The 114843-nt window shown below is 71.8% G+C and carries 93 protein-coding genes, 3 tRNA genes and 1 pseudogene (1 of these 97 running past the window's edge); 62 read left to right on the forward strand and 35 right to left on the reverse strand.

Translation table 11 applies throughout. The features are described from left to right. Window positions 1–178 precede the first annotated feature (178 nt). Together ACIBU0_RS16025 and ACIBU0_RS16030 are read right to left on the reverse strand one after the other, a co-directional pair. Window positions 179–1183 (reverse strand): ABC transporter substrate-binding protein, encoded by a 1005-nt coding sequence (locus tag ACIBU0_RS16025; protein ID WP_398817753.1) that lies wholly within the window; start codon window positions 1181–1183, stop codon window positions 179–181. A gap of 159 nt (window positions 1184–1342) precedes the next feature. Beyond that, window positions 1343–2389 carry a LacI family DNA-binding transcriptional regulator gene (locus ACIBU0_RS16030; RefSeq protein ID WP_398817755.1) on the reverse strand — a complete coding sequence of 349 codons (1047 nt, stop codon included), beginning with the start codon at window positions 2387–2389 and terminating at the stop codon, window positions 1343–1345. 293 nt (window positions 2390–2682) lie between these two features. Between ACIBU0_RS16030 and ACIBU0_RS16035 the strand changes: the two genes are divergently transcribed. The 8 genes and pseudogenes from ACIBU0_RS16035 to ACIBU0_RS16070 all read left to right on the forward strand — a co-directional run bounded on the left by ACIBU0_RS16035 (window position 2683) and on the right by ACIBU0_RS16070 (window position 12779). Beyond that, a complete protein-coding gene (locus ACIBU0_RS16035) occupies window positions 2683–3843 on the forward strand; it encodes a mandelate racemase/muconate lactonizing enzyme family protein (protein WP_398817758.1) in 1161 nt (386 codons plus the stop codon). Next, window positions 3840–4844 carry a zinc-binding dehydrogenase gene (locus tag ACIBU0_RS16040; protein ID WP_398817761.1) on the forward strand — a complete coding sequence of 335 codons (1005 nt, stop codon included), beginning with the start codon at window positions 3840–3842 and terminating at the stop codon, window positions 4842–4844. Before ACIBU0_RS16035 ends, ACIBU0_RS16040 begins: the two co-directional genes overlap by 4 nt. Window positions 4845–4968: 124 nt before the next feature. Next, a complete protein-coding gene (locus ACIBU0_RS16045; RefSeq protein ID WP_398817764.1) occupies window positions 4969–5931 on the forward strand; it encodes a hypothetical protein in 963 nt (320 codons plus the stop codon). Window positions 5932–6073: 142 nt separating this feature from the next. Further along, window positions 6074–7186 carry a multiple monosaccharide ABC transporter substrate-binding protein gene (chvE, locus tag ACIBU0_RS16050; RefSeq protein ID WP_398817766.1) on the forward strand — a complete coding sequence of 371 codons (1113 nt, stop codon included), beginning with the start codon at window positions 6074–6076 and terminating at the stop codon, window positions 7184–7186. Between the two features lie 32 nt (window positions 7187–7218). Continuing rightward, window positions 7219–8769 carry a multiple monosaccharide ABC transporter ATP-binding protein gene (gene mmsA, locus ACIBU0_RS16055; protein WP_398817769.1) on the forward strand — a complete coding sequence of 517 codons (1551 nt, stop codon included), beginning with the start codon at window positions 7219–7221 and terminating at the stop codon, window positions 8767–8769. Then, window positions 8766–10013: a multiple monosaccharide ABC transporter permease gene (gene mmsB, locus ACIBU0_RS16060; protein ID WP_398817772.1), complete on the forward strand. Its 1248-nt coding sequence runs from the start codon at window positions 8766–8768 to the stop codon at window positions 10011–10013. Before mmsA ends, mmsB begins: the two co-directional genes overlap by 4 nt. Before the next feature lie 14 nt (window positions 10014–10027). Then, window positions 10028–11079, forward strand: a pseudogene (locus ACIBU0_RS16065) (aldose epimerase family protein). 110 nt (window positions 11080–11189) lie between these two features. Then, on the forward strand, window positions 11190–12779 hold the full coding sequence (locus ACIBU0_RS16070; protein ID WP_398817774.1) for a pyridoxal phosphate-dependent aminotransferase: 1590 nt from the start codon (window positions 11190–11192) through the stop codon (window positions 12777–12779). A gap of 389 nt (window positions 12780–13168) precedes the next feature. Here the strand turns inward: ACIBU0_RS16070 and ACIBU0_RS16075 are convergent, their stop codons facing one another. From ACIBU0_RS16075 to ACIBU0_RS16090, 4 genes are all read right to left on the reverse strand, one after another. Next, entirely contained in the window at window positions 13169–13507 is a 339-nt protein-coding gene (locus tag ACIBU0_RS16075) for a trypco2 family protein (RefSeq protein WP_398817778.1), read from the reverse strand. Window positions 13508–13612: 105 nt separating this feature from the next. Continuing rightward, on the reverse strand, window positions 13613–16831 hold the full coding sequence (locus tag ACIBU0_RS16080; RefSeq protein ID WP_398817781.1) for an NACHT domain-containing protein: 3219 nt from the start codon (window positions 16829–16831) through the stop codon (window positions 13613–13615). 154 nt (window positions 16832–16985) lie between these two features. Continuing rightward, on the reverse strand, window positions 16986–17237 hold the full coding sequence (locus ACIBU0_RS16085) for a hypothetical protein (protein WP_398817784.1): 252 nt from the start codon (window positions 17235–17237) through the stop codon (window positions 16986–16988). A gap of 166 nt (window positions 17238–17403) precedes the next feature. Further along, a complete protein-coding gene (locus ACIBU0_RS16090) occupies window positions 17404–17532 on the reverse strand; it encodes a hypothetical protein (RefSeq protein ID WP_398817786.1) in 129 nt (42 codons plus the stop codon). 179 nt (window positions 17533–17711) lie between these two features. On the opposite strand from ACIBU0_RS16090, the gene ACIBU0_RS16095 reads away from it, so the two are divergent. The 3 genes from ACIBU0_RS16095 to ACIBU0_RS16105 are packed head-to-tail and all read left to right on the forward strand — an operon-like array spanning window position 17712 to window position 20787. Then, complete coding sequence (locus tag ACIBU0_RS16095; RefSeq protein ID WP_398817789.1) at window positions 17712–18071, forward strand: hypothetical protein; 360 nt, start codon at window positions 17712–17714, stop codon at window positions 18069–18071. Window positions 18072–18076: 5 nt separating this feature from the next. Beyond that, entirely contained in the window at window positions 18077–19105 is a 1029-nt protein-coding gene (locus ACIBU0_RS16100; RefSeq protein ID WP_398817791.1) for a hypothetical protein, read from the forward strand. Next, a complete protein-coding gene (locus ACIBU0_RS16105; protein ID WP_398817793.1) occupies window positions 19102–20787 on the forward strand; it encodes a hypothetical protein in 1686 nt (561 codons plus the stop codon). The genes ACIBU0_RS16100 and ACIBU0_RS16105 overlap by 4 nt, the downstream gene beginning before the upstream one ends. Here the strand turns inward: ACIBU0_RS16105 and ACIBU0_RS16110 are convergent. Further along, the gene (locus ACIBU0_RS16110; RefSeq protein ID WP_398817795.1) at window positions 20771–22582 is read right to left on the reverse strand and encodes an APC family permease; all 1812 of its coding nucleotides are present in this window, start codon (window positions 22580–22582) and stop codon (window positions 20771–20773) included. The two genes, ACIBU0_RS16105 and ACIBU0_RS16110, sit on opposite strands and share 17 nt — an antisense overlap. Before the next feature lie 200 nt (window positions 22583–22782). After that, entirely contained in the window at window positions 22783–23454 is a 672-nt protein-coding gene (locus ACIBU0_RS16115) for a DUF4360 domain-containing protein (RefSeq protein ID WP_398817798.1), read from the reverse strand. Window positions 23455–23576: 122 nt separating this feature from the next. Here ACIBU0_RS16115 and ACIBU0_RS16120 point away from each other — a divergent pair, with 122 nt between their 5' ends. Beyond that, a complete protein-coding gene (locus tag ACIBU0_RS16120) occupies window positions 23577–23861 on the forward strand; it encodes a hypothetical protein (RefSeq protein WP_398817801.1) in 285 nt (94 codons plus the stop codon). Window positions 23862–23895: 34 nt separating this feature from the next. Here ACIBU0_RS16120 and ACIBU0_RS16125 read toward each other — a convergent pair whose 3' ends face one another. Further along, window positions 23896–25398, reverse strand: coding sequence for an alpha-N-arabinofuranosidase (locus tag ACIBU0_RS16125; protein ID WP_398817804.1), 1503 nt, complete (start codon window positions 25396–25398; stop codon window positions 23896–23898). A 235-nt stretch (window positions 25399–25633) separates the two neighbouring features. Here ACIBU0_RS16125 and ACIBU0_RS16130 point away from each other — a divergent pair, with 235 nt between their 5' ends. From ACIBU0_RS16130 to ACIBU0_RS16140, 3 genes are read left to right on the forward strand one after another with little or no spacing between them, the layout of a single operon-like run. Continuing rightward, window positions 25634–26251, forward strand: coding sequence for a toxin-antitoxin system, toxin component family protein (locus tag ACIBU0_RS16130; protein WP_398817807.1), 618 nt, complete (start codon window positions 25634–25636; stop codon window positions 26249–26251). Between the two features lie 59 nt (window positions 26252–26310). Continuing rightward, a complete protein-coding gene (locus ACIBU0_RS16135; protein ID WP_398818306.1) occupies window positions 26311–27534 on the forward strand; it encodes an MAB_1171c family putative transporter in 1224 nt (407 codons plus the stop codon). Further along, the gene (locus ACIBU0_RS16140; protein ID WP_398817809.1) at window positions 27527–28930 is read left to right on the forward strand and encodes an FAD-dependent oxidoreductase; all 1404 of its coding nucleotides are present in this window, start codon (window positions 27527–27529) and stop codon (window positions 28928–28930) included. Before ACIBU0_RS16135 ends, ACIBU0_RS16140 begins: the two co-directional genes overlap by 8 nt. 482 nt (window positions 28931–29412) lie before the next feature. Here ACIBU0_RS16140 and ACIBU0_RS16145 read toward each other — a convergent pair whose 3' ends face one another. Further along, complete coding sequence (locus ACIBU0_RS16145) at window positions 29413–30264, reverse strand: SMP-30/gluconolactonase/LRE family protein (RefSeq protein ID WP_398817812.1); 852 nt, start codon at window positions 30262–30264, stop codon at window positions 29413–29415. After that, window positions 30261–31034 (reverse strand): IclR family transcriptional regulator, encoded by a 774-nt coding sequence (locus ACIBU0_RS16150; protein WP_398817815.1) that lies wholly within the window; start codon window positions 31032–31034, stop codon window positions 30261–30263. The genes ACIBU0_RS16145 and ACIBU0_RS16150 overlap by 4 nt, the downstream gene beginning before the upstream one ends. A gap of 332 nt (window positions 31035–31366) precedes the next feature. Here ACIBU0_RS16150 and ACIBU0_RS16155 point away from each other — a divergent pair, with 332 nt between their 5' ends. Beyond that, window positions 31367–31639, forward strand: coding sequence for a hypothetical protein (locus tag ACIBU0_RS16155; protein WP_398817818.1), 273 nt, complete (start codon window positions 31367–31369; stop codon window positions 31637–31639). Between the two features lie 156 nt (window positions 31640–31795). Continuing rightward, entirely contained in the window at window positions 31796–32329 is a 534-nt protein-coding gene (locus ACIBU0_RS16160) for a DUF2269 family protein (protein WP_398817821.1), read from the forward strand. Here ACIBU0_RS16160 and ACIBU0_RS16165 read toward each other — a convergent pair. Both ACIBU0_RS16165 and ACIBU0_RS16170 read right to left on the reverse strand, forming a co-directional pair. After that, window positions 32241–32693, reverse strand: a complete 453-nt coding sequence (locus ACIBU0_RS16165; RefSeq protein ID WP_398818309.1) for a hypothetical protein — start codon at window positions 32691–32693, stop codon at window positions 32241–32243. The genes ACIBU0_RS16160 and ACIBU0_RS16165 overlap by 89 nt on opposite strands. Before the next feature lie 30 nt (window positions 32694–32723). Continuing rightward, window positions 32724–33458 carry a TetR/AcrR family transcriptional regulator gene (locus ACIBU0_RS16170; RefSeq protein ID WP_398817824.1) on the reverse strand — a complete coding sequence of 245 codons (735 nt, stop codon included), beginning with the start codon at window positions 33456–33458 and terminating at the stop codon, window positions 32724–32726. A 92-nt stretch (window positions 33459–33550) separates the two neighbouring features. Between ACIBU0_RS16170 and ACIBU0_RS16175 the strand changes: the two genes are divergently transcribed. Then, a complete protein-coding gene (locus tag ACIBU0_RS16175) occupies window positions 33551–34588 on the forward strand; it encodes an amidohydrolase family protein (RefSeq protein WP_398817827.1) in 1038 nt (345 codons plus the stop codon). Here the strand turns inward: ACIBU0_RS16175 and ACIBU0_RS16180 are convergent. Next, a complete protein-coding gene (locus ACIBU0_RS16180) occupies window positions 34554–35231 on the reverse strand; it encodes a GntR family transcriptional regulator (RefSeq protein ID WP_398817830.1) in 678 nt (225 codons plus the stop codon). The genes ACIBU0_RS16175 and ACIBU0_RS16180 overlap by 35 nt on opposite strands. A 113-nt stretch (window positions 35232–35344) precedes the next feature. Between ACIBU0_RS16180 and ACIBU0_RS16185 the strand changes: the two genes are divergently transcribed. Continuing rightward, on the forward strand, window positions 35345–35884 hold the full coding sequence (locus ACIBU0_RS16185; RefSeq protein WP_398817832.1) for a YbhB/YbcL family Raf kinase inhibitor-like protein: 540 nt from the start codon (window positions 35345–35347) through the stop codon (window positions 35882–35884). 8 nt (window positions 35885–35892) lie between these two features. Further along, window positions 35893–36585, forward strand: a complete 693-nt coding sequence (locus tag ACIBU0_RS16190) for a metal-dependent transcriptional regulator (RefSeq protein ID WP_398817835.1) — start codon at window positions 35893–35895, stop codon at window positions 36583–36585. A 430-nt stretch (window positions 36586–37015) separates the two neighbouring features. Here ACIBU0_RS16190 and sigJ read toward each other — a convergent pair whose 3' ends face one another. Further along, window positions 37016–37954: an RNA polymerase sigma factor SigJ gene (gene sigJ, locus ACIBU0_RS16195; protein WP_398817838.1), complete on the reverse strand. Its 939-nt coding sequence runs from the start codon at window positions 37952–37954 to the stop codon at window positions 37016–37018. A gap of 129 nt (window positions 37955–38083) precedes the next feature. Here sigJ and ACIBU0_RS16200 point away from each other — a divergent pair, with 129 nt between their 5' ends. Beyond that, a complete protein-coding gene (locus ACIBU0_RS16200; RefSeq protein WP_398817841.1) occupies window positions 38084–38458 on the forward strand; it encodes a hypothetical protein in 375 nt (124 codons plus the stop codon). Between the two features lie 27 nt (window positions 38459–38485). Here the strand turns inward: ACIBU0_RS16200 and ACIBU0_RS16205 are convergent, their stop codons facing one another. Both ACIBU0_RS16205 and ACIBU0_RS16210 read right to left on the reverse strand, forming a co-directional pair. Then, window positions 38486–39745 carry a PucR family transcriptional regulator gene (locus tag ACIBU0_RS16205; RefSeq protein WP_398817844.1) on the reverse strand — a complete coding sequence of 420 codons (1260 nt, stop codon included), beginning with the start codon at window positions 39743–39745 and terminating at the stop codon, window positions 38486–38488. 2 nt (window positions 39746–39747) lie between these two features. Beyond that, window positions 39748–39900 (reverse strand): hypothetical protein, encoded by a 153-nt coding sequence (locus tag ACIBU0_RS16210; protein WP_398817847.1) that lies wholly within the window; start codon window positions 39898–39900, stop codon window positions 39748–39750. Between the two features lie 212 nt (window positions 39901–40112). Here ACIBU0_RS16210 and ACIBU0_RS16215 point away from each other — a divergent pair, with 212 nt between their 5' ends. The 11 genes from ACIBU0_RS16215 to ACIBU0_RS16265 all read left to right on the forward strand — a co-directional run bounded on the left by ACIBU0_RS16215 (window position 40113) and on the right by ACIBU0_RS16265 (window position 53082). Next, the gene (locus ACIBU0_RS16215; RefSeq protein ID WP_398817850.1) at window positions 40113–41099 is read left to right on the forward strand and encodes a DUF3068 domain-containing protein; all 987 of its coding nucleotides are present in this window, start codon (window positions 40113–40115) and stop codon (window positions 41097–41099) included. 228 nt (window positions 41100–41327) lie between these two features. After that, complete coding sequence (locus tag ACIBU0_RS16220) at window positions 41328–42479, forward strand: glycosyltransferase family 4 protein (RefSeq protein ID WP_398817852.1); 1152 nt, start codon at window positions 41328–41330, stop codon at window positions 42477–42479. 86 nt (window positions 42480–42565) lie between these two features. Beyond that, window positions 42566–43309 carry a class I SAM-dependent methyltransferase gene (locus ACIBU0_RS16225; protein WP_398817855.1) on the forward strand — a complete coding sequence of 248 codons (744 nt, stop codon included), beginning with the start codon at window positions 42566–42568 and terminating at the stop codon, window positions 43307–43309. Continuing rightward, window positions 43306–48072: an alpha-(1->3)-arabinofuranosyltransferase family protein gene (locus ACIBU0_RS16230; protein ID WP_398817858.1), complete on the forward strand. Its 4767-nt coding sequence runs from the start codon at window positions 43306–43308 to the stop codon at window positions 48070–48072. Before ACIBU0_RS16225 ends, ACIBU0_RS16230 begins: the two co-directional genes overlap by 4 nt. Further along, window positions 48069–49481, forward strand: a complete 1413-nt coding sequence (locus ACIBU0_RS16235) for a condensation protein (RefSeq protein ID WP_398817861.1) — start codon at window positions 48069–48071, stop codon at window positions 49479–49481. Before ACIBU0_RS16230 ends, ACIBU0_RS16235 begins: the two co-directional genes overlap by 4 nt. Then, on the forward strand, window positions 49478–50227 hold the full coding sequence (locus ACIBU0_RS16240) for a class I SAM-dependent methyltransferase (protein ID WP_398817864.1): 750 nt from the start codon (window positions 49478–49480) through the stop codon (window positions 50225–50227). The genes ACIBU0_RS16235 and ACIBU0_RS16240 overlap by 4 nt, the downstream gene beginning before the upstream one ends. A gap of 23 nt (window positions 50228–50250) precedes the next feature. Then, the gene (locus tag ACIBU0_RS16245) at window positions 50251–51165 is read left to right on the forward strand and encodes a hypothetical protein (RefSeq protein ID WP_398818312.1); all 915 of its coding nucleotides are present in this window, start codon (window positions 50251–50253) and stop codon (window positions 51163–51165) included. After that, the gene (locus tag ACIBU0_RS16250; RefSeq protein WP_398817867.1) at window positions 51162–51398 is read left to right on the forward strand and encodes a Trm112 family protein; all 237 of its coding nucleotides are present in this window, start codon (window positions 51162–51164) and stop codon (window positions 51396–51398) included. Before ACIBU0_RS16245 ends, ACIBU0_RS16250 begins: the two co-directional genes overlap by 4 nt. Beyond that, the gene (locus tag ACIBU0_RS16255) at window positions 51395–52198 is read left to right on the forward strand and encodes an FkbM family methyltransferase (RefSeq protein WP_398817870.1); all 804 of its coding nucleotides are present in this window, start codon (window positions 51395–51397) and stop codon (window positions 52196–52198) included. The genes ACIBU0_RS16250 and ACIBU0_RS16255 overlap by 4 nt, the downstream gene beginning before the upstream one ends. Continuing rightward, window positions 52173–52784, forward strand: coding sequence for a hypothetical protein (locus ACIBU0_RS16260; RefSeq protein ID WP_398817877.1), 612 nt, complete (start codon window positions 52173–52175; stop codon window positions 52782–52784). The genes ACIBU0_RS16255 and ACIBU0_RS16260 overlap by 26 nt, the downstream gene beginning before the upstream one ends. A 37-nt stretch (window positions 52785–52821) precedes the next feature. After that, a complete protein-coding gene (locus ACIBU0_RS16265) occupies window positions 52822–53082 on the forward strand; it encodes a hypothetical protein (protein ID WP_398817880.1) in 261 nt (86 codons plus the stop codon). Window positions 53083–53092: 10 nt separating this feature from the next. Here ACIBU0_RS16265 and ACIBU0_RS16270 read toward each other — a convergent pair whose 3' ends face one another. Continuing rightward, window positions 53093–53965, reverse strand: coding sequence for a RimK family alpha-L-glutamate ligase (locus ACIBU0_RS16270; protein ID WP_398817882.1), 873 nt, complete (start codon window positions 53963–53965; stop codon window positions 53093–53095). A gap of 131 nt (window positions 53966–54096) precedes the next feature. Between ACIBU0_RS16270 and ACIBU0_RS16275 the strand changes: the two genes are divergently transcribed. From ACIBU0_RS16275 to ACIBU0_RS16295, 5 genes are all read left to right on the forward strand, one after another. Next, window positions 54097–55170, forward strand: a complete 1074-nt coding sequence (locus ACIBU0_RS16275; RefSeq protein ID WP_398817885.1) for a MerR family transcriptional regulator — start codon at window positions 54097–54099, stop codon at window positions 55168–55170. A gap of 40 nt (window positions 55171–55210) precedes the next feature. Then, window positions 55211–56389, forward strand: a complete 1179-nt coding sequence (locus tag ACIBU0_RS16280; protein WP_398817888.1) for a S1 RNA-binding domain-containing protein — start codon at window positions 55211–55213, stop codon at window positions 56387–56389. A gap of 67 nt (window positions 56390–56456) precedes the next feature. Continuing rightward, window positions 56457–57902, forward strand: a complete 1446-nt coding sequence (locus tag ACIBU0_RS16285) for an acyl-CoA synthetase (protein ID WP_398817890.1) — start codon at window positions 56457–56459, stop codon at window positions 57900–57902. Beyond that, on the forward strand, window positions 57895–59361 hold the full coding sequence (locus tag ACIBU0_RS16290) for a carboxyl transferase domain-containing protein (RefSeq protein WP_398817893.1): 1467 nt from the start codon (window positions 57895–57897) through the stop codon (window positions 59359–59361). The genes ACIBU0_RS16285 and ACIBU0_RS16290 overlap by 8 nt, the downstream gene beginning before the upstream one ends. 253 nt (window positions 59362–59614) lie before the next feature. Next, on the forward strand, window positions 59615–60649 hold the full coding sequence (locus ACIBU0_RS16295) for a rod shape-determining protein (RefSeq protein ID WP_398817895.1): 1035 nt from the start codon (window positions 59615–59617) through the stop codon (window positions 60647–60649). Window positions 60650–60658: 9 nt separating this feature from the next. On the opposite strand, the gene ACIBU0_RS16300 is transcribed toward ACIBU0_RS16295, so the two are convergent. The 3 genes from ACIBU0_RS16300 to ACIBU0_RS16310 all read right to left on the reverse strand — a co-directional run bounded on the left by ACIBU0_RS16300 (window position 60659) and on the right by ACIBU0_RS16310 (window position 64250). After that, window positions 60659–62020, reverse strand: a complete 1362-nt coding sequence (locus tag ACIBU0_RS16300; RefSeq protein ID WP_398817898.1) for a hypothetical protein — start codon at window positions 62018–62020, stop codon at window positions 60659–60661. Window positions 62021–62317: 297 nt separating this feature from the next. Continuing rightward, a complete protein-coding gene (locus ACIBU0_RS16305; RefSeq protein WP_398817901.1) occupies window positions 62318–63562 on the reverse strand; it encodes a sensor histidine kinase in 1245 nt (414 codons plus the stop codon). Window positions 63563–63572: 10 nt separating this feature from the next. Further along, window positions 63573–64250 carry a response regulator transcription factor gene (locus ACIBU0_RS16310; protein WP_398817904.1) on the reverse strand — a complete coding sequence of 226 codons (678 nt, stop codon included), beginning with the start codon at window positions 64248–64250 and terminating at the stop codon, window positions 63573–63575. 352 nt (window positions 64251–64602) lie between these two features. On the opposite strand from ACIBU0_RS16310, the gene ACIBU0_RS16315 reads away from it, so the two are divergent. Further along, window positions 64603–64872 (forward strand): DUF1876 domain-containing protein, encoded by a 270-nt coding sequence (locus ACIBU0_RS16315; RefSeq protein ID WP_398817907.1) that lies wholly within the window; start codon window positions 64603–64605, stop codon window positions 64870–64872. Between the two features lie 214 nt (window positions 64873–65086). On the opposite strand, the gene ACIBU0_RS16320 is transcribed toward ACIBU0_RS16315, so the two are convergent. Continuing rightward, window positions 65087–65767: a response regulator gene (locus tag ACIBU0_RS16320; protein ID WP_398817910.1), complete on the reverse strand. Its 681-nt coding sequence runs from the start codon at window positions 65765–65767 to the stop codon at window positions 65087–65089. Beyond that, the gene (locus ACIBU0_RS16325) at window positions 65764–67353 is read right to left on the reverse strand and encodes an ATP-binding protein (RefSeq protein WP_398817913.1); all 1590 of its coding nucleotides are present in this window, start codon (window positions 67351–67353) and stop codon (window positions 65764–65766) included. The genes ACIBU0_RS16320 and ACIBU0_RS16325 overlap by 4 nt, the downstream gene beginning before the upstream one ends. Before the next feature lie 205 nt (window positions 67354–67558). On the opposite strand from ACIBU0_RS16325, the gene ACIBU0_RS16330 reads away from it, so the two are divergent. The 11 genes from ACIBU0_RS16330 (at window position 67559) to ACIBU0_RS16380 (ending at window position 81266) form a co-directional block, all read left to right on the forward strand. Continuing rightward, window positions 67559–68569 (forward strand): Bug family tripartite tricarboxylate transporter substrate binding protein, encoded by a 1011-nt coding sequence (locus tag ACIBU0_RS16330; protein WP_398817916.1) that lies wholly within the window; start codon window positions 67559–67561, stop codon window positions 68567–68569. Then, the gene (locus tag ACIBU0_RS16335) at window positions 68566–69102 is read left to right on the forward strand and encodes a tripartite tricarboxylate transporter TctB family protein (RefSeq protein ID WP_398817919.1); all 537 of its coding nucleotides are present in this window, start codon (window positions 68566–68568) and stop codon (window positions 69100–69102) included. Before ACIBU0_RS16330 ends, ACIBU0_RS16335 begins: the two co-directional genes overlap by 4 nt. A gap of 7 nt (window positions 69103–69109) precedes the next feature. Next, window positions 69110–70612 carry a tripartite tricarboxylate transporter permease gene (locus tag ACIBU0_RS16340; protein ID WP_398817921.1) on the forward strand — a complete coding sequence of 501 codons (1503 nt, stop codon included), beginning with the start codon at window positions 69110–69112 and terminating at the stop codon, window positions 70610–70612. A gap of 18 nt (window positions 70613–70630) precedes the next feature. Continuing rightward, entirely contained in the window at window positions 70631–71029 is a 399-nt protein-coding gene (locus ACIBU0_RS16345) for a universal stress protein (protein ID WP_398817924.1), read from the forward strand. Further along, entirely contained in the window at window positions 71029–72174 is a 1146-nt protein-coding gene (locus ACIBU0_RS16350) for a DUF475 domain-containing protein (RefSeq protein ID WP_398817927.1), read from the forward strand. The genes ACIBU0_RS16345 and ACIBU0_RS16350 overlap by 1 nt, the downstream gene beginning before the upstream one ends. 193 nt (window positions 72175–72367) lie before the next feature. Then, complete coding sequence (locus tag ACIBU0_RS16355; protein WP_398817930.1) at window positions 72368–74107, forward strand: VanW family protein; 1740 nt, start codon at window positions 72368–72370, stop codon at window positions 74105–74107. A gap of 259 nt (window positions 74108–74366) precedes the next feature. Then, on the forward strand, window positions 74367–74597 hold the full coding sequence (locus ACIBU0_RS16360; RefSeq protein ID WP_398817932.1) for a mersacidin/lichenicidin family type 2 lantibiotic: 231 nt from the start codon (window positions 74367–74369) through the stop codon (window positions 74595–74597). A 57-nt stretch (window positions 74598–74654) separates the two neighbouring features. Further along, window positions 74655–77999, forward strand: coding sequence for a type 2 lanthipeptide synthetase LanM family protein (locus ACIBU0_RS16365; protein ID WP_398817935.1), 3345 nt, complete (start codon window positions 74655–74657; stop codon window positions 77997–77999). Continuing rightward, window positions 77984–78559 carry a hypothetical protein gene (locus ACIBU0_RS16370; protein ID WP_398817938.1) on the forward strand — a complete coding sequence of 192 codons (576 nt, stop codon included), beginning with the start codon at window positions 77984–77986 and terminating at the stop codon, window positions 78557–78559. The genes ACIBU0_RS16365 and ACIBU0_RS16370 overlap by 16 nt, the downstream gene beginning before the upstream one ends. Further along, entirely contained in the window at window positions 78556–80796 is a 2241-nt protein-coding gene (locus ACIBU0_RS16375) for a peptidase domain-containing ABC transporter (protein ID WP_398817941.1), read from the forward strand. The genes ACIBU0_RS16370 and ACIBU0_RS16375 overlap by 4 nt, the downstream gene beginning before the upstream one ends. 74 nt (window positions 80797–80870) lie before the next feature. Further along, complete coding sequence (locus ACIBU0_RS16380; protein WP_398817944.1) at window positions 80871–81266, forward strand: hypothetical protein; 396 nt, start codon at window positions 80871–80873, stop codon at window positions 81264–81266. Between the two features lie 76 nt (window positions 81267–81342). Here ACIBU0_RS16380 and ACIBU0_RS16385 read toward each other — a convergent pair whose 3' ends face one another. The 8 genes from ACIBU0_RS16385 to ACIBU0_RS16420 form a co-directional block, all read right to left on the reverse strand. Beyond that, complete coding sequence (locus tag ACIBU0_RS16385; RefSeq protein WP_398817946.1) at window positions 81343–82626, reverse strand: acetyl-CoA carboxylase biotin carboxylase subunit family protein; 1284 nt, start codon at window positions 82624–82626, stop codon at window positions 81343–81345. Window positions 82627–82842: 216 nt separating this feature from the next. Continuing rightward, window positions 82843–83598 carry a thioesterase II family protein gene (locus tag ACIBU0_RS16390; RefSeq protein ID WP_398817949.1) on the reverse strand — a complete coding sequence of 252 codons (756 nt, stop codon included), beginning with the start codon at window positions 83596–83598 and terminating at the stop codon, window positions 82843–82845. After that, window positions 83595–86600 (reverse strand): type I polyketide synthase, encoded by a 3006-nt coding sequence (locus ACIBU0_RS16395; RefSeq protein ID WP_398817952.1) that lies wholly within the window; start codon window positions 86598–86600, stop codon window positions 83595–83597. Before ACIBU0_RS16395 ends, ACIBU0_RS16390 begins: the two co-directional genes overlap by 4 nt. Then, entirely contained in the window at window positions 86597–89206 is a 2610-nt protein-coding gene (locus tag ACIBU0_RS16400) for an amino acid adenylation domain-containing protein (protein ID WP_398817954.1), read from the reverse strand. Before ACIBU0_RS16400 ends, ACIBU0_RS16395 begins: the two co-directional genes overlap by 4 nt. Window positions 89207–89247: 41 nt before the next feature. Next, window positions 89248–89820 (reverse strand): hypothetical protein, encoded by a 573-nt coding sequence (locus ACIBU0_RS16405; RefSeq protein ID WP_398817956.1) that lies wholly within the window; start codon window positions 89818–89820, stop codon window positions 89248–89250. 80 nt (window positions 89821–89900) lie between these two features. Continuing rightward, entirely contained in the window at window positions 89901–91175 is a 1275-nt protein-coding gene (locus tag ACIBU0_RS16410; protein ID WP_398817959.1) for an MFS transporter, read from the reverse strand. Beyond that, complete coding sequence (locus ACIBU0_RS16415; RefSeq protein ID WP_398817962.1) at window positions 91172–93790, reverse strand: ATP-grasp domain-containing protein; 2619 nt, start codon at window positions 93788–93790, stop codon at window positions 91172–91174. Before ACIBU0_RS16415 ends, ACIBU0_RS16410 begins: the two co-directional genes overlap by 4 nt. Before the next feature lie 61 nt (window positions 93791–93851). Continuing rightward, a complete protein-coding gene (locus ACIBU0_RS16420; RefSeq protein WP_398817965.1) occupies window positions 93852–94091 on the reverse strand; it encodes a hypothetical protein in 240 nt (79 codons plus the stop codon). A 331-nt stretch (window positions 94092–94422) separates the two neighbouring features. Between ACIBU0_RS16420 and ACIBU0_RS16425 the strand changes: the two genes are divergently transcribed. After that, complete coding sequence (locus ACIBU0_RS16425) at window positions 94423–95652, forward strand: helix-turn-helix domain-containing protein (RefSeq protein ID WP_398817968.1); 1230 nt, start codon at window positions 94423–94425, stop codon at window positions 95650–95652. 167 nt (window positions 95653–95819) lie between these two features. On the opposite strand, the gene ACIBU0_RS16430 is transcribed toward ACIBU0_RS16425, so the two are convergent. After that, a complete protein-coding gene (locus ACIBU0_RS16430) occupies window positions 95820–97019 on the reverse strand; it encodes an MFS transporter (protein ID WP_398817970.1) in 1200 nt (399 codons plus the stop codon). A gap of 175 nt (window positions 97020–97194) precedes the next feature. Between ACIBU0_RS16430 and ACIBU0_RS16435 the strand changes: the two genes are divergently transcribed. The 9 genes from ACIBU0_RS16435 to ACIBU0_RS16475 are packed head-to-tail and all read left to right on the forward strand — an operon-like array spanning window position 97195 to window position 110650. Beyond that, the gene (locus ACIBU0_RS16435; RefSeq protein ID WP_398817973.1) at window positions 97195–98493 is read left to right on the forward strand and encodes an ATP-grasp domain-containing protein; all 1299 of its coding nucleotides are present in this window, start codon (window positions 97195–97197) and stop codon (window positions 98491–98493) included. Further along, window positions 98490–100784, forward strand: coding sequence for an ATP-grasp domain-containing protein (locus tag ACIBU0_RS16440; protein WP_398817976.1), 2295 nt, complete (start codon window positions 98490–98492; stop codon window positions 100782–100784). The genes ACIBU0_RS16435 and ACIBU0_RS16440 overlap by 4 nt, the downstream gene beginning before the upstream one ends. After that, window positions 100781–102730 carry a prolyl oligopeptidase family serine peptidase gene (locus ACIBU0_RS16445; protein ID WP_398817979.1) on the forward strand — a complete coding sequence of 650 codons (1950 nt, stop codon included), beginning with the start codon at window positions 100781–100783 and terminating at the stop codon, window positions 102728–102730. Before ACIBU0_RS16440 ends, ACIBU0_RS16445 begins: the two co-directional genes overlap by 4 nt. A gap of 51 nt (window positions 102731–102781) precedes the next feature. Next, entirely contained in the window at window positions 102782–103954 is a 1173-nt protein-coding gene (locus ACIBU0_RS16450) for a fatty acid desaturase family protein (protein ID WP_398817982.1), read from the forward strand. Next, on the forward strand, window positions 103951–104940 hold the full coding sequence (locus ACIBU0_RS16455) for a proline dehydrogenase family protein (RefSeq protein ID WP_398817985.1): 990 nt from the start codon (window positions 103951–103953) through the stop codon (window positions 104938–104940). The genes ACIBU0_RS16450 and ACIBU0_RS16455 overlap by 4 nt, the downstream gene beginning before the upstream one ends. Window positions 104941–104992: 52 nt before the next feature. Continuing rightward, window positions 104993–106162 carry an aminotransferase class V-fold PLP-dependent enzyme gene (locus ACIBU0_RS16460; protein ID WP_398817988.1) on the forward strand — a complete coding sequence of 390 codons (1170 nt, stop codon included), beginning with the start codon at window positions 104993–104995 and terminating at the stop codon, window positions 106160–106162. Further along, window positions 106159–109275: an AMP-binding protein gene (locus ACIBU0_RS16465; protein WP_398817991.1), complete on the forward strand. Its 3117-nt coding sequence runs from the start codon at window positions 106159–106161 to the stop codon at window positions 109273–109275. Before ACIBU0_RS16460 ends, ACIBU0_RS16465 begins: the two co-directional genes overlap by 4 nt. 14 nt (window positions 109276–109289) lie before the next feature. Next, complete coding sequence (locus tag ACIBU0_RS16470; protein ID WP_398817993.1) at window positions 109290–110498, forward strand: cytochrome P450; 1209 nt, start codon at window positions 109290–109292, stop codon at window positions 110496–110498. Continuing rightward, on the forward strand, window positions 110495–110650 hold the full coding sequence (locus tag ACIBU0_RS16475) for a hypothetical protein (protein WP_398817996.1): 156 nt from the start codon (window positions 110495–110497) through the stop codon (window positions 110648–110650). The genes ACIBU0_RS16470 and ACIBU0_RS16475 overlap by 4 nt, the downstream gene beginning before the upstream one ends. 293 nt (window positions 110651–110943) lie before the next feature. On the opposite strand, the gene ACIBU0_RS16480 is transcribed toward ACIBU0_RS16475, so the two are convergent. The 3 genes from ACIBU0_RS16480 to ACIBU0_RS16490 all read right to left on the reverse strand — a co-directional run bounded on the left by ACIBU0_RS16480 (window position 110944) and on the right by ACIBU0_RS16490 (window position 111350). Next, window positions 110944–111020 (reverse strand) — tRNA-Ile (locus ACIBU0_RS16480). A 179-nt stretch (window positions 111021–111199) separates the two neighbouring features. Beyond that, a tRNA-Asn gene (locus ACIBU0_RS16485) sits at window positions 111200–111272 on the reverse strand. Between the two features lie 5 nt (window positions 111273–111277). Further along, a tRNA-Asn gene (locus tag ACIBU0_RS16490) sits at window positions 111278–111350 on the reverse strand. Window positions 111351–111508: 158 nt separating this feature from the next. Between ACIBU0_RS16490 and ACIBU0_RS16495 the strand changes: the two genes are divergently transcribed. From ACIBU0_RS16495 to ACIBU0_RS16505, 3 genes are all read left to right on the forward strand, one after another. Next, on the forward strand, window positions 111509–111817 hold the full coding sequence (locus ACIBU0_RS16495; RefSeq protein ID WP_398817998.1) for a YtxH domain-containing protein: 309 nt from the start codon (window positions 111509–111511) through the stop codon (window positions 111815–111817). A 174-nt stretch (window positions 111818–111991) separates the two neighbouring features. Continuing rightward, window positions 111992–113446, forward strand: a complete 1455-nt coding sequence (locus ACIBU0_RS16500; protein WP_398818001.1) for an FGGY family carbohydrate kinase — start codon at window positions 111992–111994, stop codon at window positions 113444–113446. Between the two features lie 156 nt (window positions 113447–113602). After that, window positions 113603–114843: the 5' portion of an ABC transporter ATP-binding protein gene (locus ACIBU0_RS16505; RefSeq protein ID WP_398818004.1), read on the forward strand. It continues 493 nt past the right edge of the window; the window shows 1241 of its 1734 coding nt (coding positions 1–1241); its start codon is at window positions 113603–113605; its stop codon lies off the right edge, out of view.

A 114843-nucleotide genomic window follows, 5' to 3' on the forward strand; every position in this document is an offset into this window, starting at 1 on the left:
GCCCGCGCCCCTCTTGGAGGCGTCCATGGGGGGCGGGCCCGCACGGTCAACTGGGTCCCGGCCGGGGGGGGGCCCCCGGGGGCCGGGGGGGGGGGGGCGGGCGGGCGCCCCCCCGACGGTGGGTGCGGTCGGTCAGTACCGCGGTCGGCCGGTACCGGGTCGGCCGGTACCGGATCGGTCAGTACTTGCGGTCCGGGAGCGCGGCCTTGGCCTGGTCCTGCATGAAGTCGCTCTCCTTGGTCTTGACCCAGCGCTCGACCTTCTCGCCGTTCTTGACCTTCTTCACGACGTCCATCAGCTGGGGGCCGAGCAGCGGGTTGCACTCGACGATGGCGTTGATCTTGCCCTCGGACATGGCGACGAAGCCGTCCTTCACGCCGTCGATCGTGACGATGAGGATGTCCTTGCCGGGCTTCTTGCCGGCCGCCTCGATGGCCTGGATGGCGCCGAGACCCATGTCGTCGTTGTGCGCGAACAGCACGTCGATGTCCGGGTTGGACTGCAGGAAGGCCGACATGACCTGCTTGCCGCCGGCGCGGGTGAAGTCACCGCTCTGGCTGGCGACGATCTTCCAGTCGTCCTTGTGCTCCGCGTCCATGACCTCCTTGAAGCCCTTGGCGCGCTCGATCGCCGGGGCGGAACCGGTGGTGCCCTCCAGCTGGGCGATCTTCACGGCGCCCTTGTGGCCGGCCTTCTCCAGGACCTTCTCCAGGATCTTGGCGGCGCGGCGGCCCTCGTCCGTGAAGTCGGAGCCCACCAGGGTCACGTAGAGGGAGTCGTCGGAGGTCTCGATGGAGCGGTCGGTGAGGACCACCGGGATGTTCTTGGCCTTGGCCTCCTTCAGCACCACGTCCCAGCCCTTGACGACCGTCGGCGAGAAGGCGATGACGTCGACACCCTGGGCGATGTAGCTGCGGATCGCGGAGATCTGGTTCTCCGGCTTCTGCTGGGCGTCGGAGAACTTGAGGTTGATACCGGCCTCCTTCGCGGCCGACTTCACCGAGTCGGTGTTGGCGGTGCGCCAGCCGCTCTCGGAGCCGACCTGGGCGAAGCCGAGGGTGAGCGCCTTGCTGCCGCCACCGGAGGAGCCGTTCGAGTTGCCGTCCTCCTTCGCGCAGGCCGCCAGGGTGCCCGCAGCCGCCACGCCGACCGCCGCGGTGAGGAAGTTCCGTCTGTTGAGCATGCTTCTTCTCCTTTGAAGAGCCGGTCCTTGCGTGGACCCGCTGGTACTTGAGAGGACCGGCTGTAGTGCGTCCAGCCTGTCGATCATTGTTCGAGATATCGGTCGTACGGAGGGGCAGGTCGTCGGAGGGGTAGAGGGGCGCGGCCCGGCCGGGCCGCGTCAGTCGGGAGCGTCCTCCGGTTGGAGGCCGTACGGGAAGGTGCTGGCGCGGACCACGAGCTGGGGCTCGATGACGATCGGCGGCGTGGCGGCCGGCGGCCGGCCCTCGATCAGGTCCAGGAGCAGCGCGATGCTGCGTTTGCCCACCGCTGAGAAGTCCTGCCGGACGGTGGTGAGCGGGGGCGCGAAGAACTCCGCCTCCGGGATGTCGTCGAAGCCGACCACCGCGACGTCCTGGGGAGTGCGCACTCCTGCCTCACGCAGGGCCCGGAACACCCCCAGCGCCATCTGGTCGTTGGCGACGAAGACGGCGGTCAGCCCCCGGCCCACCCAGCCCGCCAGTTCCTGGCCGGCACGATAGCCCGACAGCGGACTCCAGTCACCACGCAGCAGCGTGGGCGGCTCGACGCCCGCCGTTTCGAGGGTCGCCCGCCAGCCGGCGGCCCGGTCGGCGGCCTCCTGCCAGTCCTCGGGCCCGGCGAGATGCCAGACCGTGCGGTGACCGGCGGCCAGCAGATGAGCGGTGGCCAGCCGCGCCCCCAGGTGCTGGTCCACGTTGACGCTGGGGATCCCGACTCCGGGTCCGCTGCCCACGACCACCACCGGGAAGGGGTGGCGGAGTTCGGCGAGGGCCTCGACCGCCGACCGCTGCGGGGCGATGGCGACCACGCCCTCCACCCCGCCTTCGCTGAGATGGTCCAGCGCCTCGGACAGCTTCTCCACGGTGAGCTTGCGCAGGCTGACCGTCGAGACGAGGTACCCCTGGGCACGTGCCGCCTCCTCCAGCGCGAACAACGTGCTGGCGGGCCCGTAGAGGGTGGTGTCGGAGGCGACCACGCCCAGGGTCCGGGTGCGGCGGGTGGCCAGGGCCCGTGCCGAGGAGTTGCGGCGATAGCCCATCTCCTCGATCGCGCGCATCACCCTGGCGCGCGTCTCCTCCCGCACGTTGGGGTGGTCCCCCAGCACACGGGACACGGTCTGGTGGGACACCCCCGCCAGGCGGGCGACGTCGGCCATGGTGGGCGGCCGAAGCTGCGAGTGCGTCACGGCCGCACCTCCTTGACGTCGATCGGTGAACGCGGACGTCATTGTGAGCGCTAACAATTCATGGCGGTCAAGAGGGTTGCAGCGGGAAGTCGTCACGGTTACATAACGCGACCGACGGCGGGGGCGGGGCGGCGGCGAATGCGGCCCGACCCGTTCCGGCGGTTTCCTTGGACGCGTTGAGAGCGTTGTACATTCGGCCCATTGACACTCCGACCTCGCCGTCCTACCGTCACGTCAGCATTTCGAACGTGTGACGATATTTCGAACAGTCAAGGTCACAGGGAGCAACAACCGTGCGCATCACGGGAATCAGCACACACGTGGTAGGGACGCCGTGGCGCAACCTGACCTACGTCCAGGTGCACACCGACGAAGGACTCACCGGCGTTGGCGAGACCCGCATGCTGGGTCACACCGACGCACTGATCGGCTATCTGCGCGAGGCCGAGGCCAACCACATTCTCGGGTCCGACCCGTTCGCTGTCGAGGACCTCGTCAAGAGGATGAAGTACGGCGACTACGGCCGCGCCGGCGAGATCGTGATGTCCGGGATCGCCGTCATCGAGATGGCCTGCTGGGACATCAAGGGCAAGGCCCTCGGCGTGCCGGTGTGGCAGCTGCTCGGCGGCAAGGTCACCGACAAGGTCAAGGCGTACGCCAACGGGTGGTACACGACGGAGCGGACGCCGGAGGCGTACCACAAGGCCGCTCAGGGCGTCATGGAACGCGGCTACAGGGCGCTGAAGATCGACCCCTTCGGCACCGGGCACTTCGAACTCGACCACGAGCAGACCCTCTACGCGGTCTCCCTGATCGAGGCCGTCCGGGACGCCATCGGTCCCGAGGCCGAGCTGATGCTGGAGATGCACGGCCGCTTCTCCCCCGCCACCGCCGTCCGCCTCGCCAAGGAGCTCGCGCCCTTCAAGCCGGCCTGGCTGGAGGAGCCGTGCCCGCCGGAGAACCTGAAGGCGCTGGAGAAGGTCGCCGCCAAGGTCGACATCCCGGTCGCCACCGGTGAGCGCATCCACGACCGCATCGAGTTCCGCGAGCTCTTCGAGAGCCAGGCCGTGGACATCATCCAGCCCGACGTCGGCCACATCGGCGGCATCTGGGAGACCCGGAAGCTCGCCGCCACCGCCGAGACCCACTACATGCTGGTCGCCCCGCACAACGTGGGTGGCCCGGTGCTCACCGCCGCTTCCCTCCAGGTCGGCTTCACCGCGCCGAACTTCAAGATCCTGGAGCACTTCAACGACTTCGCGGACGCGGAGATCAAGAAGGTGATCAAGGGCGCCCCGCAGGTGGTCGACGGCTACTTCCACCTCTCCGAGGCCCCCGGCCTCGGTGTCGAGCTGGACGTCGACGCCGCCGCCGAGTTCCCGCAGCAGCAGGCCCGCTTCGACCTGTGGGCCGAGGGCTGGGAGCAGCGCAAGCCGAAGGGCGCCCAGAGGTGAGCACCGCCGTCGTGATCGAGGCACCCGGCGAGCACCGGCTCGCCGGGCACACGCCTCGTGAGCCCGCCGCCGGCGAGGCCCTCGTCCGCGTCCACGCGGTCGGCATCTGCGGCAGCGACCGCGAGGTGTACCAGGGCAACCGGCCCGAGGGGTACGTCCGCTACCCGCTCACGCCCGGCCACGAGTGGTCCGGGACGGTCGAGGCCGTCGGCGCCGGGGTGCCGGACTCCCTCGTCGGCCGCAAGGTCGTCGGTGAGGGCTTCCGCAACTGCCAGGTCTGCGACCGCTGCCACGCCGGCGAGACCACCCTGTGCAGCGCGGGGTACGAGGAGACCGGGTTCACCCAGCCGGGCGCCATGGCCACCACGCTCACGCTCCCGGCCCGGCTGCTGCACGTCCTGCCGGACGACAGCGACCTGACCGCCGCCGCCCTGCTGGAGCCGGCCGCCTGTATCGCCGCCGCGGCGATCAAGGCGAACGCCCGGCCGGGTGAGCGCGTCGCGGTCGTCGGCACCGGAACGCTCGGCATGTTCGCCGTCCAGTTCCTCAAGGCCGGCTCACCGGCCGACCTGCTGGTGGTGGGCACGCGCACCGACCGGGAGGCACTGTCCCGGCAGTACGGCGCCACCGACTTCCGCACGAAGGACCAGCCGCTGCCCGACGACTTCGACGTCGTCATCGAGACCGCCGGGTCCGCCGACGCCGCGCGCACCTCCGCCGCGCTGCTCAGGCGCGGCGGGCGTCTGGTCCTCACCGGGATCCCGGCGCCGGGCGCGCACGGGCTCGACCCCACCGATCTCGTCGTACGGCAGCTGGAGGTGCACACCGTCTTCGGGGCGCCGCCGGACGCCTGGGCGCACACGGTGCGCGTGTTCGGGGCCGGGCTGCTCGATCCGCTGCCGCTGGTCACTCACGAGCTGCCGCTGGAGCAGTTCCCGCAGGCGATCGAGCTCGTGGGATCCGGTGATCCCAAGGTGGGCAAGGTCCTCCTTCGCCCCTGAGTGACCCCCAGGCCGTACGCCGGTACGGGGGCACCCTGACGGCTTCCGTATCGGCGTACACCCACAACCCCCCGCACCCAGAGCCGCGAACTTCGTCCGACATATCGAACACTAAGGACACCTTGTGACCGACGCCTCCGCAGCCCGTCGACCCGGCGAGCAGGCACTCGCCGCCCTCGGCCTGGGCGCGCCCGACCTCTCCCCCGCCGACGCCTCGCCCCATGCCTTCCCGGGCGGCGGCCGCTGGCGCACCGAGATCCCCTCGTGCGAGGGTCCCGAAGCGCTGGCCGTCGTTCTGAAGGAAGCCTCGCGACTCGACGTGCCGATCCACCGGATCAGCCAGGGCAGCGGCGTATGGATGCTCACCGATGCCGAGATCACCGAGATGGTCGAGGCGACCGGCGAGCGTGACATCGAGCTCTGCCTGTTCACCGGCCCGCGCGGCACGTGGGACATCGGCGGGTCCACGCGCACCGACTCACGGGGAGGCGGACTGCGCGCCCGCGGCCACGACGCCGTCGCCGGATGCGTCGAAGACGCCGTACGGGCGACGGAGTTGGGCGTCAAGTGCCTGCTCGTCGCCGACGAGGGCGTGCTGTGGACGCTGCACCGGGCGCGGGCCGCCGGGATCATCCCGGCCGACACGACGCTCAAGGTGAGCGCGCTGATCGGCCCCGTCAACCCGGCCGCGTACGCGGTGTACGAGCAGCTGGGCGGTGACTCCATCAACGTGCCCAGCGATCTGACGCTCGACCACCTCACCGAGATCCGCCGGGCCTCCGCGGCCCCCATGGACATGTACATCGAGGCCCCCGACGACCTGGGGGGATATGTCCGGATGTACGAGGTCGCCGAGCTGATCCGGCGCGGCGCACCGCTCTACCTGAAGTTCGGGCTGTCCAAGGCCCCCGGCATCTACCCGTACGGCAACCACATGCGGGACCTGACGCTGGCCACCGCCAAGGAACGGGTCCGGCGCGGGCGGCTGGCCCTGGACCTCCTCGCACGGCACGGAGCCGACGGCGACATGGCGCCTCTCGGTTCACGGCTGCCCGGGACGCTGAAGCGGTTTGAAATTCCCGCATAACGTTCCGGCTAAACCCCCTTCACAAAAGAAGACGCAGTCGAACACAATCCCACGCATCCTCGGTCGATCCGCACACCGCCCCTCGTCAGGCGTCCTCGCACCGACAGACCGAACCGCCCCACCCCTATCAAGGATGATGATCATGCGCACTCGCAGAGCCGCACTCGCCGCCATAGCCGGAGCCGCCTCCCTCGCCCTGACCCTGTCCGCCTGCGGCCAGAGCGGTGAGGGCGGCAGCAAGGAGGACAAGGGCAGCGCCAAGGGCGGGACCATCGGCATCGCGATGCCGACCAAGTCCTCCGAGCGCTGGATCGCCGACGGCAAGAACGTCGTCAAGGACCTGGAGGCCAAGGGCTACAAGACCAAGCTGGTCTACGGCGAGGACGACCCCGACCAGCAGGTCTCCCAGATCGAGAACCTGATCACGCAGGGCGTCAAGGGCCTGATCATCGCGGCCATCGACAACAAGTCGCTCAACAACGTGCTCCAGCAGGCCAAGGACGCGAACATCCCGGTCATCGCCTACGACCGCCTCATCCTCGGCACGCCGAACGTCGACTACTACGCGTCGTTCGACAACGAGAAGGTCGGCGAGCTCCAGGCCGGCTACCTCGTCGAGAAGCTCGGTCTGAAGGACGGCTCCAAGAAGGGCCCGTTCAACATCGAGCTGTTCGCCGGCTCCAACGACGACAACAACACGAAGTACTTCTTCGGCGGCGCGATGAAGGTCCTGCAGCCGTACATCGACAAGAAGCAGCTCGTCGTCAAGTCCGGCCAGACCAAGCTCACCCAGGTCACCACCCTGCGCTGGGACGGCGCCACCGCCCAGAAGCGCATGGAGGACATCCTCACCTCGACCTACACCAGCGGCCGGGTCGACGCCGTGCTCTCGCCCTACGACGGCATCTCCATCGGCATCATCGCCGCGCTGAAGTCGGACGGCTACGGCTCCAAGAGCAAGCCGCTGCCGGTCATCAGCGGCCAGGACGCCGAGCTCGCCTCGGTTAAGTCGATCATCGCGGGCCAGCAGACGCAGACCGTCTACAAGGACACCCGTGAGCTGGCCAAGGTCGCCGGAAACATGGTCGACGCGGTCCTCACCGGCAAGAAGCCCGAGGTCAACGACACCAAGACCTACGACAACGGCTCCAAGGTCGTGCCGGCCTACCTGCTGCAGCCGGTCAGCGTCGACAAGAGCAACTACGAGAAGGTCCTTGTGGGCGGCGGCTACTACACCGCGGACGAGCTCAAGTAACCGTCGGCACCTACTGATTGGAAGGCACGACCATGGCGGGACCCGTCCTGGAAATGCGCTCGATCGTCAAGACCTTTCCCGGTGTCAAAGCGCTGTCGGACGTCACGCTGACCGTCCGTCAGGGCGAGGTCCACGCCATCTGCGGTGAGAACGGCGCCGGCAAGTCCACCTTGATGAAGGTGCTCTCCGGCGTCCACGCGCACGGCACGTACGAGGGCGACATCCTCTTCGAGGGTGAGGTCTGCGAGTTCAAGGACATCCGCGCGAGCGAGGAGCGCGGCATCGTCATCATCCACCAGGAGCTGGCGCTGTCGCCGTACCTCTCACTGGCGGAGAACATCTTCCTCGGCAACGAGCACGCCAAGGGCGGGTTCATCGACTGGCGGGAGACCCTGCGGCACGCCACCGAGCTGCTGCGCCGGGTCGGTCTCGACGACCACCCGGAGACCCGCGTCGCCGACATCGGCGTGGGCAAGCAGCAGCTGGTGGAGATCGCCAAGGCGCTGTCCAAGAAGGTGAAGCTGCTCATCCTGGATGAGCCCACCGCGGCGCTGAACGACGAGGACAGCGGCAAACTCCTCGATCTGATCCTGGAGTTGAAGAAGCAGGGCATCACCTCGATCATCATCTCCCACAAGCTCAACGAGATCCGCAAGGTCGCCGACTCGGTCACGATCATCCGCGACGGGCGGTCCATCGAGACGCTCGACGTGAAGGCCCCGGAGACCACCGAGGACCGGATCATCAGCGGCATGGTCGGCCGTGACCTCGACCACCGCTTCCCCGAGCGCACCCCGCACGAACCGGAAGTGGGCGCGGCCCCGGCCCTGGAGATCCGCAACTGGACCGTGCACCACCCGATCGACCAGCAGCGCAAGGTGGTCGACGACGTGTCGATCGACGTGCGCCGCGGGGAGATCGTCGGCATCGCGGGTCTGATGGGCGCCGGCCGCACCGAGCTCGCGATGAGCGTCTTCGGACGCACCTACGGCCGGCACGCCGGCGGCACGGTCCTCAAGGACGGCACGGAGATCCGTACGAAGACCGTCGCGGAGGCGATCGGGCACGGCATCGCGTACGTCACCGAGGACCGCAAGCACTACGGCCTCAACCTCATCGACAACATCAACCGGAACATCTCGCTGAGCGCCCTCGGCAAGGTCGCCAAGCGCGGTGTGGTCGACGAGCACGAGGAGCGGAAGGTCTCCGAGCGCTTCCGCAAGTCCATGAACATCAAGGCGCCGACCGTCTTCGAGACGGTGGGCCGGCTGTCCGGCGGCAACCAGCAGAAGGTCGTCCTCAGCAAGTGGATCTTCGCGGGTCCGGACGTGCTGATCCTGGACGAGCCGACCCGCGGTATCGACGTCGGCGCCAAGTACGAGATCTACACGGTCATCGACAAGCTGGCGGCCGAGGGCAAGGCGGTCGTCTTCATCTCCTCCGAGCTGCCGGAGCTGCTCGGCATGTGCGACCGCATCTACACCATGGCCGCGGGGCGGCTCACGGGCGAGTTCTCGCGGGCCGAGGCCTCGCAGGAATCGCTGATGCGTCAGATGACGAAGGACAAAGAGGTAACCCGATGAGCACGGATGTGACCGCCAAGACCCCGGCCCCGGCGCCGCCCGGGAAGTCCGGCGGATCAGCCGCGAGCGGCGGCCTGCTCCAGCTGATGCTGGACGGTCTGCGCCGCAACATGCGCCAGTACGGCATGCTGATCGCGCTCGGCCTGCTCGTGGTCCTGTTCGCGGTGTGGACCGACGGCGACCTGCTGCTGCCCCGCAACGTCTCCAACCTGGTGCTGCAGAACAGCTACATCCTGATCCTCGCGATCGGCATGATGCTGGTGATCATCGCGGGCCACATCGACCTGTCGGTCGGCTCGCTGACGGCGTTCGTGGGCGCGTTCGCGGCCGTGCTGACGGTCCAACACGATGTGGCATGGCCACTGGCCCTCGTCCTGTGCCTGGTGGTGGGCGCGGTGGCGGGCTCGGTGCAGGGCTATCTGATCGCGTATCTCGGCATACCGTCGTTCATCGTCACCCTCGCCGGAATGCTGCTCTTCCGCGGCCTGACGGAGATCTTCCTCGAGGGCCAGACCCTCGGCCCGTTCCCGGACGGTCTGCAGAAGCTCGGCAACGGCTTCCTGCCGGAGGTCGGCCCGACCACCAACTACCACAACATCACGCTGCTGCTGGGCATCGTCCTGGGCGCCTTCGTGGTCTACCAGGAGATCCGGGACCGCAAGCGCCAGCAGGAGTTCTCGCTGGACGTGCTGCCGCGCAACGCCTTCCTGCTCAAGCTCGTCGCCATCATCGCGGCGGTCGCCGCCGTCACGCTGCTGCTCGCCAGCTACAAGGGCGCCCCGATCATCCTGATCGTCCTCGGTGTGCTGGTGGTCGGCTACGGCTACGTCATGCGCAACGCGGTCTTCGGCCGGCACATCTACGCGATCGGCGGCAACCTGCCGGCGGCGAAGCTGTCCGGCGTCAAGGACAAGAAGGTCACCTTCTACGTCTTCCTGAACATGGGCGTGCTCGCGGCCCTGGCGGGTCTGGTGGTCGCCGCCCGTCTGAACGCGGCCTCCCCGAAGGCGGGCCTGAACTTCGAACTCGAGGCCATCGCCTCGTCGTTCATCGGTGGCGCGTCCATGAGCGGCGGTGTCGGTACCGTCCTCGGCGCGATCATCGGTGGTCTCGTCCTCGGCGTGCTGAACAACGGCATGAACCTGCTCAGCGTCGGCACCGACTGGCAGCAGGTCATCAAGGGCCTGGCCCTGCTGGCCGCGGTCGGCTTCGACGTCTGGAACAAGCGCAAGTCGGGTTCGTAGACCGGATCGACCGGATCAACCGGATCGGGCCCCGCCAAAAGGCGGGGCCCTTTCCATGGGAGGGACGAAAACCAGTGAAATCGCTCTTCGGCAAGCTCGCCGACGGCACGGAGATCCACAGCTGGGCGCTGGAGAACGGCGGGACCCAGTTGAAGGTCCTCTCCTACGGCGGGATCGTGCAGTCCCTTCAGATCCCGGACCGCCACGGCCGGTACGCGAACGTCTCCCTCGGGTTCGGCACCATCGAGGAGTACGTGACCCGTTCCCCGTACTTCGGCGCGCTGATCGGCCGTTACGGAAACCGCATCGACGCGGGCCGGTTCCCCCTGGACGGCGAGCGGCACCAGGCCGACGTCAACGACGGCGGGAACAGCCTGCACGGCGGCGCCCAGGGCTTCGACCGGCAGGTGTGGGACATCGAGCCGTTCACCAGCGGCTCGGACATCGGCCTGCACCTGTACTACACGTCCGTCGACGGCGAGATGGGCCACCCGGGCACGCTGAACGTGAAGGTGACATACACCCTCACCGAGCACGGCGACTGGCGCATCGACTACGAGGCCACCACGGACAAGGCCACCGTCGTCAACCTCACCAGCCACGTCTACTGGAACCTCGCCGGCGAGGGCAGCGGCACCATCGAGAACCATGAGCTGTCCATCGCCGCCTCGCGGGCACTGCCTTCGACTTCCGCGAGGCCAAGCCGGTCGGCCGTGACCTGCGGGCCGCCGACCAGCAGGTGCTGTACGCCAGGGGCTTCGATCACAACTGGGTGCTCGACAAGGGCGTCACGGCCGAGCCGGAGCACGCCGCGACGCTGCGGGACCCGCAGTCGGGCCGCACGTTGACGATCGCGACCACTGAACCCGGCCTGCAGTTCTACTCGGGCAACTTCCTCGACGGCACCCTCACCGGCACCGGCGGCAGGACCTACCGCCAGGGCGACGCACTGTGCCTGGAGACACAGCACTTCCCGGACTCGCCGAACCACCCGTCGTTCCCGTCGACGGTGCTGCGGCCGGGGCAGACGTACCGGTCGACGACGATCCACTCGTTCGGCCGCTGAAACATCGGAAACCACACTCGTTCCACAACAGTTGAACAGCACCACCCCAGCCTCCGTATCCATGGGCGGCCCGTGCTCCCCCGCGCGGGCCACCCAGACCCGGAGGTTCCATGGCCGACAACGTCACCTCGCTGTTCCGCAGCACCGCGGCGCACAGTCCGTCGATGGCGGCGCTGACGCGAGAGGGCGGCGACGGGGCCGGTCCGATCGACTTCTGTATCCCCTGCAACCCGTACTTCCCCACGCCCGAGATGTTCGACGAGATGGCGGGCCGGTTGCGGGACATCATCACCTACTACCCGAGCAGCGCCGACACGATCACGGCCGAACTGTGCAGCCTGCTCCAGCTCCCGCCGCAGTGCGTGGCGATGGGCAACGGCTCGACCGAGCTCATCACCTGGATCGACCACCTGATGGTCCGTGAGTCCCTCGCCATCCCCGTCCCCACCTTCGGCCGCTGGACCGACCAGCCGATGGAGACCGGCAAGCGGGTCGACATGTTCCCGCTCCAGGAGTCCAGCGGATTCGCCCTGGACCTCGCGCAGTACGCCGAGTTCATCCGGGCCCGCGGCACCCGGGTCGCGGTGGTCTGCAACCCGAACAACCCCGACGGCGGCTATCTCCACAAGCACGCGCTCGTGCAGTTCATGGACGCGATGGCCGACCTGGACCTGATCGTCATCGACGAGTCCTTCCTGGAGTTCGCCGACGCCGAGCAGGAGCCGTCGGTGGTCCAGGAGGCGATGCTGCGGCCGAACGTCATCGTCCTGCGCTCCCTCGGCAAGAACTTCGGTCTGCACGGCATCCGCTTCGGCTACCTGGTCGCCAACCCGGCACTGGCCGGGATGGTCCGCTCGATGCTGCCGAAGTGGAACCTCAACGCCTTCGCGGAACACGTGGTGTTCATGCTGAAGGAACACGGCCCCGAGTACGCGCAGAGCCTCCAGCAGGTGCGCCGGGACCGTCTGGACATGGCCGGCCAGCTCGCCGCGCTGCCGGGTCTGACGGTCTACCCGTCCCAGGGCAACTTCCTCTTCGTGCGCCTCCCCGTGGGCGCCGAAGGCACCGTGGTCCGGGACCGGCTGCTCACCGAGCACCGGATCCTGGTCCGCGAGTGCGGCAACAAGATCGGTTCGTCCAGCCGCTTCCTGCGACTCGTGGTGCGCCCCCAGACGGACGTGCGTCGCCTGGTGTCCGGCCTGGAGCAGGTGCTCTACGGGTCCAGGAGGGGAGCCGCCGTACCCGAGCTCGGTACAGGGACCAACTACAGCTCGGGTACGGCGGCCGTGGATCGGTTGGTCAGCTCCACCAACGGTGCCGGCATGCAGGGCCTTGCCGCGCAGGCCGTCGGCGCCCCGATGCCCGCGGCGCCTCAGCCGCAGGCGGTGCCGGCGGCTGCCGCCATGTCGCCGCAGGGGAACGGCATACCGATGCCGGCGCCCATGCCCGTGGCCCCGGCACCGGCTCCCGCGCCTGCGCCCGCCCCCGCCGCCCCGGCGCCCATGCCGTTCCCGACGCCTGTGGCACCGGCCGCGGCCGCGATGCCCGGGCCCACGCCGCCCGGGGTGCCGGCGCGTGGGGGGCTCACGGCCGCGCAGGTCCGGGGCACCACGGGACCGGGGTTGTCCCCGGCCCCGGCGACCGGGTGGCCGAACAGTCAGAGTTGGCCGAATGCGGCCGGGATGGGACAGGCCGGGTAGCGCACGCGCGGTTCTACGTCCACGACGAACGCCTCGTCGCCCCTTCGTTCGGCTTCGACGCGGCCCGCGTACTCGCCCACGCCCTGCGCACACAGCGCCTGGACGTGAGTTGGGGCGCGGCCGTCCTGGCGCCTCTACAACTCCCCTGACGGTATGAGCCTGGTCCAGGTCTGCACGGCCAGGAGCGGGAGCCTGACTCCGTACGACTCACTGCGCCGAACGTCACGGACGCTGGGGGCACCAACAAGAACTACCAAGAGCTCAGCCTCCAGGAAGCCCCGGACGGACCCGGCGAACAGGCGGCCGAGCTGGAGTACGCATACGACCGCCCGGACGGGACGCGGCGCAAGGTCGTCGTCCGCGCGTTCGTGGCCGAGGACGGCGCGCAGTCACTGTGCGTCGCCGTTTCTGCCGAAGCGGGCCACGCTCCCCCGGCTGTCGTTGCTCACCCTCCAGGGCTTTCCGGTACGGGAGTCCACAGCCCTGAGAGTGACCGCCACCCGGTGGCTGCGGGTGCTGCCGCCGCCTGCGTCGGCACCGGCCTCGACCACCCAGGCCTTGACCTTCACACCGCCCTTGACCTCCTTGCGCAGCTCGACGCTGAACTCGAGCTCGATGTCGCCCACTTCGAAGGTCACGTCCTGGCCGGCCGAACGAGCCGCCGCGGTGATCAGTTCGTCCCGTACCGCCTGCACGGCGTCGGCCAGTTCGATCCGGTTGTCTGCCATGTGCCCACGCTAGAGAGCGATCGATCGGCAGCGCCATCGGTTCACCCCGAACGCTGCGGGCGTACCCGGTACCGGCGAACTGGCCCACCGCCCGGGCCGACTTCCTCAGTGGCATCGCAGCCGGTCGCCGAAGGCCTCCGCGCCCTTGATGTCGGCTTTCTCCGGGACGTCGCCCCAGAGGTCGAGTTGCAGGTCGGGCATGCCCTGCAGTTCCCGCAGGTCGAGCAGGGAACCGCCGCCCGCCAGCCCCAGTGCCAGCTTTCGCAGATGGGGAAAGACGCGGCGCAGCTGTCCGATGTCGTCGGGATGGTGCACGCCCGTGATCATCAGTCGCTCGATACGAGGGAGCGGATCCACGGGCTTGAGTTCGTGCAGTGATTCGACGTTCAGTGCGATCCGCGTGAGCATGGGCGCGCCGAGCATGCACTGGAGAAGCCAGGACGGCTCTCGGATGTACCCCTCGACCGTCACGGTCCGCAGATTCGACCATGCGTCCAGGCGGTAAAAGCATCCGATGCTCAACATGTCCACCTCCAAGTGCCGTACGCCCGGATGCGGTGCGAGGCCTTCCGTCATCTGCCCGGTGAGCCGGAGGGCCCTCAGGTCGAGAGTCCGCACTGCGGACAGATCGTGCAGGGCCGTGCACTCCTGCACTTCGAGTCTTCTCAGGTCCGCTCGGCTCCGCAGGAACTCAAGACTCTCGATCGTCTCGTTCTTCCAGATCGTGAGCGATTCGAGGTGCCGCACCGGGAGGTAGGCGTCCAGTTCCGCCGATGGGTACGAACCCCTCACCGTGAGCTTGGCGACGGACCCCAGACGGGCCAGTCGAACGAGTTGTGCGCGCTTGTCGACCAGCAGATCGGGCAGGTCGGCCCCGTCCAGGACTTCGTTGACGTATTCCTGCACCGGGTGCAGGTCCCAGGCGTTCGCGACCTCGCTGCGGACGAGCGGATCCGGATGCGATGCGCACTGTCGCAGCTTCCGTCGCGCCTTCGCGCTGCGCACCCGGGCGAGGAGACGCACCGTGTTCAGGGCCACGCGCCAGCGCAGCTCCTCGGCGTCGGGCAGCACCCCCACGATCCAGTCGCCCAGGCCTGCGAGGTTCTCGACCTCCTCACGGTCCTGGGGCGGCATGAGGAAGTCCACCCGGTCCTTCACCTTGTCCATCAGCGCGTGGTTCAGCGCCTGGACGTTGATCGCGCACCGAGCCGCCAGGACGTGGAGGACGTAACGCTCACTGCGATGCTCGGCGGCGTCCCCCAGGCCGATGAGCGAGTCGATGAGACGGCCGGCGTCGGGGCGTGCCGCATGCCCGGCGGCCAGCACGATCACGTCGTGCCAGGCCTCGCTGTGGGCGTTTTCGAGGAGCTCCGGGAGATAGCCGCTCTCGTGGAACTCCTTGGCCGCCAGGAAGTCCTGGAACGTACGGTGAATGAACTGGATCGCGTCGTCCGCCCGTTCCTGGAGCAGTCCGCTGCGGTCCAGCAGGAAGCGCAGGACGCGGTGGGGTGACCCCTGTTCCTGGATGTGGGGCATGTCCCGTATGGCCAGGTCCAGCTGCCGGACGGCCTGCGCGTGCGTCATCTGCTGCTGCCCGGTGCGGACCAGCCAGATGGCCAGCCGCTGGAGCAACGCGTGCTGCTCGTCGGAGTCCAGCCTGATGTGATCGGCGTTGAGGACGCCCCGGCCCGCGTCCCGTCCGCCGAGGAGCATGGCGAGAGCAGCGCGGTAGAGCTGCCAGCGGGTGGTGGGCAGCAGACCGCGGCGACGCCGGTGCAGGGCGCAGATCACGGCGCACAGCAGCGGGGTGCGGGCGAGGTCGCGCAGCGCGGTGCTCCGCTCCAGCTGGTGCTCCAGATCCTGTTCCAGGGAGGAGAGGAGCTCGTGCTCCTCACGGCGGCGCCTGGGGTCGTAGAGGTGGTCGCTTTCAAGACGGGCGGCGTTGTGCCAGGCGTGCACGAAGGCGCGGATGTCGTCGTCGCTCATGGGCAGGAGGGTCAGCTCGGCGAAGCCGTCCTCGCTCAGCCACTGGTTGTCGACCGCGTTGGGGCGCACGGTCGCCAGGCATCGCGTGCCGGGATAGCGGTCGAGGAGGGCGCACAGCCATTGCCGGGCCCCCTTCCGCTGCTCGGCCGGGACCTCGTCCAGGCCGTCCACCAACAGGAGGCCGCGACGGGCTTCCAGCACTCGGTGGGCCCAGTCGTCGGGCTGACCGTCCGTGATGCCGCGCCCTGCGGAGAGGAGTTCCGAGACCGAGGGAAAGCGTCCACCGCGTGCGTGCACCTCGCGCAGCGGGATGACGAAGGGGACCAGGCCGTTCAGTTCGGCGAGCTCGTTGCCCAGAGTGCCGCTCGCGGCGTGGGCGGCGAGCCACCAGACGAGGGTCGTCTTGCCGGCGCCCGCCTCGCCGCGCAGCAGAGCGCGGGGCCGGTCGGTCAGCAGGGTCTCGATGCGCCGGGCGCCGTCCCTCGCCGGCCTGCGCGAGTCCGTGAACTCGCCGGGCAGGTGCCCGAACAACGGGTCCGCGGCGGTCTCGGCCCGCAGGCTCAGGTAGGCGGTGTCGAGGTCCCACCGGGATTCGCTGCGGCCGAGTTCCTCGATGCCGAAGATCTCCGTTCTGCGGTACTGGGAGCCGAGGTCCTTGGCGTACCGGGCCTCGAAGTGCTCGTCCTGGGGGTGGACTTCGGAGATGTTCTCCAGCCAGGTGCGCGGGAACGCCGCACCGTGCCGACCGACGATCTCCGCCATCGGTACCGCTTCGATCCTGAGGTGCTGACGGCCCTGAGGCACCTGTGTCACCACGCCGAGCAGCGCGGGCCCGGCGAAGACCGGAGCACCCGAAAGGCCGGCCAGGGGCGAGGTCGCGCTTCCCGTCTCCTCGGCTGCCGGCCGATCGAGTTCGCAGGTGAGGGCGCCCTTCACCCGTCCGGCCATCGGCAGCACACTGACGCGGTACTGGTCGTACTCGATGTCCTCGCCGTCCTCCCCGTAGCGCTGAATCTGCGGAAAGCCCACGATCTCGCAGTGCGGCAGCGGGGCGTCGGTGGCGACCCGGCCGAGCCTGAGACGGCCGAGGGGTGCGGCGTGCTCGGCGCTGATCACGTCCATCGGCGCGGTCAGCACCGCCACGTCGAGGGTCGCGTCCGCCCAGCCGAGCTGACACGTCACCAGCTCGCCCGACGAGGGATGGACCACCTCCACGAAGTCGAGGCGATCCACCACATGCCATGCCGTGAGTACGTTCCGCCGATTGAGCAGTACCCCGCTTCCCTGCCCGTTGCCCCACACCACGACAGCCCGGTTCAGGGCCTTGCCTCCGGTCATGTCCCCCACGCTAGAGAGACGTTGACACCCTCCGCCATCGGTTCAGGCCGACCGCCGTGAACTTCTTTACTCGGAAACCGGTGGAGAAATACAGGCCAATGCACGCCAACAGGCCCCCGGAATGTAATTCCGGGGGCCTGTTGCACTTATTTACTCAGTGCGCGACAGCACCGTGCGCGTGCAGTCCCAGCGCAACGCCCTCGGGCGAGACCGTGGCAAAGCCATCAACGCAGCCGACGGCGCTCAGCGAGTCGGAGAGACCGCCGGCGAGGCTGCCCGAGAGGGTGCCGGAGAGAGCGCCCGCGAGACCACCGGAGACGGCGGCGCTGCCCGCCTGACCACCGGAGACGTTGTCCAGGACGGCGTCGGCTATCTCAGCCGTTTCAATCTGAGGCGTGAAGCTCATGACCTGCGGTTCCCTTCGATTGAACAGATTGCGCCAGGATCAAAGCACGCCGAAGAGGAGACGGCCAGCCGCCGCATGACGTTCCATGACCCATTCCGGCGACCGGCTTCACCGCTATGACCGTCGGGTCACCGAATACGCCAACTTCTTCACGGGACCTGTCGCTTCACCGCGTACGCGACTGTTGCGACCTGGTTTCCAAGGCGGACACTTCGGCGAGAAGGCGGCGTGCGGCGACCTGGATGTGGTGGATGGCCAGGCCCGGCATGAACTCCTGGTGCGCCGGTGTGGACATTTGCCGGAGGTTCGAGCCCGGCACCGTCCCGACACGCGCCGTGCGGACGTCTGGGGCGCGTTCGTCTGCTCCTTCATGTGCTGAACCTGTAACGCGCATCAGCTCGCCCTCGCGCACTCCGCGTCGCGGCTGGCAGAGTGAAGGTGTATGTCGTGGCGCGGCGGGGGAGGCACGGGAGCATGACCGCGATGATCTCCGTGAGGGTCGAGGGACCGGTCGGGCTGGACGAGCCCGAGGAACTTCTGCGGGAACTGGGGCGGGAGACAGGGCTGGCCTGGCGGCTGGAGACAGCCGGCCAGAAGGGCACCCTCGACGGTGGGCTCGCTGTCACGATGCTGGAGGCATTGGTCGGGGGCGCTGCGGGGGCCGTGGTGCAGATGGCCACGCAACGGGCGATCGACGTGTGGCGGGGCCGGCGGCTCGATCCACCGACCGTCACCGTCGTCTTCCAGCCCGCGCAGGCCCCGCAGCCCGCGCAGGACCCCGAGCCGGAGTCCCAGCAGCGTTCGGGCGCCTCAGACGCCCCCGAGGGGAGCTGACCGGCATGGCTTCCCGGGCGTTGGTGATCGGGGTCGGGACGTATGACGACGACTCAGGCATACACAGTTATCCGACGATCGAGGCGAGCGCTCGTGCGTACGGGGCCGCGCTGGCCCGGGACCCCCGGTGGGGCGCCGCGGCCGAGTCCTCGGTGCTGGACCCGGAGCGTGCGCGGACCGCGGACGGGGTGATGCGTGCCCTCCACGAGGCGGCCGCGGCCGGTGAGGGACCGCAGGACACCCTGCTCGTGGTGTACGTCGGGCATGGCGCGTACTGGCAGGACGTGCCGGGCGGCCAGGTCCACTTCGCGGTCGGCTCATCCCGCGTCAGCGAGCCCTGGACCTGGCTGTCCGCCTGGTACGTGTACCGGGCGATCAGGAAGAGCAAGGCCGGCCTCAAGGTGCTGATCGCCGACTGCTGTTACTCCAACCTGCTGCCCCACCTGGGCACCGACTCCGCGCTGCCGGGCGCCCTCGGCACACCCTTCCAGGGCACTTGTGTGCTCACCGCGGTCGGCGGCAACGTCCACAACGCGTGGGCGGACGCCTGCGCGAACCTGCCCCGCCCCCTCGACACCTGCACACCGTTCAGCGGCCATCTGCTGAACGTGCTCGGACAGGGCATGCCCGACCACCCCGACGACCTCACCCTCGGCGCACTCCGCGCCGGCATCGACGAGAGCATGCAGGAGTGCGGCGTCCACCACACGCCGCGGATGCTGCTGAACGACGCCTCGGAGGCGGCCAAGCTCTTCACCAACCATGCGAAGGGCCGGCGGCCCCGGGTGCGCACGCCCGAGTCGGTGGACCAGTGGGTCCGTGAGCTGCATCTCAACGGCGACCGCACCGTGCCCGATCTGATGAGCCGCCCGGAGCTCGCGGGCCGCGTGGTGGTGCAGTTGAAGAAGGGCGACGAACAGAGCCGCGCCCTGGCCCGCCGTGTCGACAGGAAGGCGGCCGAACTGCTGACCAACCCGGCCGACTTCGTGGCGTACTGGGCTGAGATCGAACGCGCGATGCTGGGCGGCGGATGACCGCGGTCGACGGCTCCGACGGCAGCCTGCATGCCCGCCGCACCGACCATCTGTTCCAGCCGGACCTGGCCTCGTCGTTCAACGAAGCGTACGCGTGGGTGACCTGGTTCGACGTCGACCAGTTCAGGCTGAACCTGAGGACGATGCGCCAGGGGCGGCGCGAGGCGATGGCCATGCGCGCCCTGCACGCGTTCGCGCTGCGCCGCCCGGTCCAGGAACTGGTCGAGCTCGCACGCGACTTCGACCCGCGGGACGCGGTCATGATGATGGCGACGGCGGCGCTGTCCCGGCCCGTCGGGGAGGCGGCCGAACTGGCCCTGATGCAGTACGAGGCCGAGTCCGGCAACGAGCGCGCCCCCATCACCGCGAGCATCGTGCACGATGTGGCCTGCCAGCGCACGGCGTTCGACGTGGCGGTGTTCGTGCGGGTACTCCAGCGGCGGCAGCCGGCGCTGGCGGTGCGCACCGTGCAGGTGTTCGCGAGTCCCGGTTCCGGCCGCACCAACCTCGACAAGGCGCTGCTGCACACCGCGCTGCGCGACGAGGGCTGCCACGGCGAGGCCGACCGGCTGCTCGGGCTGACCCTGGAGGCGATCGCCGACAGCCCGCCCGGCACCGCCGGGGTCGGCGACGAGGGCGAGGAGATGGCCGACCTGGCGGGCGCGTTCCAGCACCTCAGCCCGGCCGGTCAGGTCCTGGAGCGATGGGTCGACGAGAGGCTGAACGACTCGGACGCGACCGAGGTGGGCAGGACCCGGGAACTGGTGGCGAGGCTGATCGCCCGGCGTGGCCCCGGCCACGACGCGCTGGCCGAGCACATCGGCCGCTCCGCGCAGCCCCGGCACGTGGTGAAGCTCTGCGCGCTGCTGGCGAAGGGCGACACGGCGTCTCCCGCCAAGTGTGCCCTGGTACGGCGGTACGCGGCCGGGTACAAGCGCGTGCAGGAGCTGGCCATGCTGGTGGCGTCCTGGCACAAGGAGCCTGCCCTGACCCGCACGACCCGGGAGCTGCTGACCGACATCGTCACGGGCACCGTCGACCCCGGCTCCGGCCCCCGCCCCCTGAGCGAGCTGGGGGACCTGGACAAGTGGCTGCGCGAGGCCGACGCCGACCCCGAGTGCTCCCGGCTGCTGCGCCATGCGGCGGCTGTACGGATCGAGGGGCGCTCCGGCGCCGACCTGGTGATCCTGCTGGGCCGCATCGACCGCAGCCGTGACCGTGGCCGGGCCGCGCACACGGTGGGGCGCCGGCTGGCCGAGGCCGTCATGGTGCCGGGCGCGGACCGGGACCGGTTCGTGGACTGTCTGCACGCGCTGCACGAAGCCAGACACCACGTCACCGTGCGCTCCGCCTGCCGTGAACTCTCCGACCCCTCCCACGGGTCACCGGCCGATGCCGCGCTGGTCGCCGATGTCGCGGGCCGGCTGCACCGCGCCGGGCTGCCGAAGGTGTCCTGGACGCTGCTCGAACGGTTCCTGGAGAACGAGCAGGTGGTGACCGCGGCCGATGTCGTCGAGGTCGTGGGCCAGGTACTGGCGCTGCGGCTGCCGGACACGGAGCTGCTGCTGCGGGCCACGGTGGGCCGCTGGTCGGACGTCCGCCACCGGGACGACGCGGTGGCCGCGCTGCGGGCGGCCGGGAAGTGCGAGGCGGCGGACTGGGTCATCAAGTCCCTGCGCTGACGGACGACTTCCCCTCGCTCTCCCCCCGCGGCGGGGGCAGGGTGGGAGGTACCTGGGCCATGTAGCGACGGCAGGCCTGGACGAGCAGGGGGAAGACGATCACCGCGGACAGGGCGGCGACCGGCAGGGTCACCCATTCCACCCTGGGGTAGCGCTCTTCCAGAGCGTCCCGCAGCCATGTGCACACCACCAGCACCGCCAGATGCGCGAGGAACAGCAGCACGGGCCGTACGGCGGGGTCGGCGGGGGCGGAGAAACGGGAGACGTGGTCCCGGGCGTCGTAGCGGCGTAACAGGCGACCCACGAGCGGCAGGTCGAGTCGCGCCAGCCGCGGCAGCCCGAGCAGCAGCGCCGATCCGATGCCCACGGCGGCCATGCCCTGCCACACGTTGTCCCATTTCGCCTCGTGGATCACCACGGCGATCGCGGTGAACGCGGCGTAGGAGAGGGCCACATGCAGCATCCGGCGCGCTCTGCCGAACGACGGCGGGCTCAGCGCCACCAGGACGACACCCGGCATGGCGTACACCACCACCGTCAGCAGGCTGTTGAGGGCGACCAGTTGCCCCCAGTCGCCCCCCACCACGGCGAGCATGCCCAGGCCGATGCCGAAGTTGACCAGCAGGATCATCCAGTACGCGTCGATCTCCGCACCCCGGAAGCGGAACGAGGCCCGGCGCGCCGTCTGCAGTCCCCGGTGGGCGAGGTGGGCCCGGCTCAGTGCGGCGACCTCGCGGGTCAGGGCGTGTGCGAAGACGATGCCGGAGCCCATGGGGGACAGCACCGCGTTCATGAAGATCAACCAGGCCAGCCACACCATGCCGAGCTTGCCGGCGAACTGGGCGTACGGTGACTGGAGAATGTTCTCGTTGAGCGCGCCGCAGTGCCGGCCGAACACCCACTGCAGGGCCGTGTACAGCAGGAACGCGCCGACGAGGGTGCCGTACACCGCCCACCGCAGGCGCGCCGCCTCCCCGATGCCGCGGCGTTTGATGTTGCCCGCGGAGTCGAGGGGGGCCTGGAAACCGATGTACGCGTAGATGACGGCGCCGCCCAGCACCAGATGCAGCGGCAGGCCCGTGCTCGGGGGGTCCGCGTCCCCCGCGAACGGCTCGGCGCGGGCGCTCGTGCACTCGCCCATCCTGTCGAACTGGGCGAACCAGTCGAACCCGAGGAGGACGACGATCGCCACCGGCACCAGGACCTTCACGGCGGTGACGAAGAGGTTCAGTCTGATCAGCCGGCGCGCCGGCAGCAGGTTGAGCGCCATGATCAGGGCCAGGAACGCGACAGCGCACAGCCAGCCCGTGCGGGAGAGGTCGTAGGGCTGTGCCAGGGTCTCCTTGGTGAGCCGGCCGGCGTCCTGGAGCCCACGTCCCTCCTCCATCAGGGAGGGCAGCCAGTACGCCAGACCGCGCACAGCCGCCGCCGCCTCGCTGGCCGGGTTCGCCGCGTAGGCGATCCACAGTCCGGCGGCCACTACCGTGGCCAGGAGCGGCCCTGCGGCCTGCAGGGGGAGGAAGATCAGTCCGCCCGTCTTGGGCGCGGCGATGCCCAGTTCGACCATGACGGCGGCGATCAGCAGCATCAGTGCCCCACCGATCACCCACGCCCATATGCCGTTCCCGTCGGCCTCCCAGTAGACCTTCCCGGCGGCCAGCAGCCATCCCGAGCCGAGCACACCGCCGGCGGCAAGGCCCACCAGGTCCAGGGTGGACAGCCGGCGCCGCTCGTCCGTGTCCTCCGCCGATCCCTCCCGTGCCGCGTCCCGGCCGCCCATCCACCCCAACGCCATCCCCCTGTTGACGGAATCGCGGTGGCACCCGGAGGACGTCCACGGCCGCGCCGAGCGCGACGTCCTTACCCCCACCGCGCACAGGAGTTACCCGTTTCACACGGCTGCACACGCGCGTGCGCTCGTGGGGACGAAAGAGCGCCACCGTGGGCCCCGGTCACGACAAGCGCACGGAGCCCACGGCGTCGGCAGAACTACGGCTACTTGCCCGGGCACTCCTTCCACGCCAGGTGGTACACCGTGCTGATGTCACCGTCCGTCGAGTCCATCGTCATGAAGCTGACCTTGCTCGGCGAGGACGTGCCGGCGCTGACCCGCAGCTCCGTGTTGATGTTGAAGTTGCGCTGAACCCCGCAGGGCGCCCAGACCAGTTGGGCCCAGTCCGTGCTGTCGGTGGCCTGCCAGTTGTCGTTGAGCGGGCCGCTGTAGGGATGGTTGCGGTACGCGGTCTGGGGCGAGCCCTGGAAGTAGTACGAGGCTCGCTGCATGGCGCTCGCGCCGGACTGGAGGGAGGCGAAGCCGCGGTAGTCGGCGCTGGCGATGGCGTAGGTGAAGCCCTGCGGGACGTGCACGACCAGGTTGAGCTGGCAGTTCTTGCGGAACGCCGTGGGGTCGGAGTTGCCGCCGACCTGAGCGAGGTAGTCGCTGTAGGTCACGGTGAAGGCGGTGTTGTCCTCGGAGACGGCGACGGCGGTGGTGCCCTGCGGGCAGCCGGAGCCGTTCACCGTGGCGACCTTGATGATGATCTTGTCCGGCGGCGGGTCTTCGAACCCGCCGGACGGGGACGACGCCGCGTTCGCGGGCAGCGCCGTGGTGAGCAGAGCGGCCAGCGCTCCACCGCTCAGCAGGCATCTCAGGAGTCCACGTGCCATGGATCTCTCCTTGGGGAGGGGGGTGGCTGCGCCTCCGGTCCCGTTTCCCGGCCTCGTTGAAGCTTTGAAGAAATGGTGAGGTTTCTGTGAAGGCCGGAGGCGTTGGAATCGTAGGGAGCCACGTGTGCGGCGCCCAGGGCGAACTCCAGCCATTTGCCGCCGAGTTGAGCGATGCGGCCGCACGGAGCACCCTTCAGGGCGACGCGATGCCGGTGCACACGAATGTGACGCCCACCGAGGACTCGTACACAGGCGGCGAGACCATTCACACCGGGCGGCGCTTCTTCGACCCGGACATCGACACGGAGGTCCGGGTGACCTCGCCTTATGCGGGGAACATCCCGCGCGAGACCCAGCTGTCCGAGCCCTCGGCGACAGCGTCCAGGACGGCTGCAAGGCGACCTTGACAGTGGGCGTCGGCACCGCCCGCCACCCCCGGTCTCAGCTCAGCCGGATCACGTTCCACGACAGCGGCTCCAGTACGGCGGTGAGGCCGCCGTCCGTCAGGGTCGTGCCCTCGACCGCGTGCGGGGTGACCCGCTCGGGGGCGTCGAGGGTGTTGCGGGCGTCCGGGTCGGCGTCGGCGAGGGCGCTGTGTTCGACGACCTGGGTGAGGTCCAGGCCGTGGAGGGCGACTTCGAGCGGAAGGGCGTCGGTGCGGCTGCGGTTGACCGCGAAGACGGTCACCGTGCCGTCCTCGGCGCGCACGGCGGTGGCGTGCAGCAGGTCGGTCTCGCCGTACTTCTTCGTTTCGTACGTCGGGGAGTCCACGCGGACGTCCAGGACCTGGCCGCGGCCGTACTTGGAGGCCTGGGCGAAGGGGAAGAACGTCGTCTGACGCCACGCCGGGCCGCCCGGCTCGGTCATGATCGGGGCGATGACGTTGACGAGCTGGGCGAGGCAGGCGACGGTGACGCGGTCGGCGTGGCGCAGGAGAGCGATGAGGAGGGAGCCGACGACGACCGCGTCCATGACCCGGTAGCTGTTCTCGAGGAGGCGCGGCGCCTCGGGCCACTCGTTCTGCGGCACCTCCCCCTCGTGCATGTACCAGACGTTCCACTCGTCGAAGGAGAGGTTGATCTTCTTCTTGGACTTCAGGCGGGCGCCGACGTGGTCGCAGGTCGCGACGACGTTCTCGATGAAGGACTCCATGTCGACGGCGGAGGCGAGGAAGGAGTCGACGTCGCCGTCCTCCGGCTGGTAGTAGGCGTGCAGCGAGATGTGGTCGACGAGGTCGTACGTCTCCTTCAGGACCGTCGCCTCCCACTCGGCGAAGGTCCCCATCCACTGGGCGGAGGAGCCGCAGGCGACGAGTTCGACCTTCGGGTCCTGTTGGCGCATCGCGCGGGCCGTCTCGGCGGCGACACGGCCGTACTCCTCGGCCGTCTTGTGGCCGGTCTGCCAGTGGCCGTCCATCTCGTTGCCGAGGCACCACAGCCGGATGCCGAAGGGGTCCTTGTCGCCGTGGCTGACGCGGAGGTCGGAGAGGGCCGTGCCTTCCGGGTGGTTGGCGTATTCCTGGAGTTCGAGGGCCTCGGCGACGCCGCGCGTGCCGAGGTTGACGGCCATCATGGGCTCGGCCTGGGGGCCGACCTTGCGCAGGAAGTCGATGTACTCGGAGAGGCCGAAGCGGTTCGACTCGGTGGAGTGCCAGGCGAGGTCGAGGCGGCGGGGGCGGTCCTCGACGGGGCCGACCGAGTCCTCCCACTTGTAGCCGGAGACGAAGTTTCCGCCGGGGTAGCGGATGGCGGTGACGCCGAGTTCGCGGACGAGGTCCAGGACGTCCTGGCGCAGGCCCTTGTCGTCGGCGGTGGGGTGGTCGGGTTCGAAGATGCCGGTGTAGACGCAGCGGCCGAGGTGTTCGACGAAGGATCCGAAGACGCGGGGGTTGACCTCACCGACGGTGAAGGCGGGGTCGAGGGTGAAGCGGGCCGTCTTGTGCATGGTCGCCTTTCCAGAGGAGTGCCCTAGCTGTTCGGCTGTTCGGCATATCGAATTACGCCCGTAACATCGAACGGGACCGTAGGCCGCAAGCGCTTTCCAGTCAATGCCTCGTGCATGAATCCACCGCGGAGCGGTCGTTACCGGTTGAACTACGGTCGGCCGATCACATGACGCGGACACTTTGGGACGCGTAGGCTCGAACAGCCCGCCGAAGGGCGGAGGAACAGGGGGTGCGATGGACATCGCGGGCGCGCGCCCGTGGGCGGCCCGGGTCGCTTCAGCGCTACGGCTGCCGCGGCGACGCTCATACGCCGGCTCGGCCATGCGCGACCTGGCCTCCGATCTGAGCGCGGCCCTGCGGGCAAGGCCCCACCCCCCGGCCGACGTGCGCGCGTTGTGCCACGCGCTGTGCGCCGAGATGAGCGCGCGGCGCGGCGGACGCCCCGTCGAGCTGCGCTTCGAGCGCTTCCCCGACGAGATCGAAGTGACCGGGCTGTGGGTGGAGTTCCAGGACTTCGACCTGGTCATCGTCGAGGAACGCGCCGAGGAGATGCAGCAACTGGTCATCCTCGGCCATGAGTTGTGGCACCTGCACGCGGGGCACGGCCACCACCACACCGCCGGTACGGCAGCCGTGCACGCGCTCGCCGACCGGCCCGGGTGGAAGGACGTCGCCCTGGCGGTGGCCGCCCGCGACGGTTCCCGGGAGCGGGACGAGGCCGAGGCCGACGCCTTCGGGCACCGGCTGGCCGCGGCGTTCCGGCCGTTGCTGCCGGGGGAGGCGTCGGACGCACCGCTCGGGCCCGTGCAGCGGTCGCTGGGTTATCGAGGGAGCGGGAGGAGGGTGCGGTGACCGGTTCGGTACGGGACCCTTCCCTTGGCCTGGCGCTGGATCCGTCCCACGGCCTGGCGCTGGATCCCTCCCATGTCCTGGGCGAGGTGTACATCTCGTTCTGGATCCCCACCGTCGTCCTGACCGCCGCCCTGGCGATCAAGCTGCCCACCATCATCCGGCTCTGGCGGGACCCGCTCCTGCGCGCGGTCGGCGGCCTGCTGCTGCTCGCCTGTGCCGTGTTCGTCTTCGCGGCTCCGGCGACGATCGCCTGGGTCAACCGCGTCACGGGCGTGCCGAACATCGCGGCGCCCCTGGTCTACTCCCTGCTCACCGCCTTCTGCGGGTCCTGTCTGCTGCTGATCATCGCCTGGCGCAACGGCCTGTCCGACCGCAGCGCCGAGACCCGCCGCGCCATGCGCCTGGTCTTCTGCGCGTACTCGGGCGTGATCGTCGCGCTGTGGGTGCTGTTCGCCCTCGCGGACGCGCCCGTGGAGCGCGTGCGGGACCTGGACACGTACTACGCCAACACCCCGTTCATGCGTGAGGAGACGCTGCTCTACCTCCTCGCGCACTGCACGGCCGTCCTCATCACGTCCCGGCTGATCTGGAACTGGGTGCGCACCGACGGCCTGGACGCCTGGCTGCGCTGGGGACTGGTGTGCCTGGGGGTCGGCTACGCCCTCAACCTCATCTTCGACGCGGCCAAGCTGACCGCCGTCGCCGCCCGCTGGACGGGCAACGACCTGGACTGGCTCAGCACCGACCTCGCACCGCCGGTCGCCTGTCTGTCCGCCATCCTGATCGCGGTGGGCTTCATCCTCCCGCACGCCGGCCAGTACGCCCACGACCGCTGGCGGGTCCGGCTCGCCCACCACGAACTGCGGCCCCTGTACCGGCTGATGCGGTCCGTCAACGGTTCCGGCCTGCCGTTCGTCCTGCGCGCCTCGCCGGAGCTGCGGCTGATCCGGCGCGAGACCTTCATCCGTGACGTTCTGCTGCCGCTGGCCCGGCACATCGACGAGGACCTGCGCAGGAGGTCGTACGACGCCGCGCTCGCCCTCGGCTTCCCGCCCGGCCGGGCGAAGGCGCTCGCCGCCGCCGTGACCATCCAGGACGCCGCCGACCGCAGGAGCCGGGCCCCGGACACGGGCGGCACCACCGGCGGCCCCGACACCACGGACCTCCTCCAGGAGATCGGGGCCGTCTCCCGAGCCCTGCGCCACCCCGACGAGATCGAGGCGGTCCGTGCCCATACGGCAGCTCCGGCCGCCCCAGCAGAGAACGTGCCCGTACATGACTGAACGCCCCACCACCGCCGTCGTCCTCGGCGGCTCCCTGGCCGGCCTGCTCGCCGCCCGCGCGCTGGCCGACGTCGCCGATCACGTCACGGTCGTGGAACGCGACGTGCTGCCGGCCGGCCCGGAGCCGCGCAAGGGCCTGCCGCAGGCGGCACACGTCCACCAGCTGTGGTCGGGCGGGGTCCGTGCGCTGGAGGAACTGCTCCCGGGTGTGGTCGGCCGGCTGCGGGAGGCCGGGGCGCACCGGCTGCCGGTGACGACGGACATGGTGGCGCTGTCGCCGTACGGCTGGTACCGGCGCTGGGCCGAGTCGCACCACATGCTGCTGTGCAGCCGGGACCTGCTGGACGCGACCGTGCGGGCGGCGGTGGCGGCCGACGAGCGCGTCGAGGTGCTTCAGGGAACGGAGGTGCTCGGGCTGGTCGGCACGGGCGCGGCCGTGACGGGCGTACGGATCCGGGCGCACGGGAAGGCGGACGCCGCGGAACGAACCGTGTTCGCCGACCTGGTCGTCGACGCCACGGGACGCGGTTCGCGTACCGCGCGCCGGCTGACGGAACTCGGGCTGCCGGCGGTGGAGCGGCGCGAGGTCAACTCCGGGGTGGTGTACGCGAGTCGGGTGTTCCGGGCGCCGGAGGCGGCACGGGAGGGGTTCCCGGTCGTCAACGTCCAGCCGGATCCGCGCGCCGGGAAGCCCGGTTGCGGGGGCGTGCTGCTGCCCATCGAGGACGGCCGGTGGATCGTCACGCTCTTCGGCTCCCGCGGCGCCGAACCCCCCACCGAGGCCGACGCGTTCGTCCCCTACGCACGCGAGGAGCTACGCCACCCCGTCATCGCCGACCTGCTCACGCACGCTGAGCCGTTGACGGACGTGGCCTACACGCGGACGACCGCCAACCGGCGCCACTACTACGAGCGGATGTCTGCCTGGCCCGAGAACTTCGCCGTACTCGGAGACGCGCTGTGCGCCCTCAACCCGATCTACGGGCACGGGATGTCCGTCGCCGCCCAGTCCGCGGTGGCCCTGCGGGACGCGGTACGACACCACGGCTGGGGCTCGCCCCGTCTGGCCCGGCGGATCCAGCAGGCGGTGGCCCGGCCGGCGTCGGCGGCGTGGGACCTGGCCCTCGGGATGGACGTGTTCTACCCCGGCGCGACTCCGAACGGCCCCACCCTGCGCGACCGGCTGCTGGCGGCGTACGTGGGCCGGCTGCTCTACACCGCCACCGGGAACGGGCGCATCGCCCGACGGGTCACGGACGTGACGTCACTGGAGCGGGGTGCGGAGGTGTTGCTGGCCCCGTCGGTACTCCTGGCCGCGATCGCCGGCCCCCTCAAGCCACCCCTGACCGGCCCGCCGCTGACGGCGGAGGAACTGAAGGCGGCGGGATTGCGCTAGCCGCGCCGACCTGAGTCCGGCCGGGGGCGGGACGCGCACCCCGGCGCCACGGGGTACCGCGCCCGCGCCTACGGCGGAGGGCGCTGCGCGCGGCGGCCGGGTGCGGCTGTCCGCGGCCCGGCGGACGGGACTGCGCCCGGCGGCCGAGCGCGACCACCCGCTGTCCGACGGCCAGGACGGCCCACCGCTCGCGGGTTCTGCGCGCTCCGCGAGGCCAAGGGCGCCGGGGACGAGGACGGATTTGGGCGCCGGTGCCGGGTGCGGCTGCACGCGATGGCCTCGCACAGCCGACCCGGCTGCGGGCAGTCGTGCCGCTGAGGGCTCCCGCCCCGCAGAAGCGGCACCCCGTCGCGCCGGACCACGCACCCCCGGCCCACACCAGCACCGGAACACCAGAACACCGCAAAGCCGCAGCGCGCCGTGGGCCCGGGCCAGCCGACGCAGTCACCCCGCGCACGCACGCCCGAGCGTCAGCGGTGCGGTCAGCCCTGGAACGCCGGCTGTGCCAGCCCCTTCCCCGCGGCCGGCACCATGAACACCGACCCCGCCAGGGGAGGCGGGGACGTCAGTCCGACTCGGGCCGTCGTGATGTACAGGTCGGTGAGGTCGGGGCCGGCGAAGGTGCAGGCCGTCACGCGGGGGACCGGGAGGGGGATCACACGGTCCAGGTCGCCGGCCGGCGTGTAGCGGCGTACCGCCGAGCCCTCCCACAGGGCCACCCAGACGCAGCCCTCGGCGTCGACCGTGAGACCGTCGGGGAATCCGGCGCCGTCCTCGATCTCGACGAGGGGACGCCGGTTCACGGCCCGCCCGTCCGCGAAGTCGAAGACGTCGACGCGGCGGGTCGGCGAGTCGATGTAGTACATGAGGCGGCCGTCCGGGCTCCACCCCGTGCCGTTGCTCACCGCCACGTCGTCGAGGATCACCTCGACCGAACCGTCCCCGGCGACCCGCGACAGGGTGCCACCGCCCGGCGCCTCGTCGTACCGCATGGTGCCGGCCCACAGCGAACCGTCGGGAGCGACGGCGGCGTCGTTGGCACGGCGGCCGGGGACCGGCTCGTGGTGCAGCCAGCGGAAGGTGTCGTCCGGGTCCAGCAGGCCCACGCCGTCCCGGAGGTTCAGGACGAGGCCGCCCCCGGCCCGCGGCTTGACGGCACCGATGTGCTGGGGCGCGGTACGGACCGTGCGACGGCCGGTGACCGGGTCGTAGGTGTGGATCCGGGACCGCAGGATGTCGATCCACAGGAGCCGCCCGGTCGCCGGGTCCCAGGTCGGGCCCTCCCCGAGCTCCGCTTCCGCCTGCACCGCGACCTCGTACTGCGCCGCGGTCATGCCACGCTCCGGTGCCCGAGACGCTCCGACAGCTCGGCGGCGCCCTTGGCGGCGAGCTGCTCCAGCTCGGCGCGCCGGTCCTCGCTCCACCGGATCATGGGGACGGAGATGGACAGGGCGGCCACCACCTGCCCGGTACGGTCCCGCACCGGCGCGGCGACGCACGACACGTCCGGGTTGGACTCCCGGCTCTCCACGGCGATCCCCCGCTCGCGGATCTCGGTCAGGGCCTCGCGCAGGGCGCCGGGGTCGGTGATGCTGTTGGGTGTCATGCGCACCAGCTCGGCCTCGTCCGGGATCCGGGCGGTGAGCTCGGACTCGGGAAGGGAGGCCAGCAGCATCTTGCCGACGGAGGTGCAGTGGGCGGGCAGCCGGCGTCCGGCCGCGGACACCATCCGCACGGCGTGCGTCGAGTCGACCTTGGCGATATAGATGACGTCGGTACCCTCGAGGATCGCCACGTGCACGGTCTCGTCGCAGGTCTCGGCGACGGACCGGGCGACCTGCTGCCCCTCGGCCGCGAGGTCGAGCTGCTCGGCGTACCGGCTGCCGAGCTGGTACGGCCGCACGCCGAGGCGGTACCGTCCCGGCTGGCCCGGCACCGGGATGATGTACGACCGGGCGGCGAGCGTGGTGACCAGTTCGTGCACGGTGGTGCGTGGCAGCTGGAGCTTGCGCACGATGTCAGGGGCGGAGAGCGTGCCGTCCCCGTCGAGGAAGAGCTCGAGAATGTCGAGAGCCCGGGTCACGGCTGGTACGAGGCGTCCCACGTCCGGCCCCCTCCCTTGGAGTCAGAGGCTGCGTTCGAAATTTCAACAGCCGATCGGCATAACGAACACAGGCTACTCAAAGTGCGTTTCCCACGGCAATGGGCCTGCGCCGCCTGCTTCCGTTTAGGTTCTCGAGTCGTGGCGTATCGTGCCAAATATGAGCCTTACGGGCGCAATGTACACCGTACATTTACCCGCGAGGCCACCCAAGACATCGAAGAGCCCGGCGCTCGGCACCGAGCCCCACTCCGACGGCGACGCGCACGGGTGACAGCCTCACGGTCTCCGGCAAGGAGGCAGGCCTCGGCGACGAGCTGACCGTCACCATCGAGGTGACCGCCACAGCCCAGTGCATCAACCCTGGTGACCACGGCCCCAAGGCCTCGAACAAGCAGTCCGTCGCCGGCGGCGGACAGTTCGGCGTGGAGAACGGCAAGGTCGACTTCACGGTGACCCTGACGGCGACCTTCCAGCCGTCGTGCAGCCCGCCGATGACGGTGCAGTACACCAACGTCGTCGTCGCCGACACCACCAACAACATCTCGGTGACGCTGCGAGGCACCTTCTGCCCCCCACACCGCGAGACGACACGTCCCCCTCCCTGACCGGCCTGCGAGCCCACACGCTCGCGGGCCCCTCCATGCCCGTGGCCGCCCCGGGCCGGAGCAGGCGAAAGCCCCGCCGCGTACGCCGACGCCAGTAGGGACGGTTACTCCCGCCGTCAGACGCCCTCGCCGCCCCCGCCCGGCACGGTGGTGCGCATGAAACTGCGCCGTCCCGCCCGCCGGGCCTTCCTCGTCGTCCATGTCACCGCCTCCGCGAGCTGGCTCGGGCTCACGCTCGGGCTGCTCGCGCTCGGGACCACCGCGGCCACCACCGGGTCCGCGGTGACCGTGGCGGCGTCCGTGCGGGCCATGAAGCTGTTCGCCGACTGGCTTCTGCTGCCGGTCGCGTTCCTCACACTGGTCAGCGGGGTCGTGCTGTCGCTGGGCACGCCGTGGGGGCTGACGCGGCACCGGTGGGTCTACGTCAAGTTCTGGATGACCCTCGCCACGACCACCGCCACGGTGTTCGCCCTGCGCCCCGGTGTGAACTCCGCGGTCACCGCCGTCGCCGCGGGCGGGCCGCTGCCCGATGCCGGTGACGTCCTGTTCGGGCCGATCGTGTCCCTGTCCGCGTATGTCTTCATGACGGTGATCTCGATCCTCAAGCCCTGGGGCCTGACCCGCCGCGGCCGCCGCCTGCGCACCGCGTCCACCGCCCGCACCCCCGAGCCCACCCGGCAGACCGTCTGACCCGCCCCTCGGCGGCTCCGGCAGGACGCCGACGCAGCGTGAGGCGTTCGGCGTCGTGGCTGCCGGGTTCGGCTGTGTAGATCATGACGCGCAGGTCGTTGCCGGCGACGAGCAGTACGTCACAGTCCAGCGTGAGAGCGCCGACGTGGGGGTGGTCGATGGTCTTGCGGGCGGACTGGTGCCGGCCGACGGCACCGGATTCCCAGAGGTCATCGAACTCGGCGCTGTCGGTGCGCAGTTGGGAGATGAGGTGGCTCTGTCGCTGATCGGCTGACGTACGCGGTGCCGGTGCCGAGGAAGTTGCGCCACACCGCGTTGAGGTCGTTGCCGTGCCATGCCTGTCGCGGAGAGCCCGATCAGGAATGAACTCGCGAAAGCGTGACCTGACGGCACTTCAACCGTCGGCGGCCAGGCGGTCCAGCCACTCCCTCAGCAGATACTGCTCCGCGCTGCTGAGGGTCGTCTGTTCGGTCAGTGCGGCGTGCAAGGCGCGGGCGGCGCCTGCCGGGCCCGGGTCTTGCACGGCCGGCTGCTGGTGGGTGACGGCGGCGACCATGGCCTCCCGCAGAGTGGTCAACAGGGCCGGGTCACGCCGGCCCTCGGGCAGGGACAGCCAGGTGAGCACCGCGCCGCGCGCCGTGGCGTGGACGATCTGGGCCGCGAGTTCCTCGTTGACCCGGAGCCAGCCACCGGCGGCGAGGCGCCGGATACGGCCCATCAGGATCTCCATGCCGGCCTTGAAGGCGGCCGAGGTGGCCTTCGTGGGTTCGCTGTACATCAGCGTGTACAGCGCGGGATTGGCCAGACCGAACTCGACCGCGACGCCCCAGCCGGTTCTCAGGTCCTCGACGGGGTCCGGCGGGTCGGGGTCGACATGCTTGCCGGCGAGAAACGCGGTGAAACCGTGCTCGGCCACGGCGTCGAGCAGCCCCTCCTTGTCGCCGAACAGCCGGTAGATCGCCGGCGGCTGCAGGCCCGCCTCATCAGCGACGGCGCGGGTGGTGACCGCGTCGCGGCCGCCGCGCGTCAGCAGCTCGACGGCGGCCTCGATGACCCGTTGCCGGGTCCGTTCGCGACCGATGGCCGCAGCGTCGGCAGCACTGCTCCCGCTCGATGGACGTCGTGACATGTATCAACGATATCGCACAACTGATTCCATCGTTAGTATCAGTGTTACGCTTTTAGCGTTTCCATTGGAATCAGCTCGTAGAGGAGCATCGCATGTCCGACCGGCTGCGGATCATCGCATTGGAAGAGCACGTCGCCCTGCCCGCGATCATGGAGGCGTGGTCGCGAGCCGGGGTTCCGGAGCTGCCGAACCTGGGGTTCGGCGACAGCCCCACCGCCCAACGGCTGCGAGACACCGCGGAGACGAGGCTCGCGCACATGGACGACCAGGGAGTCGACGTGGCGGTGCTGTCGATCTCGTCACCGGGCGTGCAGAACCTGTCCGACGCGGATGCGGTCGCCGTGGCCCGCGACACCAACGACCAGCTCTCGGAGATCGTGGCCGGCAGGCCCGATCGGTTCCAGGCGTTCGCGGCCATCCCGACGCAGTCGCCGTCGGCCGCGGCCGCGGAGCTGGAGCGGGCGGTCACCGCGCTGGGCTTCCCGGGCGCCATGCTCTACGGGCGCACCGGATCCAAGCTCGCCGACGACCCCGCGTACGACGAGCTGTACGCCACCGCGGAGCGGTTGCAGGTCCCCCTCCACTTCCACCCGCAGATGCCTGTACAGGCGGTGACGGACGCCTACTACTCGAACATCGGTCCCATCGGGACCGCGCTGGCCGGGCCTGCGATCGGCTGGTACTACGACCTGGGCGTGCAGTACCTGCGGATGATCTTCTCCGGCGTCTTCGACCGTTACCCCGATCTCCAGGTGATCGCCGGCCACTGGGGGGAGGTCGTGCTCTTCTATCTCGACCACACCGGGTTCTTCGCCGACGCCGGCGGCCTGGCTCGCCCGCTCGCCGACTACTTCAAGCAGAACTTCTGGATCGCCGGCAGCGGCACCGTCAGCCCCCGCTACTTTCGCTGGACAGCCGAAGTCGTCGGGACCGAACGGATGCTGTACTCCACCGACTACCCCTTCACCTACGGGTTTCGTCCCGACGGCTTCCCCTTCGTGGACACCAGCGCCGGCGTCGCCCGGTCCTTCCTGGAGGACGCCCCCTTCACCGCCGGACAGAAGGCCGACATCGCGCACCGCAACTGGGAAAACCTCACGTCCCGGTCAGTCCGGCCGCGGTCAGAGTGAGGTGCTGGGCCAGCACCTCGGCCGCGGTGTGGGCGTCACGGGCCAGCGCCGCCTCCTCCAGTCGGCGGTGCTCGCCCACGTGGTCCCGCTCGGGGACGCGGTGCGCCGACCAGCGGCGGGCCAGCTCGCTCGCGGTCCACATCCGGTCGAAGGTCTCCAGGAGGACAGGGTTGCCGCAACCCTCCAGCAGGGTGCGGTGGAAGACGCGGTGGGCCTCGGACCATGCGCCGCTGTAGTACTCGCCCTCCTCCTGCACATACGCCGGGGTCCGGGCCAGACGGTGGTGGGCAGCTCGCACCCGGGCCTCCCAGTCGACATCGCCGCGCTCGATGGACATGCGCAGCACAACCGGTTCGATGGTCCGGCGGGCCTCCGCGACCTCCTGCCAGCGGCGGTCGGAGACGGCCGGGACGGCGAAGCCGCGGTTGGGCAGCCGGTCGGCGAGGCCCTCGCCGACCACCCGCACGAGCGCCTCACGCACGACGGCCAGGCTGACGCCCTGCTCCTTGGCCAGGTCCTGGGGCTTGAGGGCGTCACCGGGGGCATGCTCCCCGCGCATGATCGCGTCCCGCAGATGTGCGTAGACCTGCTCGGAGAGCATCTGCTTCCCCGCCGAGGACGCGGTGTGAACCGTCTGAGCCATGGCATCATCATAGACGATCCAATAAATAATCGATTATTGATGCTATCGTCGATCCCATGCCCGATCGGTCGCATCACCGCCACCCCACAACACGGCACGAAAGGAACGACGCGATGAGTGCCAACGACCCCTTCGCCCGCCTCCCGAAGGCGGCCTCCTTCGCCGTTACCAGCGCCACCGTCACAGACGGCGATTCCTGGCCCGCCGAGCAGTTCTCCGGGATTTTCGGCGTTCCTGGCGGGAAGGACGTCTCCCCGCAGTTGTCCTGGAGCGGCGCCCCGGAGGCAACCAAGAGCTACGCCGTCACCGTCTACGATCCCGACGCCCCCACCGGCTCCGGTTTCTGGCACTGGGCGGTCGCCGACATCCCCGCCACCGTCACCGAACTGCCCGAGGGCGCCGGCGACGACACCGGCTCGGGCCTGCCAGAGGGTGCCTTCCAACTGCCCAACGACGCCCGCGCGGCCCGTTTCATCGGTGCCGCACCGCCCGCCGGGCACGGCCCGCACCGCTATTTCATCGTGGTGCACGCCCTCGACGTCGCCGCCATCGGCGTTGCGGCCGACGCCACCCCGGCCGTCCTGGGATTCACCATGGCCGGCCACATCCTCGGCCGCGCGGTCCTCACCGCCACCGCCGAAACCCCCGCCTGACCGACAGCATGTCCCGACTCATCGACACCACGGAGATGTATCTGCGCACCATCCTCGAGTTGGAGGAGGAAGGTGCGGTGCCCCTGCGCGCCCGGATCGCCGAGCGCCTGAGCCAGAGCGGCCCGACGGTCAGCCAGACGGTGGCGCGGATGGAGCGGGACGGGCTGGTGTCCGTCGCCGACGACCGGCACCTGGAGCTGACCGACGAGGGCCGCCACCTGGCGACACGCGTGATGCGCAAGCACCGTCTCGCGGAGTGCCTGCTCGTCGACGTGATCGGCCTGGAGTGGGAGCACGTTCACGCCGAAGCCTGCCGCTGGGAGCACGTGATGAGCGAGGCCGTCGAACGCCGCGTCCTGCAGCTGCTGCGGTACCCGACGCAGTCGCCCTACGGCAACCCGATCCCGGGCCTGGAGGAGCTCGGCGGGAAGAGCACGGTGGATCCCTTCCTCGACGAGAACATCGTCAGCCTCAGCGACCTGGCGCCCGGGCCGAACGGCGCGAGCGCGGTCGTACGGCGCATCGGGGAGCCGATCCAGACCGACCCCCAGCTGCTGTACACCCTGCGGCACGCCGGAGTGCGGCCCGGCGCGGTCGTGAGCGTGACGTCGTTGCCCGGCGGCGTGATGGTCGGCAGGGGCGGGGAGGCCGCTGAACTCCCCGCACAGGCTGCCGCGCACGTCTTCGTGGCCGAGGACTGAGCGCAGCCGGACGCCGGTTCGTCGCCGTGGCCCGTGCGGGCTCGGGGACGGCCCTGGACCAGGATCGTGGTCCAGGGCCGTCCCCGTTGCGGCAATCCCACACCGGGCAACCTCCCTTGCCGCGGCGGCAACCAGTGGGTGAAGTCCCGTCCCCCACCAAGGGAGTTCACGATGCGCACCCGCCTCGCACGTCTCGGCGCCGCATGGCCGTACACCAACGTGCCCGTCAATATCGTGGGGTGGGCCGTCAGGAACCGCTCCACCCTCCAGTGGAACGACAACTCCGTCGACATCTACGCCGGGAATCTGGACGGCGGGGCGCCCCGCACGGCAGCGGGTCGGGCAGGAGTACTTCACCTCGGCGCTCGGCGAGGAGAACATCCATATCCATCTGCATGTTCCGTGACTTCTGGCGTCACTTGAAGAGCCGTTACGGCCTCTGAGACACCCCGTACCCCTCCTGCCCCCACGGGCGCAGCTTCTCCGGGTTGCGGACCACCCAGATCCGGGTGACGTGCCCGTCGGAGACGTCGAACGAGGCCACGGTCACGACCACGCCGGCGCTCTGGGCCACCAGGCCCGGCGCACCGTTGACCGACCGCTCCAGGAGTTCGAGCCCCGGAGCCTTGTCGGCGACGGCGACCATGTACTGGGCGATGCGTGCGCCGCCCTCGACGGGGCGCAGGACGGTGCCGACCATGCCGCCGCCGTCGGCGGTCATCACGGCGGCCGGGTCGAGGAGACCGACGAGGGCGGCGATGTCCTTGGTCTCCCATGCCTCTTTGACGTGCCTGACCACGTCGGACCGGCCGGTCGCCGCGACCGGAGCGCGCGCGGCGCTCACCCGCCGCCGGGCGGAGGCCGCCAGCTGCTTGCAGGCCGCGGGGGTCCGGCCGAGCACGTCGGCGATCTCGGCGAACGGGTACCGGAAGACGTCGTGCAGGACGAACGCCACCCGCTCGGCGGGCGTCATCGCCTCCAGGACGACGAGGAAGGCCATGGTCACCGACTCGTCCTGAACGATCTGGTCGGCGGGGTCCACGGGGCCGGTGCGGTCGGCGCCGCCCGTGTGGTCCCACTCGGTGCGGTCGGGCAGCGGCTCGGGCAGCCAGGCGCCGACATAGCGTTCGCGGCGGGCCCGCGCCGAGCCGAGCAGGTCCAGGCAGATGCGGCTGGTCACCGTCGTCAGCCAGGCGCCGGGCGACAGGATCTCCTGCTGCCGGCTTCTGGGCAGCGCGTACCAGCGTGCGTAGGCATCCTGTACGGCGTCCTCGGCCTCGGTCAGCGAACCGAGCAACCGGTAAGCGACATTGATCAGTTGGCGTTGCTCGCCCGCTATCGCATCCGTGTCGGCCCCGACAGTCCCCATGCTTCCGGCCGCCCCCTCGCCTTACCTTTCGCGGGCCCGCGTCGTCGGGCTGGTGAGACCTTATCGATCTACGACGTCCTGACGGCGGAGAAATACGACTGCCTGATGGCGGAAAAAGGGGACTGTGACATGGCCACTCAGGTGACGGAGACGGCGAACGCACGGCGCGGCTCCTCATTCCTGCGGACCGCGATCGCCCTGCAGACCCTGACCATCTTCCTTCAGGCGGTCTCCGCCGGACTGCTGCTGACCTCGTCCTACGGAGAGACGCTGCACGGTGTCGGAGCCCGTGTGATGTACGGGGCGTCGATGCTGTATGTGCTCGCGGCGGTGCTGGCGTGGAAGCCGGGCGGCGGCTCGCCCCGGCCCGTCTGGCACGCGTCCGGTTTCCTCGTGCTCGCCTCGGTCCAGGTCGTACTCGGCATCGCGCACGTCCCGTCGGTCCATCTCCCCCTGGGCGTCCTGATGTTCGGCCTGAGTCTGCTGGCGCTGGCCAGACGCTGAGGTCCCGTACGGGACCGGTGCCCGGAACTACCGGCGTGTCTCTCCCAGTACCCCCCTCAGCCGCTGCGCCCGTAACACCAGCTCCAGCTCGAACCGCCGGTCCGGGTCGTCCATCTCGTCGCCCCACAGTTCGCGGATCTGACGGAGGCGGTAGCGGACCGTCTGGGGGTGGACGCCGAGGCGGGCCGCCACCTCCGGTGCCCCGCCCCTGGTCTCCAGCCACGCCAGTAACGTCTGAGCCAGTCGTCGGCCGTGCGTGGGGCCGCAGTGCTCCAGCGGGGCCAGGCACCGCACCGCCAGGTCGTCGATCAGCTCCTCGGGCTGCAGGAGCACCAGCGCCTCGGTGTGTTCGGTGCAGTACAGGACGTCCCCGGCGGGCAGCAGCCGCCGTTCCATCAGCCGTACGGCGGCCTCGGCCCAGCGCAGCGACTTCGCCGCGTCGGAGAGCGGGACCGGGGGGCCGATCGCGCCCGACCAGCCGGTGAGGGCCCGGTGCAGCAGTTCGGGGCGGCCGGCGGCGTCGGGCTCGGGGACGACCATGCGCGGCTGCTCGTACTCCATGTCGAGCAGCACCCCCTGTCCGACGGCGGGCGCCACCGCTTCCCGCGCCGGGCGCAGCAGGACTCCGACGGCGACCTTCTCCGGCAGGGGCCAGCCGATGCGCGCCGCCCGCTCGGTGAGGGCGTCGGCCGGATCACCCCGGTGGTGTTCGGCCAGCAGCAGTTCCATCAGGCGGCGTTGGAGGCGCAGCCGCTCCCCCGCCTGGCGCGCCGCCGCCTCCGCGTAGCCCCGCACCGACTGGTCGACGAGGCCGTCGAGGTATTCGTAGCCCGCGTCGACCAGCTCGTACATCGCGGGCGGCGGGATGTCGACGCGCTGGCCGATCTCGGCGAAACGGCGCCAGGCCAGCCGTACGCCCATGCGGTAGATCGCCTGGAGGGAGTCGAGGGAGCGGCCGTGCAGGCCCTCGCCCCTGCCGAACTCCTGGAAGACGCCGGGCGGGACCGTCGGGCGGCCCTCCGAGGTCTCCAGGTGCTGGACGAAGACCTCGATCGCACGCCGGATGCCGACCAGCGCCATCGGTTCGCCCGACTCGTCGAGGACGACGGGCAGATGCGGGTACTCGCGGCGGATCTCGCGCAGGATCTCCTCGGCCAGGGCCGGGGCGTCCGCCATGGCCAGCTCCGCGAAACGGCGGACCTGGAAGCGGGGTACGTCACGCCAGGCCGAGCGGGTGGCGGGGGTGGGGGCGGAGGTCGTGGAGGTCGTGGAGCGGATGGCGGCCACGGTCAACTCCCCTGACCCGCTTGCTCGTACGTGATCAAGGGTGTGTTCGGCTGGTCGGGCGTCGCTTCCAGCAGCGCGACGACGCCGAGGGCGGCGCCCACCGCGAGTACGGCGGCGAGCGCGACGGTCAGCGCGGCGGCGAACAGTCTGGACATCGCAGGGTCAGCCTCTCTGTCCGGAGGTTCCCCACCCCGGTGGCGCCAGCCTGGTCCCGACCCTGTCGGCTTCAGTCTCGACAAGCCCGGTCGGCCCGTCAAGACATTGACACTCCGTCAACGGACGCCTACGGTTCCCGGCCCAAGAACGGCCAGGCAACGACCGTGCACCGACCGTGCATCGACCATGCGTCAAACCCCAGGAGTGCCGGATGCGCCGTACAGCCTCACCTCTCTCGCTGATCCTGCTGGGCCTCGGCACGTTTCTGCTGGTACTGGCGCCCATGCTGGCCTGGTACGTGACCCCGCGTGCCGCCGTGAACCCCATCGACATCGACACCACCGCCGTCTACAAGGGCACCGGCAGCGTCTTCGACACCGACAAGATCGAGACCGTGCCGGACCAGAGGATCACCGTCACCCAGCGGGTGCGCGGCAATGTGGCGGAAAGTGAGCGCAGCGGCAACGCCGTCTGGGACGTGATCACCACCGTCGACACCGACAAGACGCTGCCGGCCGCCGACCCGCACGATGCGCTGGACTACGTCCCCCACCGCTGGGTGATGGACCGGAGGACCACCCGGCCCGTGCACTGCTGCAAGGAGAGCCCGTACATCGAGGGCGAGGCCTATCTGAAGTTCCCGTTCGACGTGCAGAAGCGCTCCTACCAGTGGTGGGACAACAGCGGCAACACGACGATCACCATGCGGTACGACGGCACGGAGAAGATCCAGGGCTACACGGGATACCGGTTCACCGCCACGGTCGCGCCCCGCAAGGTCGGCACCCGGCTCGTCCCCGGCAGCATCGTCGGCCGGCCGAACCGGCCGCAGGTGCTGGCCGAGGAGTGGTACTCCAACCACGGGTTCAAACTGGTCGTCGACCAGCGCACCGGCCGGGTGATCTACGCCCAGACCGGCCCGCGCCGCACCCTGCGGGCACCGGGCGGCGACAAGGACGCGGCGGTGCTGCTGGACAGCGAGAAGATCGCGTTCACCACGGCCACGCAGAAGGAGGCCGTACGGCAGGCGAAGCGGGACAGCGGTCTGCTGCGCATGGTGGGGGAGACGCTGCCGATCGGGGCGGCCGGGGCGGGATTCGCGCTTGCGGCGGTGGGCGTCGTTTTGGTGGTACGTGGGCGTAAGCAGCCGGAATCTCCCGGTACGGTCGAGATGCCCCAGCCCTCGCTCACAATGTGACGTGACGTCAGCTCTAATAAAGCCGGAAATTGTCACGCCGGTGAGTAGCCCTGGAGAACGTCCGGGCGAAAACTGTCCAACCCCACCCGGACACAGCCTGTCCACACCCCACGCACAACGACCGTAAACGACCAAGAAATCCCAAGGCCTGGCGAATCCCCCCACAGGAACCCAAACCCTCGCCTCCCCCACGCTGAGTTCCGCACCCTGAGACGAGTTGGAGCACCCATGCCCCAGCACGTGCCGTCCCGGCTGCCCGCCACCCTCCCCTGGGCGTCGCAGCAGCACCCTTCGGCGCTCCCCCCACATCCGCGCCGAATCGTTTTTCTCGCCCACCGTGACCTGGGCAACGAGGCCGCCGGCGGCTCCGAGCTGCTGGTCGACCGCCTCGCTGACGGGCTCACCCGGCTCGGCCACCAGGTCACCCTGCTGTGCGGGGGCCCGGCGGCGTACCGCGACTACCGGGTCGTGTCGGCCGGCGGCTCCTACGGCCACTACCTGCGCGCCAGATCCGCCTTCGCCCGTCAGGTCGGCGACTGCGATCTGCTGGTCGAGGTCTGCAACGGGATGCCGTACTTCGCGCCCCTGTGGCATCGCGGGCCGACGGTATGCCTGGTCAACCATGTGCACACCGATCTGTGGAACATGCGGTTCGGCGGAGCGCTGGCGCCTGCGGCTCGGCTCGGCCGAAGACTTGAGCACTGGGCGCTGACCGGTGCGCAGCACCGGAGTCTGCTGGTTGCCGTGTCGCCGTCCACGGCGCATGCGCTGCGGGCGATCGGGGTCGAGCGGGACCGGATCCGCGTGGTGCACAACGGGGTGGAAGAGCCCGGGCCGCTGGGTGACCGCTCGCCCGAGCCGCTGTTCGTCGCCGTCGGGCGGCTGGTCGAGTACAAGCGGATCGATCTGCTGCTGCGGCTGTGGGAGCGGGTGCGGCCCGTCACCGGCGGGCGGCTGGTGATCGTCGGGGACGGGCCCGAGCGGGCGTCTCTTGAGCGACTCGCGGGCCCGGACGTCGAGTTCGTCGGTCATGTCCCGGAGGCGGAGAAGCATCGGCTGCTGTGTGCGGCGTGGCTGCTGCTTCATCCGTCCGCCGTGGAGGGGTGGGGGCTCGTCGTCACCGAGGCCGCGACGCGGGAGACGCCGACCATTGCCTTTGATGTGCCGGGGCTGCGGGATTCCGTCGTGGACGGGGAGACCGGGGTGCTGGCGTCCGGTGAGTCTTCGTTTGCCGCTGCTTGGTGCACGTTGGCGTTGTCCGGGCATCGGCGGGAGTTGATGGGGAAGGCTGCGCGGGATCGGGCGGCGCGTTATCGCTGGGATCGGACGGTTCGGCAGTTCCTGGCGGTGGCCTCTGAGGCGGTGAGGGGCGCGATATGACGCCTGATCGCCGGGGTGGTAAGGCCGTCTCGCGAGTGCCGGTTCGTCGTGGCTGGTCGCGCAGTTCCCCGCGCCCCTTCAGGGGCATGCCCGCATCCGGCGCTGTCAAGGACCCCTCGTTTCGGCGGTCGGTTGCTCTCTTCCGTGCGTTCATGCATGAGCAGGACGATCCCGAATCCTGCTACTCGCTCCTCGCCCGCGACGCGGCCGACCAGGTCGAGGCCTACGGCGGGCCCCTCGTCGGACGTACCGTCATCGACGTCGGCGGGGGCAGCGGGTACTTCACCGAGGAGTTCCGGCGGCGCGGTGCGCAAGCCTTTCTGTTCGAGCCGGACCTGCGGGAACTGGGCGAGAAGCCGCCCGAGGCGGCCGTCGTCGCCGATGGGTATCTGCTGCCGCTGGCCGACGGGGTCGCCGACGTCGCCTTCTCCTCCAATGTGCTGGAGCATGTGGCCGATCCGCAGACGTTCCTGAGTGAGCTGGCGCGGGTGACGCGGCCCGGTGGGCTGATCTATGTGTCGTTCACCAACTGGCTGTCCCCCTGGGGCGGTCATGAGTGGGCCCCCTGGCACTACTTCGGCGCCGAGCGGGCCCGTGCCCGGTACCGGCGGCGTACCGGGCGGGACGCCAAGCACACCCTCGGCGAGAACCTCTTCGCCGTGCACATCGGCAGCACCTTGCGGCAGGTGCGTGCCCGCGACGACGTGGAGATCGTCTCGGCGCGCTCCCGCTACTGGCCGTTCCTCGCGGAGACCGTCGTGAAAGCGCCGGGCCTGCGCGAGTTCGCCACCTGGAACCTCCTCCTCATCCTCAGGCGGTGTCCACCATGACGACGACCACGGTCCAGGCTCCTCCCCCGGCAGCCGTGCCCGCTCCCGCACCCACCTCGGGGCCGCCGGAGGGCCCGCGGTCGCGGCGCTGGCTGCTGGGGTTCTGGGCCGTGGTGTTCGTGCTGTTGCTGGTGGTGCAGCCGGGGCGGCAGACCTTCGACACCAAGCTGGGTGTGACCGTCGATCCGGGGCAGTTCCTCGCCGACCTGGGGCAGTTGTGGCACGACGAGGGCAGTTTCGGCGGGATCCAGGACCAGTACGCGGGCTATCTGTGGCCGATGCTGCCGTTCTACTGGCTGGCCGATGCCGTGCGGCTGCCGGTGTGGCTGGCGGAGCGGTTGTGGCTGTCGCTGATCGTGTCGGTGGCGTTCTGGGGGGCCTTGCGGCTGGCCGAGCGGCTGCGGGTGGGGAGCGGGGGGTCGCGGCTCCTCGGCGCCGTCGCGTATGCGCTGTGGCCCGTCTTCACCATCGTCGTCGGATCCACGTCGGCTGCCGCGCTGCCGGGTGCGTTCCTGCCGTGGGTGCTGCTGCCGTTGACGAACGAGCGGTACGCCGCCCGGGTCGCCGCCCTGCGCTCGGCGCTGATCATTCCGTTCATGGGCGGTGTCAACGCCGCCTCCACGCTGGCCTCGCTGCTCCCCGTCGGGCTGTATCTCCTCTCCCGTCCGCCGGGGCCGCGGCAGCGGAAGCTGATCGGGTGGTGGGTGCCGGGTGTCGTCCTGGCGACCGCCTGGTGGGTGGTGCCGCTGCTGCTGCTCGGCGCCTACGGGGAGAACTTCCTGCCCTACGTGGAGAGCGCGCAGACCACGACCGAGACCATGTCGGCGACCGAGGCCCTGCGCGGCGCCGGGAACTGGGTGGCCTATCTGCACTTCGGTGACGCCTGGCTGCCGGCCGGGTGGACCGTCGCCTCGTCCGTCGTCGTGATCGTCTGCTCGGCGCTCGCGGCCGGGCTGGGCCTCGCGGGACTGGCCCGGCGGGACATGCCGGAGCGGCGGTGGCTGGTACTGACCGTGGTGACGGTCGCGCCGATCCTGCTCGCGGGGTACGGCGGGGCGTTCGGCGCGCCCTTCCACGGCGTGGTGCAGGACTGGCTGGACGGCGGGCTCGTCCCCTTCCGGAACATCTACAAGTTCCAGACCGGGCTCGCGCTCGCGTTGGTGCTGGGTCTCGCCCATCTGCTGGGGGTGGCCGCGCAGGCGCGCGGGGCGCGGCCGGTGCGGGGGCGGCGGTTCGCGCCCCTGATCGCGGCGGTGCTGGTGCTGCCGGGACTGATGTGGCCGTACCTCAACGGCTCGATCCTCAACCCGGGTTCCTTCACGCAGATCCCCAAGTACTGGCAGGCCACGGCCGACTGGATGGAGAAGTACTCCCCCGACGCCCGCGTCCTCGTCGTCCCCGCGACCGCGCACGGCATCTACACCTGGGGCTCGACCATCGACCAGCCCCTGGACGTCGTCGCCGACTCGCGCTGGGCGCAGCGGGACTACGTCCCCTTCGGCACGCCCGGCAACCGGCGCGCCATGGACGCCGTGCAGCAGGCGCTGACGAGCGGCGGCCAAGTTCCCGGGCTGGCCGACTACTTGAGCCGGGCGGGGATCTACTACGTCGTCGTCCGCAACGACCTCGATCCCGACCAGATCGGCCAGGTCCCTACGACGACCGTCAAGCGGACCCTGGAGCAGTCCGGGTACGAGCGGGTGACGGGCCTCGGGCCGGTCATGACCGGGGGGACGATCGCCCCGGACACCCCGCTCCCGGTGGAGGGGCTGTATCCGCGGCAGCGGGCGGTGGAGATCTACAAGCCGGTGAGCGAGGACGTGCCGCGCCCGCACCAGGCCGGGCTGCAGCCGGTCGCGGACACGGCCGTCGTCTCCGGCGGTCCGGAGGCGCTGCTGCCGCTGGCCTCCGAACTGCGGGGCAGGGCAAGCGTGTTGACCGGCGACAACCATCCCGGGCTCGGCTCACCGCCGGTCCAGGTGGTCGGCGACGGGCTCCGGCGCGCGGACACGCGGTTCGGGCTGATCAACGCCAACACCTCGTACACGTACACCCGCGGCGAGCGCAACGCGTCCGACGCCGCCCAGGACGCGGGTGAGAAACCGCACCAGATCCTGCCCACGACCGGGCTCGACCACCAGACGGTGGCCGAGCTGCGCGGCGCACGGTCGGTGACCGCGTCGTCGTACGGCAGCTGGCTCTTCCATCTGCCGCAGTTCGACCCGGTGAACGCCTTCGACGGGAACCCGGACACGGCGTGGACCGAGGGCGCGGAGGGTTCGCCGGACGGGGAGTGGCTGCGGATCGCGTTCGCGGGCGGGTCGTACGAGATGCCGTCGTCGTTCAAGGTCACGCCGCTGCCGCAGGAAGGTGTGCGGGAGGCGCCCACGCGGGTGCGGGTCGAGACGGAGAAGGGGGCGGTGAGCTCCTTCCTCCGGCCGGACGGATCGACGCAGACCGTCAAGGCGCCCGCGGGCGCGACGAGTTGGATGAAACTGACGATCACGGACTCCGTGTCCCGGCGGCCCGGCCTCACCGGCGCGGGCTTCTCCGAGATCGGTCTGCCGGACGTACAGGTGACCCGGCTGCTGCGGCTGCCCACCGACGCCGGGGACTCCGGCGCCGCCGCCGACATCGTCTCCCTGTCCCGTACGGCCGACCCGACCGGGCTGTCGCCGACGGGTACGGAAGCCGGGCTGCACCGGCGCTTCACGACGTCGACCGCGGGAACGTACGAGGTGCGGGCGAGCGCGGTGCCGGTGGCCGGCGAGGAGCTGGACAGGCTGCTGTACGAGGTGGCTCCGGACCAGCAGAACCGGATCGTCGCCACCGCCGACTCCACGGCACGGCTGGGGGCGGGCCTGTCGCCGCGCAACCTCACCGACGGCGACCTGACCACGGCGTGGATCGCGGGCGACCGGCCCACGATCCATCTGCGCTGGCCCGGAAAGCAGGCAGTGGGAGAGATCGTGCTGGCGCCGGCCGGGGGCCTGTCCACCCGCCCGACCCAGGTGCACATCAGCTCCCCGGACGGCGCGGCGATCGCGGGTGTCGACGAGAACGGCAACGTCCGCTTCCCGCCGATCACCACCGACCGGCTGGACATCACGATCACCGAGACGGCGCCGCTGACCCTCTACAACCCGATGGTGGGCGAGGATCTCCGGCTGCCCGTGGGTCTGACCGAGGCCTACGTCCCGGCCCTCGACCAGTACCGCACCCCCCAGCCGCGGGCCGCCCGGTCCTTCTCGCTGCCGTGCGGCAAGGGGCCGGTCGTCTCGGTGGACGGTGAGCTGTACCGGACCAGTGTGCGGGGGACGGTACGGGATCTCGTCGAGCGGCGACGGGTGGACGTGACGCTCTGTCAGCGCGGGCGTGACGACGCCGAGTTGCGGCTGACGGCCGGTGACCATCAGGTCGAGGCCGGAGACGCCGGGCCCCTCGCGGTGACCGACGTGACGCTGACCCGCGGCACGGTCGCCGACAGCGCGGCGGCGGCGCGTGAGCTGGGGATACGGGACTGGCTCGGCGACCGGCGCGCGGTGACCGTCGGGTCGGGCGCGGCGAGCTACCTGACGACGTACGAGAACTTCAACGACGGCTGGCACGCCACGCTGAACGGCAAGGAACTGACGCCGGTACGGCTGGACGGCTGGCAGCAGGGCTGGCGGATCCCGGCGGGCGCCGGCGGCACGGTCGAGCTGTCGTACGAACCGGCGACGACGTACGAGGCCGGGCTGATCGGCAGCGCGGTGGCGATCGCCCTGCTGGCCGGGCTGGCGCTGTGGCGCCGGCGCGCCCCGAATCCCGACGGGCCGCAGGCCGCTCCGCCGCTGCCCGGGCTGTGGCTCGGCACGGTGGCCGTGACCGTGGTGGGCGTGTTCGTCGCCGGGTGGTTCGCGCTGCTGGTGCCGGTACTGGCGGTGGTGGCCTTGCGACGGCATGCGCTGCTGGTGCCGGTCGCGGTCGTGGCCCTCGCGGGGGCGGGAGTCGCCGCGGCCGTCGGGGCCGGGGAGCCGGTGGGGGCCGGGGCGGGCGCGTTCGGGCCTGCGGCTCAACTGCTGGCGCTGGTCGGGTTGTTCGCGGGCGTGGTGAGTGTGCGGGAGCGGGAGGCGGCGGTCGGCGTGCCCGCTGCTGAGGCGCCGACGCGGCCGTTGCCGGACCTGCCGCAGCGGGAGCGGGGGCAGAGCGCGCTGGGGACCGAGCCTCTCGGCTCGACGGCGGCCGCGTCTTCTGGTCCTGCGGGAGCCGCGCCCCCCGGCCCGAGGGGACCCGCGTCTCCCGGACCGGGGACCACACCCTCCGGACCAAGGGAAGCCGCGCCCCCCAGCCCCGCAGGAGCCACGACCTCCAGCCCCGCAGGAGCCACGACCTCCAGCCCCGCAGGAGCCACGACCTCCGGACCAAGGGGACCCACGTCTCCCGGACCGGGGGGACCCGCGTCTCCCGGCCCGAGGGGACCCGCGTCTCCCGGACCGGGGACCACACCCTCCGGACCAAGGGAATCCGCGCCCCCCAGCCCTGCGGGAGCCGCCTCGCCCGGACCCGCCGGGGTCGGGCCCGGCGGGTCGAGGGCGGTTGGTTCCCCCGATGCCACGGCTGCCCGCACCGACTCCGGGCCGACCGTCTCCGCGCGCGGCCCCGGCGGACCGGACCCCGATCCGCCGACCGCCCGCATCAGGTTCAGCAAGCCGAGGTTCCGGGCGAGCCGCTCCGAGGACGCGCCGGGACCGCAGGACACGGGGAAGGGCGAGGCCACATGACCGCACTGCAGCAGCCCGCACGCGCCGAGGGCCCCCTGCGGCCGCCGGTACGCGTCCCGTTTCCCGTCGTGGACGAGGTCGCCCGGCACTGCCTCCAGGAGGAGGAGCCGGAGACGGTCCACATCGAGGTCCATCTGCCGGGGCGGCTGGATCCGGACCGCTTGCGGACGGCGTTCGCCGAGGCGTTGCGGAGGCATCCGCGGATCCTCATGCGGGAGGCGCCGGGGCGGTGGTACCGGCGCCGGTACGAGTGGGAGCTGACGGCGGAGCCGGATGTGGAGGTGGTGACCTTTCCGGCGCCGGGGAGGGACGCACTGCGGGATGCGCGGACCCGGGCGCTGACGGAGGCACCGCCGCTGTCGCTGTCGCCGCCGATCAGGGTGGAGGTGGTGGAGGGAGGCGGGCCGGTCGAGGGCAGCGAGGCCATGGATGCTGTGGATGAGATGCGTACGTCCGGTGAGGGTGCGCGCGGGGTCGGGTCGCTTGCCCGCGCCGGCCGGGTGCCGAAAGGGACCGTCCTCTTCCTGACCATCAACCACACCGCCCTGGACGGCCCCGCCTGCCTCCGCGTCCTCGCCACCGCCGCGGAGCTGTACGGCGGCAAGGACAACTCCCCCGCCGCACCCCCGACCCGCAGCACCTCCGAAGCGCCCCCGCCCCCCGAGGACACCCCCTCCAACTGGTCCCACCCCGCGCGGGTGGCGCAAGGCACCCCGGAACCCTCCCCCGGCAACGGCATGCTCGTCACCGAACTCCCCCTCCCGCACCGCCCCAAGGGCTCCCCCTACACGGTCAACGACCAGCTCATGGTCACCACCGCCCTGACCATCGCCCACTGGAACAGAGAACACGGCGCCCTCCCCCGCCCCCTGCGCATCACCATGCCCGTGGACGACCGCCCCCGAGACGCCACCATGCCCATCGGCAACGGCACACGACTGGTCGAAGTCCCCTTCATCCCCGACGAGTTGGAGCGGGCCGACGACGACATGCCGGGCCTGCTGAGCAGCACGGCACTGCGCACCCGCGCCCTCAAGTCCCTGCCCCGCCCCCAGCTCGGCCACGGCGCCTCCCTCCTCACCGCCCCGTGGGCCCCCGTCGCCGTCCGCGCCGCCCTCACCCGCGGACTGCGCAGAGCCGCCGCACCCTGGACCTCGACGACCCTGCTCAGCAACATCGGCCGTATCCCGTACCCGCTGGACTTCGGCGAGGAGGCGGGCCGGGCGCACGCCGTGTGGTTCTCGGCGCCCGCCCGCATGCCCCGCGGCCTGACCGTCACCACCGCCTCCACGGCGGGCCGCCTCCACCTCGCCCTGCGCTGGTCGCGGGCTCTGCTCGGCCACGGCGACGGCGCCCATCTGCGGGACCTCTTCGAGCACTATCTGCACACCACGGAGGTGACCCCGTGACCACGACGTCCACGACCTCCTCCGTGAAACCCCCGGGACTGCGCGACTTCTACGAGAACCCCGCCGTCCCCGTCGCCTCCGGCACCCCCCGCAGCCGCCGCCAGGCCCGCATGCTCGCCGAGGCCCTGGGAGCGGCCTCCACCGACCGCCCCGGCACGATCCTCGACATCGGCTGCGGCGACGGCACCGCGGCGGCCACCGCCGCCCCCTTCCTCCCCGGCCACCGCGTCATCGGCGTCGACTGGTCCCAGGACGCCCTGCGACGGGCCCGCACCCGGATCCCGTACGCCGTCCGCGGGGAACTCACCGACGGCGGACTGCCGTTCAGGACGGCCGCGGCGGACGCCGTGCTGTTCAGCGAGGTCATCGAGCACCTCGTCGACCCGGACGCCGCCCTGGACGAGATCCGCCGCGTGCTCCGCCCCGGCGGCCACCTCATGCTCTCCACCCCGAACCTGGCCGCCTGGTACAACCGCGGCCTGCTGCTGGCCGGGGTGCAGCCGGTGTTCTCGGAGGTCAGCCTGCGGGCGATCCACGGGCGGCCGGGGCGGGAGGTCGTGGGGCATCTGCGGCTCTACACCGCCCGCGCGCTGCGCGAGTTCGTGGCCGCGTCCGGCTTCGAGGTCGTACGCCTGGCGGGCGCGCCCTTCCACGGCGTACCGCGCCCCCTGCGCTCCCTCGACCGGCTGGCCTGCGCCAGACCGTCCCTGGCGTCGATCCTGCTGCTGCACGCACGACGGACGTAAGGGGCGTGTCCATGTGGTGGGGAGTGGCCGCGGCCCTCATGGCGAACACCCTGTACAGCCTCGGTTTCGTCCTGGAGAAACGGGCGCTCACCGCACTGCCGCAGGTGAGTATCCGGCAACCCGCCCGCCTGCTGCGGCTGGTGCTCGGCAGCCCCCTGTGGATCGGCGGTTCGCTCTCCCTCGCCGCCGGTTTCGGCGCCCAGCTCGTCGTCTACCGCACGCTGCCGATCGCCGCGGCCCAGGGCATCTTCGTGTCCGGGCTGGTCCTCCTCGTCCTGCTCTCCGCGCGGCTGCTGGGCGAGGAGACCAGCGGGCGGGAGCGGTACGCGCTCGGCGCGATCCTCGCCGCGCTGCTGATGGTCGTGCTGTCGCTGCGGGAAGGTTCGGAGACGGTCAGCGAGGCCGCCCCGTACCCGCTGATCCTGCTGGTGTGCGTGCCGTCGCTGGCGGCGGGCGTGTGGCTGTACAACTCCGCCGAGCGCCGGACCCGGCACCGGCACCGGCTGCCGACGACCGGCGTCGAGTACGGCGTGGCGGTGGGACTGCTGTACGGGGTGAGCTCACTCGCCATCAAAGGGGTGTCGAGCTATCTGACGACCAGCGCGATCGGCGGCGCGCTCCTCGGTCTCCTCCGCTCCCCGTACCCGTACCTCCTCCTCTTCACCGGCGCGTTCGGGCTGGTCATGTCGCAGGCGGCGCTGCAGCGCTGCCGGGCCTCACTGATCGTGCCGGTGTGTACGACCGTGACCTGCCTGTACACGGCCGTGCTCGGCACGCTGTCGTTCGGCGAGGCGCTGCCCGAGGACCCGCTGCGGCTGGCGCTGCGGGTCGCGGGTACGGCGCTCGCCGTCGCCGTACTGCTGTCGATGCCGCGGCACGACCCTCCCGCGCAGTCTCCCCAACCACCCGTAGGAGCCAAGGAGTTGACCCCACCATGAAACCCGACGACCCGCTCCTGCAGATCCTGGCGTGCCCGCTCGACAAGGGCCCGCTGCACCTCGTCGTACCGGACGGGCCGGACGCCGCTCAGGCGCCGGCCGAGGCGCTCTACAACCCGCGCCTGCACCGGCGCTACCCGATCGTCGACGGCATCCCCCAGCTGCTGCCGGCCTCCGGGGAGCAGGTCTCCGACGACGAGCACGAGGAACTTCTCCAACGGATGGCCCCATGACCCTGGCTGCGCACATCGCCCCTCTGCTGCCCACCCGCCTGGTCGCCGCCGTCGCCCGGGCCGTGTACCCGCGCTTCGAGCCGGAGCTGGCCCGGCTGGCGGACCTGTGTCCCGACGGGTGCGGCACGGCCGTCGACGTCGGCGGGTGGTACGGCCCGTGGACGCGGCGCCTGTCGAGGCGGGCGCGCCGGGTGGTGACCGTGGAACCGGTCCCTCATCTGGCGCGGCTCCTGGCGGCGACGGCTCCGCCCAACGTCCGGGTCGTACAGGCCGCGGCGGCCGAGCGCCCCGGCGCGGCCCGGCTCTGGCTGCCGCCGCACGACGCGGGCGACCGGGGGGTGTCCTCCCTGGTCCGCCGGAACATCCACGCCACGGCACTGCCGGTCAGCTGTGTCACCCTCGACGAACTCGGTCTCAAGGACGTCGGGTTCGTCAAGGTCGACGTGGACGGCAGCGAGCTCGCGGTGCTGCGCGGCGCGACCGGCATCCTGGCCCGCGACCGGCCCGCCCTGTTCGTCGAGCTGGAGTCCCGTATCCAGCCGATCGGCCCGGTGGTGACGTATCTGTCGCTGCTCGGCTACGACGGCTGGGTGCTGCCCGGCCGCGACTGGCTGCCCCTCTCCGCCTTCCCGCTGGAGGAGCACCAGGCGGAGGCCGCCCACGTCGTCACCCGGGGCCTGCTGCGCCGCGTGCTGCCGTTCCGTGGCCCGCGGTACGTCAATTCGGTGCTCTTTCTCCCCGACGGCCGCCGCCCGGTCGGCGACGATGGAGCGCATGCCCTCCGGAAAGCACGCCGCTAGCGGCGGAACCAACCCCGCCGGCCCCTTCACCCCGCTCCACTTCCAGCTGGTGCTGCTGCGCCGCATGGCCGACCACAACCCCGGCCTGGTGGAGGACGCCCGCCGAGCCCTGGGCGTCTCCCTCGCCGAGATGCGCGAGGCGAACAAGCGGTGGCAGGCGATGGTCCGCTCACCGCGGGCGCGCGGATCCGCCTCCCGGTACCGCTCGGTCCTGGGCGCGCCCGAGTCCGTGGTCACCCGCAAGGTCGGCGACCTGGAGTGCGAGGCCTGGCTGTGGCCGGTCCCGCTCTGGCCCGACCTGCGCTTCGAGGCGCTGCTGGCCCCGAACGGCGCGGTCTGGAACGAGTGGCTGGTCCGCGCCCCGGGAGCCGAGGCACCGGCCCTGCGCACCCTCGACGACCTCACCCCCTGGTCCTGCACGGTCGACGAGGCGGCCCGCGCCTTCGCCCCCGCCCGCCCCCTGGAGGGCACGGCCCCGACGCGCTGGGGGCTGGCGTTCGCCGCGCCGGACGGGGAGGGAGTGCGGCGGGAGGTGGTCGCGGAGTTCACCTGGGGGCTGCTGCAGCGGGTGGCGGTCGGTGGCTGAACCGTGTGCTGCGACGGGCGTGTGCGATCGTTCGGCCATGAGTAGCGACTACGACCGCATCCGTACCGGCATCGAGCTCATGACCGCCTACGTGTCCGGCAACGAGCTCCTGTCGGCGTACGTGGCAGAGCGGCGCCGCGAGGACCCGGCGGCGGCCGAGGCACTGATGGACGGCGCCGCGGCCCTGTGCGCGCTGCTGCTGCACAAGATGGCCAAGGACACAGGGAAGTCCGAGCACGAGCTTCTGCAGGAGCTGGCGCGCGGCACCCACCGGCACGAGCAGCAGTCCGGCGACTGACCGCCGGTCGCTACCGGGCCGCTCCCAGGATCGCGTCCCTGACCGCCGGCACCGAGCCCGGGTGCAGCGACAGGAACAGGTTCGGCTCGACCAGCTCCAGCTCCATGACCCGCGGCTGCCCGTCCTCCCCGTCGACGAGGTCCACGCGCGCGTACAGCAGCTCGGGGGCCTCCGGTACGGCGGCCAGGGCGCGTTCGGCGACGGCGAGTTCGGCCGGGGTGGGGGTCCAGGGTTCGAGGCCGGGGTGCGCGACCTTGCGCTCGTCGTAGGGCGTGCCCGGGGTGAGGACGGCGCCCTTGCGGCTGGCGTGCAGCAGGCGGCCGCCGTAGAACTGCAGTGCCCGCTCCCCGCTGACGTCGATGTTCGTGAGGTAGGGCTGCACCATCGCGGTGAACCCCTCCGCGTGCATGCGCGCGAGCTGCCGTACGGCCGTGTCGTGGTCGTCGGGTGTGTAACGGGCGGCGAACCGGGCGCCGGCGCCGGAGGTGGGCTTGACGACGTACTCGTGATCGAGCGGAAAGCCGTCGACGGCATCGCCGGGAGCTATGTACCGGGTCGGCACGACCGGCACCCCGGCGGCCGTGAGATCCCCGAGGTACCGCTTGTCGGCGTTCCACCGCACCACGCCGGCCGGGTTCGCGAGCCGCGTCGCCTTGCCGCACCGTTCCGCCCACGCCAGGAACTCCGCCGCACGCCAGCTGTAGTCCCAGGTGGAACGGATCACGGCGAGGTCGTATCCGCCCCAGTCGACGGCGTCGTCGTCCCAGTACACGGCGTCGGCCTCGGCCCCGGCCTCCCGCAGTGCCCGCACCAGCACGGGAAGGTCCCGGTCGACGGTGACCTCGGGGCCGGGACGGCAGGTGACGAGGGCTGTACGGGGCACGGCGGATTCCTCCAGGGCGCGGGTCGGGCGGTTCGCAGGCTAACAAGCGCCGCCGGAACCGGGACAGGGCGCTTGACCTTCCCCTTCGGTGAAGCCACAGCATCGGTGCGGGGAACCGGAGGGAATCGGGGATGCGCGAGGACATGCTGACGATCGGGGCCTTCGCCAAGGCCAGCCGGCTGTCGCCGAAGGCGTTGCGGCTCTACGACGAGCTGGAGCTGCTCAAGCCCCGCCGGGTCGACCCGGACACCGGGTACCGGTACTACGCCGTCGAACAGCTGGAGCGGGCCCGGCTGGTGGCGTGGCTGCGGCGGCTGGGGATGCCGCTGGCCCGGATCCGTCAGGTGGGCGCGCTGCGACGGGCCGACGCCGCCCGCGAAATCCGCGCCTACTGGGCGCAGGTCGAGACGGAGACGGCCGCACGGCGGGACCTCGCCGGGTTCCTCATCGACCAGCTCACCGCAGCACCGAGGAAGGACACAGGCATGCTGGAGCTTCACTACGCCGCCCACTCCGACCGGGGCCGGGTACGCCCCGCCAACCAGGACACCGCCTACGCGGGCACCCGCCTGCTCGCGGTGGCCGACGGCTACGGCTCCGCGGGCGTGCCGGCGAGCAGCGCGGCCGTGGAGGCGCTGCGCTTCCTGGACACGGCCGAACTTCCGGCGGGCAACGTCCTGAACCTGCTGGAGGAGGCGGTGCAGGGCGCCACGGAGGCGGTCCGGGAGGCGGCGGCGGACGGTGCCGGGGAGGACACCGGCACGACACTGACGGCCCTGCTGTGGACGGGCTCGCGGCTGGCCCTGGTCCACATCGGCGACTCCCGCGCCTATCTGCTCCGCGACGGCGCCCTCTTCCGCATCACCGACGACCACACGGTGGTCCAGTCGCTGATCGACGAGGGCCGCCTGACGCCGGAGGAGGTCACGACCCACCCCCAGCGCGCCCTGCTCCTCAAGTCCCTGTCCGCGGCCACCCCCGCGACCCCGGACCTCCGCCTCCGGGACGCCGCCCCGGGCGACCGCTACCTCCTGTGCTCCGACGGCCTCTCCGGCGTAGTCCCCGACGCCCGCATCCGCCACCTCCTCACCTCCGCCCCGGCCCCCGACACCGCCGTCCACGCCCTGATCGACGCGGCGAACGAGGCCGGCGGGCCGGACAACGTCAGTTGTGTGGTGGCGGACGTGGTGGAGAGGGCGGCCTGACAGGAACGTCCGTACGGGTTCGTACGGCAGGATCGGCGACATGGCGATCTCCGGAACGGACGCGTACGACAAGGCACTTCACCTTCCCCCGCTCGTCGAACGAGCCCTCGCGGCGGCCCGCGCCCACGGCTTCGCCCACTCCTGCCGCCCGGAGCAGGGCCGTCTGCTGCACGCCCTGGCGGGCGGTGCCGACTCGCTGATCGGCGAGACGGGCACGGGCTGCGGGGTGGGGCTGGCCTGGCTCGCGGAGGGGGCCAGGGAGGGCGTACGGCTCGTCAGCGTGGAGCGGGATCCCGAGCGGGCCCGGGTCGCCGCCGAGGTGTTCGCCGACCGGTCCGGGGTGGAGGTCCTGTGCGGCGACTGGCGGCGGATCGAGGAGCGGGGGCCGTACGACCTCCTGGTGCTGGACGGGGGCGGCACGGCCAAGGCCGAGGACGACACCCCGGCCGACCCGGCCCGGCTCCTCACCCACGCCGGCAGGATCGTGATCGACGATTTCACCCCGGCCACCGACTGGCTTCCGCTGTACGAGGGGGAGGTGGACCGGGCCCGGCTGCACTGGCTGCGGCATCCCGCGCTGGAGACGCTCCAGGTCCCGCTGGCTAAGGACCTGGTCACGCTCGTGGGCACCAGGCGCCGGCTCGCCGGGACCGAGACCACATGGCGGGACTTCGAGCAGGGGCAGGTCGTACGGGGAGTCGTCAGCAGCGTCCAGGACTTCGGGGTGTTCGTGGACCTCGACGGCACCGAGGGCTTCGTCACCGTCCCCGAACTCTCCCGGCACCGCGTCGAGCACCCCGGGGAGGTGGTCCATGTCGGCCAGGAGGTCGTCGCCGAGGTCCTCGCGTTCGAACTGTTCCGGCCCCAGGTCCGGCTGTCGCTCGCGGCCCTGGACCCGGACCCGCTGGCGGAGTTCGCGCGCGACGGACTCGGCCGGGTCATCCGGGGCACGGTCACCAAAGTGGTCCCGTTCGGCGTGTTCGTGCGCGTCGCGGAGGGCATCGAGGGGCTGGTGCACAACGACGACCTCGCCGGCCCGGCCGTCCCCGGCACCGGCGACGAGCTGGCCGTCACGGTCAGCGACATCAATCTCCTACGGCGCCGGGTCGTGCTCAAGCCCACGATGCAGGCGTGTGCGCCGACTGTGAAGGAAGATCAAAATCCTGGGCTTCAACTCAAGGAGCATGTCAAATCGGCGCGATCGTCGTGTGGCTGGTGATGGTCGTGCACGGCTTCGGGTAGGACCGGTACGGCAACAGCACGAGAACGGATAAGGAGTACGACGCGTGTCCTCTCTCTTCCCGGCCCTGACCGGCGGCCGGCCCGACCGGCTCGCCCTGCGGTTCGGCGACCGCTCCCTGACCTACGGCAACCTCGGCGCCGCCTCGGGCGCCCTCGCGGCGCGGATCGGCGGGGCGGGCCGGGTGGCCGTCTGGGCGACGCCGACGCTGGAGACCGCCGTCGCCGTGGTGGCGGCGCTGGAGGCCGGGATCCCCGCCGTGCCGCTCAACCCGAAGTCGGGGGAGAAGGAGCTGGGGCACATCCTGTCCGACAGCGCGCCAGGTCTCGTCCTTGCCGCGCCCGGCGACGAACTCCCCGCCCCTCTGAGGGACTTGGCGCGCGTGGACGTCGACGTACGAGCCGCCGGCCCCCGCCCCGACGAGCAGACCGCCGACTCCGACCCGGCCCTGGTCGTCTACACCTCCGGCACCACCGGCCCGCCCAAGGGCGCGGTCATCCCCCGCCGGGCGATCGCCGTCACCCTGGACGCGCTCGCGGACGCCTGGCAGTGGACCGGCGACGACGTCCTGGTCCACGGCCTGCCCCTGTTCCATGTGCACGGCCTGGTCCTCGGCATCCTCGGCCCGCTGCGCCGCGGCGGATCGGTACGGCACCTGGGCCGGTTCACCACGGAGGGCGTGGCGCGCGAGCTGAACGACGGCGCGACCATGGTGTTCGGCGTGCCGACGATGTACCACCGCATCGCCCAGGCGCTCCCCGAGGAGCCGGAGCTGGCGAAGGCGCTGGGCAGGGCCCGCCTGCTGGTCTCGGGCTCGGCCGCGCTCCCCGTGCACGACCACGAGCGGATCACGGCCGCGACCGGGCAGCGGGTCGTCGAGCGCTACGGCATGACGGAGACGCTGATGAACACGAGCGTGCGGGCGGACGGCGAGCCCCGCGCCGGAACCGTCGGCGTCCCGCTGCCGGGCGTTCGGCTGCGGCTGGTGGAGGAGGACGGGACGCCGATCGCGTCGTACGACGGCGAGACCGTGGGCGAGATCCAGGTGCGCGGCCCGAACCTGTTCACCGAGTACCTCAACCGCCCCGACGCGACGGCCGCCGCCTTCACCCCGGACGGCTGGTTCCGCACCGGTGACATGGCGGTGCGCGATCCCGACGGGTACGTCCGCATCGTCGGCCGCAAGGCCACCGACCTGATCAAGAGCGGGGGTTACAAGATCGGGGCGGGCGAGATCGAGAACGCGCTCCTCGAACATCCCGGGGTGCGGGAGGCGGCGGTCACCGGGGAGCCGGACGCGGACCTGGGCGAGCGGATCGTGGCCTGGGTGGTCCCGGCGGACCCCCAGTCCCCGCCGTCGGCCGCCGAGTTGGCCGACCACGTCGCCCACCGCCTCGCCCCGCACAAGCGACCGCGCACCGTCCACTACCTCACCGCGCTCCCCCGCAACGACATGGGGAAGATCATGAAGCGGGCGCTGGCCCATGACTGAGCAGCCCGCCCAGGCCCGCCTCTCCGCCCGGGAGGCCATCGCCCTGGTGACCGACGACTTCACCGAACTCCGGTACGCCGCGAAGGACTCCGCCCCCGACGGCCCCCTCGCCTGGCACGGCTACGACGCCTCGCGCGCCCGCGCCACCGAGCGCACGGGCGAGGAGGAGTCGGTGATCTGCGGCACCGGCACCGTCGAGGGCACGCGCGCGGTCCTGATCACGTTCGAGTTCGGCTTCCTGGGCGGCTCGCTGGGCGAACGCACCGGCGACCGGCTGGAGGCGGCGTACACCTACGCCCGCGCCCGCCGCCTGCCGGTCGTCTCCCTCGTGGCCACCGGCGGCAGCCGCATGCAGGAGGGCATGCTGGCCCTGACCCAGCTCCAGCGTGTGGCCCGGCAGTCGGCACTCACCCGTGCGGCCGGGCTCCTCCAGATAGCGGTGCTACGGGACCCGACGACGGGCGGCGGCTGGGCCACCCTCGGCGCCGGCGCCGACGTGACCCTCGCCCTGCCCGGCGCCCAGGTCGGCTTCGCGGGCTCCCGGGTCCGCCCGGCCGACGCGGATCCGGCGGCGTACACGGCGGAGGCGCAGTTCGCGGCGGGGGCGGTGGATGCGGTCGTACAGCCGGAGGAGCTGCGGGAGACCTTGGGGCTGTGGCTCCGCTTGCTCTCCGGGCCCACAGCGCCCGGTGCCCGACGACTGACGGGCACGGCAACGCCCTCAAGGGACGCGGGGAACTGCGCGACCAGCCACGACGAAGCTGCAGACGATCGACGGCCTGTCGCGGCACGTCCTACTGAGCACTCCGCAGCCCCGCCCCCGTTCGCCCTCGGCGCCCAGGGTCTTCCCGACACCGGCTGGGACGCGGTCCAGCGGGCCCGTGCGCCCCAACGCCCCCGCGCTGCCCGCTACTTGGACGCCTACTTCACCCACCGCGTCTCGCTCAGCGGCGACCGCTGCGGCGGCGCCGACACGGCCGGCATGCTGTGCGGGTTCGGCGAGCACGCGGAGCGAACCGTCGCCTACGCCGCCCAGACCGGCACCGCGACCCGCCCGGCGGGCTACCGCACCGCCGCCCGCCTGATCCGCCTCGCGGACCGGCTCGGCATCCCGGTGCTGACGCTGGTGGACACGCCGGGTGCCGCGAACGACGCCGAGGCGGAGCGGCAGGGGGCCGGCGCCGCGATCGCCGACCTGTTCGGCGTGGTGGCCGCCGCGCGCACGCCGATCACCACGCTGGTCATCGGCGAGGGCGGCTCGGGCGGCGCGCTGGCGCTGGCGGCACCGGGCAACACCTGGGCCACGCCGGACAGTTACTTCTCGGTGATCGCACCGGAGATGGCCGCGGCGATCCTCAAGCGGGGGCCGGGCGAGGTGGAGGCGACGGCGGACCAGCTGCGGATCCGGCCGCAGGACCTGGTGGAGCTGGGGGTGATCCGGGGCGTCGTCGAGGGGTAGGGGTCCTCGCCGCCCCATACTCGACGCCGCCCGCTCCCCGCGGCCCGACACACCCACCTGACTCCCCATCAGAACCAGAACCCCCCATTCAGCCGCACCCCACCCGGCCCCCTCCAGAAGGCGCCCCCCTCCCGGCGGCCCGCACGATGCGGTAAGAGGCCCCGACCCGGCGGCCCCGCACACACGAATCAACCGAGCGAGGCCCGCCACCCACCCGGCGGACCCATGGTCTGCGTTCTCGGGAGGACCCCCCATGACCGCCACGCTGGAGCAGCTGCGTCGCTGCCACTTCGCCGTCGACCTGGGGGCGGCCAGGACCCGCGTCTATGTGAAGGGCGCCGGGCTCGTCGTCGACCAGCCCTCCGCCGCCGCCGTCAACACCCGGACCGGCGCCCTCATCGCGGTCGGCGAGTTCGCGGAGCGGATGACCGGGCGCACGCCGGACTACATCCGGGTCGTACGGCCCGTCTCCGGCGGCACCGTCGTCGACATCGAGATGGCGCAGCGGATGCTGCGGCACCTCCTCGGCGACAAGATGCGCCGCTCCCTGCGCCGCAAGCCGTTCCTGCGCGCCGCGGTCTGCACGCCGCACAACCCCGACCCGCTCGCCCGGCGCGCCGCCATGGAGACGCTGGTCGGGCTCGGGGCGCGGCGCGTGGAGCTGGTGGACACGCTGATCGCCGCCGCCGTGGGCTGCGGGCTGCCCGTGGAGCAGCCCGAGGCCAGCATGATCATGGTGTGCGGGGCGGCCGCGACGGAGGTCGCCGTGCTCTCCCTCGGCAACATCGTCACCGCCGAACGCGTCCGGGTCGGCGGCGAGGCCGTCGACCACGCCATCGTGCAGCACCTGCGGCACGAGCACGAACTCATGCTGCCCAGCCAGAGCGTACGGCCGCTGCAGCTCGCGCTCTCCGAGAACGGGCTCACCCCCCACGGGCCCGCCTCCACCGAGATCCACGGCCGGGACGTCTGCACCGGTCTCGCCCGCAGCGTCCAGGTCGACACCGCCGCCGTACGGGACGCCATCCAGACCCCGCTCACCGCCGTCCTCGACAGCATCGGCAAGGTGCTGCGCGACTGCCCGCCGGATCTGGTCGCCGACCTCGCCGACCGCGGGATCATGATGGTCGGCGGCAGCGCGCTGCTGCCCGGGTTCGACGAGATGCTGCGGCAGGCCACCAGCATGCCCGTGCACATCGCCGAGCGGCCCGACGTCTGCGCCGTGCAGGGCCTGGGCACGATGCTGGAGGGCAGGATCGCGCCGATGGAGCTGGACCCGACCGGCTGAGCACGCCCTTCAGCTCCTCAGCCCCGCGACGGCCTCCGCCAGGTCCGGCGCCACCTGCTGCGCCGCCGCCGTGTCCCCGCGGTCGGCGGCCTCGCGGGCCTCGCGCAGGTCGGCCGTGACCGCGGCCGCCCCGTCCTTGGGCACCTGGTCCTTCAGCCGCTCCCAGACGAGTTCGAGGCTGGTGACATCACCCGCGACCGCGCCCTCGGCCCCGGCCGCCGCGTCGATGCCCAGCTGCCGTGCCCACAGGGCGAGCCGGGCCACGTCCGCCGTCCGCACCGGCTCGTGGCGCAGCCGCAGGTCCGACGTGTTCTGGGCCACCCGCAGTGCGGCGCCGAGCGTCTCCCCCTCGTCCTTCGCGGCGACGGCCTCGTCGAGCATGTCGAGGTCGCGCGTCATCTGCCGCTCCAACAGCTTCGGTACGGCGTCGGATGCGCGGTACGCCGTCCACGCGTCCCGCACCGCGTCCAGGTCGGCGTCGGTGACCTCGCCGTCCTGCACGGCGCGTGCCGCCCGGTCGAGTGCGGCCGACTCCGGTGGCGGCGGCCCCTGTACGGCGTCCGTGGGCACGGCGAGCGACACCGCCTCCAGGTCGCCGTTCGCGCTCCCGGTGGAGAACTCGCCGTAGCCCGGGGCGAAGGTCTTGTCCTCGGTCGAGCCGTCCATGTGCAGCTCCCGCACGGTCATCGCGCCCTGGACCTTCCCGTACGGCCCGTCGACGGTCCGGTCCACGTCCTTGACCGTCACCTCCTCGAAGACGACGCCGGGCAGGTTCTCCGACCGGTACACGTCCCCCTTCTCCGGATGCGCGGGCATGATCATCGCCGGGGGCGCCCCGTCCCGGCCCGCCTGCCAGGTGCCCTCCGTGTCGGCGACGACGCCGTCCTCGTAGTTGAAGACGTCCTCGCCGAGGTACCAGACCGAACCGTCGTCGGCCTGGGCGTACCAGTCGAGGGCGACCTCGTGGATCCGGCCGTCGGCGAAGGCGACGTACTGCTGCGTCAGGGCCTGGACCTTCCGGTCGTCGAGGGTGATCGTCTTGGTGCCGCGCAGCGTGCTGACCTCGGTGCGGAACACCGCGTCGCCCTCCTGGCCGCCCATGACGACCTGATCGACCTCGCCGGTCGGATGCAGGGGGTTCGTGATCCGGGTCGGGTGGGAGAAGGCCGGCTCGCTCAGGTCGACGCGGTCGCTCGCGGGCGCGAGCGGAAGGCAGTCCTCGCCGGTCCTGCCGGTGTCCTCGTCGACGACGTGCACGCAGTCGCCGGCGCTCGCCTTCACCGATCCGTCCGCGCTTCCGGAGCAGGCGCCGGCCATCACCACGGCCCCCACGACGGCCCCCGGCCACAGGATCCTGCGGTGCGTGTTCATGGCGGCCTCCTCGATGCGGGTTGGCTTCGCCGATGGGCCGAGGGTCTCTCTCCGCCCCTGAACATCGCCTGAACGGTTCTGAACGCGGTGTCAGAAAGCGCCGGATGGGGGGGGCGGGTTGCGGCTTCGCGGGCGGCTGCGGGTAGTCGTGGGCTGGTCGCGCAGTTCCCCGCGCCCCTTGGGGACGTCCACTGCACGTGCCTCCAGGGGCGCGGGGAACTGCGCGAGCAACCACGAACCACCCGCAGCCGCCGTACTACGGATGCACCCGAGCTACTAGGCGCAATCGACCACCGCTCACTCCCCCGCCGAAGGCAACACCACCACGAACCGCGCCCCACCCCACCCCTCACTCACCCCCACCTCCACCCGCCCCCGATGCGCCCCCGCCACCTCCGCGACGATCGCGAGGCCCAGCCCGGCGCCGCCCTCCCCCCGCGCACGGGACTCGTCCAGCCGTACGAACCGGTCGAAGACCCGCGCCCGTTCGGCGGCCGGGACGCCGGGGCCGTCGTCCTCCACCACCAGCCGCGCCCACCCGTCCCCGGCGTCCCTCAGCGTGAACGCCACCCGTGTGCGGGCGTGCCGCGCCGCGTTCTCGCCCAGGTTGCGGACCAGGCGCCGGAGCGCCTCCACGTCGCCGGTCACCCGGGCCGCGCCCACCGCCGTGCTGTCGACGCGCAGCCCGGGCGAGGCGGAGCGCAGCCGCCCCACCTCGTCCAGGACCAGGTCGTCGAGGTCGACCGGCCGCCGCCCGTCCCGCAGCAGGGCGCTCTCGTCGGCGCGGGCGAGCAGCAGCAGGTCGTCGACGAGGCGCTGCATACGGACGGCCTCGTCGAGCACGGTCCCGGCCAGGGCGCCGGTGTCGGTGCGCCCGGGGTGCGCGAGGGCGACCTCGGCGTGCTGGCGGACGGTGGCCACGGGGGAGCGCAGTTCGTGGGAGGCGTCGGAGACGAACCGGCGCTGCGCGGCCTCGGCGCGGGCCACGCGGCGCAGGGCGCGGCCGACGGCCGTCCAGGTCGCGCCGGCCGCGAGGACGAGCAGCACGGGCAGGCCGATGAGCAGCAGCCAGGTGACGGTGTCCGTGGCCTCGGCGACTCCGGCGGCGTCCCGTCCGTCGAGGACGACCAGGTCACGGCCGTCGTCCCGGGCGGCGACCGCGACCACCAGGAAGGGGTCGTCGTCGAGCGGGGTGTCGACGGAGGCGCTCTGGCCGGGGCCCAGCCGGGCGAGCGCGGGCTGTCCCTCGACGTTCGCGCTGGCCGCGACGACCGTGCCGTCCGCGGCGATCACTTGGAGGAACTCCTCGTCGGGCGCGGACACGGTCGGCGCGGGCACCCCGCGGCCCGCCTCGATGACCCGGGCCACGTCCGAGGCGCGCGCCCGTGCGGCGTCCCGCACGTCATTGCTGAGCTCGGTGCGCAGCCCGGCGACGAGCCCGACGGCGGCGGCGATCAGGGCGAGGGCGACGGCGAGCACGGCGACGACCGTGGCCCGGACCCGTACGGCCCGCAGCCGGCGCTCGTACCGCTCACCTGTCATCGGGCACCCGTCACCCGTCGTCCGGCACGAGCCGGTACCCGTGCCCCCGCGAGGTCCGCAGCGACTCCCTCCCGAAGGGCCGGTCGACCTTGTTGCGCAGCCGCCGTACGTACACCTCGACGATGTTCGGATCGCCCTCGAAGTCGTCGCCCCAGACGTGGTCGAGGATGGTCCGCTTGGGCACCGCCTCGCCGGCCCGTCGCAGCAGGAACTCCAGCACGGCGAACTCCCGCGCGGTGACCTCGATGTCCCGTCCGGCCCGGCTGACCGTGCGGGCCGCCGGATCGAGCCGCAGATCGCCCGCGGCGAGCACGGCGGGACGCTGCCGTGCCTCGCGCCGCAGCAGCGCCCTCAGGCGGGCGAGGAGGACGGCGTAGGAGACGGGCTTGGTGAGGTAGTCGTCGGCGCCGGTGTCGAGGCCCTCGATCTCGTCCCACTCGCCCTCCTTGGCGGTGAGCATGAGGATCGGCGTCCAGTCGCGCTCGGCGCGCAGGGCCCGGCAGAGGCGGTAGCCGTTGAGCCCCGGCAGCATGACGTCGAGGACGATCGCGTCGTAGCTGTGCTCGCGGGCCAGCCACAGCCCGTCCACCCCGTCGAGCGCGACGTCGACGGCGAAGCCCTCGGCCTCCAGCCCGTCCCTGAGCCCCGCCGCGAACCGCTCCTCGTCCTCGACGACCAGCACCCGCATGCCCTCACGCTACGTCCGGGAGGACGGACGGGCCCGGTGTCAGTACGGCAGGATCCGGCCGGAGGGAGTGCGGCGGTCGATCTCGCCCCTGGTGTCGCGGGGAGCGGCGGGCCGGCGGGTGACACGAACGCGGACGGGTGTCTGGCGGTTCACGGCGCCCTCCTCGTACCTCAAGTCCGTTGCGACCGGCCTGCTCTCCGCAACCTTTCGCCAGATCGTGCCCATCCAGCGACTTGTCATGCCTCCGCGGCAGGAGCAGCCGGCAGTTGCCGGTGCGCGCTGGACCCGGCCCGGGAACAGGCGCACGCTCATCAGTGGGGGGTTCATCCCGATCCGTACGGGAGTGATCTCGATGGAAGACAAGAACTGGACCGTCCAGATCCACATCACCGAGGACGGCGACGACACCCGCGCGGAGGCCGTGCTGACCGCTCAGGACGCGACTCTGGGCACGTCGACCGTCACCGGCCGGGGCGTGGCCCACCGCAACCCGATCGACCGGCCCATCCCCGAGATCGGTGACGAACTCGCCGCCAGCCGCGCCCTGGAGGACCTGGCCATCAGACTGCACGACATCGCCTCCGACGACATCGTCCAGCTGACCGGCCCCGCGGAGGCGTGACGGGCCCTGAAGCAGACCGGACGAAGTCGGCGCCGGTTCTGCAGCGCCCCAAGGGGCGTGGGGCTGTGTCGATATGCGGCTCCGCCGCGATGGGGCTCCCCCCGCTCGAGCGAAGCCGAGAGTGGGGGGAGCCACCAGCCACGACGGCGCCGCAGCGAGACGACGGCACATCGCGGAAGACACGTCGCGGCCCTTCCAGGCGGAGCGCCGCGCGTCAGTCGGCCGCCCAGCTGTACCGGCGCTCCGGCCGCCCCGCCTGTCCGTAGCGCAGCGACACCTCCGCGCGCCCGGTGACGCTGAAATGCTCCAGGTACCGCCGGGCGCTCACCCGGGACACCCCGAGCCGGGCGGCGCACTCGGCGGCGGAGAGGCTGCCGTCGGCCGCCCGCAGCTCCCGCTCGATCAGCTCGGCGGTCTCCACGCTCATGCCCTTGGGCAAGGAGGCCGCCGGGGCGGCCGGCGCGGCCCCGCGTGCCAGCGCCCGGTCCACGTCGGACTGCCCGCTGACCACGGCCGCGTACAGGTTGCTGCGCCGGGCCGCGTACTGCTCCAGCCGCGCCCTCAGGTCCTCGGCGTCGAACGGCTTGAGCAGATAGTCGACGACGCCCTGCCGTACGGCGCCCCGCACCGCCTCCGACTCGCGCGCCGCGCTGATCACCATGACGTCGCAGTCGTGCCCGGCGGTCCGCAGCCGGGGAATGATCTCCAGCCCGAACATGTCGGGCAGGTAGAGATCGAGCAGGACCAGGTCGGGCTGCAGCTCGGCGACGGCGGTGAGCGCCTGCTCCCCGCAGTTCGCCGTGCCGACCACGCGGAACCCGTCGACGTCATGGACGAATCCGCGGTGGATCCGCGCCACCATGAAGTCGTCCTCCACGATCAGCACGTCGATCATCGGACTCCCTCCGTCACTCGGTCGGCCGGACGGCCGACGGACATCCGGGCGGTGAACATGGCGCCCGCCTGCGTGTTGGCCACCGACACCTCACCGCCCCGGCGCTTGCACACCAGGCGCGTGAGCGCCAGGCCGATCCCCCGGTCGCCGCCTTGCGCGGCCTTGGTGGTGAACCCGTGCAGGAACACCTCCTGCGCGAGCTCGGGCGCCACGCCCGGCCCCGAGTCCCGTACGACGATCTCCACGCTGGAGGCGTCCTGGCGCAGTTCGACCTCCACCCAGGCGTCGTCCCCCTCTTTGGCACCGCTCGCGGCCGCGTCGACCGCGTTGTCCACGAGGTTGCCGAGCACGGTCGCCACGTCCGCCGAGTCGGTCGGATCGAGGCGTTCCAGCGCCGTGCGCTCGGAGATCTTCAGCCGCACCTTGCGCTCGGCGGCCAGCGCCGACTTGGCCATGAGCAGCGCGGCGACGGCCCGGTCCCGGACCCGGCTGGTGAGCTCCAGGTCGAGGGACTCGCGGTGCTTGCGCAGGGCGCGGACGTACCGTACGACCTCGTCGTGCTCGCCGATCTGGATGAGCCCGGAGATGGTGTGCAGCTGGTTGGAGAACTCGTGGGCCTGGGCGCGCAGCAGCTCGGTGGTGCTGCGGAAGGAGCCCAACTCCCGCTCCAGCTGGGCGAGTTCGGTGCGGTCGCGCAGGGTCGTCACCGAGCCGAGGCGGCGGCCGTCCTTGGTGACGTCCATGCGGTTCATGACGAGGACGCGGCCCCGGCGTACGACGACCTCGTCGCGCCGGGCGAGATCGCCGGGCCCGTCCTCCGGACCGGTCCCGGCCAGGACGTCGTACAGCCGCCCCTCGATCCCCAGGTCGGCCAGGCTCATCCCGACGCAGTTCTCGGGCAGGTCGAGCAGGCTGCGGCCGACGGCGTTCACCAGCGTGAGGCGCTGCTGCGGATCGAGGGCCACCACGCCCTCGGCGATCCCGAACAGCATCGCCTCCCGGTGTTCGGCGAGTCCGGCGATCTCGCGCGGCTCCATGCCGAAGGTCTGCCGCTTGATGCGCCGGGCCAGCAGCCAGGAACCGGCCACGCCGAGGACGCTGGCGACGCCGAGGTACACGAGCAGATAGGACGAGGCGCCCACCAGCCGCTGCCAGACCGACGGCGAGGCCCGCCCGATCATCACCGTCCCGAGGTGGTCCCCGGCGTTCTCGCTCTCCGCGCCGAGCACCGGCGCCTGTGCCACGAGCTCGGTGACGCCGTTCACCGGCAGCTCGCCGGACCAGCCGCGGCCCCCGGCGGCGTCGATGCCGGAGACCGGCAGCCGGGTCCCGAGGAGGGTGGGGTTGGTGGAGGCGACGATCTCGCCGCGGGCGTCGGCGACCGTGGCGGAGGTGACGCCGGACCGGGTCAGCGTGGACTGGAGCAGAGGGGCGAGCATCTCGGCCACGGCGGGTCGGACCAGCTGGGTGCGCACGAGGGGGTTGCCCGCCATCTCCTCGGCGAGCGCGGTCACCCGGCGCCCCTCGACCCGGTCGAACGTCGCCTTGGACTGCGCCAGCGAGACCGCGGCGACGGCGGCCAGCACGATCACGACGATGGCGAGCTGCCATCTCAGCAGCTCGCCGGCGAGCGTATGGCGCCGTTGACGCCATCGATGTCGTTGGTGCCGTTGATGCCGTGCCGCTATGACCACTATGAACTCAACCTTCAATGGTCACACAACCGAGACGGGGTGTCTCAGGAACCGCACAATCATGGCGCCGGATCGGCCCAAGCGAAAGAGATGAGCCATGAGAACTCGACGAGCCGCACTTGTCGGAGCTCTTGCCGCCGCGTCCATGCTCGCGGTCAGTGCCTGTGGTGCCACCGCCGACAAGGAGGAGTCCGGAAGCGGAGGCGGTTCCGACAAGCCCGTGACGGGCCTGCGCCTCATGGTCCCCAACACCCCGGGCAGCGGTTACGACCTCACCGCCCGCACCGTCACCCAGGTCATGCAGGACACCAAGGTGGCCTCCGGCGTCCAGGTCTTCAACCTGCCCGGCGCCAGCGGCACCGTGGGCCTGCAGCGCCTGGTGAACGAGAAGGGCAACGGCAAGATGGCCATGCAGATGGGCCTGGGCGTCGTCGGAGCCTCGTACACCTCCAAGTCCAAGGCGACGCTGACCGACACCACGCCGATCGCCAAGCTGATCGAGGAGGCCGGCGCGATCGTCGTGCCGAAGGACTCCCCGTACAAGTCGATGGACGACCTCGTCACCGCCTGGAAGAAGAACCCGAAGAAGCTCGCGGTCGGCGGCGGGTCGTCGCCGGGCGGCCCCGACCACCTGCTGCCGATGCAGCTGGCCAAGGCGGTCGGGATCAAGCCGAAGGACGTCAACTACGTCTCGTACGACGGCGGCGGGGAGCTGCTTCCGGCCATCCTCGGCAACAAGCTCGCGTTCGGCGCCAGCGGTTTCGGTGAGTTCCTCGACCAGATCGAGGCCGGCCAGGTGCGGGTCCTCGCGGTCACCAGCGACAAGCCGATCGACGCGCTGAAGGACGCCCCCACGCTCAAGGACCAGGGCATCGACCTGGTCTTCACCAACTGGCGCGGCATCGTCGCCCCTCCCGGCATCACCGACGAGCAGAAGCAGACCTGGATCGACGCGCTGACCAGGATGCACGACTCGGACGCGTGGAAGGCGCAGCTGGAGAAGAACGGCTGGGTCGACGCCTTCGCCACCGGTGACGACTTCGGCAGCTACCTCACCGAGCAGGACAAGGCGGTCGCCGACCTGCTGACCGAGCTCGGGCTGGCATGAGCTCGCAGACAGAGGAACGGACCGTGGAGGACTCCCGTCCGCCCCGGGAGGGCGGGGACCGCGCGCAGTACGGCGTGTGCGCGTTCCTCGCCCTGCTGGGCACCGCCGTCATCGTGGACGCCCTGGGCATCCCGCACCTCACCAGCGGCACCGACCCGGTCGGGCCGCGCGCGGTGCCCCTGATCCTGGGCGGCCTGCTCCTGCTCCTCGCGGTGCTGTACGCCGTCGACGTGGCCCGGGGCGGCCGCGGTGAACCGGAGGCCGGCGAGGATGTCGACCTGTCGGCGGGCAGCGACTGGCGCACCGTGCTGCTGCTGGTCGGCGTGTTCCTGGCGAACGCGCTGCTCATCGAGCGCCTCGGCTGGGTGATCAGCGGCGGCCTGCTCTTCTGGGGCACGGCCTTCGCGCTGGGCAACCGCCACTACGTCCGCAACCTGCTGATCTCGGCGACGCTCTCCCTGACGACGTTCTACGCGTTCGCGATCGGCCTCGGCGTCAACCTCCCCGCCGGCGTCCTGCAAGGAATCCTGTGAGGCCCCGATGGACAACCTGAACAACCTCATGCAGGGCTTCGCGGACGTCATGGCCCCGATGAACCTGCTGCTCGCCCTCATAGGCGTCGTCATCGGCACCGCGGTGGGCGTCCTGCCCGGCATCGGCCCGGCGATGACGGTGGCCCTGCTGCTGCCGGTGACGTACGGCATGGAGCCGGTGCAGGCGTTCATCATGTTCGCCGGCATCTTCTACGGCGGCATGTACGGCGGCTCGACGACGTCGATCCTCCTCAACACCCCGGGCGAGTCCTCGTCCGTGGTCACCGCCATCGAGGGCAACAAGATGGCGAAGGCGGGCCGCGCGGCCCAGGCCCTGGCCACGGCGGCGATCGGCTCGTTCGTGGCGGGCACGATCGGCACCCTGCTGCTGGTCCTGATCACCCCGTTCGTGGTCGACTTCGCGGTCAGCCTGGGCGCCCCCGACTACTTCGCGCTGATGCTGCTGGCGTTCATCGCGGTGACGTCGGTGCTGGGCTCCTCCCGCGTCCGCGGCTTCGTCTCCCTGCTCCTCGGCCTGACGATCGGCCTGGTCGGCATCGACACGGTGTCGGGCCAGCAGCGGCTGACCCTGGGCATACCGCAGCTGGCCGACGGCATCGACGTCGTCGTGGTCGCGGTCGGCATCTTCGCCGTCGGCGAGGCGCTGTGGGTGGCCGCGCACCTGCGGCGCAAGCCGGCCGAGGTGATCCCGGTGGGCCGCCCGTGGATGGGCCGGGACGACTGGAAGCGGTCGTGGAAGCCCTGGTTGCGCGGCACGGCGTTCGGCTTCCCGTTCGGCGCGCTGCCGGCGGGTGGCGCGGAGATCCCCACCTTCATGTCGTACGCCACCGAGAAGCGGCTGACCAAGCACCCCGAGGAGTTCGGCAAGGGCGCGATCGAGGGCGTGGCGGGCCCGGAGGCCGCGAACAACGCGTCGGCGGCGGGCACCCTGGTGCCGATGCTGGCGATCGGCCTGCCGACGAACGCCACGGCGGCGGTGATGCTGGCGGCCTTCCAGTCGTACGGCATCCAGCCGGGGCCGCTGCTGTTCGAGCGCGAGTCGAGCCTGGTGTGGGTCCTGATCGCGAGCCTGTTCGTCGGCAACCTGCTGCTGTTGCTGCTGAACCTGCCGCTGGCCCCGGCCTGGGCGAAGCTGCTGCAGATCCCGCGCCCGTACCTGTACGCGGGCATCCTGTTCTTCGCCTCGATGGGCGCCTACGCCGTCAACGCCCAGCCCCTGGACCTGTTCATCCTGCTCGTCCTGGGCCTGCTCGGCTTCGCGATGCGCCGCTTCGGGCTGCCGGTCCTGCCGCTGATCGTCGGCGTGATCCTGGGCCCGCGCGCGGAGCTGCAGGGCCGGCGCTCCCTGCAGCTGTCCGGCGGCGAGCTGTCGGGACTACTGGGCGGCCCGGTGTCGTACACGGTCTACGCGGTGATCGCGCTGGTCCTGGTGTGGCCGCTGATCGGCCGGTTCGTCGTCCGTCCCCTGCGCGCGCGAAGCGCCGCCTGAGACAACTGGAGAAACCAGATGACCATCCTGGTCGGCTACGTCCCCTCACCCGAGGGCGAGGCGGCCCTGCGCGCGGCGATCGCCGAGGCCCGCCGCCGCGACGAGAAGCTGCTGGTGGTGAACACCTCCCGGGGCGACGCGATCGTGGACCCGCGTTTCGCCCAGGAACCCGACCTGTCCCACGTCAGCGACGACCTCGCGGCTCTGGGCATCAAGTTCGACATCCGCCAGGTCCTCGGCGCCCGCGACGCCGCCGAGGAGATCATCGACCTCGCGGAGCAGACGGACGCGTCCCTGGTCGTGATCGGTCTGCGGCGGCGCAGCGCGGTCGGCAAGCTGATCATGGGCTCGGCCGCCCAGCAGATCCTGCTGGGCGTGGGCTGCCCGGTGCTGGCCGTGAAGGCGGAGGGCCAGTGATGGTGCTGCGAACCTTCGGCTGGTCGTTGGCCGTCACGGCGCTGGGCCTCGCCTTCGCCGCGTGGCAGTGGGGCTGGGAGGCCTTCGGAATCGTCCTGATTCTCTCGATCCTGGAGATCTCGCTGTCCTTCGACAACGCGGTCGTCAACGCCGGGATCCTGAAGAAGATGAACGCCTTCTGGCAGCGCGTCTTCCTCACCTTCGGCATCCTGATCGCGGTGTTCGGCATGCGGCTGGTCTTCCCGGTGGTGATCGTCGCGATCAGCGCCGAGGTCGGCCCCGTCGAGGCGGTCCGGCTGGCCTTGGACGACCCCGGCCGCTACGAGGACCTGGTCACCGACGCGCACCCGGCGATCGCGGCCTTCGGCGGCATGTTCCTGCTGATGATCTTCCTGGACTTCATCCTGGAGGACCGCGACATCAAGTGGCTGGCCTGGCTGGAGCGCCCGCTGGCCAGGCTCGGCAAGATCGACATGCTGGCGGTCTGCCTCGCGCTCATCGCCCTGCTGGTGACGGCGACGACCTTCGCGACCCACGCCCACGTCAGCACGGGACACGTGGACAGGACCGCCACGGTCCTGCTCTCCGGAGTCGCCGGTCTGATCACCTATCTCGTGGTCGGCGGCCTCTCCGGCTACTTCGAGGACAGACTCGAAGACGAGGAGGAGCACGAGCACGAGGAGGCGGAGAAGGCCAGGGCCGAGGGCAGGCCGGTGTCGGCGGTCGCCCTCGCCGGAAAGGCCGCGTTCTTCCTCTTCCTCTACCTGGAGGTCCTGGACGCGTCCTTCTCCTTCGACGGCGTGATCGGTGCCTTCGCCATCACCAACCACATCTTCTGGATGGCGCTCGGCCTCGGTATCGGCGCGATGTACGTCCGGTCGCTCACGGTGTACCTGGTCCGCCAGGGCACCCTCGACGACTACGTCTACCTGGAGCACGGCGCCCACTACGCGATCGGCGCCCTCGCCGCGATCCTGCTGGTCACCATCCAGCACCAGATCAGCGAGATCATCACCGGCCTGATCGGCGTCGTCCTGATCGCCGCGTCCTTCCTCGCCTCCGTCCGCCGCAACAGGGCGCCGGCGGCATCCGAGGAGGGCGAGGTCACACCGGCCGAGAAGACGGAGGTGCCGTCCGGGGCGTGACCGGGGCCTGGAGGGGCCGGGGCGCGGGCAGGAGTGTGGGGCAAGCGTGTGGGCCGACACGTGACCGGAAACATACGTGTCCTACGACATAGGCGTTTTCGTCCGATTATGGCTAGCTGGATGTGCTTGCCTCGCGCACAGCGGCACGTCATCGGACGCGCCGTCCCTGTCGAAACGTCCGCCCGGGAGACCCATGCGCCTGCGCGCCCCCTCCGCCCTGCGAAACACCTCAGCCCCCCGTATCGCCTCCGTTCCGCCCCTCGCCCTGGCCGGCGGCGCCCTGACCGTCGGCGTCGGCGGCATCTATCTCGCCGGGCTGCTGCTCGCGGGCGGCGACATAGATGCCGGCACGACGGTGCGCGGCATCGACATCGGGGGGCTGAGCCGCGCGGAGGCCGTCCGGAAGCTGGAGAAGCGGCTGGGCCCGGCCGACTCCCGGGAGCTGGCCGTGACGGTCGGCGACCGCAAGGGCAGCGTCGATCCGCGGCAGGCGGGCATCGCCTTCGACTACGAGCAGACCGTCGACCGCGCCTCGCGCACCGACGACGCCAACCCGCTCACCGTGATCGGCGGGCTGTTCCGCTCGGGCGGTGCCGTCGAGCCGGTCGTACGCGTCGACGAGGACAAGGCCCACTCCGCCCTCGGGAAGCTGGCCAAGGCGCTCGACCAGAAGGTCCGCGACGGCGCCGTCTCCTTCACGGACGGCCGGGTCCGCCAGGTCTCCCCGCACACCGGCTACGCCCTGGACACGGACGCCGCCGTCGCCCCGCTGCGCACCGCCTTCCTGAGCGGCGAGGCCCGCTCCGTCACGGCCCTGCCCGCCCGCGCGACCGAGCCGAAGGTCACGGCGGCGGAAGTGCGGCGCGCCGTGGGCGAGTTCGCCCGGCCCGCCATGTCGGCGCCGGTCATGCTCACCGCGGCCGGCGAGCGGTTCACGGTCGGCCCGGCGGTCCTCGGCAAGTACCTGACGATGCGGCCGGACGACGCCGGCAAGCTCATCCCCGCCCTGGACGCCAAGGGCCTGCGCGCCGACCCCGCGGTGGCCGAGCCCCTGTCCGACCTGCCCGCCAGGCCCCGCAACGCCACCCTGAGCCTCGACGGTGACCAGGTCGTGGCGGCCGACGACGCCAGGTCCGGCGTCCAGGTCACCGACAAGGCGCTGGGCAAGGCCGTGCTGCCGCTGCTCACCAAGTCGGGCTCGGCCCGCGCCGGGGAGGTGGCCGCACGCGTGACGCAGCCCCGGGTGACCTCGGACAACGCCGAGCGACTGGGCCTGACGGAGAAGATGTCCTCCTTCACCGTCAACTTCGAGCCGGCGCCCTACCGCACCAAGAACATCGGCCGGGCCGTGGAGCTGATCAACGGCTCTCTCGTCATGCCGAACGAGACCTGGAGCTTCAACAGGACGGTCGGCGAGCGCACCGAGGCCAACGGCTTCGTCGAGGGCATCATGATCCTCAACGACGAGTTCACGAAGGCGCCCGGCGGCGGCGTGTCCGCCGTGGCCACGACGGTCTTCAACGCCCTGTTCTTCGCCGGGGTGAAGCCCGTCGAGCACGGCGCCCACTCCTTCTACATCGAGCGCTACCCGGAGGGCCGCGAGGCGACGGTCGCCTGGGGCAGCCTGGACCTGCGGTTCAAGAACGACTCGGGCAAGGCCCTGTCCATCCAGGCGGAGTCCACCGACTCCTCGGTGACCATCACCTTCCTCGGCACCAAGAAGTACGACGAGATCGAATCGGTCACCGGGCCGCGCACGAACGTGAAGGAGCCGGAGCGGAAGGTCAGCACCGACGAGAAGTGCGTGCCGCAGACTCCTCTGGAGGGCTTCGATGTCACCGTGCAGCGGGTCTTCTACAACGACGGCGAAGAGGTGAAGCGGGAGCCGTTCCGCACTCATTACACGCCGCGAGACGAAATCGTCTGCGAGTGACGGCATCAGTGCCGTCTTGACATGCGTGGGCGGCGGGAGTAACGCTTGACAAACGTGCAACTTCGGACAACTGTCCGAGTTCCCCGGAGGGTGATTACTTTCTTCACCCGTATACGGGATCGAAGAATTCGATTCTTCAAGAAGCGCTGACGCCTGACTCCATGCTGGAGATGAACACGACTCGCGCTTCGAGTCAAAGGCCGACGTCCCCCGCGTTTTCGGGATGCGGCGAAGAAAATCAAGGAAGACAGGAAGAGCCATGAGTCTCCGGAAGACCGTCCGGGCCTGGGAGGACCCGGAGTACCGTGGCAGCCTGAGCGCTGCAGAACTGGCCGACCTGCCGGAGAACCCGGCGGGTGCCATAGAGCTGACCGAGGCCGAGCTGGGTCACGTCATGGGCGGCGCCCAGAGCGGAAACAGTGTCGGGTGCAACACCAAGACCTGCACGCGCGGCAACTCGGGGAACCCCTGCCGCGACTGCCAGACCTAGCGCGTCCGCTGGGCGAGGGCTGCCAGACGCCCGTCCAGCAGCCCTCATCGCTGCGTCATGACAGCGGAAGAAGTGTGGCAGGCACCTGACTGGTACCGGGCGCTTCCCCTCTCCGAACGCGCCGGCACACGCGGTGCCCGCGCGACGGGGACGCCTCCCGCCTCGGACCTCGCCCTCGACAGAGCGCGAGGTCGTCTGCGTGCCTGGAAGAGCCAGAAGCCCTTCGAGCAGAGGCAGCTGTTCGCCCAGCGGCTGGAGCTCGACTCACTCTCCGAAGGTGATCTGCTGGCTCTGCTGGCGGAGCCCGCGGAAAGCCTGCGAGCCCGTATCCGGACCGCCCCCGACTGGCTGATCGTTCTCCGGCAGGCATTTACGCACCCCGACGGCGCCGAGAAGCTGGCGCCGCTGCTCGAGAAAGCCGCGGCCGGTCACCCTCTCGCCGGTTGCCTGCCCGCGATCAGCCCTCTTCTCGGGCACTTCCTTGACCGCCTGCAAAAAAGAGTGAGCTGGCTACGGAGGGGAGTCGAGCCCTTTCCCCTCGAAATGGGAACGCTCCCAGATATTTTCCTGACGAATCTCGCATCCCTCGTCCTCTTCCAGATCGGCAAACCGCTCCTGGTCGAGCTGCATATCGCGCGCCTGGAAGGACGTTTGACAGGTGAAACACCGGAGGAACGTTTCCAGGACTTCATCCGGCGACTCGCTCACGAAGGCTGGATCCTGGGGCTCCTCGCCAAGTACCCGGTGCTCGCACGCCAACTGGTGCTCACCACACAGCAGTGGGCCGATTACCTGTACGAATTCCTGACGCATCTGTGCGCGGACTGGCAGTCCATCCGCACAACTTTCGCCCCGGTCGGCGATCCCGGGCCGCTGGTCGACGTGGAGGCCGAAAAGGGTGACCGGCATCGCCGGGGCCGCAGTGTGCTCCTGCTGCGGTTCGGCTCGGGGACGAAGTTGCTGTACAAGCCGAGGTCGCTGGGTGTGGACGTGCACTTCCAGGAGTTGCTGTCCTGGCTGAACGACCGAGGGGCCGAGCCCCGTCTGCGCCCCCTGAAGCTGATCGACCGCGGCGACCATGGCTGGTCGGAGTTCGTCGACGCGGCCTCCTGTACGTGCGAGGAGGAGGTCGTGCGGTTCTACGAGCGTCAGGGAAGCTACCTGGCGCTCCTGTACGTCCTGGACGCCACCGACCTGCACAACGAGAACCTGGTTGCCGCAGGTGAGCATCCGATGCTCGTGGACCTGGAGGCACTGTTCCACCCTCGCGTCCCTGCCGAGGGACCGGCCGCGGCGAACCTTGCGGCGAGAGCACTGGATCATTCCGTGTGGGGCGTCGGGCTGCTGCCGCGGCGCGTGTGGGCCGACCAGGATTCCATCGGCGTGGACATGAGCGGCCTGGGCGGGCAAGCGGGGCAGATGAACCCGCATCGGCTGGTCGGTTGGGAGAGGCCGGGGACGGACGAGATGCGGGTGGGCCGGCGGCGTGCCGAGCTGCCCGTGAGCGACAACCAGCCGCGTCTGGGCGACGAGGAAGTCGACGTCTCGGAGTACGAGGACGCCGTGCTCGCGGGCTTCACGGGGATGTACCGGCTGCTCCTGAAGAACAGGGCGGCCCTGTTGTCGCAACAGCTCGCGCGCTTCGCACACGACGAGACACGCGCCGTCATACGCTCGACGAACGTCTACGGCCTCCTCTGGTACGAGAGCTTCCATCCGGATCTGCTGCGTGACGCACTCGAACGTGACCGCTTCTTCGATCACTTGTGGACAGAGGCGGCGCAGCGTCCCGGTCTCGTTCCGCTCATCCCGGCGGAGCAGCAGGATCTCTGGCACGGTGACATCCCGCTGTTCCGCACCTGCCCGGGCGGCCAAGCGGTCCTCACAACGCAAGGGGAGCGCCTCGAGGACCTTTTTGACGGGGCGAGCCTCGATCTGGTCCGGCAGCGGGTGGAGCAGCTCGGCGATGACGACCTGGCCAAGCAGAGCTGGATCATCAAGGCGTCGCTCGCCACGCTGCTCATGGATCCCGAGGACAGGATCAACCGGCCGGCACAGGTTCCGTCGGTGAATCGCCCTTCCCCGGTGGCCCGGCGGGTGCGGCGACAACAGCTGCTGGCACTCGCGAGCGCCGTCGGCAGGCGTCTCGACGAGCTCTCCCTCCAGAACGAAGACGGCGCGTACTGGCTCGGCGTGGGCCCTCTGGACGAATCGACCTGGGGTCTCCTGCCTGCGGGCAGCGATCTCTATTCCGGGACCAGCGGAATCGCACTCTTCCTGGGCTACCTGGGGGCGATCACCGGCGAGCCCTCCGTCACGCTGCTCGCACGCCGGGCACTGACGGCGGCACGAGTCCAAGGGCGGGAGTGGCTCCGGGAGCAGACGGACGCGGGTGGATCCCCGACCACGGTCGGAGCGTTCGACGGCCTGGCCTCGGTCGTCCACGCCCTGACGTGCCTGGGCGTCCTGTGGGCTGAGCGGGATCTCCTCGACGAAGCGGCCGAACTGGTCGGACGACTGCCCTCGCTCATCTCCAGGGACCGTTCGCTGGATGTGATCCATGGTTCGGCCGGGTGCCTCCTGTCGCTGCTCAGCCTGCACTCGGTCCGTCCCTCGCCCCGCACCTTGGACGTGGCGATCCGCTGCGGCGAGCGGCTCCTGGCCACGGCGCGGCCCGTGCGTCGAGGGATCGCCTGGACGACGCTCGAGGACCAGCCGCCGCTGGGCGGGTTCTCGCACGGCACCGCCGGCATCGCGCTGAGCCTGCTGCAGCTGGCTGACCGCAGCGGCGAGGACCGCTTCCGGCAGGCTGCTCTCAGCGCTCTCGGCTACGACCGCAGCCTCTTCGTTCCCGACCTGAACAACTGGGCCGACCTGCGTGTCTTCCCGCCCCGGACCATCGAGGCCGACCCGTTCGACCCGGCCGCCGGACCACCTTCGAAGAGCATGGTGGCCTGGTGCCACGGCGCCCCGGGAATCGGCCTTGCGCGCCTCGCCGCCCTGGATCAGCGGGCCGACGCGACGACACGGGACGAGATCGACATCGCCCTGAGCGCCACGAAGGAGTACGGCTTCGCCATGGGCCACTCGCTCTGCCACGGCGCGCTCGGGAACCTCGAGCTTCTCCTGGCGGCGGCGCGGACGCTGGACAGACCTGAGGACCATGACGCTCTGGAACGGGCGACGGCGTCGGTCGTGGCGAGCATCGAGGCCAACGGCTTCCTCACGGGGGTGCCCCTCGGGGTGGAGACGCCCGGACTCATGACCGGGCTGGCGGGGATCGGGTACCAGCTGCTCCGGCTGGCCGAGCCCGACAAGGTGCCGTCCGTTCTTCTCCTGGCTCCTCCACGGTGGCAGGCGCGGGGTGAGAGAAGGGATTTCAGGTCGTGGCCCAGCGGGTGATCTTCCGGGAGAACGCCATCCAGGCCTACCGGCGAGGCACGGCGAAGGACATCGTGCCTCGCCTCACCTTGCGGCCGGTCATCGTCTGCCTGTGGCTGCTGCTGGCTGTGCTGATCGCCGCCGCGGCACTGGCCTGGTCGATACGGGTGCCGGCCTACGTCAGTGCCCAGGGCACGATCCTCCGGGGCGGCGCCGAGGCCGGACCGAGCGGCGCAGCGACCGCGGCCGCCCTGTTCCTGCCGGCGGATCAGTCGGTGGACGTGCGCGTCGGCCAGCCGGTCCACGGTCGGATCGGCTCTTCGGGTCCGTCCGCCTCGGGCACTGTCGTCAGGGTCGAGCCGGGCGTGACGAGCCCGGACTCGGCGCGAGCGAAGTACCGATTCGAGCCCGCGGCCGATACCGTTCGGCAGCCCTGGAAAGTCGTGATCGTGCGGCTGGAACAACCGCTGCCACCGGCCACCTATGACGGGAGCTTCCTGACCGCTCGGCTCCAGACCGGGTCGCAGCGGCTCCTCACGTACTTCCCCGGACTGGGCGACGCCGCCGGCGGTGCCTCATGACGAACCTGTTTGCCTTGTTCCGCACCGGAACCGGCAGGACCCGCACGGCACACCGCAGGAGAGTTCCCGAAGTCCGACAGATGAGTGAGGTGGAGTGCGGCCTCGCCTGCCTGACGATGGTGCTCAACTACTACGGCTGCGGGATCTCCCTGTCGGAGATGCGGGCGCGCTGCGGTGTCGGCCGCGACGGCCTCTCCGCGCTGGAGATCGTCAGGACCGCGCGCGACCACGGAATGCGGGTGAGGACCGTCTCGCTGCCGCGCAACGACCTCCGTTTCGTGGCACTCCCCGCGATCGTCCACTGGGAGTTCACACACTTCCTTGTCGCCGAACGGTGGTCGAGCAAGTACGTCGATGTGGTGGACCCCGCCAAAGGGCGCTGTCGGCTGACGGAGGACGAGTTCGACGCCGGGTTCACGGGGGTCGTCATCCTCCTCGAACCGGGCGTGGCCTTCGACCGTCGCCCGGCCGTTCCTCACCGCGCGACTTTCCGTGCGTTCGCCCTGCGGTACCTGCGTCAGGCGCCCGGGACATCCCTGCAGCTGCTCGGGGTCTCCCTGCTGCTGATCCTGTTCGGGCTTGTCCTGCCCATCCTGACCAAGGTGGTGCTGGACCAGATCCTCCCCTTCCGGATGACCGACGTCATGCCGGTCCTGGCGATCGGCATCGTGGCGATCTTCGTCGCCCAGACCGTCGCGACACTGCTGCGGGAATGGCTGTTGGTGCACCTACGGGCACGTATCGACGTCAGCATGATGCTCGGCTTCGTCGAGCACCTTCTCGAACTGCCCTACAAATACTTCCAGGAGCGTTCGACCGGCGATCTGCTGTCCCGGGTGGCCAGCAACGCCATGCTGCGCGAACTGCTGAGCAACCAGCTCCTGTCCGGCGTCATGGACAGCGGGCTGGTGATGTTCTATCTGCTCCTCCTGTTCTGGCAGTCCCCGCCGTTCGGCGCGCTCACGCTCGGCGTCGGCCTGCTGGGGGCGGTAGTCCTCATGCTCAGCAACGGCCCCGTCAGCAGGTTGGCGGGCCGGGAGCTGACCGCTTTCGGAAAGTCCCAGGGATATCTGGGCGAAGCGATGGTCGGCATGGGAACGCTGAAGGCTGCCGGCGCCGAAGAACAGGCCTTCGGCCGTTGGTCGAACCTGTTCTTCGACCACCTCAACATCTCGCTGCGCCAGAACTACGTCTCCGGCGCCGTGGCCTCGATACTCGGGTCCCTGCCTCTGTTCGGTCAGCTCGGGTTGCTGTGGGTGGGTGCCACCCAGGTCCTCAACGGATCGATCAGCGTCGGCACGATGGTGGCGCTCCTTGCTCTGGCCGCCGCTTTCTTCGCTCCGCTCACCACGCTCGTGGACAGTGCCCAGCAGTTCCAGCTCGTCAGCGCCAACCTCGACCGCATCCGTGACGTGACCGAGGCCGAGCCGGAGCAGCGGCGGCAGGCGGCACGCCCGGCCCCCCGGCTGTCGGGGCACCTGAGGGTGGACAACGTCGGTTTCCGCTACGCCCAGACGGGCCCCCAGGTTCTGCAGGACGTCACCCTGACCGCACGGCCCGGAGAGAGGATCGCGGTCGTCGGGCTCTCCGGTTCGGGCAAGAGCACGCTGGGGAAACTCCTGCTCGGGCTCTACGTCCCCACCGAGGGAGACATCCTCTACGACGGTGTCTCGCTGCGGGATGTCAACCTGCAGGAGCTCAGACGCCAGTTCGGCGTCGTCCTTCAGGAGAGCGCCCTGTTCAGCGGGTCGATATGGTCCAACATCGCCCTCAGCAACCCACTGATCAAGCGCGAGCGAGTGGTGGCGTCCGCCCAGCTGGCCGCCATACACGACGACATCATGGCCATGCCGATGCAGTACGACACCTTCGTCTCCGAGGGCGGGAGCGCCCTGTCCGGCGGTCAGCGACAGCGACTGGCCATCGCCCGAGCGGTCGCCCACAACCCGGCGATCATCCTGCTGGACGAGGCCACGAGTCACCTGGACGTGGAGACCGAGCAGCAAGTCGCGCAGAACCTGCGCACCCTGGCGTGCACCCAGATCATCATCGCGCACCGCCTGAGCACGATCCGCGACGCCGACACCATCCTGGTACTCGACCAGGGAACCATCGTGGAGCAGGGCAGCCATCACGACCTGCTCCGGCGAGCCGGTCACTACGCGCGGCTCGTGGGCCGGCAGCTCGAGTCCGGCGAGCGGACACGGCCGCCCCGTGATGCCACTGACCGCCAATGACAGCGGTCCGCCTGAAGTCGCATCGTTCGGGGGCCGTCAGGCGTACGCCCGGGTTCAGTCTCTACAGTCACCGCATGGCCACCGAAGCCGAGCCCCCAAGCCATTCCGACATCGCCGCGATGCTCACCGACCAGACGAGCGCGTGCAAGCCGGCACGCGAGGCCATCGCCGCCGGCGCCGAGGTAAGGGTTTTCGACAGGGAGGCGCCCCATTGGATGGTCGCCGGCATCGCCGCAGCGAGGTTGAGACGGTCGTCGGCCCGCGGCCTGCAGGAGATCATCGGCCTCGACGAGACCGTCGAGATCCTCGCGCGGCACCGCGGCGAGCAACTGCGTACCGGGATCATCGACACAGCGGACCGGCTCTGGTCCTTCACTCTGTACTTCGACGCCACCGGGACCGAGCTCCTGGCGTGCAGCGGTGTCAGACGCTCTCGGAGGCCCAGCACGAAGGACTCGTTCGAGCCCTGAGCTGATCCGCTGTGCCGGGGCCGGCCCCGGACGGTCTGGAACCGGGCACCCTGATGGCTGAGGCGTGGAGAACGGGTCAGACGTAGTCGCGCTCCGGCGGGGTGACGTGGAAGACGAGGGAGAGTGCGTCCAGCTTCGCGCGGGCCGCGGTCACCGCCTCCTCGGCCGTAGGCGCCGACGCCCTCGCCCGCACCGCGCGGGCGAACGAACCGGCGAGGCCGGTCAACCGGGAGCCGGGCGCGAGGAGCACCGTCACGCCCGGGTCCTGGGGCTCGCCGTCGGCCAGGCCCATGAACGTTCCCGTCACCTCGGGCGCCGTCCTGTACCAGATCGCCTCGCAGCGCGGCTCCCGCCCGGCCTCCAAGGTGGCGCGGATCCCGGGCAACACCTTCTCGCCGCTCGCCTGGCGGGCCTGGCAGTCGATCATGTCGACGCCGGTCGCGTCCTCGGTGAGGCAGAAGATCTCGTCGCCGCCCACCCGCAGATGGGTCTCGATGACACGCGGGCCGTCGGCGGTGAGCACGACCTCGGTGTGCGTCGGGCCGAACTCGACCCCCAGCGCGTCCAGGACGCGGGCCACGTGGTCGGCGATCGCCGCTCGGTCCGCCGGGTCCAGCGGGGCAGGCAGCACGTGGCCGAGTTCCACCATGTTGCGCGGGTCCGAGTACTTGCGGGTGACGGCCACGACCACGTGCTCGCCGGCCTCCGAGAAGCCCTCGACGCTGTACTGGTCGCCGCTGTGGAACTGCTCGGCCAGAACGCCCAGGCGCGTGATGCCGGGGAAGTCGCCGGCGGCCGTGCGGAACGCCTCCGCCACCTCCTCGGGCGTGTGGACGAGAGTGACGCCGAAGCTCGCCGTCCCCGCCGTCGGCTTGACGATGAACGGGTATCCGGCCCGTTCCCCGAAGGCCAGCAGGTCGTCCTCGCCGAAGGCGCGGGCGGCCGTCGTGTCCTCCACGCCCGCCTCGCGCAGCCGCTCCCGCATCAGGCCCTTGTCCTGGACGAGCCGCACCGTCTCCGGACGGTGCGTGGCCACGCCGAGTTCCTCGCCGACGGCCGCCGCCCGGTCCTGGTCCTGCTCCCAGAAGGCGGTGATCCGGGTCACCGGATCCAGGGCGTGGACCGTACGGGCCAGGGCGACGACCTCCTCCAGGGACGCGTCCTGCCGTACCGCGAGCACCCGCTGGAGGCCTTCGTCGGCGGCGAGGGCGGCGAGGTGCCGGGGACGGCAGATCACCGAGAAGCGGGCCTTCGGGTCGATCTCCCGGAGTCGGGCGGCGTAGTCGAGACGGGGGCTCGCGGCGAACATCAGGTAGTGCTCGGACGGCTCGGAAACGGAGACCTGGTCGTGTGCGGACATCAGGCGGTGCCCCTCTCTGCGGGTGCGGCGGTCTTGGATGGTGCGGCGGCCGCCGCGAACACGGTGGTCGCGACGGTGAAGAGACGGGCCGGGGTCGGCCGGCCGAGGGCGCCCGACGGCAGGACAAGGCGGTCATCAGGACGGGGCCCGCGATCAGCTGGGCGCTCATGCCCATGCTGAACACGGAGAGGTACTGCGGGCGGGATCCGGGCGGCGCTAATCCGCACGGGACACTTCCGGCGCCACCAGGCCGAACGGAGGTCGGGCGTCGAGATAGAAGTGGTCACCGGGGACGGTGTGGTGACGGAACGGCCCTGTGGTGACGGCCGCCCAGGCCGCCGCGTGCCCGGCGCCGACCTGCGGGTCCGCGTCCCCGGCGATGGCCGTGACGGGGCAGGTCAGGAGCGGCTCGGCCACGTGGACGTACCGGTCGAACATCCGGAAGTCGCCGCAGACGTACGGCAGAACGAGCTCCCGGAAGTCCGGGTCGGCGAGGAGTTCGGCGTCGGTGCCGCCCAGGGCGAGCAGGGCGTCGGCGATGGCGTCGTCGTCCATCGTCGAGGTGTCCTCGCCATCGGGGCGGGCCAGGTGCGGGGCGCGCGCGCCGGAGGCGTACAGATGCCGTACGGCCGCCCCTGTCCCCCGGCTCTGCAGCAGCCGGGCCGTCTCGTACGCGACGACGGCGCCCATGCTGTGCCCGAAGAGGACCAGCGGGCGGTCGAGCAGCGGCGTCATCGCCTCGGCGACGTCGGCGGCGAGCGCGGGCAGATCGGTCGGCAGCGGCTCGGCCAGGCGGGCGGCGCGGCCCGGGTAGCAGACGGCGTGCACCTCGTACGAGGGCAGGCCCTCGGCCCAGCCGCCGAAGAAGGAGGCGGAGCCGCCCGCGTGCGGGAAGCAGACCAGGCGTGCGACGGCCTCGGGGCGCGGTGCGGCGCACCGCAGCCAGCGGGTGGGGGCAGCGGTCCGGTTCATCGGTGGTCCCCCGCGAGCAGCAGGGACTCGGCGAGCGCGATGTGCTGGGCCAGGGTGGGGCCGGTCAGCAGCTCGCGGACGGGGACCCGGACCCCGAGGTCCTGGCCCAGCCGTTGGGCGAGCCGTACGACGAGGAGGGAGTCGCCGCCCAGGTCGAAGAAGTCGGCGTCGGGGTCGAGGCCGGTGCGGCCGAGCAGTTCGGCCCAGCGGGCGCAGACCCGTTCACCGGGCGTCGGTTCGCCGGATGTGCCTTCGCCGGGCGTCCCTTCTCCGGATGTACGGGCTGGGCCGCCCGGAACTGCCGGCTCCGGCACCGGTGGCGCCTCGCCCGCGTCCGCGTCCGAGTGCGGGGCCCGGACGGCGGCGGCCGGGGCGAGCAGGCGCGGGCCCGCGAACGGGTAGCCGGGCAGGTGGACCGGGCGGCCCGGGCGGGTCAGCGCCGCCGGGTCCACAGGGAGTCCGGCCGCCCACAAGCCGCCGAGGGCCTCCAGGGTGCTCTGCCGGCCGCCGAGCGGCACGGCGGTGAGGCCGGCGGCGACCGCCATGCCACTCAGCGCCTGCCCGGGGCCGACCTCGACGCAGACCGCACCGGGATACGCGCGGGCGATGGCGGCGAGACCGTCGGCGAACCGGACGGTGCTGCGGGCCTGTTCGGCGAAGGCGCGGGCCTCGACGCGGGACCCGGCGGGGAGCAGGGCGCCCGTGGCGTTGGACAGGTAGGGCACGGTGACCGGGCCGAGCGGCAGCGGGCGGGCCGCGTCCTCGATGCGCCGGACGGCCGGGTCGAGCAGGCTGGTGTGGAAGGCGTGGCTGGTGCGCAGCACCCGCACCTTCTCCCGGCCTTCGAGCACGGCGCTCAGCGCCTGGACGGCGCTCGCCGACCCGGCGAGCACACAGCTCTCGGGCGTGTTGACGGCGGCGACCTCCAGGCCGTACGCGGCGGCGAGTTCACGGGCCCGGTCCTCGCGCACGGCGAGGACGGCCATCGCCCCGGTCGGGCAGTCACCCATGGCCCGGCCGCGCGCGGTCACCAGGGCGAGGGCGTCCGCGAGGCCGAGGACGCCGGAGAGTGCGGCGGCCGTGAACTCGCCGAGGCTGTGCCCGGCGAGGGCGGCGGGGGCCAGGCCGAGGCGGACGAGCGCGGTGGCCGCCGCGTACTCGACGCAGAAGAGGGCGACCTGGGCGAGTTCGGTGCGCTCCAGCTCGGCGGCCGGGAAGTCCGGGTCGAACAGGGCGGTGCGCAGCCGGGCGGCCATCCCGGGCACCCATCGCGCCAGGTGCGCCAGGCAGTCGTCGAGCAGGTCCGTGAAGCCCGGCAGGGCGTCGGCGAACGGCCGGGCCATGCCCGGGTACTGGCTGCCCTGGCCGGGCAGCAGGAACACCACGTGTGGCGCCGGGCCGTCGGCCGGTGAGGCGGTGGCATCGCGCAGCCGCTCGGCCAGTTCCGTCCGGCTGCGGCCGGTGACGGCGGTCCGGTACGGGAGCGTGGCGCGGCCCGTGGCGAGGGTGCGGGCGGTGTCGCCGAGCGCCGTGGACTGCGCGCGCGGCAGCCAGGCGGCGATCCGCAGGGCCGAGTCGCGCAGCGCGTCCGGGGTCGCGGCGGACACCACGAGCAGGTGCTCGTCGTCCGGGGCGCCGGCCTCGAAGTCCCGTACAGGGGCGGTCTCCTGCACGGGTGCGGGGGCCTGCTCGACGACGACGTGCGCGTTGGTGCCGCCGATGCCGAAGGAGCTGACGCCGGCCCGGCGCGGCGCGTCCCCGCCGTCCCAGTCGAAGCCGGCGGTCGGCACGCGCAGCGGCGAACCGGCCGTCTCCAGGAGCGGGTTGAGGGTCCGGAAGCCGGCCACGGGCGGCACCTGGCCGTGCCGGACGACGAGCAGGGTCTTGATCAGCGAGACGAGGCCGGAGGCGGCGTCGAGGTGGCCGATGTTGGCCTTGACGGCTCCGACGGCGATCTGGCCCGGAGCGGCGCCGAGTTCGCGCAGCACCGACGAGGCCGCCGACCACTCGATCGGATCGCCGACCCGGGTGCCGGTGGCGTGCGCCTCCAGGTAGCCGAGGGCGTCGGCGCCGATGCCGGCCGCGGCGAGCGCGGACCGGATGACCGCCTCCTGGCCGGTCGCGGAGGGCGCCTGGTAACCGGCCTTGGCCCGGCCGTCGTTGTTGACGGCGGTGCCGATGATCAGCCCGTACGGGTCGCAGCCGGCCTCGGCCGCGTCCTCGTACCGGCGCAGGACCACGGCCGCGACCCCGGAGCCCGCGAGCGCGCCGTCGGCGTCGGCGTCGAACGGCCGGCACGAGCCGGAGGCGGACAGGATGCCGCCGGGCAGATGGACGTGGCCCAGCTGCGGGAAGTCGACGGCGGCGGCCACCACGACGGCCTGCTCGCACTCACCGTTGAGCAGCGCCTGTACGGCCAGGTGGACGGCGACGAGGGAGGAGGAGCAGGCGGTGAGGGCGGTGAGCGCGGGCCCGGTCAGACCGAGCCGGTAGGCGATGCGGGTGGCCATGTAGTCGGGCTCGTTGGCGCGCAGGGCCTCCTCGACGCCCGCCGCGTCCAGGGTGTTCGAGGTGAGCATGGCCCGCAGGTAGGCGCTGCTGCTGGCCGACGCGTACACGCCGGTGACCAGCTGCTCCTGGGTGGGGTCGCAGCCCGCGTCCTCAAGGGCCTGCCAGGCGGTCTCCAGCATCAGCCGCTGCTGCGGGTCCATGAGGGCGGCCTCGCGCGGGCTGATGCCGAACAGCTCGTGGTCGAAGCGGTCGGCGTCGTCGAGCAGGCCGCGTACCGGAACGTAGTCCGGGGAGTCGACGACCCGCGGACTCTCGCCCGCGGCGAGCAGTTCGTCCCGGCCCATCCGGGTGGTGAGGATCTCGCCGCGGAGCAGCGCCTGCCACCAGGGTTCGATCCCGGCGGCGCCGGGGAAACGGCCCGCCATGCCGGTGACGGCGATGTCGAGGGAGCGGTCGCGCTCTTCGTCTTCACATGCGTACGTGTCGGTCATCGGGTGCTCCCCTGCTGGACACGCTGGCGGCGGGCGCGGGCGGCGCGTTCGCGGCGGGCGCGCTCGGCCCGGCCGCCGGTGTCGCCGCCGGTGCCGGTGCCGCCGGCGCGGATCAGTTCGCTCTGGGCGTGGACCGTGGAGCCACGGAAGAGGTCGACGACGGACAGCCGGACGCCGGTGTGGCGCTCCAAGGCGTCCTGGAGCCGGATGACGAGCAGCGAATGGCCGCCCAGGTCGAAGAAGTTGACGTCGGCGGGGACGGTGTCCACCGCCAGGACCTCGGCCCAGGCCGCGGCGACCTGGGCGAGGGTGTCGCCCACGGGGACGCTCGCCGTCGGCGCGGGCGCGGGGGCCGGCTCGGTGTCGAGCAGCGCGGCCAGCGCGGACCGGTCGGCCTTGCCGTTGACGGTGACGGGGAACACCTCCAGGGCCCGCAGCACCGACGGCACGGCGGCCTCGGGCAGCGTCGCGGCCAGTCGCGCACGCACGGCGGGCAGGCCGGCGGGCTCGTCGGTGAGCACGAAACCGGCGAGCCGGGTGCCCGCCGCGTCCGGCACCACCACGGCCTCGCGAACGCCGGGACAGCCGCGCAGGGCCGTCTCGACGGCGCCGAGCTCGATCCGGTGGCCCCGGATCTTCACCTGGTTGTCGCGGCGGCCCAGGAACTCCAGGGTGCCCTCCGCGGTCCAGCGGACCAGGTCCCCGGTGCGGTACATGCGCGCGGCGCCGCCCTCGAACGGGTCGGGCACGAAGGCCCGTGCGGTGTCCTCGGGGCGGCCGAGGTAGCCGCGTGTCACGCCGGCACCGCCGATGTGCAGCTCGCCGGTGACGCCCGGCGGTACGAGACGGCCCGCGCCGTCCAGGACGTAGAGCAGGACGCCGGGCACCGGGCCGCCGATGTCGACGGGGCCCTCCGGGCGGCAGCGGCGGTAGCTGGCCCAGACCGTGCACTCGGTCGGGCCGTACTCGTTGACGAGGGCAGCGGACGGGCCGAGGACGGCGGTGTGGCGGCGCAGCAGCGCCTCGGGCAGCGCCTCACCTGCGGTGATCACCGTGGTGAGGGAGGCCAGGCGGGCCGGGCCGGTGCGTTCGGCGCTCGCGAGCAGCGTGTCGTACAGGGACGGCACGCACAGGAGATGGCTGACCGAGTGCCGCTCGATCAGGCCGACCAGCGCCTCCGGATCGCGGTACTCGTCGGCTCCCGCGACGACGAGACGGCCGCCCGCGGTCAGCGTGCCCCACAGGCCGGCGACGGAGGAGTCGAAGGCGAGCGGGGAGAGCAGCAGGAAGACGGGTTCGCCCGGGTAGACCTCGCGGCGCGCGGCGGTCGAGGCGGCGAGCTGGGCGTGCCCGACCACCACGCCCTTGGGCGCGCCGGTGCTGCCCGAGGTGTAGATGAGGTACGCCGCGTCATCGAGACCGGTGACGGTGGCTGCGCCGGGCCGGGCGTCGGCGGCGTCGCGCGGGGCGGCGGTGCGCAGCTCCGGGTCGTCGGCGGCGACGACGGCGGTGCCGGAAAGCGGGGCGAGGCGGGTGCCGTGGGTGCCGGTGACATTGACCGCGGTGGCCCGGGCGTCGGACAGGAGGGTGGCGATCCGCTCGTCGGGGTTGGCCGGGTCCACCGGTACGTAGGCCGCACCCGCGTGCATGGCGCCGAGTACGGCGGCCACCATCGCGGTGGAACGGTCGGCGAGCACGCCCACCCGGTCCCCGGGGCGGACTCCGGCGGCGGCGAGGCGGGCCGCGATCCGCCGGGCCCACGCGTCGAGGGTGCCCCGGTCCACGGTGTCGTCGCCGCAGACGACGGCCGTGCGGCCGGGGTCGGCCGACGCGAGGTCGGCGACGGTCAGGTGTACCGGCCGGCCCCCCGCGCCGGCCTGCAGTGCGGCGCCCCGGCCGAGCGCGAGCAGTCGCTGCCGCTCGGCCGGGTCGAGGAGCGGCAGTTCGCCGACGGTCGTGGGCCGGCCTGCGGTCAGCGCGTCGAGGACGGTGCGCAGCTGGCCGAGCAGGCCGGCGATCTCGGCGGCGGTGTGCCGCTCGGAGTCGTACACCGCGGTGAGTTCGGCCGTACCGCTCTCGCCGTCGGTGAGCGTCACCACCGCCTCCGCCTCCGCCTCCGCGGGCAGCGTGGCAGGCGGCTTGCCGTGCCGGAACTCCACGCGGCTGCCCGGCGGTTGCTCGCCGGCCGTCGCGTTCACGCACAGGGAGAGGGAGCGCTCAAGGGCCAGGTCCGTGCCGGCGAGCAGTTCGGCGGTGCTGAGGTCGTCGCGTACGGCGACGACCACCGGTACCCGCAGCGCCTCTGTCACCACAGGCTCCGCGCCGGTGCGCCGTGCCAGCGTCACCGCGAGCGCGGCAAGGCCCACGGTGAGCGGAGTGGTGGCGTGCTCGCGGGCGGTGCGTCCGACCGCCGTCCGCAGCGGCGTGCCCAGGGGCAGCCGCTCCGTCGCGGTCCGGCCGCCCGGGGCGGGCGGGCGGACGGGCCCGGTGCCCAGGGGACGGTCGGTGGCGGCGGCGCGGACCTCTTCGGCCCACTGCCGGAACTCGGCGCGGGTGGCCTCGGTCGGGCGCGGGGCGAGGGGGTCGGCGGCGGACGGCGATGACATCGTGGCTCCTTCGGTGGCGGTGGGGACGCGGGCGGCGGCGGTCAGTCGGCCAGCGTCATCGTGAGGTGGATGCGATCGGTGCCACCGGCGTTGTAGGCGGAGTGGTGACGCAGGGTGTTGAGGATGTGGATCCGGCCGTCGGTCGGAACGTGGTAGGTGTGGCCGCTGCGGAAGAGCAGCCGGCTGTCCTCGTTCGTCTGGATGGCGATGTGCGCGACCCGGGAGTGGTCGGTGTGCATGTGGTAGATCTCGCCCGGGTGCAGGGTGACGAGGCGCATGCGGCCGGCGCGGAACGGCAGGCTGCGGTGGATCTCGTGGAAGTACGTGTCCTTGAGCGCCTCGTTGAAGAAGGCGAACTCGCGCTCCTCGAAGTTCTTCTCGCCGGTCTCCTGGTTGAACTGGCCGTTGCCGGCGTCGCGCCAGACGTCCTCGGCGCCGGCGCGGTGGGTCAGGCCCAGGCGGCGCAGCTTGTCCTCGGGGCGGCCGGAGGGGGCGTCCGGGAGGCGCTCCAGGAACTGCTGGTAGGCGCGGACGATCTCGGCGTGGTCGAGCTGGAGGCTCTCGACGATCTCGACGAGCTCGTGGTCGACGGTGGTGAGGGTGGGCGTGGCCATGGTGGTCTCCGTGGTCGGGTGAAGGGGTGGTGGGTGGTGGGTGATGCGTGGTGGGTGAGGCGTGGTGCGTGGGGGGAAGGTCAGGGCGTCTCGTACGCCGCGACGCGGCTGGGCCGCGTGGTCCGGGAGGCCCAGGCGACCAGGGGGCGGCCGGCGAGGCCGACGGTGAGGAACAGCGCGCCGAGCAGGAACCAGCCAGGGGTGCCGAGGCCGAGCGCGAGGGCGCCGAGGACGGACGGGGCCAGTGCTTCGGCGAGGCCGCCGCCGAGGCCGAAGACCCCGGCGTACTGGCCCTGCGCGTGGGCGGGGGCGAGTCCGAAGGAGTACTCCATCGCGGCCGCCGCGTGCCACAGTTCGCCGAGCGTGTAGACGGCGGTGGCGGCCACCAGGAGGGCGACGGCCGCCCAGGCGGGCATGCCTCCGGCCGCGGCCATCAGGCCCAGGCCGGCGCAGATCGCGAGCCCGGCCCAGCGCATCCGTACGCCGGCCGCCCGCGGGTCGGCGACGTTCCTGCTCACCGCGACCTGGAGGGTGATCACCAGGACGGTGTTGAGGACGAGGACCCCGGAGACCATCCAGCGCGGTGCCTGGGTGTGCTCCACGATCCACAGCGGCAGCAGGAACGTCGGCACCGCGAAGTGCAGCGACATCAGGCAGTTGAGCAGGGTGGCCGCGAGGTAGGGCCGGTCCCGCAGCGCGTCCCAGCGGCCACTGAGCGGCGGCGCGGGGATCGGGGCGAGCCGCGGGAGCCACAGCAGGGCGAGAGCGCATCCGGCGAAGGACAGGGCGCGGCCCGCGACCAGGGCCAGGTAGGCGGGTGCGGTGTCGAGCTGGATGGCGACGCCCGCGGCGAGAGCGCCCAGCGAGATGCCGAGGTTGGTGCCGGCCCGCAGGTAGGCGCGGAAGCCGGCCGGGTCGTCGCCGCCGAAGCCGCGGATCAGCGGTGCCCGGCTGGACTTGTCGGCGGCGAAGACGATGCCGGTGAGCGTCGAGATGAGGACGAACGACCAGAACGCGTCGACGAGCAGGAAGCCCCCCATGGACGCGGCGCCCGCCAGCATCACGGCGATCTGGGTCTCCCGGGCGCCCCAGCGGTCGGCGATCCGGCCGCCGTAGATCCCGGCGACGAGGCCGACCATCGCGCCGACGAACATGCCGAACGCGACCTGGTGCATGGGGAGGTGGACGACCCGGGTGAAGTACAGGGCGCTGGACGACATGAACATGCCGCTGCCGAAGGCGTTCACGAAGGTCGCGGCCGCCAGGGTCCGCCGGGGCCCGGGCCCCGGCAGGAGCCGCTCAAGCAGCCCCGGCCGTACGGGCTCGTCGGTCGCCGCGCGCGGCGGCGTGTTCACGGCCACAACGGGTCCGAGAAGTCGGCGTCGGGCCGCAGCTCGCGCCCCCAGGCGCGCAGTTCGCGTCCCGTGACGTCGACGGGGGCGACGACGAGCCGCTCGTCGAACCAGGCGCGGACCTCGTCGAACCGGGTCTGGAGCTCCTCCTCGGTGGCCGCGGACACGAGGATCTGGCCCATGCGGTGGTTGGTGTTGTCGATGTCGCCGAGGAAGGTGGCGCCGACCGGGAACTCGACCCGGGCGAACTCCACGCCCGGCAGGGCGCGCAGCTCGGCGGGCGAGGGGCAGGAGAAGTGGATGCCGGCCCGGCCCTTGAGGTAGCTGGTACCGATGTACTCGCTCCGCAGCTCCACATCGGCGGACGGCTTCCGGCCGAGGGCGAGCAGCAGGGCCGCCTCGCCCAGGTGGATGCCGAACTTGGCCTGCACCTGCTCGTGCAGGAGCGCGCCGCCGCGGCGGGCCGCGCACTCGCTGAACGTGAGGCCGCCGGTGTCCGGGTCGTGGAAGAGCTCCATGTGGAAGACGCCGTCGCGCAGCCCCAGGGCGTCCAGGCAGCGGCGTACGACCGGTTCGGCGCGCTCGTAGGCCCAGGACTCGTCCTTGGGGTCGAAGTGCCGCAGCCAGAGGGGGTCGTTGCGGTCGATGGTGGTCAGGCAGGGGTCGCCGTAGCGGCCGACGGCCAGGAAGAGCAGTTCGCCGTCGTGCACGAAGCCGTCGGCGATCCATTCCTCGCCGCCGATGAACTCCTCCAGGACGAAGGTGCGCTGGGCGGTGCGCCCGCCGCGGTACCGGCGGCTGAGCGCGGCCAGTTCCTCGGCCGAGCCGACGACCGCGGTACGGGCGGTGGCGGCGCCGGCGACCGGCTTGAGGACGGCCTTGTCGAAGGTCCAGGACACGTCGGAGACGTCATGGACGTCGTCGACGACGGTGACCCGGGCGGCGGGCACGCCGGCGGCGGCGACCCGGCGCTTCTGGAGGGACTTGTCGCGGAAGTGGACGGCGGTCGCCGGGTCGAGGGCGCGGCAGCCGAGGTGCGCGGCGAGGACGCCCGCGGTCACCAGGGCCCACTCGTCGGAGGTGTGCACGGCGTCGAAGCGGTGCTCGCCGAGCCCGGCCCGGTGCAGGGCGGACAGGACGGCCTCGGGGCTCTTGTGGTCGTCGACGAGGAGGACCCGGATGCCCTCGGGCACCTCGGCGAGGCCGTGGTCGTACCCGGCGGCGCCCCACACGAGGACGGCGTCGACGCCATGGCGCAGACAGGCCTGGAGGACGTACTTGTCGGGGCCGAGCAGCAGTACGCTGCCGGGCTCGGCCCCGTCTTCGGCGCAGGCGGTCCGACGTACCCGGTAGACGGCGTCCTTGAGGTCCTGGATGGCGGCCCGGTCGGCGCGGACGGTGTCCATGTCGGGGGCGGTGAGGAAGATCCGCAGCGGGCTGGTGAGCAGGTCGGCGGTGGGGCGGATCCGCTTGCCGGGGCCGAGCTTGACGCCGACGAGGTGCACGCTCGGCAGGGCGGCGATGCGGTCGACGGCCTCGGTGTCGACGGACTCGACGGTCCCGTCCACGTCGGTACGGGTGCTGTGCACGGCGGCGGCGGCCCGGCGGCGGTAGACGCGGCCCGCGTAGCGGTCGAGGAACTCCTGGGGCCGGGCGTAGGCCAGGGCGGTGAGGTCTGCCTGGTTGGCGCCGAGGCACCGGTCGTGGAAGTCCGGGTTCATGTTGCCGTTGAGACGGGCGCCGATCTCCACCAGGGCCGGTCCCTCGGGGGTCATGATGACCTCGGCGTGAGTGGGGCCGTGGACGATGCCCAGGGCCTGGAGCACCGTGTCGACGTAGGCGATCAGAGCGGGTACGGGCTCGGCGTCCGGGTCGAGCAGGACGTCGAGGTCGTAGATGTTCCGCCCGTTCGGCAGGATCGTCTTCTCGTACTCCCACACCCCGCAGACGTACCGCTCGCCCGCCACGCTGACCGTGTCGACGATGTACTCGGTGCCCTCCAGGAAGGACTGGACCAGCGCTTCGCCGTTGGGGCGGTCGAAGATGTCGGTCGAGCCGAGCACCCGGCGCGCGGCGGTGAGGACCTCGGCGGCGTCGTGACAGCGGTAGACATGGTCGGTCGAGGCGGAGGAGAGCGGCTTGACCACGACCGGGTAGCCGCCGTGCCGCTCGGCCCAGTCGGCGAGGGCCTGCGGGTCGGCGCTCTTGTACTGGTCGGCGCAGCGCACCCCGGCCCGGCGCAGGGCCTCGATCATCTCGTACTTGTCGCGGCGGGCGGCCGACAGGGCGGTGCCGTTGGTGGCGAGGCCGAGGCGTTCGCTGAGCTGGTCTGCCAGCGGGACGCCGGGCTCCTGGCCGGCCAGGACGGCGACCGGGTCGAGCTCGGCCAGGGTCGCGGCGGTCCGCTCGACGGCGGCCTCGTCGGGACAGCGGAGCATCTCCCGGTAGGCGCCGGGATCCGGCTGAAGCATGCTCGTCATGGGCTCGGCGGTGCTGTGGACGTGTACGACGTCGATGCCGAGGCGGGCGAAGGCAGGCGGCAGGAAGGCGCCGGTGGAGTACCCGTCGACGATGACGGCGGTCCGGGACGGTACGGGCGGCGGCCCTGGGTGAGCCATGGTGTCCCTCACTCTCTGTGCGGTGTGGGGTCGGAGCTTGGGTGGGGGTGCCGGGCCTGGGTTACTGCTGCGGCGCCGGCCAGCCGATGTCACCGAGCGCGGTGGAGGCGCCGGCGAGCACGGGCTGGGAGCGGGCCGGGGCGGGCCAGCCGATGTCACCGGCACGCACCGCGTCGGAGCCGGGGGCCGGGGAGGGCCAGCCGATGTCACCGAGCGCGCCGGCGGCGACAGCGAAGAGGGCGAGGAAGACCAGGGCGCCGGAGACGGCGCGACGGCGGGTGGCACGCAGGATGGAGCGCATTCCTACTCCTTGCGGAACGGGGGCCATGGGTGGGCTCCCCGGAAGGGCGGATCGTGATCGCGCGGCGGTTGGTTGACCACCGCGTTGCCATGGAAGCTAGCCCAGCGATCCGAGTCTTGGCAAGACATTGCCAACAGATTGGCAAACCGGCGTGCGGCAAGTCCGGCGGCACCTCGCGATTGGCCTGTTCATTATTCGGGCAATGATTTGCCCAGCCCTCGTTCGGCGGGCTACCTTCTACCGGGGGCGATTGCGTGGTGCGCTCCAGGGAAAGAGCCGAGCCCGCGGAGCCTCGACCATCTGCCCGCTTCGACACCCTGGGGTTGATCACGTGCTGGAGCAGCCTTTCTTCGGTCGCCGGCTCAAGCAGCTGCGGACCGAACGAGGTCTGTCGCAGGCCATGCTCGCCGGTGACGGCATGTCCACCGGCTATCTGTCACGCCTGGAGTCCGGGGCACGCAAGCCCACCCCCCGGGCCGTGGAGCACCTCGCCGCCCAACTCGGCGTCGACGTCTCGGCGTTCGACGAGGAGGGCACCGGCGACTCGCTGAGCCAGGCGCTCGCCATCGCCACGTCCCTCGAGTCCGACGAGAGCCTTCAGGCCCTGGAGCACGCCCTCGCCGCGGACGCCGGCCCGGAGCAGGACCAGCCGCTGCGCTGGCAGGCCCTGTGGCGGGTGGCGGCGTGGCACCGCCGCCACCACCACCAGGAGCGGGAACGCAAGCTCCTGGAGGAGCTGGTCGAGATCGGCGACCGGCTGGGCCAGCCGGCCCTGCGCGTCCGGGGCCTCGCCCAGCTCGCCCGCTGTCTGCGCGCCGGCGGGGAGATCGGCCGCGCCGCCGACACGGCGGCCGCGGCCCACCGCCTGGCGCGGGAGCACGCGCTCGCCGTGCCGGACATCGCCGCGAGCCTGCTGGCGCTCGTGTCCGTGGAGTCCGAGGCCGGCCGCCTCGCCGACGCGCGCGCCCACGCGGACGAGCTGACCGCGCTGACCGCGGACCGCCGGGACTCCCTGTGGGCGGAAGCGCTGTGGACCGGGGCGGCGGTACGGGTGCGCCAGGGCGACCCCGAGGCCGCCCAGAAGCTCCTCGACCAGGCCCTGGAGGGCTTCCCCAGCAGCGGGAACCTCGCCCTGTGGACCCGGCTGCGGCTCGCCGCGGCCCGCCTGCACATGCAGAAGCCGACGCCGGAGCTGGACGCCGCCGAGCAGTACGTGGAGCAGGCGGAGAGCGGCCTGGCGTTTCTGGGCATCGAGGGCCTGGAGCAGGAGGTCACCTGCCTCAAGGCCGAACTCGCCTACGAGTCCGGCCAGTTCGCCGACGCCCGGACGCTGCTCGACCGCGTGCTCGCGGCGGCCCCGCAGATGACGTACCGCAACCGGGTACGCCTCGACATCCTGGACGGCCGACTGCTGATCGTCGAGGGCGAGGAGCAGGCGGGGCTCGACCGCATGCGAGCGCTCGCCGAGGAGGCCCAGGCGTCCGCCAACATCGACCTGGCCGCCGACATCTGGCGCCTCCTCGCCGAGACACTGAGCGGCGCCCGGGGCGCGACTTCCTGAGAGCCTGTGTCACATCGCCGGCCGGATCAGCGCGCGGCGGCATGGGGGCGCCCCCGCGCGAGCCGGGCGAAGCTCGGTTCGCGGGGGGCCACGTGGGCGGTTCGGCAACGCGGCGGGGGGTTCCCCTGCTCGAAGAGCTTGAGGGCGCGCGTGCCAGGCCCGGTTGTTCAGTCGAGGTGGCGGGCGCGGGCAAGTCCGGCCGCGGCGACGGCGAGCAGGGCGAGGCAGCCGAGGATCAGACCGGTCCAGCCGTAGCGGCCGTGGAGCGCGGCGCCGCCGAGTGAGCCCAGCGCGCCGCCGCCGAAGCTGGCCAGCATGAAGAGGGTGTTGAGCCGGGCCCGGATCTCCCCCGGCAGCCGGAAGATGCGCACCTGATTGGCGACCTGTGAGCAACTGCCGCCGTACACCAGCAGGTTGGCCCCCAGGATCAGGACGGCCAGCGAGTCGTCGCCGAACACCCCCATGACCAGGAACGCCACGGCGGTGCACCCGAGCGACATGGCGTTGACGTACCGGGGCCCGCGCCGGTCACTGAGCCGGCCCGCCGGGTAGGACAGCAGCGCGGCCGGCAGGCTCAGCAGGCCGAAGAGGCCGGCCCCGGCCGCTCCGAGGGAGAAGGGCGGTGCCGCCAGGTGGAACGCGAGCGTCGTCCAGAAGCCGCTGAAGGCGGCGAAGACGGTCGCCCCCAGGAAGGCGGAGAGCCGCAGTTCGGGGTGGGCGCGCACCAGCCCCGGCAGTGAGCCGATCAGCCTGCGGTACGGCAGGCGGGCGCCGCCCGGGGAGCGTTCGGGCAGCAGTCGGGGGACGAACAGGGCCAGGCCGCCGGTGAGTACGGCCGCCACCAGGTAGGCGGTGCGCCAGTCGCCGCTGAGTCCGGTCACGGCGCCGGACAGCGTGCGGGAGAGCGTGGAGCCGAGGGTGAGCCCGATACCGATCAGGCCGACGGCCCGGCCGCCGTGGTCCGGCCCGGCCATCGACGCGGCGACGGGCATGAGCACCTGGGGCAGCACCGTGGTCGTGGACAGGGCGACCGTGGCGAGGGTCAGCGTGACCGGGCCCGGGGCGGTCGCGGCGACCAGCAGTCCCGCGGTGGTGAGCACCAGGAGCACGGTCGTCAGCCGCCGCAGCCGGGCGGTGTCCGCGAGCGGGACGACCAGGGCGATGCCGAGCGCGTAGCCGACCTGGGACGCGGTGGCGACCAGGCCGGCCGCGGTGTCCGAGATGCCCAGGCCGGCCGCGATCGCGTCGAGCAACGGCTGGGGGAAGTAGATGTTGGCGACCGTCAGGGCGCCGGCCGTCGCGAACAGCAGTGCGGTGCGCCTTCGTAGCCCAGGAGCGGTGGCCCTGGGCGGAGCGTCGACGGTCATGGTCCGGTCCCCTCTGCGTGGCGGCTCGCGGACCGGCCGGTGCGCCGTCTGATCCACGAATGTTCCCGAGCGATATTGCCATCAAGGCAACACCCATGGCAATCTCTTGCCAATTCCTTGGAACGGGGCCTCATCGGACGGGCTGTGGACGTTCCGCGAGAGCAAGGTGGAGAACATGAGCGGTGCAGAACTGCGCCCAGTGGCAGTACTGGTGGACGCCTACACCACGGGCAATCATTTGCCACCGGCGTTTGCCAAGCTGGGTGTCGACGTGGTCCACGTCCAGAGCACGCCCGAGCTGATGACGTCGATGCGGCTCCCCGACCTCTCCCAGTACCGGGCGGCGATCCCGTACGGCACCCCGGCCGAGACCGCGGCCCGGCTCGCAAAGTTCGCGCCGATCTGCGTCGTCGCCGGCCAGGAGCCCGGCGTCCCGCTCGCCGACGAACTCTCCGAACTGCTCGGCCTGCCCGGCAACGGCACCGCGCTCTCGGCCGCCCGCCGCGACAAGTACGAGATGATCGAGGCCCTGCGCCGGGCCGGGGTGCGCTGCGCCGACCAGTACAAGAGCGGCAGCGCCGACGAACTGGTCGCCTGGGCCGAGCGCCACGGCGACTACCCGGTCGTCGTCAAGCCCCTGTCGTCCGCCGCCACCGACGGCGTGGCCATCTGCTCCGACGCCCGCGAGGTCCGCGAGGCGGCCGAGGCCGTGCTCGGCACCGTCAACATCTTCGGCGAGCGCAACGACGAGATGCTGATCCAGTCCTTCCTCCAGGGCGAGGAGTACATGGTCGACTTCGTCTCGTACGACGGCGACCGCTACGCCTGCTGCGTCTGGCAGTACCACAAGCGGCTGATCGGCACCCACCGCATCTACGACCGGGACTCGATCCTCCTGCCGGACGCCGAACCGGCGCCCGCGATCATCGCCTACCTGCACGAGGTCCTCGACGCCCTCGGCATCCAGTACGGCCCCACCCACGCCGAGGTCATCGTCACTCCCGAGGGCCCCGTGCTGGTCGAGATCGGCGCCCGTCTCAGCGGCGGCGTCGTCCCCGACTTCCACGACCGCTGCCTCGGCGGCAACCAGGCCGACCTCACCGCCCTCGCCTACGCCCGGCCCCAGGAGTTCCGCGACCGCCACGCCGGCCGCACCTACCGCAAGCTGGCCGAGGCGAGCATGGTGCTGACCTCCACCACCCTCGACGGCGTCGTCGAGGACCTCGACGAGGACGTCGTCGCCGAGATCCAGGCGCTGGAGTCGGTCCACACCTTCATTCCCAAGGTGGCGCCCGGACGCCGGATCCGCCCGACCGTCGACCTGTACACGGCCACCGCCGCCGTCCACCTCGTCCACGACTCCGCCGAGGCCCTGCGCCGCGACTACGACCGCGTCCAGGAACTCAAGGACCGCGTCTACCGGCTCCGCGACGCTGCCGAGCCGGAGACCGCCGGGCAGGAGGCCGCCGCATGACCGCCGCCACCCCGCCCCGGACCCAGGCCGGCCCCGGCCGCGCCCCCGAGCTGCTGCTGATCGGCGGCGGCGGCGCGATGACGCTCAGCGTCGACGTCGCCGTCCAGGCCCTGGAGCAGGCCCGCGCGCGCGGACTGCGCACGACCGTCACCAACCAGGCCGGCACACTCACCGCCACCCCCGAGGTCACCGCCGCCGCCGACGCCGCCCACGCCGTCGACTTCACCGACCCGGCCGGCACCGCCGCCTGGGCCGCCGCCCGCCCCGGCCCCGCCCCCGCGCTCGCCTTCGGGGTGCGCGAGATGGCGCAGGAGGCCGTCGCCGCCACCGCCGCCGCCCTGGGACTGCCCGGCAACCCGCCCGAGGCCGTACGCCGCGTCCGTACCAAGGACGCCTGCCGCGCCGCGCTCGCCGCGGCCGGCTTCCGGCAGCCCGCCGTCCGGCTGTGCGCCGACGAGACCGAGGCGCGTTCCGTCCTCACCACGTCCACCGGCCCGTGGGTGGTCAAGCCGCGCGACGGCGCGGACAGCGCCGGAGTCCGCAAGGTGACCGGCCCCGACGAGCTGCCCGCCGCCCTGGCCGGACTGCCCGAACCCGAAGCCCCCTTCCTCGTCGAGGAGTTCGTCGACGGCACCGAGTACAGCGTCGAAGGCGTCTTCGTCGGCGGCAGCCCGCGCGTGCTCGCCGTCACCGCCAAGGAGAAGCTGGACCCGCCGCACTTCGTGGAGATCGGGCACACGCTCCCCGCCGAACTCCCCGCCGCCGAACGGGCCGTGATCGAGACCGCCGTCACCTCGGCGCTCACCGCCCTCGACCTGTGCTCCGGCCTCTTCCACGTGGAACTGTGGCGGACCGCCGAAGGCATCGTCCTCGGCGAGGTGCACGCCCGCGTCGGCGGCGGCTGGATCCACCGGATGCTCCCCTACGCCCTGCCCGGCCTTGAGCTGTACGGAACGGTGTACGACGACGCCCTCGGCCGCCCGGTGACTTTGCCGGCCGCCACCCGCGCCGCCGCCACCCGCTACTTCGCCCCGCCGCCGGGCCGCGTCATCGCCGTCGAGGGCTGGGAGGAGGTCCGCGGCCACCCGGCCGTCCTCCACGCCGAACTGCGCGTCGCACCGGGCGACACCGTCCCCGCGTACCGCAGCGGCGCGGACCGGGTCGGCGCCGTGGTCGTCGGCGCCGACACCCCGGCAAAGGCCCGCGCGCTCGCCCGGCGCCTCGTCGACTCCGTACGCATCACCGTGGAAACCGCGCACACCGCTGCCGCCGTTCCCGACGTGCGGGTCACGCTGGAGCCCCGGCCGCTGACCAGTTCGTTCCAGATCTCCCACATGACCATCGAGACGGTCGACATCCTGCGGCTCCAGCTCCTCGACGGCGAACACGTGCTCGGCGAGGGCGAGATCGCCGCCGACCGCGGCTACGGCCAGGACGGCCCCGCCATCGCCGACGAGGCACGCGCCCTCGCCACGAGCATGGCTGCCCACTGCCCCGCCGACGCCCCCGACCCGGTCGCCCCGATCCGCTCCGCCCTGGAGAAGGCCGCCGCCGACGGGGTCTGCGCACCGGCCCGGATGCTCACCGAGATGGCCTTCCTCGACCGCGCCGCCCGCACGGCCGGCCTCCCGCTGTGGCGGCTGCTCGGGCTGCCGGAACCCGGCCCCGTACGCCTACTGCACACCGTGCCCATCGGCGAGGACATCCCGCTGGACGGACGCCCGTTGAAGATCAAGCTGGGCGGCCCGGACGACGAGCGGGTGCTGCGCGGCCTCCTCGGCGTCGACGCCCCGCTGATCCTCGACGCCAACCGGGGCTGGGACGCCGCCGACTGGGAGCGGCTGCGCCCGCTGGTCGTCGCGCTCGCGCCGACCGTCCTCGAAGACCCCGTACGCGATCCGGCGCTGCTGCCCGCCGTCCGCGCCGCCCTCCCCCGTACCTCCGTCCTCCTCGACGAGGGCGTGGCGACCCCGGCCGACGCCGAGTTCGCCGTCCGCACGGCCGGCGGCCTGAACGTCAAACTCATGCGCTTCGGCGGCATCCTGCCCGCCCTGTCCGCGCTGACCTCCGCCACCGAGCGGGGCGCCGGCCGCATGCTCGGCTGCTTCCTCGAACCGCCGCGGGCCATCGCGTACGCCGCGCAGCTCGCCGGCCTCGCCGACTGGTCCGACCTCGACGGCCACTTCTGGGTGAGCGGCGACCCGGCCGTCCCCGGCTACACCCTGGACAGCGGCGAGCCGGGCATCCCCCACATCCGTTACGCGGCGGCGAACGACGGCGGTCCGGCATGAGCGACACCCGCGCCCGCCTGCCGTACGGCAGCTGGCCCTCCCCCATCGCCGCGGAGGACGCCGCCCGCGGCGACGCCCTCCTGGAGTGGACCGGGTTTCTCGGCCAGGACGTGTGCTGGACCGAGGTCCTGCCGGAGGACGGCGGCCGCGGCGGGCTGATGCGCCGCCACGCCGACGGCAGCATCCGCGAGGTGCTGCCGCCCGGCTGGGACGTGCGGACCCGGGTCATCGAGTACGGCGGGCGGCCCTGGCTCCCGCTCGGCGACCGCGCCGAGGACGGTGTCGTCTTCACCCACGGCCCCGACCAGCGCGTCCACCGCTGGCAGCCCGGCGGCGGCGACCCGGTCCCGCTCAGCCCGACCGGCGACTGGCCCGGGCAGCTGCGGTACGCGGACTTCGCGGTCCGCGGCGACGAGGTCTGGTGCCTGCGCGAGACCGTCGCCGACACCACCGCCCGCACCGCCCGCCGCCATCTGGTGGCGCTGCCCCTCGACGGCTCGGCGGCCGACGACCCCTCGCGGGTCCGCGAACTGGCCGCGACCCACCACTTCATGACCGGGCCGCGGATCGAACCCGGCGGCGACCGGGTGGCCTGGCTCGGCTGGGACCACCCGTCGATGCCCTGGGACGCCACGCACCTGATGGTCGCCGACATCCGGCCGGACGGGCGCCTCGGCCAGTCCGTGCCGCTCATGGGCGGCGCGCACGAGGCCGTCACCCAGGCCGACTGGGCCACCGACGGCTCGGGCACCCTCTACGCGGTCAGCGACCCGGACGGCTGGTGGAACGTGTACGCCGTCGAGCGCGACGGTCTGCCCCGCAACATATGCCCGCGCCGCGAGGAGTTCGGCGAGGCCCTGTGGCGGATCGGGCTGCGCTGGTGCCTGCCGCTGCTCGACGGCACCCTGGCCGTGATCCACGGGGTCGGCGAACGCCGTCTCGGGATCCTCGCCCCCGACGGGAAGCTCACCGACTTCGCCGACGGCGCCACCGAATGGCACTACCCGGCCACCGACGGCCGCCGCGTCGCCGCGGTCTCCTCCTCGCCCGGCCGGCGCCGCGCCGTCGTCCTCGCCGACCCGGCCACCGGCACGGTCGAGACCGTCCGGGCCCCCAGCGGCCGGGCCGCCGCCGACCGGTACGCGGCCACCCCGCACCGGCGGACCTACACCGACGCCGACGGCGAGCCCGTGCACGCATACGTCCACCCGCCGCACCACCCGGAGTACGCCGGCCCCGAGGGCGAGGCGGCGCCGTGGCTGGTCTTCGTGCACGGCGGCCCCACCAGCCGTACCCACCTGGCGCTCAACCAGGAGATCGCCTACTTCACCAGCCGCGGCATCGGCGTGGTCGACGTCCAGTACGGCGGCTCCACCGGCTACGGCCGCGCCTACCGGGAACGGCTGCGGCACCGCTGGGGCCTGACCGACGTGGCCGACTGCGCCACCGTCGTCCGCGGCCTGATCGCCGACGGCCTCGCCGACCCCGAGCGCGTCGCCATCCGCGGCGGCAGCGCCGGCGGCTGGACCGCCGTGGCCGCCATCGCCGCGGACCCGGAGCTCTACCGGGCGGCCGGCGTCTACTACCCGGTCCTCGACCCGGAGAGCTGGCGCGACGAGACCCACGACTTCGAGTCCCGCTACCTGGACGGCCTGATCGGCCCCTGGCCGGCCGCCGCCGACCGGTACGCGGCGCAGTCGCCGCTGGCCGCCGCCGACCGCATCCGCACCCCGTTCGTCCTGCTCCAGGGCCTGGACGACACCGTGTGCCCGCCGGCCCAGGCCGAACGACTGCTGCACCGCGTCACCGACCCCCGGGCCAGGCACACCTACCTCACCTTCGCGGGAGAGGGCCACGGCTTCCGGGGCGCGACCACCGTCGCCGACTCGCTCCGGGCCGAACTACGGCTGTACGCGCAGGCGCTGGGCTTCACGCCCGCCGGCTGACCCCGCCGTACCGCATCAGAGTCATCCGAACGCAAAGAGAGACCCATGCCCATGGCCATGCTTCACACGCTGGAGAAGACCGCCCCGACCGCCCCGGCCGACCCCTTCGAGCAACTGAACTTCGACCGGCTCGCCCCCCACGTGCGCAAGGAACTCCGCGCCCTGCGCACGCTCGACAACCACCACGGCCCGCTCGCGATCCTCTTCGAGTACGCCCTGATCGCCGCCTGCGTGACCCTGTGCGTCGCGGTCTCCTGGTGGTTCTATCCGCTCGCGCTCGTCGTCCTCGGATCCGTCCAGCGGTTCCTCGCCCACTTCCTGCACGAGTCCAGCCACAAGGTGCTCGCCCGGAACAAGACCCTGAACCTGGTCGGCGGATCCATCCTCTCCGGCTACCTCGTCTGCCACCTGTACGGGCCCTACCGCTCCTCCCACGTCGGCAACCACCACCGCAACCTCGGCGACGAGGGCAACGACCCCGACTACGCCTTCCACATCGAGTGCGGTCTGTACGACACCGAGCGCTCCGACCGGCACTTCTTCCTCAAGGAGGTCATCGCCTCCGCGCTCGGCCTGCGCACCTTCGGCTACCTCGGCTACATCGCCCGGGAGCGGGTGTTCTGCGACAGCTCACGGATCACCGTGTCCGTACCCGTCCCGCTCCGCACCGAGCAGGCCGTCTTCGTCGCCCAGTGGACCGCGATCTTCGGCGTCTGCGCCTGGTTCGGCGTCCTGCCCGAGCTGCTGCTGTTCTGGTTCGTCCCGCTGTTCACCACCAACGTCGCCATCGGCTGGCTGGCCGAACTGTCCGAGCACTACCCGATGCCGGAGGCCGAGCACAAGCAGGTGCTGCTCACCCGCAACCGTCACGGCGTCTTCCTGGAGCGGTTCCTGATCAGCCGTCACAACGACCGCTACCACCTGGTGCACCACATGAACGCGGGCATCCCGTTCTGGAACCTCGGCCGCGCCCACCGGGTGCTGCTCGGCGACCCCGGCTATGCCGCCTGGGACGGCCTGTGGGCGGGCGCCTTCACCCGGCCCCGGTCCCGCCGCGACAAGGAGACCGTGCTCAGCTACGCGGCCAAGTACCGCGCCTGGCGGCAGTCCGGCGGCGACCCGGCCGCGGCCGGCCCCAGCTTCGCCCAGCTCATGATGCTCGCCCGGCGCACGGGCACCCCGCTCCCCGCACCTACCGCCAAGAAGGCCGAGGTCCTGTCATGAAGACCGCCCAGCCCCAGGAGAAGTCCCAGCGCGCCCTGTACGAGGCGGCCTCCCAGGGGCTCCGCATGCTCGCCGCCGACCCGCGCTGCCGCGAGGCCTTCACCGTCCCCGGCTCCCTGCTCCAGGACCTCGCCTCGCCGGCCGCCCGCCGCTACGTCCTGGCCGCCGGACGCGACGAGTTCCTCGTCCATCTCAAGGTCCTGCGGGACAAGGCGTACCGCATCGCCGTCGAGTTCGTCGGCGAGGAGAACGACGACCCGGCCGACGTCGAGCGGGTCGTGGACGAGTACCTCGCCGTGCTCGCCGAGGAGCCGCTGCCCGGGCAGCTCGGCTTCGACCTGTCCAACCTGGGCCTGGCCGTCTCGCGCGAGCTCGCCGAGCGGAACACCGCCCGCATCACCCGGGCCGCCGCCGGCCGCGGCGCCGAGGTCGTGCTCAGCATGGAGCGGGCCCCCGCCGTCGACGGCGTCCTCGGCGCCTACCGCGACCTCGCCGCCGACCACCCCAACCTCGGCGTCACGCTCCAGGCCTACCTCCACCGCACCCCGTCCGACCTCGACAGCATCCCGCTGGAGGGACGGAAGATCCGCCTCGTCAAGGGCGCCTTCAGCGCCCCGGCCGACATCGCGCTCGGCCGCGGCCCGGCCCTGGACGAGCGCTACCTCGGCCTCGCCGCCGAACTCGTCGACCGGGGCGCGCGGTTGAGCCTCGCCACCCAGGACGCCACCGTGCTCGCCGCCGCCCGGGACCGCGGACTCCTCGACCGCGTGGACGAGATCGAGATGCTGCACGGCGTTCGGCCCGCCCTGCTGCGCCAGTACCGGGAGCTGGGCCACGCCTGCCGGATCTACGCCACCTACGGCGAGAACTGGTGGCTGCACCTGCTGCACCGGCTCGCCGAGCACCCGCCGATGGTGCTCACCGCGCTCGCGGACATCGCCGAACGCCACCTGGACGGCCGCCACGCCGTCGGCGCCCATTACTGACCGCTCCGACGGCCCGGCCGGGCCTCGAGGAAGCACGGAAGAGAGAGAAACCATGGCGAACCCCGTCACCGACCACGCCGTCACCGACCGGCTCCTCCACCTGAACACCGCCGGTGCCGGCCTCGTCCCCGCCGAGGTGCGCCGGACCATGGCCGAGGTCCTCGACCGCGAGGCGACGTACGGCTGTTACGAGACGGAGCTCCACTACGACGGCATCGTCAACGGCGAGGTGTACCGGCGGCTCGCCCGGGTCCTGTCCGCCCCGGTAGCGGACCTGGCCCTGTTCGACAGCGCCACCCGCGCCTGGTGCTCCGTCGTCCCGCGGCTGCCGCTCGGCCCGGCCGACCGGGTCTGGGTCACCCCGTACGAGTACGCGGGCAACCTCATCTCCCTGTTCCGGCTGCGCGACCGCACCGGCTGCCGCATCGAGGTCGTCCCCACCCTGCCCGGCGGCGACCTCGACCTGGAGTGGATGGCCCGCAACATCGCCGACGACGTGGCCCTGGTCTCCGTCACCCACATCCCGTCCGGCTGCGGCATCGTCAACCCGGTCGAGGAGATCGGCCGCATCCTCGCCCCGTACCGCTGCTTCTACGCGGTCGACGCCTGCCAGTCCGTCGGACAGGTCCCGGTCAGCGTGGAACGGATCGGCTGCCAGCTCCTGACCGGCGCCGGCCGCAAGTTCCTGCGCGGCCCCCGCGGCACCGCCTTCGCGTACGTCGCCCCGGAGCTGCGCGCCGCGCTCGTCCCCGACTTCCACGACCTGCACGTGGCCCACGTCGACTCGGCGAGCGGCTACCGCGTCGACGACACCAGCGCCCGCACCCTGGAGCTCGCCGAACGCTCCACGGCCGCCTTCGCCGGCTTCGACACCGCGCTCACCCTCTTCGAGGAGGGCACGCCCTTCGACCACAAGGAGGTCTTCGAAGCCCTGCGCGCCACCGTGGCCGGGATCCCGGGCATCGAGCCGATCACCCCCGGCACCGAGCAGTCGGGCATCGTCTCCTTCCGGCACGAGCGGATCTCCGCCGAGGCGATCCGGGACGGCCTCGCCGCGCACCGGATCAACGTCTGGCGCATCGTCGGCCACCACACCCCCCTGTACATGGCCGAGCGGGGCGTGGAGACCGCCGTACGCGCCTCCGTGCACTACTACAACACCGCCGAGGAGATGGAGCGGTTCGGGCGCGCGCTGCGCGAGGTTGTCGGAGCCGCCGCGTGACCGCCGACCGGGACACGGACGAGGTCCTGCACGCGAGGGTGGCCCACTGGGCGGCGGTCACCCCCGACGCCACCGCCGTCGTCCACGGCGAGCGGCGGATCGGGTACGCGGAGCTCGACCGGGCCGCCGACACCTGGGCCGCCGCCCTGCGCGAGCGCGGAGTCGGACCGGGCGACCTCGTCCCGGTGCTGCTCCCCCGCGGCGTCGAGCTGGTCACGGCGATCCTGGCGGTGCTCAAACGCGGCGCGGCCTACGCCCTGATGGACGCCGCCTGGCCCGACCGGCGCCTCGCGGAGGTGATCGGCCGCCTCGACGCCGCCCTGGTCGTCGCGGCAGCACCGGAGAGCGGACGGATCGCCGACGCGGAGGTCTGGTCCCCGCCGACGACGGACGAGGGCCTGACGGCGAGGCACATACCCACCGAGGTCACCGGCACGGCCGCCGCCTGCGTCTTCTTCACCTCCGGGACCACGGGCCGCCCCAAGGGCGTACTCAGCCCGCACCGCGCCACGGCGCGCCTGGTCCGCCGCGACACCTTCGCCTCCTTCGGGCCGGGCACGGTGGTCCCGCTGGCCGCGGCGCTCCCCTGGGACGCGTTCTCGCTCGAACTGTGGACCGCGCTCCTCAGCGGCGGCACGTCGGTCGTCGTCGACGAGCCCTATCTGACCGGCCCGGGCCTCCGGGAGGCGGTCCACCGGGCCGGCGCCGACACCGTCTGGCTGACCGCGGCCCTCTTCAACATGATCGTCGACGAGGACCTCGACGCCTTCACCGGTCTCGGCCAGGTGATGACGGGCGGCGAGCGCCTCTCCGTACCGCATGTACGCCGGTTCCTGCGCCGCCACCCCGGCATCGCGCTGATCAACGGCTACGGGCCGGTGGAGAGCACCGTGTTCGCCACCATCCACCGCGTCACCGAGGCCGACTGCGACCTCCCCGGAGGCATCCCGGTCGGCCGCCCCGTCCCGGGCACCGGGATCCACCTGGTCGACGGCGAGATCTGCGTGTCCGGCGACGGCCTGGCGCTCGGCTACCTCGGGGAGCCGGAACTCACCGCGGAGAAGTTCCCGACGCTGCCGATCGACGGCCGGGCGGTACGGGTCTACCGCACCGGCGACCTCGGCCATCTGGACGAGGACGGCGTCCTGCACTACCGGGGCAGGGCCGACCGGCAGGTGAAGATCCGCGGGCACCGGGTCGAACCGGCCGAGGTGGAGCGGCAGATCGAATCGCTCCTGCCCGCCGTACGCGGCTGCCGGGTGGTGGCACGCCGGGACGAATCCGGCACGGTCCTCGGCCTGCTTGCCTTCTGCGTCCCGGTGAGGCCGGACGACCCGCTGACCGGCGCGGAGGAAGTCCTCCACGAGGCCCTCGTGTCGTACCACCGCCCCGAGGCGCTGGTCACGGTGACGGCCTTCCCGGTCACAGCCAACGGAAAGCTGGACGAACGGGCCTTGCTGGCCCTGGCCCCGAACACCGGGCCGGTGACGCCCCGGCCCGCCATGTCCGCCGGGTCCGCCGCCACGGATGACGAGGCCCCGCCCCAGGTGGCCCTCGCGGCCGCCTTCTTCGGCAGTGTGCTCGGCGACACCGGCCCGGCGCCCCGCGACGTACCGTTCACGGAACTCGGCGGCAGCTCGCTGGACGTCGGCCGGGTCTGCGCCCGGCTTTCGTCCGAGCTCGGCCGCCCGGTCCCGGTCTCCGCCCTCTACACGCACCGGACGGCGCGCGCCCTGGGCGAGTGGCTGGCCGCGACGGCTCAGGAGCCGACCGAGCCGGTGACCGTCATGGCGGACGAAGGAGACATCCCTCTGACCCCCATGCAGACGGGCTATCTGACGAACCATCTCCTCGACCCGGACAACCTCTCGGCCCACTGCCTGCTCCTCTTCCGGATCGAGGGCGACCTGGACCTGGACGCGCTCGACGCCGCCGTCGAGGCGGTCCACGAGCGGCACGAGGTGCTGCGTTCGGCGTATCTGCCGACGCCGGACCCGGTCGCCCGGCCCGGGGACCACCCGGCGCCCGTCCTGGAGGTCCTGGACCCGGTGCCGGACGCCGAGACGGCGGTCGACGTCCTGCGCGAGACCCTGGGCGCCCCGCTCGAACTCGCCGAGGGCGAGACCTGGCGCACCGCGCTGGTCCCTCTGGTGGCCGAAGAGCGCACGGACGCCGCGCCCGCCTGGGTGTTCGCCTGCGTCGTCCACCACATCGCCTTCGACGGCTGGTCGGAGTCGGTCCTGACGACCGACCTGGCCGCCGCCTACGGCACCGCCCGCCGCGGCGCCCGCCCCCTGCTGCCCCCGGCGCCGACCATGGCCGAGACCGCCCGGTCACGCGCGGCACGACTCGCGGGAGCGGACGTGGAACGCCAACTGGCCGACCGTACGGAGGACCTGCGGGACCTCCCCGACCTCACCTGGCCCACGCCACCCCTTTACGACCCCACGGCGGGGTCCGCCCAGCGCATCGAAACCCTCCTCGCCCCGGACGCGGCCGCCCGCCTGGACACGGCGGCCCGGCGGGCCGGCACCACGCGCTACGCGGTGCTCCTCGCCCTGTACGGCCAGGTAGTGGCCGGGCTGACCGGGCAGCGGGACTTCGCGGTGGGCGTGCCGGTGGCTCAGCGCCACGACCTGGCCCTGGAGGACGCGGTCGGCTGCCACATCGACATGGCCTGCCTCCGCTTGCGCGGCGAGGTCCTCGACGTCGATGAGGACGGTGACGCTGACGGCGGCCAGGCGGCCTTCGAGGCGGCAGGCCGGATCCTGAGCCGGGCGTTCGCCGCGCAGGACGTCTCCTTCCACGACCTGGTCCGCGCGCTGAACCCGCCGCGCTCGGGCCGCCCCCCGCTCTTCCAGACGCTGCTGGTCCTCCAGGACAACACCACACCGACCCTCCCGCTGGACGCGCTGGCCTCGGAACTGATCCGCCCGCCCTACCTGGACATCCCGCTGGAGGTGCAGACGGAGTTGTGGCCGCTGCCCGACGGCAGGCTGCGCCTCACGGTCAACCACCGCCCGGACGCGGTGCCGCCGCACACGGCCCGAGAACTGGCGAAACGCCTGGCCGACGCCGTACACACCCTGCCGCTCCCGGCGACACACCAGTAAGGACGAACCGTCAGATGACCATGACCATGACCGCCACGGCTCCCGAGACCGCCGTAAGCCTGGTGGACCCCGAGCTGTACGCCACGGGCGACCCGTACCCCGTCTGGCGCTGGATGCGGGACCACGATCCCGTACGCCGGCACGAGGCCACGGAGTACCCGGCCTTCTGGTCGGTGACCCGGTACGACGACATCCGTACGGTCTACAACGACGCCCGTGTCTTCAGCTCGGCCCAGGGAATCCTGCTGCGCCCGCTGGCCCACGGCAAGGACCCGGGCGGCGGCCGCACCCTGGCGCTCACCGACCCACCGCGGCACAAGGCGCTGCGCTCACTGGTCGCGAACTGGTTCACCACCCGCTCGGTGCGCGCGCTGGAGGACGCCATGCGGGGCGCGGTGCGCGACGTGGTGGCGCGGGCGGCCGGCCTCGGGGAGTGCGACTTCGTCACGGACGTGGCCGCCCGGCTCCCTCTGTACGTCATCTGCCGCCTGATGGGCGTGCCGGCGCACGAGCAGGAGATGCTCTTCGCCCTCACCAGCCGGGCCTTCGGCGCGGGCGACCCGGAGACCCGGAGCATCGCCCACCAGGAGATCATGGGCTACTTCGTCGAGCTCATGTACCGGCGCATGGACGAGCCCGCCGACGATCTGGTGAGCGCCCTCGTCAACGGCGAGGTGGACGGCGAGCTGCTCTCCGAGGAGGACATCCTCCTCAACTGCGACAACCTGCTGGTCGGCGGCACGGAGAACGTCCGCCTGGCCGTCTCGGGCGGCATGAAGACCTTCCTGGACCGCCCCGGGGACTGGGAGCGCCTGCGGGCCGACCGGTCGTTGATGCCGACGGCGGTCGAGGAGGTGCTGCGCTGGACCTCCAGCGCCACCCACATCATGCGCACGGTCACCGAGCCCGTGACTCTGGGCGACCGCCTCCTGGACGCGGGCGACCGGGTCGTGCTCTGGACGCCGTCGGCCAACCGGGACGAGCGCTACTTCACGGACCCGGACGTCTTCGACATCACCCGGCGCCCCAACCGCCACCTCGCCCTCGGCGCCGGCGAGCACTTCTGCCTGGGCGCGATGATGACCCGCACCGAGATGCGCATCCTCTTCGACGAGCTCCTCGACTCCGTCCGCTCCATCGAGCAGACCGCCCCCGAGATCCCGATCCGCTCGATCGTGGTGAACGGCCTGGAGAGCCTCCCGGTAAGGATCTCCCCCGCATGAACCTCTACATCCTGACGACCCTCACCCCCCGCACTCCTCCACTCCGCCTCCGCCTGACCCCCTGGCGCCGCCTCTCCGACCGCCCACCCACCACCCCCACCCCCGAAGACCGCCCGCCCGCTCCACCCAAGGCCGGCCCGCCCCGCCCCTGAATCACGACAAATCCGCGCCGAGGCTCTGCAGGGTGGGTAGGGGCGGCTGCGGTCGCGCAGAGGCCGGATGCGGCCGGAAGCATGCGCCGCCACCGCCGTACGTCAGCGGCTGGCGGCCATGTTGTTCCAGCGCCCCTCGGCCGCATGGAGATCTGCCGCGTTGTCCGTGACCAGTTCTGCGCAGCAGGCACTGAGGGAGAAACGGCCGCTCGGAACACCCGCAGCCGGCGTTTCCGCAACGCCCCTCCAAACCGCGTTCCCGCGGGCCAGAACGTTCCTGCACGGGTAACCACTGGTGGGGCGGGTGGGACTCGAACCCACGGCCGACGGATTATGAGTCCGCTGCTCTAACCGGCTGAGCTACCGCCCCATAGCGGCGTGTCGCGTACAAGTGTGCGCGCCGTCTGCCGCAGCATAGCCGCTCATACGATCTCCTGCTTCGTATGGTCGACTTCGCATGCCCTGAAGGACTCCGCCACGACCTGCACGGTTCCCGCGACAGGGAGTCAGACATGAAAAAGGACCCCTACGGGGTCCTCGTTCAGCATGCTCCCCCGACTGGACTCGAACCAGTAACCTGCCGGTTAACAGCCGGCTGCTCTGCCAATTGAGCTACGGAGGACCGAGCTCCCCCGACTGGACTCGAACCAGTAACCTGCCGGTTAACAGCCGGCTGCTCTGCCAATTGAGCTACGGAGGAATGCCTCGTTGCATCGAACGTACCTACCTGGGTATTCGCCAGGGGGCGTGCGCTCGCTGCGACACATACATTAGCGCAAGCAGGGGGGTGCTCCGCCAATCGGTTCCCCCCGGCGCCGACGCCGCACCAGGGACCTACGCAAGGGAAGGGTGGCCGCCATGCGCTACCGGATCACGTTCGTGATCGGACTCGCCGTCGGTTACGTCCTCGGGACACGCGCCGGACGCGAGCGCTACGAGCAGCTGAAGAAGACGGCCCGGGAGATCTCGCAGAACCCCGCCGTCCGCAACACCGCGGAGTCGGCGGCCCAGCAGAGCCGCCACTTCGCGGGCAAGGCCTACCACACGGTCAGCGACAAGGTCAGCGACCGGGTCCCCGCCGCGGTGGCCGACCGAGTCCGCTCCCTCCGCGAACGCAGCGCCCACAACGGCGGCGCAGAGGACGACTGGGGTACCAGCAATACATAGTTCTTCGATCGTGAGCGGCCCCTTCGGGGCGCCGGGGCACTGCCACACCCCAGGGGGCGCGGGGAACTGCGCGCTCAACCACACACAACCCGCACCCGCCGACCGACAAGTCGCCCCACGACGAGTAGGCGCCCACGGCCCGAGCAAGCGCAGCGCTGCGGCACAATTTGGGCCATGGGGATAGTCGCCGGGTTGGACAGTTCGCCCGATTTCACTCGCATCGTCGTCTGCGACACGGACACAGGCGCCGTGCTCAGGCAGGGGTACGCCCCGCACCCGGTGGAATCGCCGGACGGCACCGCGCGCCCCTCCGACGTCGACCCGCAGGCCTGGCTGCTCTCCCTCGGTGAGGCGGCCGGCGGCGGGCTCCTCGAAGGCGTGCAGGCCATCGGCGTGTCGGCGCAGCAGAACGCGGTGGTTCCGCTCGACGCCCAGGGCAACACCGTGCGCCCCGCGATGGTCGGCGGCGACAAGCGCGCGCAGGTCGCGGCGGCCGACCTGATCGACGCGCTGGGCGGACGCGAGGCGTGGGCGCAGGCCGTGGGGTGTGTGCCGCAGGCCGCGCAGCCGGTGACCAAGTTGCGCTGGCTCGCCAGGACCGAGCCGGAGAACGCGGTGCGGGCCGCCGTCCTCATGCAGGCGCACGACTGGCTGGTGTGGCAGCTGCTCGGCCGGCCCGTGAGAAGGACCACAGACCGGGGCGGTGCCTCCGGCACCGGCTACTGGTCGGCGGCCACCGGCGCCTACCGCAGCGACCTCGTCGAGCTGGCGCTCGGCCACCAGGCCATGCTGCCCGAGGTGATCGGGCCGGCGGAGGCGGCCGGTACGACCCCCGAGGGGCTCCTCATCTCCGCGGGGACCGGCGAGACCATGGCCGCCGCGTTCGGGCTCGGCATCGGGCTCGGCGACGCCGTCGTGTCGCTCGGCGCGTCCGGGTCCGTGATGGCCGTCCATCCCGAGGCGCTCGTCGACAGCAGCGGGATGATCACCTCCCTGGCCGACGCGACCGGCATGCACCTCCCGGTCGTCACCACCCTCAACGCCGTACGCACCCTGCGCGGCACCGCCGAGCTGCTCGGCATGCCCGACCTGGAGAGCCTGTCCGACCTGGCGATGAAGTCGACGCCGGGGGCCCACGGCCTCGTACTCCTCCCCTATTTGGAGGGTGAGCGGACGCCGAACCTGCCGCACACCGCCGGGACGCTGGCCGGCCTGAGGCGGGAGTCGATGAAGGCGGAGCATCTGGCGCGGGCCGCGTTCGAGGGGATGCTGTGCGGGCTCGCGGACGCGCTGGACGTGCTGCGCGGGCGGGGCGTCGAGGTGCGGCGGATCTTCCTGCTGGGGGCGGCCGCCGAGCTGCCCGCCGTGCAGGCGGCGGCGCCCGCGCTGTTCGGGACGCAGGTCGTCGTGCCGCAGCCCGCCGACTACGCGGCGATCGGCGCCGCCCGGCAGGCCGCCTGGGCGCTCGGGGTGTCGCAGGGCGCACTCGACCCGCGCACCCCGCCGGTCTGGCAGGGCGCCGCCGCGCAGGTCCTGGAGCCCGGCGAGGAGCTGGCCGTGGGGCAGGCGGTGCGGCAGCAGTTCGTGTCGGTGCGGGAGCAGACGCATCCGGGGGCGTTCCGGCCGTAGCGGAAGGTAAGAGACCGGTAGGAGACGTACCCGTAAGGCCGTACGGAGCCGCGCTGACGGCTTAATCGGTTGAGGTAACGCGGGTGGAGTGTTCGACGATAGGGGCCAGGGGCAACCACCCCCATCGACGACTCCGCCGACTCCGAGAGAAGCAGCGTGCTCATACGACTTCTGCGGGCCCACCTCCGTCCGTACCGAAAACCCATCGCGTGGCTGGTGCTGCTGCAGTTCCTGCAGACCTGCGCCACGCTCTACCTGCCCACGCTGAACGCGGACATCATCGACACCGGCGTCGTCAACGGCGACACCGGCTACATCCTCAGTTACGGCGCCCTGATGATCGGCATCTCGCTGGCACAGGTCGTGTGCAACATCGGGGCCGTGTACTTCGGAGCGCGGACCGCCGCGGCGCTGGGCCGGGACGTACGGGCGGCCGTCTTCGACCGGGTGCAGTCCTTCTCGGCGCGGGAGGTCGGGCACTTCGGCGCGCCCTCGCTGATCACGCGTACGACGAACGACGTCCAGCAGGTGCAGATGCTGGCCCTGATGACGTTCACGCTGATGGTGTCGGCGCCCATCATGTGCGTGGGCGGCATCGTGCTGGCCCTCGGCCTGGACGTGCCGCTGTCCGGGGTGCTGGTCGCGGTCGTACCCGTGCTGGGCATCAGCGTGACCTTGATCGTACGGCGGCTGCGGCCGCTGTTCCGGAAGATGCAGGTGCGCCTCGACACGGTGAACCGGGTGCTGCGCGAGCAGATCACCGGCAACCGGGTGATCCGCGCCTTCGTGCGCGACGAGTACGAGCAGCACCGCTTCAAGAAGGCCAACGTCGAGCTCACCGAGATGGCGATGGGCACCGGCAAGCTGCTCGCGCTGATGTTCCCGATCGTCATGACGGTGGTGAACCTGTCGTCGATCGCGGTGGTGTGGTTCGGTGCCCACCGGATCGACAGCGGCGGGATGCAGATCGGTGACCTGACCGCGTTCCTCGCCTATCTCATGCAGATCGTGATGTCCGTGATGATGGCCACCTTCATGTTCATGATGGTGCCGCGCGCCGAGGTGTGTGCCGAGCGCATCCAGGAGGTCCTGGAGACGGAGTCGAGTGTCGTGCCGCCGAAGGCGCCGGTGCGCGAGCTGCGCCGGCACGGTCATCTGGAGATCCGGGGCGCCGGCTTCCGCTATCCGGGTGCCGAGGAGCCGGTGCTGAAGGCGATCGACCTGGTCGCGCAGCCGGGTGAGACGACGGCCGTCATCGGCTCGACGGGCAGCGGCAAGTCGACCCTGCTGGGGCTGGTGCCCCGGCTGTTCGACGCGACCGACGGCCAGGTGCTGGTGGACGGGGAGGACGTGGCGACCCTCGATCCGCAGCTGCTGGCGCAGACCGTCGGGCTGGT

Origin of the sequence: Streptomyces sp. NPDC049627 (assembly GCF_044465645.1) — a bacterium.
In the GTDB taxonomy this organism is placed as follows: Bacteria; Actinomycetota; Actinomycetes; order Streptomycetales; family Streptomycetaceae; genus Streptomyces.

What these genes read in the sequence shown, in the direction of transcription:
- ACIBU0_RS16385 (WP_398817946.1), bottom strand. Translation starts at nt 82,626, where the DNA reads ATGTCCGCACACGACCAGGTCTCCGTTTCCGAGCCGTCCGAGCACTAC.
- ACIBU0_RS16475 (WP_398817996.1), top strand. Translation starts at nt 110,495, where the DNA reads ATGAACCTCTACATCCTGACGACCCTCACCCCCCGCACTCCTCCACTC.
- ACIBU0_RS16280 (WP_398817888.1), top strand. Translation starts at nt 55,211, where the DNA reads ATGGCGATCTCCGGAACGGACGCGTACGACAAGGCACTTCACCTTCCC.
- ACIBU0_RS16495 (WP_398817998.1), top strand. Translation starts at nt 111,509, where the DNA reads ATGCGCTACCGGATCACGTTCGTGATCGGACTCGCCGTCGGTTACGTC.
- ACIBU0_RS16130 (WP_398817807.1), top strand. Translation starts at nt 25,634, where the DNA reads ATGGACATCGCGGGCGCGCGCCCGTGGGCGGCCCGGGTCGCTTCAGCG.
- ACIBU0_RS16095 (WP_398817789.1), top strand. Translation starts at nt 17,712, where the DNA reads ATGACCGCGATGATCTCCGTGAGGGTCGAGGGACCGGTCGGGCTGGAC.
- ACIBU0_RS16025 (WP_398817753.1), bottom strand. Translation starts at nt 1,183, where the DNA reads ATGCTCAACAGACGGAACTTCCTCACCGCGGCGGTCGGCGTGGCGGCT.
- ACIBU0_RS16220 (WP_398817852.1), top strand. Translation starts at nt 41,328, where the DNA reads ATGCCCCAGCACGTGCCGTCCCGGCTGCCCGCCACCCTCCCCTGGGCG.
- ACIBU0_RS16125 (WP_398817804.1), bottom strand. Translation starts at nt 25,398, where the DNA reads ATGCACAAGACGGCCCGCTTCACCCTCGACCCCGCCTTCACCGTCGGT.
- ACIBU0_RS16395 (WP_398817952.1), bottom strand. Translation starts at nt 86,600, where the DNA reads ATGACCGACACGTACGCATGTGAAGACGAAGAGCGCGACCGCTCCCTC.
- ACIBU0_RS16355 (WP_398817930.1), top strand. Translation starts at nt 72,368, where the DNA reads ATGCGCCTGCGCGCCCCCTCCGCCCTGCGAAACACCTCAGCCCCCCGT.
- ACIBU0_RS16160 (WP_398817821.1), top strand. Translation starts at nt 31,796, where the DNA reads ATGAAACTGCGCCGTCCCGCCCGCCGGGCCTTCCTCGTCGTCCATGTC.
- ACIBU0_RS16180 (WP_398817830.1), bottom strand. Translation starts at nt 35,231, where the DNA reads ATGGCTCAGACGGTTCACACCGCGTCCTCGGCGGGGAAGCAGATGCTC.
- ACIBU0_RS16390 (WP_398817949.1), bottom strand. Translation starts at nt 83,598, where the DNA reads ATGAACCGGACCGCTGCCCCCACCCGCTGGCTGCGGTGCGCCGCACCG.
- ACIBU0_RS16105 (WP_398817793.1), top strand. Translation starts at nt 19,102, where the DNA reads ATGACCGCGGTCGACGGCTCCGACGGCAGCCTGCATGCCCGCCGCACC.
- ACIBU0_RS16075 (WP_398817778.1), bottom strand. Translation starts at nt 13,507, where the DNA reads ATGGCAGACAACCGGATCGAACTGGCCGACGCCGTGCAGGCGGTACGG.
- ACIBU0_RS16115 (WP_398817798.1), bottom strand. Translation starts at nt 23,454, where the DNA reads ATGGCACGTGGACTCCTGAGATGCCTGCTGAGCGGTGGAGCGCTGGCC.
- ACIBU0_RS16265 (WP_398817880.1), top strand. Translation starts at nt 52,822, where the DNA reads ATGAGTAGCGACTACGACCGCATCCGTACCGGCATCGAGCTCATGACC.
- ACIBU0_RS16170 (WP_398817824.1), bottom strand. Translation starts at nt 33,458, where the DNA reads ATGTCACGACGTCCATCGAGCGGGAGCAGTGCTGCCGACGCTGCGGCC.
- ACIBU0_RS16350 (WP_398817927.1), top strand. Translation starts at nt 71,029, where the DNA reads ATGGTGCTGCGAACCTTCGGCTGGTCGTTGGCCGTCACGGCGCTGGGC.
- ACIBU0_RS16305 (WP_398817901.1), bottom strand. Translation starts at nt 63,562, where the DNA reads ATGACAGGTGAGCGGTACGAGCGCCGGCTGCGGGCCGTACGGGTCCGG.
- ACIBU0_RS16140 (WP_398817809.1), top strand. Translation starts at nt 27,527, where the DNA reads ATGACTGAACGCCCCACCACCGCCGTCGTCCTCGGCGGCTCCCTGGCC.
- ACIBU0_RS16080 (WP_398817781.1), bottom strand. Translation starts at nt 16,831, where the DNA reads ATGACCGGAGGCAAGGCCCTGAACCGGGCTGTCGTGGTGTGGGGCAAC.
- ACIBU0_RS16455 (WP_398817985.1), top strand. Translation starts at nt 103,951, where the DNA reads ATGAAGACCGCCCAGCCCCAGGAGAAGTCCCAGCGCGCCCTGTACGAG.
- ACIBU0_RS16415 (WP_398817962.1), bottom strand. Translation starts at nt 93,790, where the DNA reads ATGGCTCACCCAGGGCCGCCGCCCGTACCGTCCCGGACCGCCGTCATC.
- ACIBU0_RS16375 (WP_398817941.1), top strand. Translation starts at nt 78,556, where the DNA reads ATGACGAACCTGTTTGCCTTGTTCCGCACCGGAACCGGCAGGACCCGC.
- ACIBU0_RS16435 (WP_398817973.1), top strand. Translation starts at nt 97,195, where the DNA reads ATGAGCGGTGCAGAACTGCGCCCAGTGGCAGTACTGGTGGACGCCTAC.
- ACIBU0_RS16090 (WP_398817786.1), bottom strand. Translation starts at nt 17,532, where the DNA reads ATGTCCACACCGGCGCACCAGGAGTTCATGCCGGGCCTGGCCATCCAC.
- mmsA (WP_398817769.1), top strand. Translation starts at nt 7,219, where the DNA reads ATGGCGGGACCCGTCCTGGAAATGCGCTCGATCGTCAAGACCTTTCCC.
- ACIBU0_RS16275 (WP_398817885.1), top strand. Translation starts at nt 54,097, where the DNA reads ATGCGCGAGGACATGCTGACGATCGGGGCCTTCGCCAAGGCCAGCCGG.
- ACIBU0_RS16255 (WP_398817870.1), top strand. Translation starts at nt 51,395, where the DNA reads ATGACCCTGGCTGCGCACATCGCCCCTCTGCTGCCCACCCGCCTGGTC.
- ACIBU0_RS16200 (WP_398817841.1), top strand. Translation starts at nt 38,084, where the DNA reads ATGGCCACTCAGGTGACGGAGACGGCGAACGCACGGCGCGGCTCCTCA.
- sigJ (WP_398817838.1), bottom strand. Translation starts at nt 37,954, where the DNA reads ATGGGGACTGTCGGGGCCGACACGGATGCGATAGCGGGCGAGCAACGC.
- ACIBU0_RS16405 (WP_398817956.1), bottom strand. Translation starts at nt 89,820, where the DNA reads ATGGCCACGCCCACCCTCACCACCGTCGACCACGAGCTCGTCGAGATC.
- ACIBU0_RS16190 (WP_398817835.1), top strand. Translation starts at nt 35,893, where the DNA reads ATGTCCCGACTCATCGACACCACGGAGATGTATCTGCGCACCATCCTC.
- ACIBU0_RS16260 (WP_398817877.1), top strand. Translation starts at nt 52,173, where the DNA reads ATGCCCTCCGGAAAGCACGCCGCTAGCGGCGGAACCAACCCCGCCGGC.
- ACIBU0_RS16430 (WP_398817970.1), bottom strand. Translation starts at nt 97,019, where the DNA reads ATGACCGTCGACGCTCCGCCCAGGGCCACCGCTCCTGGGCTACGAAGG.
- ACIBU0_RS16340 (WP_398817921.1), top strand. Translation starts at nt 69,110, where the DNA reads ATGGACAACCTGAACAACCTCATGCAGGGCTTCGCGGACGTCATGGCC.
- ACIBU0_RS16360 (WP_398817932.1), top strand. Translation starts at nt 74,367, where the DNA reads ATGAGTCTCCGGAAGACCGTCCGGGCCTGGGAGGACCCGGAGTACCGT.
- ACIBU0_RS16450 (WP_398817982.1), top strand. Translation starts at nt 102,782, where the DNA reads ATGGCCATGCTTCACACGCTGGAGAAGACCGCCCCGACCGCCCCGGCC.
- ACIBU0_RS16365 (WP_398817935.1), top strand. Translation starts at nt 74,655, where the DNA reads ATGACAGCGGAAGAAGTGTGGCAGGCACCTGACTGGTACCGGGCGCTT.
- chvE (WP_398817766.1), top strand. Translation starts at nt 6,074, where the DNA reads ATGCGCACTCGCAGAGCCGCACTCGCCGCCATAGCCGGAGCCGCCTCC.
- ACIBU0_RS16145 (WP_398817812.1), bottom strand. Translation starts at nt 30,264, where the DNA reads ATGACCGCGGCGCAGTACGAGGTCGCGGTGCAGGCGGAAGCGGAGCTC.
- ACIBU0_RS16225 (WP_398817855.1), top strand. Translation starts at nt 42,566, where the DNA reads ATGCCCGCATCCGGCGCTGTCAAGGACCCCTCGTTTCGGCGGTCGGTT.
- ACIBU0_RS16295 (WP_398817895.1), top strand. Translation starts at nt 59,615, where the DNA reads ATGACCGCCACGCTGGAGCAGCTGCGTCGCTGCCACTTCGCCGTCGAC.
- ACIBU0_RS16290 (WP_398817893.1), top strand. Translation starts at nt 57,895, where the DNA reads ATGACTGAGCAGCCCGCCCAGGCCCGCCTCTCCGCCCGGGAGGCCATC.
- ACIBU0_RS16440 (WP_398817976.1), top strand. Translation starts at nt 98,490, where the DNA reads ATGACCGCCGCCACCCCGCCCCGGACCCAGGCCGGCCCCGGCCGCGCC.
- ACIBU0_RS16420 (WP_398817965.1), bottom strand. Translation starts at nt 94,091, where the DNA reads ATGCGCTCCATCCTGCGTGCCACCCGCCGTCGCGCCGTCTCCGGCGCC.
- ACIBU0_RS16330 (WP_398817916.1), top strand. Translation starts at nt 67,559, where the DNA reads ATGAGAACTCGACGAGCCGCACTTGTCGGAGCTCTTGCCGCCGCGTCC.
- ACIBU0_RS16185 (WP_398817832.1), top strand. Translation starts at nt 35,345, where the DNA reads ATGAGTGCCAACGACCCCTTCGCCCGCCTCCCGAAGGCGGCCTCCTTC.
- ACIBU0_RS16230 (WP_398817858.1), top strand. Translation starts at nt 43,306, where the DNA reads ATGACGACGACCACGGTCCAGGCTCCTCCCCCGGCAGCCGTGCCCGCT.
- mmsB (WP_398817772.1), top strand. Translation starts at nt 8,766, where the DNA reads ATGAGCACGGATGTGACCGCCAAGACCCCGGCCCCGGCGCCGCCCGGG.
- ACIBU0_RS16460 (WP_398817988.1), top strand. Translation starts at nt 104,993, where the DNA reads ATGGCGAACCCCGTCACCGACCACGCCGTCACCGACCGGCTCCTCCAC.
- ACIBU0_RS16300 (WP_398817898.1), bottom strand. Translation starts at nt 62,020, where the DNA reads ATGAACACGCACCGCAGGATCCTGTGGCCGGGGGCCGTCGTGGGGGCC.
- ACIBU0_RS16235 (WP_398817861.1), top strand. Translation starts at nt 48,069, where the DNA reads ATGACCGCACTGCAGCAGCCCGCACGCGCCGAGGGCCCCCTGCGGCCG.
- ACIBU0_RS16470 (WP_398817993.1), top strand. Translation starts at nt 109,290, where the DNA reads ATGACCATGACCATGACCGCCACGGCTCCCGAGACCGCCGTAAGCCTG.
- ACIBU0_RS16380 (WP_398817944.1), top strand. Translation starts at nt 80,871, where the DNA reads ATGGCCACCGAAGCCGAGCCCCCAAGCCATTCCGACATCGCCGCGATG.
- ACIBU0_RS16175 (WP_398817827.1), top strand. Translation starts at nt 33,551, where the DNA reads ATGTCCGACCGGCTGCGGATCATCGCATTGGAAGAGCACGTCGCCCTG.
- ACIBU0_RS16500 (WP_398818001.1), top strand. Translation starts at nt 111,992, where the DNA reads ATGGGGATAGTCGCCGGGTTGGACAGTTCGCCCGATTTCACTCGCATC.
- ACIBU0_RS16315 (WP_398817907.1), top strand. Translation starts at nt 64,603, where the DNA reads ATGGAAGACAAGAACTGGACCGTCCAGATCCACATCACCGAGGACGGC.
- ACIBU0_RS16100 (WP_398817791.1), top strand. Translation starts at nt 18,077, where the DNA reads ATGGCTTCCCGGGCGTTGGTGATCGGGGTCGGGACGTATGACGACGAC.
- ACIBU0_RS16110 (WP_398817795.1), bottom strand. Translation starts at nt 22,582, where the DNA reads ATGGCGTTGGGGTGGATGGGCGGCCGGGACGCGGCACGGGAGGGATCG.
- ACIBU0_RS16345 (WP_398817924.1), top strand. Translation starts at nt 70,631, where the DNA reads ATGACCATCCTGGTCGGCTACGTCCCCTCACCCGAGGGCGAGGCGGCC.
- ACIBU0_RS16215 (WP_398817850.1), top strand. Translation starts at nt 40,113, where the DNA reads ATGCGCCGTACAGCCTCACCTCTCTCGCTGATCCTGCTGGGCCTCGGC.
- ACIBU0_RS16400 (WP_398817954.1), bottom strand. Translation starts at nt 89,206, where the DNA reads ATGTCATCGCCGTCCGCCGCCGACCCCCTCGCCCCGCGCCCGACCGAG.
- ACIBU0_RS16085 (WP_398817784.1), bottom strand. Translation starts at nt 17,237, where the DNA reads ATGAGCTTCACGCCTCAGATTGAAACGGCTGAGATAGCCGACGCCGTC.
- ACIBU0_RS16335 (WP_398817919.1), top strand. Translation starts at nt 68,566, where the DNA reads ATGAGCTCGCAGACAGAGGAACGGACCGTGGAGGACTCCCGTCCGCCC.
- ACIBU0_RS16320 (WP_398817910.1), bottom strand. Translation starts at nt 65,767, where the DNA reads ATGATCGACGTGCTGATCGTGGAGGACGACTTCATGGTGGCGCGGATC.
- ACIBU0_RS16210 (WP_398817847.1), bottom strand. Translation starts at nt 39,900, where the DNA reads ATGTCCAGACTGTTCGCCGCCGCGCTGACCGTCGCGCTCGCCGCCGTA.
- ACIBU0_RS16445 (WP_398817979.1), top strand. Translation starts at nt 100,781, where the DNA reads ATGAGCGACACCCGCGCCCGCCTGCCGTACGGCAGCTGGCCCTCCCCC.
- ACIBU0_RS16070 (WP_398817774.1), top strand. Translation starts at nt 11,190, where the DNA reads ATGGCCGACAACGTCACCTCGCTGTTCCGCAGCACCGCGGCGCACAGT.
- ACIBU0_RS16310 (WP_398817904.1), bottom strand. Translation starts at nt 64,250, where the DNA reads ATGCGGGTGCTGGTCGTCGAGGACGAGGAGCGGTTCGCGGCGGGGCTC.
- ACIBU0_RS16250 (WP_398817867.1), top strand. Translation starts at nt 51,162, where the DNA reads ATGAAACCCGACGACCCGCTCCTGCAGATCCTGGCGTGCCCGCTCGAC.